We start from the raw sequence: 112,888 nt of genomic DNA, 5'->3' as shown, positions 1-112,888 counted from the left end.
CTGCCACAACGTGGCGGCCAGGCTGTAGACGTCGGCACGGGCGTCGCCGTTCGACTGGCCGAACAGCACCTCCGGGGGCGCCCACGGCACGGAGACACCGACGTCGTCGGCCTCCTCCTCGGCTCCGGCCCCGCCACGGCCGGCGATGCCGAAGTCGGTGAGACCCGGGGCGCCGTACTGGCTGACCAGGACGTTGGCCGGCTTGATGTCACGGTGCGTGATGCCGGCCCGGTGCGCGGTCTCGACCGCACTGGCCAGCTGGATGCCGATGCGCAGCACCTCCTCGACCGTGAACCGCTCCGAGCGGGCCCGCATCGCCATGTTCGGCGGCGGGTAGTACTTCATGACGAGGTACGGCCGGCCGTCGGCGGAGGTCTCCGCGCGGAACACCTGCACGATGTATGGGTGGTCGGCCAGCTGGGCCATCGTGTCGGCCTCGTCGGCGAACTGGCGCCGGATGGCGGGAGTCAGCCCCTCACCCTTGAGCACCTTGACCGCGACGTTCATCCGCGGCATCTGCTGCTCGTAGAGGAAGACGTCGGCGTAGCCGCCGGAGCCGACCGGCTGGACGTAGACCAGGCCCGGGATCTCGGGCGGCGTCGAGGTGCTCACGAGCCCACCTCGTAGGTGAAGCTGACCTCGTCGGCCAGCGTGATGACGGTGCCGGGCTCGATGACCTGCTGGTCGCTCGGGCGCAGCCGCACGGGGTGCTGGCCCGGGAGGGCGACGGTCGTGCCGTTGGTCGACCCGAGGTCGCGGATGAGGACGTGCCAGCCCTCGAGGACGATCTCGACGTGGTTGCGCGAGATGTCGTTCTGCGGCGAGGTCACCTTCACCAGGTGCGGACGGTCGGCCGCGGCGAGCTCGGCGTTGACCTTGGGCGAGCGGCCCAGCAGGACCCCGCGGTCGAGGTGGACGACGTCACCCGAGGCGAGGCGCAACAGGCCCAGCGGTGGGCGGGCGGTCTGGAACGGCTGCTGCGGCGGGATCTCGCGGCCGCACAGCCGGCACACGCCCGAGTGGGGCGGGCTGGTGTGGCCGGCGGGGCAGAGCACGGCCAGCACCGTGGGGCCGCTGACCACGGCACCTCGCCCCGCGAGCAGGGCACTGCGGTCGACGGTGGCGTCCACGTCGTTCCCGTCGTCACCCTCCGGCGCAGGGGCAGGCGACGCGGCGGCCGGCGGGGTGCTCGGCGCGGGCGGGGTGCTCGGCGCGGGCGGGGTGCTCGGCGCGGGCGGGGTGCTCGGCGCGGGCGGCGTCGGGGTGGAGCGGGTCGCCGGGGCGGCCGGGGCGGGGGGCAGCGGCACGCTCCCCGGCCGCGACGAGTGCGGGCCGGCCACGGTAGGAGCGACGGCCGGCGGCGCGGGGGGAACAGGAGGAGTCGTCGGGGTCGGGCGCGGTGCGGGGTCGGGGTCGGGCACGTTCGAGCCGCCGCTGCGCCACGGCACGGAGTCGATCAGACCGCCCTTCACCGGCGGCGCGGGTGGTTCGGCACGCCCGGGTGGCTGCGGCACGGGAGGCTGCGGCACGGCGCCGGGGTGGATGGTGTCCCGGGGCGGTGCCAGGGTGTGTTCGGGCGAAGCCGGGGGCTGCTGTTCCGCGAGGGAGTCGCGCGGGTCGAAGCCGCCCGCCGACTCGATCGGCGCGTGGCCGATCGGTGGCTCGCTGATGCCCTGGGTGTCGTGCTTCTCGATGTAGGAGGGCCGGTCGTGCTGGGTCGCGCCGAACAGGTGGTCGTAGCTCGGCAGGTCCTCCACCTCGGCGGCGGGCGGCACCGGGGCGGGCGGCACGGGGGCCGGCTGCTCCGGGGGTTCGACCGACTCCTCGGGCGCAGCGGACGCAGTGGGCTGCCCGGGATCCGGGGCACCACCGGCTTCCGCCGTCGGCACCGCGGCCGACGCACCGGGGTCGTCGGCGCGGCCCCGGCCGAACACGCTCGGCAGCTTCCAGCCGGCTCCGCCACCGGTGGCCGGCTCGCTGACCGGGGGCAGCTGCGTATCGGCGGCCGGCACAGCCGCCTCGGGGCGGGCCGCACCGGTGTGCAGGGTGACACCCGTGACGTCCGGCTCCGCGTCCTGGTCGACCCACGGGCCGCGGCCGGTGGCCCGCAGCTCGGTGTCTCCCCCCGGGCCGGCCGCCACGGCATACGCACTGCCCCGGGTCACCACGCGCAGTGGGGACCCCTCGAGCACGGCGACGAAGTCGGGGGTGGCGCGCACCCCGTCGGCAGACAGCGCGTCGAGCACGTCGTCGAGGTCTCCCGACTCGGCGGCGGTGCGGACGCGCTCCACGAGGGCGCCGCCCGCCCGCACGAGCACGCGGAGGTGGCCGACCGAAACGGTCGACCATCCAGGTTCGTCGGGCAGCTCGATGGGGACGGCTGTCATCCTTGGCCGCCCGCCGTTCCAGCGCCGGCCCGCGGCGCCGTGTCGATGTCGTCGAGGTCGTCGTCGTCGGAGTCGAGGGCCACGACGACCACGGAGACGTTGTCCCGGCCGCCGGAGTCGACCCCCGCGGCGACCAGCGCCTCCGCGCACGCCTGCGGGTCGTCGTGCTCCGCGACGATCTCGCGGATCCGCTCGGTGCTCAGCTCGTTGGACAGCCCGTCGGAGCAGATGACGAACCGCTCACCGGCGTGCGGCGGGAAGACCCAGATGTCGGGGGTCGGCAGCGACTCCGAACCCATCGACCTGGTCACGACGTTGCGCAGCGGGTGACGCGCCGACTCCTCCTCGGTGATCAGCCCGGCGTCGATGAGCTCGCGGACCTCCGAGTGGTCGACCGTGACGAGCCGCAGCTGGCCGTCGACGAACCGGTAGACGCGGGAGTCACCGACGTTGAAGACCGCCCAGTGGTCGGAACCCCCCGCCTTGACCACGGCGAGGCCGGCCGCCGTGGTGCCCATGCCGTGCTGCTCGGGGTGCTGGGCGACCGACTCGAGGATCCGCCGGTTGGCCAGGGCGAGGGCGGCGACGAGGTCCTCGCGACGCCGGACCGGGGCATCCGCGAGCTCGCCGAGGGTGGTGGTGACGATGCGGCTGGCGACCTCGCCGGCCGCGTGACCGCCCATGCCGTCGGCGACGACGAAGACGGTGCGGTCGGCCAGCACGCTGTCCTCGTTGTGCTTGCGCACCCGGCCCACGTCGGTGGCGGCCCCCGCCCGCACGGTCAGCCTCGCGCCGTGGGGGCCCTCGGCCGTCGTCACCGGGTGATCCGGACGGTCTGCATGAGCTGCTGGAGGGACTCGTACTCGACGTCGACCTGCTCGCCACCGACCGACCCGGTCACCTGCAGCAGGTCGACCACCTGACCACGCCGCGCGCCGGCGAACAGGTGGGCCTGGACCACGTCACCGACGGCCTCGTCGGTCCACGACACGTTGACCCCCACGAAGGGGACCGACTCGATCTCGAGCGCGAAGGGAGCGTCCATCTCCCCGTCGGTGCGGTCCTCGACGTAGGACTTGAGCTCGGCGAGCGCGCGGCCGATGGTGAAGTCGCCCGAGCGGGTGAAGCCACGGACCACGACGTTGGGGGCGAACCGGCCGCCGGTGTCGGTGCGGCGGGCGGCCAGCAGCGTGCCGGGCACCCGCACCGGCGACCAGCCGTCGGGGATGTCGACGGTGACCGAGGGCGGACCCGGGAACTGCTCGCTCGGATACTTCAGGGTGGGCATCGGGACCTTTCGGGGGACCTTGCGGCAACCGGAGAGTGCACCGCGAAGGCTAGGCCCGATGGTGACCTCGACCAATGGGGAGAACTCCCCCACGGCCTCTTCCCCACCTGCCCACGCGCGCCGTCGCAGTCAGGGGCAAGGCTCCCACAGGTGGGCAAACCCACAAAACCCCCTTTTCACGCGGCATACCGGCACATCTCGCCCGCAGACGGCCGCCTCGACGCAGGCCCTGGGCGTCAGCGGCTCTCCGGCTGCTGGGCCCACCACTGCCGCAGGGCCGTGACGGCTGCGTCGCGGCCGACCATGCCCTGGTCGAGCCGCAGCTCGAGCAGGAACGCGTAGGCGCGACCGAGCACCGGACCGGGGGTGATGCCGAGCACCTCGGCGATCTCGTTGCCGTTCAGCTCCGGGCGCACCTTGGCCAGCTCCTCGGCCTCCATCAGCGCCTCGATCCGGGCCTCGAGCGCGTCGTACGTCTGCGACAGCCGGGCGGCCTTGCGGGCGTTGCGGGTCGTCGAGTCCGAGCGGGTCAGCCGGTGCAGGCGCGGGAGCAGCGGACCCGCGTCGGTGACGTAGCGACGCACCGCCGAGTCGGTCCACGCCCCGTCGCCGTACCCGTGGAACCGCAGGTGCAGCTCGACCAGGCGGGACACCGCCTTGACGGTGTCCTTGTCGAAGCGCAGGGCCTTGAGCCGCTTGGCGGTGAGCTTGGCGCCGACCACCTCGTGGTGGTGGAAGGAGACCCCACCCCCCGACTCGAACCGCCGGGTCGCCGGCTTGCCGATGTCGTGGAGCAGCGCCGCGAGGCGCAGCACCAGGTCGGGCCCGGGCACCGACGACTCGGGGCCGTCGGGCGGACCCTCGAGCGCGATCGCCTGGTCGAGCACCCGCAGGGAGTGCTCGTAGACGTCCTTGTGCCGGTGGTGCTCGTCGATCTCGAGCTTGAGGGCCGGCAGCTCGGGCAGCACGTGGTCGGCCAGCCCCGACTCGACGAGCAGCCGCAGCCCGGCGTGCGGCGACGGCGCGAGCAGCAGCTTGGTGAGCTCGTCACGGACCCGCTCGGCCGACACGATCCCGATCGAGGCTGCCATCGCGGTCATCGCCGCGCCCACCTCCGGCGCCACGTCCACCCCGAGCTGGGCCACGAAGCGGCAGGCCCGCATCATCCGGAGCGGGTCGTCGCCGAAGGACACCTCCGGCGGCCCGGGCGTGCGCAGGCGACGCGCGGCGAGGTCGGCCAACCCGGCATACGGGTCGACGAACTCCATCGACGGCAGGCGCATGGCCATCGCGTTGACGGTGAAGTCGCGCCGGACCAGGTCGTCCTCGAGGTTGTCGCCGAAGGCGACCACCGGCTTGCGGGTCTGGCCGTCGTAGGCGTCGGCCCGGTAGCTGGTGACCTCGACCACGTGCTCGCCACGCCGGGCTCCGATGGTGCCGAACTCGCGGCCGATGTCCCAGTGGGCATCCCCCCACGAGCGCAGGATGGCCAGCGACTGGTCGGGCGTGGCGCTGGTCGTGAAGTCGAGGTCGGGCGACCTGCGCCCGAGGAACGCGTCCCGCACCGGTCCCCCGACCAGGGCCAGCTCGTGGCCCCGGGCTGCGAAGAGCTCACCGAGCTCGGTCAGCAGCGGCACGACCGGCGCGAGGTGGGCGGTGGCCCGGCGCATCAGCTCGGGCAGCGGCTCGCGGGGATCGGCGGTGGACACGGAGGTCAAGGGTAGGCGCTCGTTAGAGTGGCACGGTGACGTCCCCCGCCCGCGACCCCGAGAGACTGGCGCCCACCCGGCCCCGGCTGCCCTCGGTCGAGGAGCGTTCCGCCGGGGGCATCGTCGTCGACGTGCAGGACGGCATCGCCCGGATCGCGGTGATCGCCCGCCGCAACCGGGCCGGTCGGATCGAGTGGTGCCTGCCCAAGGGACACATGGAGCAGGGCGAGACCCTCCAGCAGGCCGCCGCCCGCGAGGTCGAGGAGGAGACCGGCATCGAGGGCCGGGTCCTCACCGAGCTCGGGACCATCGACTACTGGTTCGCCACCGGCGAGCGGCGGATCCACAAGTTCGTGCACCACTACCTCCTCGAGGCCACCGGTGGTCACCTCACCATCGAGAACGACCCCGACCACGAGGCCATCGACGTCGCGTGGCTGCCATTGCGGGAGGCCCACGAGCACCTCACCTTCCCCAACGAACGGCGCATCGCGAGGCAGGCCTGGCAGCGACTGGCCGGAGACGAGTGATGCCCCGCGCTTCGGTATGCCGCGTGCTCGCCGCGGCGGCGCTGGCGCTGCCCGCGAGCCTTGCCCTCGCCACCTCCGCGCCCGCGGCGAACCCGGCCTCTCCTGCTGCCCCCGCCTCCCCTGCCCACCCCTCCGCCGAGGCGTCCGAGGCGTCGGCGGCCGACGTCACGCTCGACCTCGGCTCGGTGACCCCGGCCGTCGCCAGGACCGGTGACGACCTGGTCGTCACCGGCACGCTGCACAACGGCACCGGCGCCGCGCTGGCTCGCCCGACCGTCGCCGTGGTCATGGGGTCGATGGAACCGACCCGCAAGGCGGTCCGCGACTGGGCCGCCCAGACCGGTCCCGCCGCCGGCAAGGTCGTGGGGCAGAGCCGACTGCCCGGCACCGTGCCCGCGGGGGGCAGCCAGGGCTTCTCGGTGCGGGTCCCCAAGCTGGCCGCGCTCGGCCCGGCCGCCTACGGCGCCATCCCGATCAGCATCCAGTCGGGCGCGGCGAGCATCAGGACGTTCGCGGGCTACCAGCAGACCAAGCAGTACCAGCCGATGTCGATCAGCTGGGCAGCCCCGCTCACCCTCGACCCCGACCCCAACCTCTTCGGCGGCAGCGGCGCGGCCCGCGAGATCGCCTGGAACGAGGCGTTGGGCGACGGCTCACGCGTCTCGCGGGTCATCCGGGCCACCGAGGACGCACCGGTCACCTGGGCGATCGACCCCACGCTGACCCCCACCCTGCTGCCCGATGACGTCGACCTCGAGGCCGACTCGCCCCAGGGGCGGCAGGAGGGCGCGATCCGGGCCGCCACCGAGAAGCAGATCACCGACCTGGCCGCACGACACACCCCCTGGGTGCTGCCCGACACCGACGCCGACCTGGCCGCCGTCGCCGGCATCCGGGCCGGCGAGCCGCTGATGCGCACCTTCGTGGACCGCGCCGACCGGGTGGCCGCCCAGCTCGCGGGCCGGGCCGACGTCGCCTGGCCCGCCGACGGCGGCTACACCGCGAGCCGGGAGAGCGCCCTGCGCCGGGTCTTCCGCGTGCCGGCCCTCGCAGGTCAGGTGACCGCGGCCTCGGCGCTGACCCCCGCCGGCTCGGTCAACACCCCCAGTGCGGCGCAGCGCAGCACCGCGGGGCTGCCGCTGCTCGTCTACGACGACTCCCTCAGTGGGCTGCTGGCCCGCACCACGTCGGCCTCGGACGGGGTGCTCAGCACCCAACAGTTCGTCGCCGACTCGGTGGCCCTCCTCAACGAGCTCCCGGGCACCGAGGGCCGCAGCGTGTTCGTGGCCGCCCCGCGCTCGTTCAACCCCGACCCGGAGACCGCCCGGAGCTTCTTCGCCGCCACGGCGACGATCCCCTGGCTGGCCCCGACGACGACCGACGCCGTGCTGGCGTCGGCGCGGCGGGCGGTCGCGACGAGCTCGGCCCCCGTGACCCGTCCGAGCGCGCCCGTGACCGGCGGTCGGGCGGTGCTGACGACGCAGCGGGTGGGGCAGCTCGAGCAGACCGTCCGCACGGTGCGCGGCGTGGCCCAGATCCGCGACGACGGTGACGCGTTCCTGCGCACCTGGACCCGGGCCGCCGAGCAGCTCGCCTCGACCCGCTGGCGATCCGCCCCCACCGCCTGGAACACCCTGAGTGGACGGGTCTCCGACGCCGCGCGCCAGACGACCACCGCAGTCAAGGTGGTGGCCAGCACGATCAACTTCCTGGCCGACTCCGGCCGGCTCCAGATCACCGTGACCAACGACCTGGGGGTCCCGGTCGATGACGTGAAGCTCACCGTGGAGGCCTCGAACCCACGACTGCGGATCGACAGCCAGCCCGCCGTGCTCCGGATCGGGCCGCACAGTCGGGCGACCGTGACGGTGAGCGTGACCGCGCTGGCCGCCGGTCCGGTCCCCCTGCGCACCACGCTCACCACACCCGACGGCACCGTCATCGGACAGGGCGCCGACGTGCAGGTGCGGGTGACCCCGACCGGACACTGGATCTACTGGGGCCTGGGTGGCGTGGCCGGCGCCATCCTCCTGCTGGGTATCGTGCGGACCTTCCGACGTCGGCCCGGCACAGCACCGGGCGCGTCCCCCGACCCGCTGCCCCGAGAGGCCACCACCGCATGACCGTCGACCGATGACCGACGCCCCGTCCGGCGAGCGCAGCCTCGCCCGGTCCAGCGCCCTGATGGCCGCGGGGACCGTCGTCTCCCGGTTCCTCGGCTTCGGCCGCGCGGCACTGCTCAGCGGCGCGGTCGGCATCGGGCTCGCCGCTGACACGTTCCAGGTGGCCAACACGCTGCCCAACCAGTTCTACCTCCTGCTCGCCGGTGGCGTCCTCAACGCCGTCCTGGTCCCACAGATCACCAAGGCGGCGAGCCACGACGACGGCGGCCACGCCTTCGTCAACCGCCTGTTGACCCTATCCCTGGCCCTCCTGGTCGGAGCCACCGTCCTGGTCACGCTCGCCGCTCCGCTGCTGGTCCGCGTGTTCGCAACCAGTGAGTGGGACTCCGACGCGGTCGGGCTGGCCGTGGCGTTCGCGTTCATCTGCCTTCCCCAGGTCTTCTTCTACGGCCTCTACACGCTGTTCGGGCAGGTGCTCAACGCGCGCGGGCAGTTCGCGGCATACATGTGGGCGCCGGGGCTGGCGAACCTGGTCGCCATCGGCGGGCTGCTCTGGTTCAAGGTGGCCTACCCCGCCTCGGTCAAGGTCGCCGAGTGGACCCCCGGCATGATCTGGATCCTCGCGGGCACCGCCACCCTCGGCGTCGCCGTGCAGGCGGTCGCCCTGTGGCTGCCCCTGCGCGCCAGTGGGTTCCGCTACCGCCCGGTGTGGGGCTTTCGCGGCGTCGGGCTCCGCAGTGCGTCCAAGGTGGCCGGCTGGACCTTCGCGGCGGTGGCGCTGAGCCAGGCCGGCTACATCGTGACCTCGCAGGTGATGACTCGCGCCACCCACCTGCTCGAGGGGCGCGGGCAGGTGGGCGCGGGACTCGCCGCCTACGGCTACGCCTTCCTGCTCTTCATGCTCCCCCACTCGCTGATCACCGTCTCCCTCGTGACCGCCCTCTTCACCCGGCTCTCCCAGGCCGCCAACCGTGGCGACAGCGACGCTGTGGTGGCCGACCTCGGCAGCGGCCTGCGGATGCCCGCGGTGCTGCTCGTCCCGGGCACGGTCGCCATGGTGGTGCTGGGCACGCAGGCCGCGCGGGTGGCCTTCTTCGACAACACCCCGCAGGAGTCGGCCGCGATCGGGCAGGTGATGGTGGCGATGATGCTGGGCCTGGTCCCCTTCGGGTGGCTCTACCTCATCCAGCGGGTCTTCTACGCCTACGAGGACGCCAGGACGCCCTTCCGCCTGCAGGTGGTCGTCACGGTCGTGGCCACCGTCGCCAACCTGGTCGCGGCCACCGTCGACCCGGTCCACACCGGCATCGTGGTCGGCCTCGGGCAGACCCTGAGCAACCTCTCCGCCGCGCTGCTCGGGTTCGTGCTGCTGCGCCGCCGGCTCGGCCCGCTGCACCTGCAGTCGAGCATCCGCAGCTACGTGCGGCTTGCGCTGGCGTCCGCCGCCGCCGGGATCCTGACCTGGCTGGGCGTGCGTGCGCTGGAGGCTGCGGGGGTCGACGGCCGGTCCTGGACCGGCGCGGTGGTCGAGGTCGTGGCCGGTGGAGGGGTGTTCGTCGTCCTCGCGCTCACGCTCGCCCACCTCATGCGGGTCCGGGAGGTCGCCCTGCTGCTCGACCCGCTGGTGCGCCGCGTGCGTCGACGCCCCTCCTGAGCAGCACGCCCTAGGATGATGCCGCGGACGGCTGGTCAGCCGGGGTGGCGCATCGGACCTGGCGTGGTGGACGAGATCGTAGGAGGCAGCGTGCACGGGGTAGGCCCTTCGACGGTGCTGGGCGGCCGCTACGCCGTCCAACGCCGGCTCGAACAGCTGCCGAAGGCCGAACGCTGGTCGGCCCACGACACGACCCTCGAGCGCGATGTGGTCATCGTCTGCTTCTCCGAGCAGGAGTCCCACGCCGACACCACTCTCGACGCCGCGCGACGAGCCGCCGGCCTCGACAACCACCGGCTCGTGCGGGTGCTCGACGTCGGGCGCTCCGAGGGCATCGCGTTCTTCGTCGAGGAAGCCATCTCCGACTCCCAGACCCTGACCCAGCTCCTCGAGCAGGGCGGCCTGCCCGCCGAGGAGGTGCGCCGCATCGCCGGCGAGACCGCCACCGGTCTCGAGGCGGCCCGCGGTCGCGGACTGCACCACCTTCGGCTCACCCCGCACTCGATCCTGCGCGCCCACGACGGCACCATCAAGGTGCGTGGCGTGGCCACCACCGCGGCGATGGCCGCCGATGACGACGTCGACGCCACCCGCGCGGCCCGCACCGACGCCATCGGCGTCGTGGCCATCACGTATGCCGCGCTGACCAGCCGGTGGCCGCTGCCCGGCCACGTCGCCGGGCTCGAGTCAGCCCCCCACGTCGTCGGCGGCGTGCCCGCGCCGTCCGAGATCGCGGCCGGTGTGCCCGGAGACCTCGACGCGCTGTGCCGCCTCACTCTCAACGAGGACCAGGGCCCGCTCACCCCGGGCGACTTCGCCAGCCAGATCGCCCCGTGGGCGATGTCGCAGGTGCAGGGCCTCGGCGGGACCCGACCGGTCGACGACGGCAGCACCCGCACGATCGCGCTGCCGCGCGACGAGCTCGATGCAGCCCTCTCGTCCGTGCCTGCGCCGCCGGTTCCCCCGCCGCCGGTGCACCCCGACGAGCAGGGTCCCTTCGCGCCGGTCACCGCCGAGCCCGACGAGCCGGCCGGCGCGGCGTTCGGCGCGGCGGCCCTCGGCGAGCCCACCCCCACCCAGCCGCTCATCCCCGTCACCGGTGCGACCGACCATGAGACCGACCATGAGACCGGCCACGAGACCGGCCACGAGACCGGCCACGAGACGGACCACGAGGGGGTGCCTGTCTCGGAGCTCGGCCCGGACCACGACGCCGGTGCGGCTCCCGACCAGCCGACGACCGGCGCGGCTGCTGCCGGCCAGGCCGCCGCAGCCGCGAGCGCCGTGGGCACCGCCCTCGGCACCGCAGGTCACGCCGCCGGCCAGGCGGCCGGGGCAGCGGCCCACCGGGTCGGCACCTTCGCCCGTGCGGCCGCCGACAAGGCGGCCGAGCGCCGCGCGCAGCGCCAGGCCGCCGAAGAGCGCGCCGAGCAGCGCCGGATCTCCCTCGACGACGCACTCGTCGAGGGCCGGGAGCCGCTCGGACCACCGCTGCCGATGCTCTCCGCCGAGACCGGCACGGCCCCGACCCGTGACCAGACCAAGGTGGTCCTGGTCATCATGGCTGCCTTCCTCATCGTGGCCACCGTGCTCGGCTTCTGGGGGGCGTCGAGGATCGGCTCGAACAGTGACCTCGGGCTGGGTGGCACCCCCGCTCCCAAGAACACCGTCAAGGTGACCGCCCCGGCCGTCACCGTCACCCCCTCGGCCCCGGACAGCAGCGGGGGCGAGCCAGGGGGTGAGTCGTTCGCGATCCTCAGCGCCACCGGCTTCGACCCCGAGGGCGACGGCGCGGAGCGCAACGGCGAGGCCCCACGGGTCTTCGACGGCAAGGCCAACACCTACTGGAGCTCCGAGGGCTACGCCAGCGCCAACCTCGGCGGCCTCAAGAAGGGCGTCGGCCTGCGGCTCGACCTCGGCCAGAACCGCAGCGTGTCGACGGTCCAGCTGGTGCTGCCCAACGCCGCCGACGTGACCGTCTACGTCGGCGAGGACCGTGACTCCCTGGGCAGTGCCACCGAGGTCGGCAGCTCGAAGGGCAAGTCCGGCACCGTCACCCTCAAGGCACCGTCGATCGTCAAGGGCCAGTACGTGTTCGTCTGGTTCACCGCGGTGACCCGGGTGTCCGACGGCCGCTTCCGCGCCACGCTCGCCGAGGTCACGGTCAGCTGAGCCGGCCCCGGCCAGCCGCCCGGCGCACCCATGAGCAGCCTCCCGTTGCACGAGCAGGACGACCGCGAGCTGCTCCGCGCGCACGTCGAGGGCGACCCGGAGGCGTTCGGCGAGCTGTTCCGCCGGCACCGTGACCGGATGTGGGCGGTGGCCCTGCGCACCACCCGCAACCGGGAGCTCGCCTCGGACTGCGTCCAGGACGCCTTCATCTCCGCCTTCCGGCGGGCCGGGTCCTACCGCGGTGACGCGGCGGTCACCACCTGGCTGCACCGCATCGTGGTCAACGCCTGCCTCGACCGGCTGAGGCGCGACAAACCGACCAGTGAGCTGCCCGAGCACGAGCTCGCCGACCGCCACGACGCGCCGTCCTCGGTCGACACCCGCCTCGACGTCCGCGAAGCGCTCGACCGCCTTCCCGAGGGCCAGCGGATGGCGCTGATCCTCGTCGACATGCACGGGCTGTCGGTCGCCGAGGCGGCCGCCGTCCTGGAGGTCGCGGAGGGCACCGTGAAGTCGCGGTGCAGCCGGGGTCGCGACGCCATGGCCGAGCTCCTGCGGGAACCATCGGGGCAGCCGTGACGTCGTACACATGTCGCCACCGCCGTGTCCGCACCGGCAGCCGCGCGACCACGCAACCGACACCGACCGTCTGGAGGAAGTCGTGGTGAGCACACCCCCCGTGCCCCCGGCGGACAGCGGCGTCCCCCCGCACGGGAGCTCCTCGCAGGGGCCGCACCGCCCGGGCGCACGACACCCCGACGACGCGGAGCACGACCCCACCGGCATCCGGGCGCTCCTGTCGGCGCTGCCCGACCCGGGGCCCATGCCGCCCGACCTGGTCGCCCGCATCAGCGCCTCGATCGCGCAGGAGCAGTCCGCCCGCCAGGGCGGCACCGTCGTGCCCCTGCGGCGGCGCACCTGGGGCTGGCAGCACCTGGGCGCCGCTGCCGCGGCCGCCGTGGTCCTCGCGGTGGGCCTGCCCGCCCTGCTGACCGGCACCGGTCCCGGTGACGTGATGGCGTCCCTGCAGGGCAGCTCCTCGGCCGACAGCGCCAGCAGCGCCGAGGGCGACACCGGTGCCCAGGCCGACTCCGGCGGCGCGCCCGCCGCACCCGGCCCCACCGTGCCCCGGCCGACCACCCTCGGCGACCAGCGGGTGCGCGGCTCGGTCGGCGACGTGGCCCTCGCCGCCACCGGCACGGCATACACGACTGCCGGCCTCGCCACGCAGGCGGCGGCGCTGGGCACCACCTTCGAGGCGTCCTCGGCCGCCAAGGACACCACCGTGCCCTCCGGCGAGGCCGGGCTGCGCAGCTGCCTCACCGCGCTCGGGGTGCAGGACGGGCTCCGGGTGCGGGGCGACGTGGCAACCCTCGACGGCGTCCCTGCCGTGATCGCGCTGGTCGACCGTGGCGGCACCGAGTCGGTGTATGCCGTGGCCCCCGACTGCGACGCGCAGCACCCCCGGCTGCTCGCCGGACCCCTCACCCTCCCCTGAGCGGCCGCCGCAGGCCGGTTGCGGCGCCTGTCGCCCGCCTCACCAGCCGGTCCCCCGCGCGTCGGGCCGGTCAGGCGGCAGCAGGGAACATCGAGGCCCTACGATCAGTTGAAGAGTCCGGCACCGTATGTTGCGGTGCACCGCCTTCTCGACCACAAGGGGCTGTAACCGCGTGACCACCACCGCACCCGCTGACATCCGCAGTCTGATCATCATCGGCTCGGGCCCGGCGGGCTACACCGCCGCCGTGTACGCGGCCCGCGCCAACCTCCAGCCGCTGCTCTTCGAGGGCGCCGTCACCGCAGGTGGGGCCCTGATGAACACCACCGAGGTGGAGAACTTCCCCGGTTTCCGCGACGGGATCATGGGTCCCGACCTGATGGAGAACATGCGGGCCCAGGCCGAACGGTTCGGCGCCGAGATCATCACCGACGACGTCGAGTCGGTCGACCTCGAGGGTGAGGTCAAGACCGTCGTCGACGCCGAGGGCAACACCTACCGCGCGCACGCCGTCATCCTCGCCATGGGCTCGGCCTACCGTGAGCTCGGCCTGCCCGACGAGAAGCGGCTGTCCGGCCACGGTGTCTCGTGGTGCGCGACCTGCGACGGCTTCTTCTTCCGCGACCAGGACATCGCGGTCGTCGGCGGCGGCGACTCCGCCGTCGAGGAGGCGACCTTCCTCACCAAGTTCGCCCGCTCGGTGACCATCGTCCACCGTCGTGGCGAGCTGCGGGCCTCCAAGATCATGGCCGAGCGGGCGCTGTCCAACGACAAGATCAAGTTCGCCTGGAACTCCGCCGTCGAGGCCATCCACGGCGACGCCAAGCTGACCGGCATCACGCTGCGCGACACCGAAACCGGGCAGACCCGTGAGCTGCCCGTCACCGGCCTGTTCGTCGCGATCGGCCACGACCCGCGCAACGAGCTGGTCAAGGGGGTCGTCGACCTCGACGACGAGGGCTACGTCCTGGTCAAGGGCCGCACGACGCTGACCAACCTCCCGGGGGTCTTCGCCTCGGGTGACCTGGTCGACCACACCTACCGGCAGGCCATCACGGCGGCGGGCTCCGGCTGTGCCGCGGCCCTCGACGCCGAGCGCTACCTCGCCGACCGCGAGCACGCCGGCGCCCCTGCCGCCGACGTCGCCCTCACCGACGAGCCGGCCCTCACCCACTGACCTGACGCACCGACCCGGACGCGCCGGCCCCCACCGGTCCGCCTGTCACCCCCAGCGGGGATCATGACAGGCAGCCGCAGCCACACCGCACAGCCAGCCACCCCGCCGAACGGCAACACCGCTGAACAGCAACACCGCAGACCAGCAACAACGCAGACCAGTCATCAACCGCAGCACCACCGAAAGGAGCCCCCGAGTGGGAGCCATCAAGGACACCACGGACGCCACCTTCGAGGCCGACGTCCTCCAGAAAGACAAGCCGGTCCTGGTGGACTTCTGGGCACCCTGGTGCGGCCCGTGCCGCGCCGTCGCCCCGATCCTCGAGGAGCTGGCCGTCGCGCACGCCGACAAGATCGAGATCGTCAAGCTCAACACCGACGAGAACCTCGCCGTCAGCAGCCGCTACGGCATCACCGGCATCCCGACCCTGAACGTCTACGTCGGTGGCGAGGTCGTCAAGACCCTCGTGGGGGCCATGCCCAAGCCCAAGCTCGTCCGTGAGCTCGCCGACTACCTCGGCTGAGCGAGACCACGCCGACCAGCTGTCTGACCGATGCCGGTCGCGCCCGATGCTGGGCGCGACCGGCATGGTCGTTCCCTGGCCTGTCCGGTTGGTCCGTGACCCGGTTCTGACTTAGGCTCGGGCGTCAGACACGGACGCGTCGGGAGACATCCCACCCGGTGTCGGCGCAGCACCGCTGACCTGCACAAACATCCATCCACGACGACCCGTTCGCCGGCCGTCACCCGCCCTGCCGAGGAGGCCGCGTGTCAGACAGCAAGTACGGCCTGCTCGGCCTCGGCAGCCACGGACCCGAGGTGGCGGACGTGCGGGCCCGCCTGGCCGCGCTGCCCGACGACCAGCTGCCTGACCGTCCCGACCTGCACGCCGACGACCCCGCCCAGTTCGACGCCTCGCTGGAGCGGGCCGTGCGAGCCTTCCAGCAGCACAAGGGCCTCATCGTCGACGGCGTCGTGGGCGTGGAGACGTTCACCGCCATCGACGGCGCCCGCTGGGCCCTCGGTGACCGGATCCTCCTGCACACGCCCGGACACCTCCAGCGTGGTGAGGACGTGGTGACCCTGCAGGAGCGGCTCAACACGCTCGGCTTCGCGGCCGGCCGGGTCGACGGTCGGTTCGGGCCGGAGACCGAGCGCGCCGTCCGCAGCTTCCAGCGGGCCTACGGCCTGTCCGGCGACGGATCGGTGGGCCCCGACACACTCCGGGCGTTCGACGACCTGCGCCGCTCGGTGTCCGGCGGGTCGGCCAACGTGCTGCGCGAGCGCGAGCTGGTCCGCCGGTCGGGGCACAGCCTCTCGGGCCGCGTGGTGGTGCTCGACCCCGGCCACGGCGGCTCCAACACCGGCGCCGTCGCCCACGGGCTGGTCGAGGCCGAGGTCGTCATGGACCTCGCCCGACGCATCGAGGGCCGGCTGACCGCGATCGGCGTCTCCGTCATCTACACCCGCACCGAGCACACCAGCCCCACCGAGGAGGAACGGGCGGCACTGGCCAACGATGCCGGGGCCGACCTCGTGCTCTCGCTGCACTGCGACTCCCATGACGCGGCCGAGGCCAGCGGGGTGGCCACCTTCTTCTTCGGTCGCGACCGCAAGACGTCCTGGTCGGCCGTCGGCGAGCACCTGGCCGACCTCGTGCTGCGTGAGGTGGTGGCCCGCACCGGGCTGGAGAACTGCCGCTCGCACGGCCGCTCGTGGGCCCTGCTCCAGCAGACCCGCATGCCTGCGGTGCGCGTCGAGGCGGGCTACCTCACCCACCCCAGCGACGCGGCCCGGCTGGCCGACCCGCTGTTCCGCGACACCCTCGCCGAAGCCGTCCTGGTCAGCCTCCAGCGGCTCTACATGGGCGACGACGACACGGCCACGACCGGCGTCCTGCGACTCGGCGACCTGCGCGCCTACCTCGCTTCCCACAGCTGACGCTGCGGCACCAACTCGCTACTGCCACAACGTTTTTCGGCGCTTCACCCCGACGACTCAGGCGCTGCGGTCCAGCCCCAGCATGTCGACGATCCGGTTGAGGTCCTCCACGGAGGCGAACTCGACCGTGAGCTTGCCCTTGCGCTGGCCCAGGGCGATGTTGACGCGGGTGTCGAAGCGGTCGGAGAGCCTGGCGGCCAGGTCGTCCAGCTGCGGGTGGCGGCTGCCGGCCCGCGGACGACGCGGCTTGGCCACCTCGTCGGGACCACCCACGGCCACGATCTCCTCGACGTTCCGGACGCTGAGGCCCTCGGCGACGATCCGCTGGGCGACCCGCTCCATCGCCGCACCGTCGGCCAGGCCCAGCAGGGCCCGCGCGTGGCCGGCGGACAGGACTCCGGCGGCGACCCTGCGAGCCACCAGCGGCGGCAGCTTGAGCAGCCGGATCGTGTTGGAGATCTGCGGGCGTGAGCGACCGATCCGGGAGGCGAGCTCGTCGTGCGTGCAGCCGAAGTCCTCGAGCAGCTGCTGGTATGCCGCGGCCTCCTCGAGCGCGTTCAGCTGGCTGCGGTGCAGGTTCTCCAGGAGGGCGTCGCGCAGGAGGTCGTCGTCCTCCGTCTCCTTGACGATGGCCGGCACGGTGGCCTTGCCGGCCTCCTGTGAGGCGCGCCAGCGGCGCTCTCCCATGATCAGCTCGTAACGCACGCCGTCGGCCGCGTTGTCGAGCTCGTCAGGCCCCTGACCTGCAGGAATGGGCCGGATCACGATCGGTTGGAGCACGCCGATCTCACGGATCGAGTGCACCAGCTCGGCCATGTCGTCCTCGTCGAAGACCGAGCGGGGCTGGCGCGGGTTCGGCCGGATCTGCTCGACCGGGATCTCGCCGTAGGAGACCCCCGGGACCGGAGCGAGGTCCGAACCCTCGTCGCCTGCGGCCTCGCGGACGTCCTGGTCGCCGCCCTCGGCGACGGGCGCTGCCGAGCCCGTCTCGGCTGCGCCGTCGGTCGTGGCGGTGGCGATGGAGCCGTCCACCGCGTCGGGATCGGCCTGGGTCACTCCCCCGCCCTGGTCCTGATCGGCACCTCGGGACCCACCGGCATACGCCGTGGCTGCGCCGGGGCGCGAGTCGGGGAAGAAGACGTCCACGGGACGGCCGTTGGGGGAGGTCGGGGCGTTGGGGATGAGGGCACCCAGGCCCCGGCCGAGGGCGCGACGCTTCTCGCTCATGGTTTCTTCTCTCAGTTCTGCGCGGAGGCGGTCTGGTGGTCGGCGGAGGCAGCGCCGCGATCGGCGAGCTCTGCGGCGGCTCCCAGGTAGGACAGGGCACCGCTGGAGTTGGGGTCGTAGGTCATCACGGTCTGCCCGTGGCTCGGCGCCTCGGAGATCCGCACCGACCGGGGCACCGTGTTGCGGAGCACCTGGTCGGGGAAGTGGCTGCGCACCTCGTCGGCCACCTGGGCCGAGAGTCGGGTCCGTCCGTCGTACATGGTGAGCAGGATCGTCGACACGTGCAGCGTCGGGTTGAGGTGGTTGCGGATCAGCTCGATGTTCTTGAGCAGCTGCGAGAGGCCCTCGAGGGCGTAGTACTCGCACTGGATCGGGATGAAGACCTCCTGGGCCGCGACGAACGCGTTGACCGTCAGCAGTCCCAGGCTCGGCGGGCAGTCGATCAGCACGTAGTCGGGTGCCGGGCGATCCGAGGTGAGGCGCTGCTCGAGGTAGGCGGCGATCGCCTTCTGGAGCCTGGTCTCGCGAGCCACGAGCGAAACCAGCTCGATCTCGGCTCCCGCCAGGTCGATGGTGGCCGGGGCGCACCACAGTCCGGCGATGTCGGGGCACTCCTGCACGACGTCCGCGAGCGGCGTGCCCTCGACGAGCACGTCGTAGATGCTCGGCACCTCGGCGTGGTGGTCGATCCCGAGCGCGGTGCTGGCGTTTCCCTGCGGGTCGATGTCGATGACCAGCACGGTGAGCCCGGCCTGGGCGAGACCCGCAGCGATGTTGACGGTGGTGGTGGTCTTGCCCACCCCGCCCTTCTGGTTCGCCACGGTCAGCACCCGGGTGGCCGGTGGCTTGGGGAAGACCCGACCGGTCAGGGCGATCCGCTTGCGGGCGTCTGCGGCGACGGCGCGGGCGAGGGGGGTGTCCCGGTCGCCCTGCGGAAGCGCGGAGGCCACCTCCTCACGGTCGTCCGTTTCACGTGAAACGACGGCAGCCAGGGACTCCAGTGCTTCCTCGGCAGCGAGGGAGTCCCCGGTATGGGGGGCCCCGTCCACGTCACGGTGGGAGATGGCTTCGTGGGACGTCTCTGTTTCACGTGAAACGTCGCGTGGCGCCTGCAGCCCCACGATGGAGGGATCGTCCGTCTGGGGTGCTGTTTCACGTGAAACAACCGGATCGCCCGCTGGGCTGACACTTCCGGGCCAGCCGAGGGCGGTGCTCGCGCGGCTGAGCCGCTGTGGCCATCCGAGTCCCTGGGTCAGTTGCACTGTTGCTGTGCTCACACAGTCACCTCGTTGGCCATGGACATCATCCAACCCTACGTCGCGACCGAGTTCCAACGCGGGAGGCAGCGCCTGCGGCGACAGCGGGGAATCCGGCCGTGGCCGACGCCAGAGACCGGCGGTCAGCGGGACGAACGGCCGGCGTTGTTGCCCTTCGCCGATCGACGGGCGGCGCCCTTGGAGCGAGCCTTGGCCGCCGGTCGCGGCCCGACCGTCACCTCCAGCGTGGTCGTCGGGACCGGCAGCAGCCCCGCGCCGTAGCTCTGGATGCGGGCAGAGGTCATGCCCAGCTTGCGCAGCGTCTTCTGCTCCGCGTCGAGCTCCTCGGCGGCTGAGCCACCCTTGAGTGCCACCAAGGTGCCTCCGTCCTCGAGGAGGGGGAAGGTCCAGCGGGCCAGCTTGTCGATCCGGGCCACCGCGCGGGCGGTGGCGTAGGGGGCCGACACGATCCCGGCGAGCTCCTCGGCCCGGCCGCGGTGCACCGTGCAGTTGTCGAGCCCCAGCTGCGCGACGGTGGTCGACAGCCAGGTCGTGCGGCGCAACATGGGTTCCACCAGGTGCAGGTGCAGGTCGGGGCGGACGATGGCCAGCGCCAGGCCGGGCAGCCCGGCGCCCGACCCGACGTCGACCACTTCCACACCGTGGGGAAAGGCCTCGTGGGCGACGGCGCAGTTGAGGATGTGACGGTCCCAGAGGATCGGGACCTCCCTGGGTCCGATCAGGCCGTGTGAGACGCCGGTGTCGGCGAGGATCGCGGCGAACCGCTCGGCCAGTCGCAGGCGTTCCCCGAACACCGCGGCCGCAGCCGCAGGAGCTGCGGGCGCCCCGGCCTGCCCCGTCGGGGATGCCGCGACGGGCGCGGTCCCGGTCTCCCCGGTCCCGCGCCCGTCGTCGGTGCGCTCGTGCGATGTCATGCGCGCTGTTTCACGTGAAACACGGTCGGAGTCGCTCGTGTCACGCCGGGAGGATGACGACGAACCGGCGCGGCTCGACACCATCGGACTCCGAGGTCAGGCCGGCAGCGAGCACCTCGTCGTGGACCACCTTGCGCTCGAACGCCGTCATCGGCTCGAGAGCGGCCTGCTCACCGCTCGCCTTGACCTGCTCGATGACCGTGTGGGCGAGCTCGACCAGGTGCGAACGACGTTCGGCGCGGTGGCCGGCGACGTCGAGCATCAGGCGGCTTCGCTCACCCGTCGCCGACTGCACGGCGAGTCGGGTCAGCTCCTGGAGCGCCTCGAGCACCTTGCCGTCCTGGCCGACCAGGCGACGGGGGACCCGACCCTCGTCGGAGTCGACGATCGACACGGCGGCACGGTCGCCGTCCACATCGACGTCGATGTCACCGTCGAGGTCGGCGATGTCGAGCAGGGTCTCGAGGAAGTCTGCTGCGACCTCGCCCTCGCGCTCCAGGTCGGCCACCTTGGTCGATCGACGGCGGGGGCTGGCGGACGGGTCCGCACCCTGCTCGTCCGAGTCGGCGTGGTCGTCCTGCGGGGCGTCCGCTGCGTCCGCCGCGTCAGCCGCGTCAGCCGCGTCCAAGGGGTCGCCGGCCTGCGCGTCGCCGCTCAGGGCCTGCGCCTCGGTGGCCTCCGTCTCGCTGGCATCGCCGGGCTCGGTGGTCTCGGTGACCTTGGGGGTCTGGGCGCTGGCGGGGGTGTCGTCCACGACAGTGTCGTTGTGCTCGGTCATGGTGATCACTCTCAGTTGTCGGTCTGGGGCTTGGGGTCGGTGGCGGAGCTGGCGTCGGCGGCCTTGCTGGGCTTGGCCCCCGGCTTGGCGGCCGCCTTGGCGGCTCCACTCTTCTTCTTCTTGTTCCGGGAGGGCTGCACCCGCTGGCCGGTGGGCTTGGGGGCCTCGGACTCGTCGGCCTTGTCGAGCCCCTTGACGGTGAACTCCTGGACGGGCTTGCCCTTCTTGCGCCGGCGTTCCTGCATGGCCTTCTCGGCCTGGGATCCGGGAGCCGGCATGTTGCGGATCACGTAGAACTGCTGGCACATCGACCAGACGTTGGTCGTGAGCCAGTAGAGCAGGACACCGATCGGGAAGTTGACACCGGAGATCGCGAAGAAGATCGGCATCAGGTAGAGCAGCATCTTCTGCTGCTTGGCGAAGGGGTTGTCCAGCGCGGAGGCCGGCATGTTCTTCATCATCAGCTGGCGCTGGGTGGTGAACGTGCTGGCCGACATCAGGATGATCAGGATGACCGTGACGATCTTGACCGTCGTCCCGCCGTCGCCCAGGAACCGGTCGGACAGCTGGGCCCCGAAGAAGGTCGACGACTCGGCCTCGGCGGCGAGCTTGCGCGAGATCGGGCCGATCGGGTCGACCGTGCCGTTGGCGATCTTCTGCAGGTTGTTGAGCACGCGGAAGAGGCCGAAGAAGAACGGCGACTGGAGCAGGATCGGCAGACACGAGCTGAACGGGTTGGTCCCGGTCCGCTTGTAGAGGTCCATCGTCTCCTGCGTCATCGCCTGACGGGAGTCGGGGTCCTTCTTGTCCTTGTACTTGGCCTGGATCTTCTGCATCTCGGGCTGGATGAGCTGCATCCGGCGCGAGGCGTGGATCTGCCTGACGAACAGCGGGATCATCGCCGCCCGCATGACCACCACGAGGCCGACGATGGACAGCGTCCACGCCACCCCCGAGTCGGACGGGATGCCGAGGGTGGTGAACACCCAGTGCCAGCCGTACAGGATCCACGAAACGATCCACTCGAACGGGTAGATCAGGTCAGCGAAGCTCATGTCGTCCTCAATCTGGTGGTGTCCCGTCGAGGTGACGGTCCACCGGTGGTTCCGATCGCACGGTGGGTATGCCGCGCGGCCGGCAGGTCTGGTGCCCGGCCGCTAGGCGGCGTGGGCGGGGGGTGCTGGCGGCTGGTCCTGCGACGGCCGCTGCGTCGCGCCCTCCGGTGCCTGGGCCTCCCGGGCGGGGACGTGGTCGACCCCACCGGCGGTCCACGGGTGGCACCTACCCAACCGCCGCAGCGCCAGCCAGGTTCCCTTGACTGGGCCGAAGCGACGGATGGCGGTGAGGGCGTAGGACGAGCAGGACGGGTAGTAGCGGCAGGTCGGGGGCGTCATCGGGGAGATGAAGCGCTGGTAGAACACCAGGAGCCCGATGAGGGGAGCCGCCGCCACGCGCTGGAGGGTGCTCACGACCGGTCCGCCCCCAGCCGCGCGGAGACCCGCGCCAGGAGCCCGTCGAGCTCGGCCGCCAGGGAAGCCGAGTTCGCTTGTGCTGCAACAGGATTCGCGCGGATCACCAGGTCCGTCCCGGCCGGCAACGCAGCGACGCGGGCCGCCATCAGGGCCCGCAGCCGTCGCTTGGTGCGGTTGCGGACGACCGCGTTGCCGACGGCCTTGGAGACAACAAAACCGACCCGCGGCGGTTGTCCCGCACGCGCGTCGGCCTGGTTGGCGTGGACCACGATCAGCGTGGAGCCAGCTCGGGCTCCCCTGGGCCCCCGGAAGGTGGCCGCGAAGTCCGAGCTCGCACGGAGCCGGTGCCCCGCGGGCAGCACGGGGTCGGCCTCAGGCGGAGAGCTCGGAGCGGCCCTTGGCGCGACGGGCCGACAGGATGGCGCGCCCCGCACGGGTGCGCATGCGCAGACGGAAGCCGTGGGTCTTGGCCCGACGACGGTTGTTCGGCTGGAAAGTACGCTTGCTCACGAGGATCTCCGTTACTGGTCAGGCCCGGGTGGCCTGCTGAGTGCTTGGGACGCCTGTTCGGCCGCAATCGGAGGCCCGCGCCTCGACCAACGGTGGACTCACCGACGATCCAGGGGCGTCACGGGCATGCGAAAACGGCCGACAGGCCTGGTCAAAGGTACGCGAGCGCGACGGGCAGGGTCAAACCAGCGCCGACCATGCGGCATACCTGGGGCTTTTAGCACTGCTCGTCCTGGTTGGGGAGGCAGACACGCCGACGTGACACACTGATTTCGGCCGGCGCAGGCCAATTTTCGGTCGTTTCGGTTGCCGAGCCGCCGCCGCTGTTGTTACCGTCCCTCCTCGTCCCGTTCCTTGCCCACAGGTTGTGGATAACCATGTGGACAAGGCATGCTGAGGACCGGCGGTCGAGCAGGAGCACACCAGCTCACCGGCATTGACCAGCACAGACCCTGCGACAGGGCAGATCAGCGAAGACCGTCGAAAGGGATGTGGGACCGGTGAGTGACACAGATCTGGACTTCACTCAGATCTGGCAGAACACCATCGCCACCCTCGACGCCGACGGCCTCCCCGCCCGGGAGCGCGCGTTCCTCACGCTGGCCCGGCTGGCCGGCCTGCTCGACGGCACCGCCCTCGTCAAGGTCCCGAACGACTACACCAAGGACGTCGTCGAGCAGCGGGTCCGCGACGCCGTCACCCGTGCGCTGTCCTCCCAGCTCGGGGAGCAGGTCCACCTCGCGGTGACCGTCGACACCTCGCTCGACGACTCCCAGCACACCGAGGACACCACGGGGTACGTCGACGAGACCGCCGCCACCCCGCTCGGTGCCCTGGGCTCCGACATCCACGCGGGCATGGGGGCGCCCGGCCAGGGTGACAACGTCTTCGCCCTGACCCCCGCGACCGAGCCCCAGCGGCGACCGCGCGACGAGGTCCCGAGCCTGACCGACGAGTCGGCCACCCGGCTCAACCCGAAGTACACCTTCGACACCTTCGTGATCGGCGCCAGCAACCGGTTCGCCCACGCGGCCGCGGTCGCGGTGGCCGAGGCGCCGGCCAAGGCGTACAACCCGCTGTTCGTCTACGGGGAGTCCGGGCTGGGCAAGACCCACCTCCTGCACGCGATCGGGCACTACGCGCGCAACCTCTACCCGCACGTCAAGGTGCGCTACGTGAACTCCGAGGAGTTCACCAACGACTTCATCAACAGCATCCGCGACGACAAGGCGAGCAACTTCCAGCGCCGCTACCGCGACGTCGACGTGCTGCTGATCGACGACATCCAGTTCCTCCAGGGCAAGGTGCAGACCCAGGAGGAGTTCTTCCACACGTTCAACACCCTGCACAACGCCAACAAGCAGGTCGTCATCACCAGTGACCTGCCGCCCAAGCTGCTCAGCGGCTTCGAGGAGCGGATGCGCAGCCGGTTCGAGTGGGGCCTGCTCACCGACGTCCAGCCCCCTGACCTCGAGACCCGCATCGCGATCCTGCGCAAGAAGGCCATCCAGGAGCGGATGAGCGCCCCCGACGAGGTGCTCGAGTTCATCGCCAGCCGGATCTCGACCAACATCCGCGAGCTGGAGGGCGCCCTCATCCGGGTCACCGCCTTCGCCAGCCTCAACCGCCAGAGCGTCGACATGGGCCTGGCCGAGATCGTGCTCAAGGACCTCATCCCCAACGAGCAGGGCTCGCAGATCACCAGCGCGACGATCATGGCCCAGACCGCGGCCTACTTCGGGCTCACCATCGAGGACCTGTGCGGCACGTCGCGCTCCCGGGTGCTGGTGACCGCGCGCCAGATCGCGATGTACCTGTGCCGCGAGCTGACCGACCTTTCGCTGCCGAAGATCGGCCAGCAGTTCGGCGGCCGCGACCACACGACCGTCATGCACGCCGACAAGAAGATCCGGCAGCTGATGGCCGAACGGCGGGCGATCTACAACCAGGTCACCGAGCTGACGAACCGGATCAAGCAGCAGTCCCGCTGACCGGCGCAGCGCTGTCGCGCCGGTTTCCCCAGTCCGGTCCCCAGGCCCTCGGGGCGTTCTCCACAGGGTTCTCCACAGCTGTGAAGGTTTGTTCACCCCTGCGTCATCTTCGCCGGGAGAGCGCTCTGGCGTGCTCGGACGAGCACGAACCACGCTCAGCAAAGGGACATTCACGGCACAGAGCCCATGGTCCACACCTGTGGACAACTCTGTGGGTATGTGTTCCCCGCCCACGACCATCGTCTGAAGGGATGATCTTTTCCCAAGGCCTGTGGACAACCGGTGGACAACGGGTGCACGGCGGCCTCGACACTGGGGAGAACCGGGCCACGGGGTGTGGAGACCGTGTGGGCGACCGGGACGCCTCCACAGCCCGGGCCAGCTTGTCCGCCCGGCCGTCCACCGTCCGTGCACACCGGACGCGCCGCGCTGACCTGCGCCGATGCGCGCCGTCCACAGGATCCACACCCCCTATGACAACTACTACCCCTCCCTAGTCATGGATCCAGCCCCGAGTACCAAACCTGGGGACCGACCTGCCAGGGAGACGAGAAAATGACACGACCCTCGACCTGCGAGATCCGGGCCAGCGGATTGCCCGATCCGGGTTGGCCGACCGCACGGTGAGCACTAGGGTCAGTCCGCAATCACATTCTTGAAGTTTTCAGCGGCGGGGCCGCACGCGAAGGGCAGGTAGTCACGGTGAAGTTCCGGGTCGAACGTGAGGTCCTCGCCGATGCCGTGACGTGGGTGGCCCGCGGCCTCCCGGCCCGTCCGCCGGTGCCGGTCCTCGCCGGAGTGCTGCTCGAGGCGAACGAAGAGGGCACCCTGACCCTCTCGGCCTTCGACTACGAGGTCTCCGCGAAGATCACCGTGGCGGCCGAGGTCGCCGAGGGTGGCACGGTCCTGGTGCTCGGCCGCCTGCTCGCCGACATCTCGCGCAACCTGCCGTCCAAGCCGGTCGACGTGGCCACCGAGGGCAACAAGGTCTCGGTCGTCTGCGGATCCTCGCGGTTCAGCCTGATGCAGATGCCGGCCGACGACTACCCGACCCTGCCGACCTCCCCGACCGCCAGCGGCACCATCGCCGGCGACGTGTTCACCCAGGCGGTCGCCCAGGTCTCGATCGCGGCCGACCGCGGCGACACCCTCCCGATCCTGACCGGCGTGCGCGTCGAGATCGACGGCGACAAGATGACCCTCCTCGCCACCGACCGCTACCGCCTCGCGATGCGCGAGCTGACCTGGAACCCCGAGGCCACCGACGCGAGCCACCTGGCGCTGGTCCCGGCCCGCACGCTCTCCGAGACGGCCAAGGCGCTCGGCGCCTCCGGCTCCATCGAGGTCGCGCTCGGCTCCTCCGCCGGGGGCGACGGCCTGGTCGGCTTCGAGGCCGGGCAGCGTCGCACCACCACCCGCCTGCTCGACGGCGAGTACCCGAAGGTCACCTCGATCTTCCCGACCAGCGTCGACACCGAGGCGGTCATCAAGACCAGCGAGCTCATCGAGGCCGTCAAGCGCGTCGCCCTCGTGGCCGAGCGCAACACCCCCGTGCGACTGAAGTTCACCGACGGCCAGGTCGCCATCGAGGCCGGCACCGGCGACGACGCCCAGGCCTCCGAGGCGGTCGAGTCGACCCTGACCGGGCCCGAGCTCGAGATCGCCTTCAACCCGCAGTTCCTGCTCGACGGGCTCGGCGCGGTCGGCACCGACTACTCGCGGTTCTCCTTCACCCAGCCCTCCCGGCCCGCCGTGCTGTCCGGCCAGGCCGAGCTCGACGGTGAGGCCGACACCTCGTACCGCTACGTGCTGATGCCGGTTCGCTTCGCGAGCTGACTGCCGCCGGGCGTAGCCTGAGCGGGCCGCATCCCGAGGTATGCCGCAGAGCCGGCTTCGCGGCATACCGCACCACCAACAGCTCCACCCATTCGAAAGGCGTCGCATCATGCAGCTCGGTCTGATCGGTCTCGGCAAGATGGGCGGCAACATGCGCGAGCGGATCCGCCGCGCGGGCCACGAGGTGGTGGGGTTCGACCGCAACCCGGCGGTGGCCGACGTCAAGTCGCTGGCCGCCCTGGTCAAGGCCCTCGACGCGCCCCGCACCGTCTGGGTGATGGTGCCGGCCGGTGCGCCGACCAGCGACACGGTGGCGCAGCTGGCCAAGCTGCTCGACAAGGGCGACCTGGTGATCGACGGCGGCAACAGCCGGTTCACCGATGACTTCGAGAACGAGAAGCTCTTGAAGGCCAAGGGAATCGGCTACCTCGACTGCGGCGTCAGCGGCGGCATCTGGGGTCTCGAGAACGGCTACGGCCTGATGGTCGGCGGGTCTGCTGCCAACGTGCGCAAGGCGATGCCGATCTTCGACGCGCTGCGACCCGAGGGCCCGCGCGAGGAGGGCTTCGTCCACGCCGGCAAGGTCGGCGCGGGCCACTACACGAAGATGGTGCACAACGGCATCGAGTACGGCCTGATGGCTGCCTACGCCGAGGGCTACGAGCTGCTCGAGGCCAAGGACATCGTCACCGACGTGCCGGGCGCCTTCAAGGCCTGGACCCGTGGCACGGTCGTCCGGTCCTGGTTGCTCGACCTGCTGGTCGACGCGCTCGAGAAGAACCCGCACCTCGAGGACGTCTCGGGCTACACCGTCGACTCCGGGGAGGGCCGCTGGACGGTCGAGGAGGCGATCGCCAACTCGGTGCCGATGCCCGTCATCTCCGCCTCGCTGTTCTCCCGGTTCGCGTCGCGCCAGCAGGAGTCGCCGACGATGCAGGCGGTCGCGGCGCTGCGTGGCGGCTTCGGCGGACACCAGGTCATGTCGGTCGCCGAGGGCGAGAAGCTGCGCGCCGAGGGTGCGCCGAAGCACGAGAAGGCGGTCGCGGCGAAGGCTGCCACCAGGGAGAAGCCCACGGCCAGCGCGGCCAAGGCGGCGGCCAAGGGGCGCAAGGCGGCCTCGGCCGGCCCGTCGTCCGGCACCGGGTCCACCTCCGGGGCCAAGTCGGGGTCGACCTCCGGGCCCACGTCCGGCACCGGGTCGACCCGCAAGCGCGCTGCCAAGAAGTCCAGCTGACCCAGCACACCGCCCCCGCCACGCACCCTGCCTGCGGCCGACCCCATGAGCACCTGATCGGGCGACCATGCACGTCCGTCACCTGACCGTCGCCGACTTCCGCAGCTACACCTCCGCCGAGCTGCCGCTCGAGCCCGGCGTCACCACGCTCGTCGGTCTCAACGGGCAGGGCAAGACCAACCTGGTCGAGGCGATCGGCTACCTCGCGACCCTGTCGAGCCACCGGGTCTCGACCGACCAGCCGCTCGTGCGCTTCGGGGCGGAGCAGGCGGTCATCCGGGGGGCGGTGATGCGCGACGGCCGCGAGACCATGCTCGAGCTGGAGCTGAACCCGGGCCGTGCCAACCGGGCCCGACTGGGCCGCTCGCCGGTGTCGCGGCCCCGCGACGTGCTCGGCACCCTGCGCACCGTGCTCTTTGCTCCCGAGGACCTCGCCCTGGTCAAGGGTGACCCCTCGGAACGGCGGCGGTTCCTCGATGACCTGCTCGTCGCGAGGCAGCCCCGGTGGGCCGGCGTGCGCAGCGACTACGACAAGGCCCTCAAGCAACGCAACGCCCTGTTGAAGTCGGCACAACCGTTGCTACGCAAGGGATCTCGACGCAGATCGCCGGCTCGTCCGGCCGACGAGCCGGCCGATGACGCACGCGCGTCCGCCCTGCACACCCTCGACGTGTGGAACGACCACCTGGCCGCGGTCGGGTCGCAGCTCCTCTACGCACGGCTACGGCTGCTGCGCGACCTCGGCCCCTACCTCGCCAAGGCCTACGACGAGGTCAGCGCCGGACAGTCCGACGCCCGGGTCGCGTACAAGAGCAGCCTGCGTGAGCCGGCGGCCGCGTCGCTGGCCGCCGGCGAGGTCCCCGAGATCGACGCCCTGCGCGCCGAGCTGCTGGCCACCTTCGAGGAGGTGCGCGACAAGGAGGTCGAGCGAGGGATCTCCCTGGTCGGACCGCACCGCGACGACCTCGTGCTGTCGCTGGGCGAGCTGCCCGCGAAGGGCTACGCCAGCCACGGCGAGAGCTGGTCCTTCGCGCTGGGACTCAAGCTGGCGGCATACCAGCTGCTGCGGCACGACCTCGGCGAGGACCCGGTGCTGATCCTCGACGACGTGTTCGCCGAGCTCGACACGGGGCGGCGGGAGCGGCTGGCCGCGATGGTCGCCGACTGCGAGCAGGTGCTGATCACCGCCGCCGTCGACGCCGACGTGCCCAAGAGCCTGGTCGGCCAGACCTTCACGGTCACGCTCGGCGAAGTGGCGCGGCGTGCCTGACGAGCTGCCGGAGGACGGTCGGGGGCCTGACGCGGACGACGGCGCCGCGGAGCAGGCTGACCCCGACTCACGTGCTGACCCCGACCTGCTCGACGACACCATCCTGGTCGACGACGCGGCCGAGGCCGCCCTGCTCCGGGCCCGTGCCGCGGCGCGCGAGAAGGGTCTGCGACCGGGCCTGAAACCCATGCGCCGCAGGCAGATCGGGCGCCCTACCCCCGGCGCCCCCACGGACCGTCGCGACCCGCTGCTCCTGGGCGACCAGATGGACCGGCTGATGGCCGACCGCGGGTGGAAGGTCGACGTCGCGGTGGGCTCGGTGATGGGGCGCTGGCCCGACATCGTCGGGGAGGAGGTGGCGCAGCACTGCACCCCGGTCACGTTCGAGTTCGGGGTCCTCACCGTGCGGGCCGACTCCACGGCCTGGGCGACCCAGCTCAAGCTGCTGGAGTCGTCGATCATGACGCGCCTCGAGGGCGAGGTCGGCAAGGACACCGTGACCGCCCTCAAGATCGTGGGGCCGAGCGCCCCGTCGTGGTCCAAGGGACCGCGCCGCTCGCAGGGACCGGGGCCGCGGGACACCTACGGGTGAGCCGCCACCTGCCTAGGATCGGACCATGACGGCCGACGCCGACCGAGCCCTGGACCGGTCGCTGACCCGCGACCACTTCGACCACGTCACCCGGGTGACCACGCGCTGGTCGGACAACGACATGTACGGCCACCTCAACAACGCCGTCTACTACGAGCTCTTCGACTCGGCGATCAACGCCTGGCTGATCACCGGGACCGGCGTCGACGCGCTGGCGCTGCCAGAGCTCGGGGTCGTCGCCGAGTCGGGCTGCCGCTTCTTCCGCGAGCTCGAGTACCCCCGTCCGCTGGACGTCGCGGTGCGGGTGGAGCGCCTCGGCCGCAGCAGCATCACCTACGCACTCGGCCTCTTCGACGCCGACGACCCGGCGATCGCTGCCCTCGGCCACTGGGTGCACGTCTACATCGACCGCGACTCCCGCGCGACCGTCCCCATCCCGCCGGTGCTGCGCGACCTGCTCGAGCGAGCCGTGGCCGAGCGCTGATGCAGATCACCGGCGCCGTCCTCGAGGAGGTCGGCCGCACCTCGCCCTTTGCGGAGAGTCGACCCCTCGCGGTCGGTCGGCTCGACCTTGCCGCTCCCGAGGCGGGCGAGGTGCTCGTGCGGATCGAGGCCGCCGGGGTCTGCCACTCCGACCTGTCCGTGGTCGACGGCAACCGGGCCCGACCGGTGCCGATGCTGCTCGGCCACGAGGCGGCGGGTCGCGTCGAGCTGCTCGGCCCCGGGGTGACCGACCTCCGGGTCGGCCAGCGCGTGGTGATGACCTTCCTGCCGCGGTGCGGCGAGTGCGCCGGCTGTGCCACTGCAGGCCGGATCCCGTGTGGGCCCGGCTCCGCGAGCAACAGCTCCGGGGAGCTGCTCGGCGGTGGCCGACGGCTGTCTCGCGACGGCACCCCCGTGCACCACCACCTCGGGGTGTCGGCCTTCGCGACGCACGCGGTGGTCGACACCCGGTCGGTGGTCGTGGTGGACGACGACGTGCCGCCGGCGGTGGCCGCGGTGCTCGGGTGCGCCGTGCTGACCGGCGGTGGCGCGCTGCTCAACGCCGCGCCACCCGAAGCCGGCCAGGACGTCATGGTGATCGGTCTCGGCGGGGTGGGGATGGCGGCGCTGCTCACCGCCGTCGCGCTGGGCACCGGCGCGGTGGTCGCCGTCGACGCGGTGGCAGCCAAGCGCGAGCAGGCGCTCGAGCTCGGCGCGGTGCAGGCGTTGAGCCCCGACGAGCTGGCCGCCAGCGGGACCACCGCCGACGTCGTGGTCGAGGCGGCCGGCACCGTGCGGGCCTTCGAGGCTGCCGTCGCGGCGACCGCACCCGGGGGTCGGACCGTGACGGTCGGGCTCCCCCACCCGGACGCCCGGGCCAGCATCTCGCCGCTGGCGCTGGTCGCCCAGGCGAAGACGGTGATCGGCAGCTACCTGGGCTCGGCCGTCCCGTCGCGCGACATCCCCGTCCTCGCCCAGTGGTGGCGCGACGGTCGGCTGCCCGTCGAGGCCCTGGTGTCGGCGCGGATCGGCCTCGACGACGTCAACCACGCGATGGACGAGCTGGCCGCCGGCCGGGCGGTCCGACAGGTCATCGAGCTCTAGCGCCGCGGGCGACACCGACGCCGCGGACAACCGTGGCCGAGGCCGTCCTCGACGGGGTCACCGGTCCTTGCGTTGCAGGCCCGTCCGGTCGACGACATCGACCTGTCCCCGCCGCAGCCGGACCAGGCCATCGGCCTCCAGGGCGCGTAGCACGCGGTTGGTCGACGGGCGGGTCGCGCCGGCAAGCTCGGCGATGTCGGTCTGGGTGAGCGGGATGACGACAGGTTGGTCGGCGCCGGTCTCGTACTGCTCGCACAGGTCGAGGAGCCGACGCACGACCCTGCGGTCGGTGGGCAGGAACAGCGCCTCGAGGAGGTGGTCGGACAGTCGCTTCACCCGCGCGGCCAGGAGCGTGGCCAGCTGGGTCTGGATCTCGGGATGGCGTTCACACAGCCGGGCGAACTCGGCGAAGGTCAGGCTGAGGGTCGTCGTGGGCTCGAGGGCGCTCACTGTCGAGCTGCGGCGCTGGGCCGTCGACACCACGGCCACGTCGCCGAGGGCCCGGCCCGGGCCGATGACCCGGAAGGCGACCGAGTCACCCATGGGGGAGGTGCGCCGAGCCATCACCCGGCCCTGCGCGATGAAGTGCACCGTGTCGGCGGGGTCTCCCTCGTGGAAGAGGATCTCGCCGCGCTTGAACTGACGGCGCCTCGCCATGGCCAGGACCTCACGGCGCTCCCCCTCGGTCAGGTCCCGAAGCAGCTGCCACTCCATGACTCAGTGCACCACATGCGGCTCGGCGTGTCGGCGCTGTCGGCGCTGTCGGCGCCGTCGGCGCCGTCGGCCGAGTGTCACCACGAGCACACCCGCTCCGTACGCCAGTGCACAGACCGTCGCGCCGCCAGCCGGGACCGTGGAGTGACCACCCCGGAAGCGCCGGGAGGGACGGACGAAGGAGGAGGTCATGAACCGGAACCGTCGACACCACCCCGATCTGGCCCACCACCACCCGGTCGTGCACAAGGTGCGCGGGAAGTGGGTGTGGTCCTGCGACTGCGGGAGCGCGTCCTGCCGCACCGACGTGACCCAGCTGGACTGGCACCAGGTCGTCGTCGAGGCCTTGCGGCACGCCACCACGATCGCTGCCTGAGCTCATGACGCGCTCGGGGCCACCCCCTCAGGGGAGTGATCTGGGGGTGGCGGCGGAGCGGGCCTCGGAGAGGAGGATCCGCTCCGCCCGGTCGTAGCACTCCTGCGCCTTGGCTGCGGTGTCTCCCACTGCCGTCATCCCGACCCGGCCCGCCTCCGTGACGGAGCTGATCATGTGGAACACGACGCCGGTCTGGCTGGCGGGGTCGAAGTGCAGCCCGGTGCGCGCCACGACGTCGAAGAGGTCGTTCACGCGGAGTCCTCGCAGGCTCGGGTCCTCGAGGTGGTCGGTGGCGACGAGGTGCTTCTCCCGACCCGCCGGGGTCGTGAACAGGGCGGTCTGGCTGTCGTAGCGGCCGTTGGTGAGGAACTGCAGGGTGAGGAATGGGTGCGTGGTCCCACCCTTGCGCAGGTTGACCTCGATCGCGTACGAGTCCCACCCGGCGCCACGCCGGACGACGACGAAGTCGATCGCGAACCGTCCGAGCACGCCGAGCTCGGCCAGCCGGGCCCCCACCGCGCTCGCCTGCCGGGTGATGGTGCCGGCGTACTCGGGGTCGGCCGGGAACCGACACCCGAGGTAGGACTGTCCTGTGGGCCCGCCGAGGATCTGGTCGTGCGTCGACAGCACCTCCACCTCCCCGAGGGGGGTGATCCGGAGCTGAACGCTCGGACTGAGCACCTCCTCGCCGAGGATCCGTTCCTCGACGATGCCGGCGCGCTCGGCGAACTTCGCGAAGTACAGGTCGTGCGTGACGGTCTTGCCCTCGAGCTCCATCGTCCGCACCCGGTCCTCCAGCTCGGCCCGCTCCGACGTCGAGCCGGTGGGTGGGAGCCCACGGAGGTCGACGAGGGCGTTCCCGGCACCGGCCACCCCCTCGTTCAGCTTCACCATCGCCTCCTCGACGCCGGGGCGGCGAGCACGCAGCTTGGCCAGGGAGTCCACGATGGCGTCGACCGACCGGAGGTCCTCGAAACCCGCCGGGTAGTCCACGCCGGCCTCGTCGAACAGGCGCCGGCACCCGGTCTTGGTGCCCAGCGCGAAGTGCCTCGGGTCGGCTCCGTACATGGGGATGCCGAGCTCGAGGGCGAGGTCCCGCTCCAGGGTGGTGGTCGTGTAGGGCACGAGGTGCGACCGGCTGCGGTCGGGGATGAGGGCGCCGATGTCTGCCAGGAGGCGGGGCCGCTCCAGCAGCTTCTCGGTGAGGGGTCGCGGCGTGAGGTCTCCCACCGACACCAGCGACAGGCGGGCGCGGGCATGGCTGGGGATCACCCCGGGCAGGAGGGCGAGGTAGTACTCGACGATCGCCGGGTCGACCGGGCCCGACGTCACGTAGACCATGCGCAGCCGAGGCTGCCGCAGCAGCAGCAACAGGAACAGGTAGCGCTCCTCCATGGCCTGGTTGACCGCACCCCCTTTGGCCGTGACGCGGTCGAGGGACACCGACGGGACCACCACGACGGACTCGCCCGGCTCGTTGAGCCGCATCGACCTCCAGACCGAGGGCAGCCGGCCCTGCAGCCGGTCGTATGCCGCGTTGCGCTCGTCCTCGTCGAGCTCGGCCAGCGGGCGGGAGACGTCGAGCGAGGTCATGGCGTGACCCGCGCGGCGTCGAGGCCGAGGATGTCGAACACCTCGACCGGCCTGGTGATGCCGCGCAGCTCCATCGGTCCGAGCGAGCGGGTCACCGCGACCTCGGCCGCTCCGGTCACGACCCGCTGGGTGGCGAGGATCTGGCCCGCCTGGGCCTGGGCCGACAGCCGCGCGCTGACGTTGGTCACGGTGCCGATCGCCGCATAGTCGTAGCGCCCTTCGAAACCCACCCGGCCGAGCGTGGCGTAGCCCTGGGCGATGCCGACGCCGAACCCGAGCTCGTGCCCGTGGCTGCGCCACCCCTCCGCGAGCTCTGCCACGCGGCCCCGCATCGCCACGGCCATCCGCACTGCCCGCTCCGGTGCGTCGGGGCACGGGATCGGGTCGTTGAAGAAGACGAGGAGCCCATCGCCGGCAAAGTGCTCGAGGGTGCCCTCGAACCGGAAGACCAGGTCCCCGAGTGCCTGGTGGTACTCCCGCAGGACCGAGATCACCTCCTCGGGCTCGGCCGTCTCGGCGAAGCTGGTGAAGCCACGCAGGTCGCAGTAGACCGCCGTGATCTCGCTGCGGTGGCTCTGCAGGAACCCGTCGTCGCCACTTTCCACGACCAGCCCTGCCACCTGGGGCGACAGGAACCGGCGCAGCCGACCGACCCGCTCCAGCTCGGTCACCTGGGCCGCCACCTTGGCCTCGAGCTCACGGTTCCAGTCGGCCAGCTCGGCAGCCTGTCGCTCGATGGTGTCGTGGTACCTCTTCACGCGCACCAGTGACCGCACCCGTGCCAACAGCTCGGCCTGCTCGAACGGTTTGGTCAGGAAGTCGTCCGCGCCGGCCTCGATGGCACGCAGCTTCTGCTCCTGACCACTGGCGGTCACCATCACCACCGGGAGGAACGACGTGGCCGGGTTGGCGCGGATCTGCCGACAGGTCTCGTAGCCGTCGATCCCCGGCATGAGGATGTCGAGCAGCACGAGGTCGGGGACCTGTCTGGACAACCACGCGAGCGCTTCCTCGCCTGAGGCGGCGGTGTGGACGACGAAGCCTCGTGGGGTGAGGACCGCGTCCATCAGCTTGACGTTCTGGGGCAGGTCGTCGACCACCAGGATCACGGCATCGTCGGTCGTCATCGGGGGTCCTCCGTTCTGAGGTGGGCGCGTACCTGGTCGGCGAAGGTGCGGACACTGATCGGCTTCTCGAGGTAGCCGTCGAACCCCGCCGCCAGGGCACGGTCACGGTCCTGCGCCATGGCGAAGGCGGTCAGGGCCACGACCGGGATGTGCCCCGTGGAGGAGTCGGCGCGAAGCAGCGACAGGGCCGCGTGGCCGTCGATGCCGGGCAGCTGGAGGTCCATGAGGATGACATCCGGGGCGCGGCTCTGGGCCGTGGCGACGGCCTCCTCACCGGTGGTCGCCACGAGGACGGTGAACCCGGCATACTCCAGCACGTCTCGCGCGAGCTTGAGGTTGCGTTCGTTGTCCTCGACGAGGAGGACGACCCAGCTGGTCATCCCGCCTCCCGCCCGCGGGACCGGACCGGTCCGGCGGTGATCTGGGCCAGTCGCACGGCGAGGAGCCCGAGATCGACGGCGCTCTTGGACGTGACGAACTCGATCCGCCCGTCGAGCAGCTCGCGGTCCCGGGCCGTGAGTGTCTTGGCCGTGAGGACCACGACCGGGACCGAGGCGGTCTGCGGGTCGGACCGGAGCAGGTCGACCACCTCGAAGCCGTCGGTCTCCGGCATGAGCAGGTCGACCAGGACCACTGAAGGTCGGTGCGCCCGGATGAGCGACACCGCGACGTCCGGAGTGGTGCAGGTGTGCACCACCCACCCGGCCGGCTCGAGGGCGAGCCGCACCAGCTCCAGCGCCAGGGGGTCGTCGTCGACGAACACGGCCACCTTGCGCGCGGTCTGGTCGACCGGGAGCGCGACGAGCCGACGCAGGGCCGCGAGCAGGTCGTCCCGCGCCACGGGTTTGACGAGGTAGTCGGACGCGCCGAGGGCGAAGCCGCGCCCGCGCTCGTGGATGACCGAGACCACCACCACGGGGGTGGACGCCGTGTGGGGGTCGCCCTTGATCGCACCCAGGACGTCCCAGCCGTCCATCCCCGGGAGCCGGATGTCGAGGATCACCGCGGCCGGGGCCAGCTCACGCACCGCAGCCAGCCCGGCCGGTCCGTCGGGGACCGCAACGGGTCGCAGCCCGGCTGCCTCCAGGTGCAGCGACAGCAGCTCGGCCGAGCTGCGGTCGTCCTCGACGACCACCACCACCGGACGGTCGTCGCCGGTCTCGGCTGAGCGCTCGGGCAGCGCGGTCGCGAGGGCGCCCCGGTCGAGGGGGAGCGAGAAGCCGAACGTGCTGCCGTGGCCGACCTCGCTGTCCAGCCACAGCCGGCCACCGTGGAGCTCGACGATCCGCTTGGTGAGCGTGAGCCCGAGGCCGGTGCCCTCGATCTGTCGCGCGGTGCGTCCCCCCTGCTGGAACGAGTCGAAGATCCGCTGCTGGTCGGCGGGCTCGATGCCCATCCCGGTGTCCGACACCGTGATCTCCAGGTCGCCGTCAACCGTGCGGGCCCGTACCTCCACCCGCCCCCCGTCGGGGGTGAACTTCACCGCGTTGCTGAGCAGGTTGAGCAGGACCTGCTTGAAGCGGAGCTCGTCGGCTCGCACGACGTCGACGTCGGGCGCCACCTCCCGGTGCAGCGTGATGTCGTGTGCCGCCGCCCGCTCGCGCACCATCGACAGGGCGTAGTCGACCGTCTCGGCGACGTCGAACTCGGTCGGGTCGAGCTCCATGTGGCCGGCCTCCACCTTGCTCAGGTCGAGGACGTCGTTCAGGAGGGCGAGCAGGTGCCGTCCCGAGTTCAGGATGTCGCGGAGGTAGTCCTCCTGGCGCTCGTTGAGGTCGCCGAACATCCGCTCGAGCAGCACCTCGGAGAAGCCGATCACTGCGTTCAGGGGCGTACGCAGCTCGTGCGACATGCTGGCCAGGAACTCGGACTTGTGCTGGCTGGCCTCGGCCAGCTCGGCGCTCTGGAGCTCCAGCTGCTGGTAGAGCCGGGCGTTGGTGAGGGCGATCGTGGACTGGCTCGCGAACGCCTCCAGCACCGAACAGGTCTCGTCGCTGAGCAAGCCGGGCACCTTGCGCCGCACGACCATGGCGCCCACGACCCGGTCCGACCGCACCATCGGTACCGCGGCGACCGATCGCCACCCCGCGGCATACAGGACCGACAGGTGAGGGTCGCGGTCCACCAGGGACAGGTCCTCGATCTGCTGTGGCGAGCGCTCGAGGCAGGCCCGGCCCACGAAGGTCTCGTCGATGTGGATCCTGGTCCCTCGCAACGCCTCCACGACGTCCGGCTCGGTGCCGGAGGTGGTGCGTACGGAGAACAGCTGGGTCTGCTCGTCGTACTCCATCAGGGAGCCGCCGTCGGTGCCCGAGAGCTCGACCGCGAGGCTGACGATCGTCGTCAGGACCTCGTCGACGTCCAAGCTGGAGCTGACCGCCTCCCCCACCTCGGCGAGCGCCTCGAGCTGGTCGACCCGCCTGGCGAGCTCGGCCCGGCCGGCCTGCAGCTCCTGCACCAGGCGGACTCCGTTGATGGCGAGGGCCGCCTGGCCGGCAAAGGCCGTCACGATGGTCATCTCGCGGTCGGCGAAGGGGCTGACCTGGTTGCGCCACAGCACCAGGGCCCCGACGACCTGGTCGTCGACGACCAGCGGCGCGCCCATGGTGGTCCGGAACCCCGCGACGCGCTGGAGGTCCAGGCGGCCGTACTCCGGGTCGGCCACCACGTCGTCGATCTGCTGGGCCCGGCGGTCCAGCGCGACCCGACCCATGAGGGTGTCGCGATCCAGCGGCAGGGGGTGCTCGGCGATGTAGGCGATCGCCTCGTCGCTGATGCCGACCGCCTTGATCAGCTGGAAGACGTGTTCGTCGTCGAGGAGGCAGAGCTGCGCGGCATCCGAGCGGCACAGTCGGCGCGCGCTGTCCACGATCGTGGTGAGGACCATCTCGGGATCGCCCGCCGATCGGCCGACCGCGGACAGCACCTCGTTGACCGCGGCGAGCTGTTCACGGCTCTCGCGGAGCTCGGCGGCCAGGCCCTGCGCGAGGTCAGGCCCCAGGTCAGGCCCCAGGTCAGGCCCCAGGTCATGGGCCGGGACGGACCCGAGTGCAGGCCCCCCCTGCGACGGCCCAGCCGTGGGCGGTGTCGACCCTGCTGGTGTAGTCACTCGCAGCCTCCCGGACGAGCAGCACTCAAGCACTCGCGTCCCCTGCAACGACTTCCACTTGGCAGTGTCCACCCTCGGCGGGGGCGTGACCAGCGCAAACCCGGAGCACACCACTCGGGGTGGGGCTAGGCGGCCGACCGCCCGGGCGACCAGGTCACGTGGTGCGGAGCGTCGCCAGGACCTGTGCCACGACGGCCTCGACGTCGCCGCCCCCCACGGCACTGACCGTGATCATCACGCCCTCACCGTGGGTCAGGAGGTGGATGACCTCGGTCTCCGCCCGGCCCTCCGCGACCGGGTAGTGAGCCTGCGCCACCACCACCTCGCCGGCGGTCGACACCGAGTGCGTGCTGTCGACCTCCATCGCCAGGCGGGTCATCTGGCTCGTGATCTCCTGCGTGGTCGGCAGCCTCGAGAAGCCGCCCTTCTGCACGTCGATCGACTGGTAGCGGCCTTCGGAGGCGGGGCCCACGGCGGTGGCCAGGGTGCTGGCCCGGATCTTGGCGACGTAGTCCTGCATCGTGAAGCCCTGCCGGGCGGCCGCCTCGCGGACGTAGGGCTCGCCGAGGTCGCCCGAGCGGTCGTAGCGGTGCCAGCCGGCGGGCAGCTCGAACCGCACCGGGGGGTCGGCCACCACCAGCTCGTGGGGCGCCCGAGCCGCGCGCAGGCCGAGGCCACCGCTCACCCCCACCAGGAGGGCGACCAGGACCACCAGCACCGGGGCTTGCCGCACGCGCGCAATCTAGCGACCGGCTCACACCGCCGGACCGGAACGCGGGGATGCGGCTGTCACCCCTGCGGCGCACGATGGATCCATGACCGAACGTCCGACCCACGGCTGCACGATCGTCCCGCCCTACCTGCTCGCCGCGCTGACCGGTCACAGCGACGAGGCCGTGGCGGAGTGCGCCCGGCGCTCGCTCGACCGCGACCACGCGCTGCGCGCGCACCGCTCGGCCGGGGTCCCGACGACCTCCTCGACGACCGACCACCCGGTCGAGCACCAGGGCGGGCTCGCCGCCCCCCACGCCGACGACGGCAGCGGACCCCAGCGCACCATCGCCGACGCCAAGGGCACGCAGACCACCCCCGGCACGACGGTGCGCGCCGAGGGGCAGCCCGCGACCGGTGACCCCGCGGCCGACGAGGCCTACGACGGGTTCGGGCAGACCTGGAGCCTCTTCGACCAGACCTACCGGCGCGACTCCCTCGACGGCCGAGGGCTGCCCCTGCTCGGCACCGTGCACTTCGGCCGCGGCTACGACAACGCCTTCTGGGACGGCACCCAGATGGTCTTCGGCGACGGCGACGGCACGGTCTTCAACCGGTTCACCATCGCGGTCGACGTCATCGGTCACGAGCTCACCCACGGGGTCACCGAGCACACCGCCGCCCTCGTCTACGAGGGCCAGTCGGGCGCGCTCAACGAGAGCATCTCCGACGTGTTCGGCTCGCTGGTCAAGCAGCAGGCCCTCGGCCAGGACGCCGCCTCCGCCGACTGGCTGATCGGCGCGGGCCTGTTCACCGCCCGGGTCAACGGTGTCGCGCTCCGCTCGATGAGGGCGCCCGGCACCGCCTACGACGACCCCCAGCTCGGCAAGGACCCCCAGCCCGCGACGATGGCCGACTACGTCGAGACCACCGACGACAACGGTGGGGTGCACCTCAACTCGGGCATCCCCAACCACGCCTTCTACCTCGCGGCCACCACGATCGGCGGGCCCGCCTGGGAGGTCGCCGGCCAGGTCTGGTTCGACGTCCTCACCGGGGGTGCGCTGACCGCGACGGCCGACTTCGCGACGTTCGCGCGGCTCACCGTCGAGGCCGCTGAGCGCAGGTATGCCGCGGGCTCACCCGCGGCGACGGCGATCCGGTCGGCCTGGGAGCAGGTGGGGGTGCTGACGGCCGGCTCCCCGGCGCAGGACGCCAAAGCCTCGTCGGGGCCGGCGCAGGGTCCGGCCGAGCCTGCCCCCGCTCCCGCTCCTGCCCCGGCACCCTCCCCGCGGCCGGAGCCCGAGCCGGCTCCGGTGCCCCCGGAGACCCAGGTGCAGGTCCGGCGCACCGGTGGGCTGGCCGGGCAGCGTCGCGCCCGCACCGTGGCGCTGGCCGAGCTGTCCGACGACGACGCCCGGGGGTGGTCGGCGCTGCTGGCCGAGCACCGGCTCCAGGAGCTGGCCGCCACGGCGCCGACCCGGCCGGTCCCCGACGCCTTCGTCTACCACGTGGCCTGCCCCCCGGACGGTGAGGAGGTCACGCTGCCCGAGCACGGCATACCGGAGTCGGTGCGCGACCTGATCCAGCGCACACTCGGCGCCTGACCCGGGCGCCTGACCCGGGGGGCGGTCCGGCCTGGTGGTCCGGCCGGGTGGTCCCGGCGGGTTCGTGGGGCCTCGCGAAACGAGAGAATCGGGCGCTCAGGGGGTGGGAGACGTATCCCCACCCGTGAAAGGCCCGTTTTTTGTCGCAAATCCGCGTTCCCGGGCCTCCTGACGCGAGATCTGACACCTCCGACAGGTAGACTCGGAGGTGAATTCGCGGCCAGCTGGCTTCCAGTCTGGTCGCGTGCCATGAGCGGGCACCGCGAGCCGAGGGGGCATCCCCTGTTCGCTGTGCCACCGGAGAAGGAGCACCGTGTCCGAGGCTGACCACACGCCAGACCAGAACGCCCCCGCAGCCGGCACCCCGGCAGACAGCACCCCCGCACAGCAGGTCCCCCAGCAGACGCCCACCGAGCACCTGACGGCCGCCGAGGCCGAGGCTGCTCGTGAGGTCGTCGAGGCGGAGATCGTCGGCGCGGCGCCCGGGTCCGACTACGACGCCAGCCAGATCACCGTCCTCGAGGGTCTCGAGGCGGTCCGCAAGCGCCCCGGCATGTACATCGGGTCGACCGGCGAGCGGGGTCTGCACCACCTGGTCTGGGAGATCGTCGACAACTCGGTCGACGAGGCGCTGGCCGGCTTCGCCGACACCATCGACGTGACGCTGCTCGCCGACGGCGGCGTGCGGGTGGCCGACAACGGCCGCGGCATCCCCACCGACATCCATGCCGGCGAGGGCAAGTCCGCCGTCGAGGTGGTCTACACCCAGCTGCACGCCGGCGGGAAGTTCGGCGGCGGCGGCTACAAGGTGTCCGGTGGGCTGCACGGCGTCGGCTCCTCGGTGGTCAACGCGCTCTCGACGCGGCTCGACGTGGACGTCCACCAGAAGGGGCACGTCTTCCGCATCTCCTTCAACCGGGGCGAGGCGGTGGCCCCCCTCGAGACGATGGAGGCCTCCGACCGCACCGGCACCACGGTGACCTTCTGGGCCGACGGCGACATCTTCGAGACGACCACCTACGACTTCGAGACGATCCGCGCCCGGTTCCAGCAGATGGCCTTCCTCAACAAGGGCCTGACCATCAACCTCGTGGACGAGCGCCAGCCCGAGACCGCCGAGGACGACGCCGAGACGGTCGACGCCACGGAGCGCAAGCCGCGCAAGGTGTCGTACAAGTACGACAACGGCCTGGTCGACTACGTGACCCACCTGGTCTCCTCGAAGAAGTCCGAGCCGGTGCACGCCGACATCATCTCGATCGAGTCCGAGGACACCGAGCGCCAGCTCAGCCTCGAGCTCGCGATGCAGTGGACCAACGCCTACTCGGAGTCGGTGCACACCTACGCCAACACCATCAACACCCACGAGGGCGGCACCCACGAGGAGGGCTTCCGCGCGGCGATGACCAAGCTCATCAACGACTTCGCGCGCAAGCAGAACCTCCTCAAGGAGAAGGACGACAACCTCACCGGCGACGACATCCGCGAAGGCCTCACGGCCGTCGTGTCGGTCAAGCTCGGCGAGCCGCAGTTCGAGGGCCAGACCAAGACCAAGCTCGGCAACTCCGAGGTCAAGGGCTTCGTCCAGCGCGCCATGACCGACGAGTTCGGCCACTGGCTCGAGGCGCACCCGACCGAAGGGCGCGACATCGTCCGCAAGTCGGTGCAGGCCGCCGCAGCGCGGATGGCCGCCCGCAAGGCGCGCGAGGCGACCCGGCGCAAGGGGCTGCTCGAGTCCGGCGGCCTGCCCGGCAAGCTGCGCGACTGCCAGAGCAAGGACCCGGCGATCTCCGAGGTCTTCATCGTCGAGGGTGACTCGGCCGGCGGCTCGGCGGTGCGCGGTCGCAACCCGCACAACCAGGCGATCCTCCCGATCCGCGGCAAGATCCTCAACGTCGAGAAGGCCCGCATCGACAAGGTGCTGGCCAACAACGAGGTCCAGGCGCTCATCTCGGCGTTCGGCACCGGCATCGGCGAGGACTTCGACAAGACCCGCGCCCGCTACCACAAGATCGTGCTGATGGCCGATGCCGACGTCGACGGCCTGCACATCCGCACCCTGCTGCTGACCCTGCTGTTCCGGTTCATGCGGCCGCTGATCGAGGAGGGCTACGTCTACCTCGCGCAGCCCCCGCTCTACCGGCTCAAGTGGAGCAACCACCCCCACGAGTTCGCCTACTCCGACCGCGAGCGCGACGCCATGGTCCTGGCCGGCCAGGCCCAGGGCTGGCGGCTGCCGAAGGACGCCGGCATCCAGCGCTACAAGGGTCTGGGCGAGATGGACTACCAGGAGCTGTGGGAGACCACGATGGACCCCGACCACCGGGTGCTCCTCCAGGTCACGCTCGACGACGCGGCCGCGGCCGACGAGATCTTCGCGATCCTGATGGGTGAGGACGTCGAGTCACGCCGTGGCTTCATCCAGCGCAACGCCCGCGACGTGCGCTTCCTCGACATCTAGGTATGCCGGTGGGCCACGTTTCACGTGGAACCCAGCCGCGCCGCATACCCACTGGTTTGAATGGCACCGCTGTTGAAAAGTATTGACGGACAAGGGAATTCATGACTGAGATACCGCCGATCGAGTACGACCGCACCGAGGCGGTCGACCTCAACACGGAGATGCAGCGCAGCTACATCGACTACGCGATGACGGTGATCGTGAGTCGCGCGCTGCCCGACGTGCGGGACGGCCTCAAGCCGGTGCACCGTCGCGTGGTCTACGCCATGTACGACGGTGGCTACCGCCCCGACCGCGGCTACAACAAGTGCAGCCGCGTCGTCGGCGAGGTGATGGGCCAGTACCACCCGCACGGTGACTCCTCGATCTACGACGCCCTCGTCCGGCTCGTGCAGGACTGGTCGCTGCGCTACCCGCTGGTCGACGGCCAGGGCAACTTCGGCAGCCCGGGCGACGACCCGGCCGCCGCGCCGCGGTACACCGAGTGCCGGATGGCGCCGCTGGCCATGGAGATGGTCCGCGACATCCACGAGGAGACCGTCGACTTCCGCGACAACTACGACGGCAAGACCCAGGAGCCGGTCGTCCTGCCGAGCCGGTTCCCCAACCTGCTCGTCAACGGCTCCTCGGGCATCGCGGTCGGCATGGCCACCAACATCCCGCCGCACAACCTGCGCGAGGTGGCCGACGCCGCCCAGTGGATGCTCGCCAACCCGGAGGCCGCTCGGGACGAGGCGCTCGACGCCGTCCTGGCCCGCATCAGCGGTCCCGACTTCCCGACGGGTGCGCTGATCCTCGGCCGCAAGGGCATCGAGGACGCCTACCGCACCGGTCGCGGCTCGGTCATCATGCGCGCGGTCGTCGAGGTCGAGGAGATCCAGGGCCGGCAGTGCCTCGTGGTCACCGAGCTGCCCTACCAGGTGAACCCCGACACGCTCGCGCAGAAGATCGCCGAGCTCACCAAGGAGGGCCGCCTCAGCGGCATCGCCGACATCCGCGACGAGACCTCCGGGCGCACCGGCCAGCGCCTCGTCATCGTGCTCAAGCGCGACGCGGTGGCCAAGGTCGTGCTGAACAACCTCTACAAGCACACCCAGCTGCAGAACAACTTCGGCGCCAACATGCTCGCCCTGGTCGACGGGGTGCCCCGCACGCTGCCGATCGACGCGTTCATCCGCCACTGGGTCGAGCACCAGATCGAGGTCATCCAGCGACGGACCAAGTTCCGGCTGCGCAAGGCCGAGAACGAGATCCACATCCTGCGTGGTCTGCTCAAGGCGCTCGACGCCCTCGACGAGGTGATCGCCCTCATCCGCCGGTCGCAGACCGTCGAGGCGGCCCGCGACGGGCTGATCGAGCTGCTCGAGATCGACGAGGTCCAGGCCCGCGCGATCCTCGAGATGCAGCTGCGCCGCCTGGCCGCCCTCGAGCGCCAGAAGATCATCGACGAGCACAACCGCCTCGAGGCGATGATCCTCGACTTCGAGGACATCCTCGCCAAGCCGGAGCGGCAGCGCACCATCGTGTCCGACGAGCTGTCCGAGCTGGTCGACAAGTACGGTGACGAGCGCCGCACCCGGATCGAGTTCTTCGACGGCGACATGTCGATGGAGGACCTCATCCCGGAGGAGGACGTGGTCGTCACCATCACCCGTGGTGGCTACGCCAAGCGCACCCGGGTCGACGCCTACCGCTCGCAGGGTCGCGGCGGCAAGGGCGTGCGCGGCGCCTCGCTGCGCGGCGACGACATGGTCGACCACTTCTTCACCACGACGTCCCATCACTGGCTGCTCTTCTTCACCAACCTCGGCCGGGTCTACCGCGCCAAGGCCTACGAGCTGCCCGACTCCGGTCGCGACGCCAAGGGCCAGCACGTCGCCAACCTGCTGGCCTTCCAGCCCGACGAGAAGATCGCCCAGGTCCTCGACGTGCGCGACTACGCCCAGCAGCCCTACCTCGTGCTCGCCACCAAGAACGGCCTGGTCAAGAAGACGCGACTGGCCGACTACGACTCCCCGCGGTCCGGCGGCCTGATCGCCGTCAACCTCAAGGAGGGCGACGAGCTCGTCGCGGCCGACCTCGCGTCGGCCACCGACGACCTGCTCCTCGTGTCGCGGCACGCGCAGTCGGTGCGGTTCCACGCCACCGACGCGCAGCTCCGCCCGATGGGTCGTGCCACCAGCGGCGTGACCGGCATGCGGTTCCGCGGCGACGACTCGCTGCTGTCGCTGAGCGTCATCCACGAGGGCGAGGACCCCGACGTGTTCGTCGTCTTCGAGAACGGCATGGCCAAGCGCTCGCCGGCCTCCGACTGGAACGCCAAGGGTCGCGGTGGCCTCGGCGTCGCCGTCGCCAAGATCACCGAACGCAACGGTGACCTGGTGGGTGCCCTCACGGTCAGCGAGGACGACGAGGTCCTCGTCATCATGGGCAAGGGCAACATCGTCCGGATGCCGGTGAGCCCGGTGACGCGGCGCGGCCGCAACACCCAGGGCATGAAGTTCGCCAACCCGGGCAACGGCGACTCGGTCGTCGCGCTGGCGCGGAACCCTGAGCGTGCGGTCGATGACGCGGTGGAGGACGCGGCCGACGCGGTGAAGGACGCGGCCGGCGCCGTGGTCGAGGGTGTTACCGAGGGAGCTGCCCAGGGAGCTGCCGAGGAGGCGACAATCGAGTCCGCCGCGACCCCGGAAAGCGACTCCTCACGGGTTGATGCCGTACCGTCGTCTGAGAACGAGCAGGGTCTCGACGCGTCCGCGGAGGCGCCGGACGCACCTGAGAGCGACGCCACTGGAGGTAACGAGTGAGCACGGCAGGCCAGACCAGCAGGTCGGCCCTCCCCCAGGGAGGGGCTGCTCCTGTGAGCCCGACCCAGTCCCTGTCCCAGGGTGGCGCGCGCCCGGCCGGCGCCCGCCCCGCTGGTGCCCAGTCGGCTGCCCAGGCCGCACGGGCCCGGCGGGTCAAGCTCACGGTCTCGCGGGTCGACCCGTGGTCGGCGATGAAGATGTCGTTCCTGATCTCGGTCGCCCTCGGCATCGCCGGCGTCGTCATGGTCGCGGTGCTGTGGATGATCCTGTCCGGGATGGGCGTCTTCAGCGAGGTCAACCGCCTGGTCGGCACGATCATCAGCGACTCGGAGAACCCGTTCGACATCATGGACTTCCTCGGCTTCGGCCGGGTGCTGTCCCTGTCGATCGTCATCGGGGTCATCGACGTCATCCTGCTGACCGCGCTGTCGACCCTCGGGGCCTTCCTCTACAACATCTGCTCGGCCCTCGTCGGTGGGCTCCAGCTCACCCTGACCGACGACTGACCGACCGGCGCCCCCCGCAAAACGGTGGTTGCTCGACAACACGGACGCCATGGCCTCCGTTTCGTCGAGCAACCACCGTTTTGCTGCCCGGCGGGGGACGTCCGAGGGCCTCTCGGAACCGTTTTGGCCGACGGTATGCCGGTGATGTAACCTCGTGCCTCGCGCCACCTCCCGTGGCGCAGCGGAGATTGGGCTCACGGGCCTATAGCTCAGACGGTTAGAGCGCTTCCCTGATAAGGAAGAGGCCACAGGTTCAAGTCCTGTTAGGCCCACCAATCCCGATCCCCGCGGTTGCTCTGCGAGGGAAGGCGACGGCCCATGAAGAAGCTCCTGCTCCTCATCGTGGCGGCTGTCGGCGCCGTGGCAGTCCAGCGGAAGCTCAAGGCCCAGCAGGCCGAGAAGAACCTCTGGGCCGAGGCCACCGACTCTCCGAAGTAGGCAGCACCCGGCGGCCTTGGTCGCCTGTCACATGAACATGTGACACCAGGGGCCATGGCGCAATTGGTAGCGCACCTGCTTTGCAAGCAGGGGGTTAGGGGTTCGAGTCCCCTTGGCTCCACCACGTTCTACCGGCTCCCAAGGCCTCGCTCGGCACCCCAGCGCGGGGCCGTCCGTGTCTCCCGGTGGGCCAGCTACGCAGGTTGGTGGAGGCGCGAGACGTCGGCCGGGGCGCACGCTGGCTGACGTCCACTTCGCACGGGACGCGCGGTGGCTGTCGTGAGCGAGGTGGGTCGTATGTTCCGTGCCCGGACGGTCCTCGGATCGATCGTCTCGACCATCGCGGTGGTGGTGCTCGCCGCCCCGGCCGCCCTGGGTGCTCATGCCGACCGGGTGATCGTGCTGCCCGGGGCGTCGAGCACCGAGGGCATCGCCCGCGGCGCCGGCACGACCTTCTACGCGACCGACCTCTACGCGGGCGACGTGTTCCGGGGCGACCTGCGCACCGGCCGGGTGGAGCGCTTCATCGACAACGGCTCGGGCCGGCTGGCCGTGGGACTCAAGGCCGACCTGCCACACGGCCTGCTGTTCGTGGCGGGCGGCCCCACCGGTCAGGCGTACGTCTACGACCTCGACACGGGAGCCCCGGTTGCCACCTACCAGCTGACGACCGGGCCGGCCTTCATCAACGACGTCGCGGTCACCCGCACCGGGGCGTGGTTCACCAACTCGGCCGCCGCGGAGCTCTACTTCGTGCCGGCCTCCCGCAAGGCGACCAAGCCGCCGCGCACCCTGCACCTCACCGGACCCGCCAGCGACCTCAGCGGCGCGTTCAACAGCAACGGCATCGCCGCGACCGCGGACGGTTCGAGCCTACTGGTCGCCCACAGCGGGCAGGGTGCCGTGAACGTCGTCGACCCGGCGACGGGCGCCAGCCGCACCCTGGCCGGCGTGGACACCCCGAACGTCGACGGCATCCTCCTCGACGGGCGCACCCTGTGGGCGGTGCAGAACTTCAGCAACCAGATCTCCACGTTCCGCCTGAGCGGCGACCTGTCGTCCGGGTCGCTGACCAAGGTCATCACGAGTGGCGCCTTCGAGGTGCCGACCACGGTCGCCCGGTTCGGTGACCGCCTGGCCGTCGTCAACTCCAAGTTCGACACGGGTCAGCCGCCGACCGCGAGCGAGTACGAGGTCGTCGTCGTCGACCGCTGATCGGAGTGCGACCGCGGCTCCCGTATGCCGCCTGGCTGGGTCGGGCGCGCTGGATCAGGGGGGCAACAAGTGGGGGTCCGGCGAAGTAGCTAGGGGGCGAGGAGGACCAGCGGGACCCGGCAGTTGAGGCCGACGTTGTTGAGTCGCTCGACCAGGGGTCGGCCGTCGATCGTCGGCAGCTGCAGCGGCTTCGGCTTGCCCGACGCCAACGACCGGGCGTAGGCGTCCCGGGCCACGACGAGTCGCTGCCAGTCCTCGAGCCACTGGGACGCCGGCTGGTCGGCCTCGAGCCGGGCCGAGCCCAGGGTCTGCATCGTCGTGACCAGCTCGACCACCGCGTCGTTCTGGGCGTTGATCGCCCCCACGCGACGTGGGACCGGCGCCGTGGTCGCCACCGATGACGCCACCGCGGACTCGCGCATCCGCGCACACGCCGCCGTGGCGAGCCGGGAGATGGAGCCCTGCTCGACGACGGCCGGGTCGTCCTGGTTGGCGAAGGTCCACAGTTTCGAGAGCGCGACGAAGACGACCACCGCTGCCACCACCACGGCGATGCGGGCGGCCCAGACCCTCCACTGCTCCCCGGCCATTGCGACCATCCTCGCCCGACCAGGCCGGGTGCGACACCGGCAAACGCACGGCCTCACGCCAGGCGCGGACGCGCCTCAGGGCAGGCGAGGGGCGCGGCCCGACGACGAGGCCCCGCGCGGCATACCGAGGGGGTTGCCGGGCGGGGCCAGGTCTGGCCCGTCGTGGGCTATCCGTCGACCTCGACGGTGGGGGCTCCCGGTGCGTTCTTCTGCACGGAGGCGATGCCGTTCTCGGCAGCCGCCTTCGACTCGTACGCCTCACCCACGGCGATCACCTGGCCGTTGCTGGCCTTGAGCCGGAAGCGGTACTTGCCCGCCTTGTCCTGGTAGAGCTCGAACTTCCCCGCCATCACTGCACCTCCGTCAGTGGACCGACTGCGAACGCTCGCAGCCTAGGCCCGCCCGGAGGGCGCGTACAGACCTCGCGACCCAGCCCGGCCCAGGGGCTCAGCCCGGCCCAGGGGGCTCAGCCGGATCAGCGGGGCCCAGCCGGATCAGCGGGGCCCAGCCGGATCAGCGGGCTCAGTCAGGCTCGACCAGGCCCGGCCAGGCTCAGGCCGACTCGGCCATCGCCTTCAGCTTGGTCATCGCGTCCATCGTCTGCTTCGGGAGGTCGCGACGGATCAGCGGGGTGAAGAGCTTGCCGATCCCCCTGGTGGAGATGTCGATGCTGTGCGTCAGCGTGGTCCCGACGCCATCGGAGGCCGCGACGAAGTCGACCGTCACGTCCATCATCCGGTCGGTGAACTTCATCGCGAAGTGCCGGTCGGGCTCGCGGGCGATGATCTGGCCGTCCATCGTGCCGGTGCGGCGGCCGTCGTTGTAGTGGTACTTCAGCTGGGTGCCGACGTCGTTCGGTCCGTCGGACAGCTTGTCGATACCGGTGCAGCGCGACAGCCACAGGGGCGTCTTGGTGAAGTCGTCGACGATCGAGTACACCGCCGCGGGAGGTGCGCTGACGGAGAGCGTGTGGGAGAAGCGCGGCACGGGGGCCTCCGGGACGTCGAGTGGGTGGGCACACGCTACTGCGTGCCGGCCCCTCGCTGGAGGGGTCGCCTCAGTTGTCCGGGTATGCCGGTGGCTCGGCCTCCGCGCGCAGACTCGGCGGGGCGGGCAGCGGACGACGCGGTTCGCGCACCCCGGCCAGCCCGTCGCCGGGACCATCGGGCAGGAACGCGCCGACCAGGCGGCGGCCACGCACCCGCCGGTGGCGGTACACGGCATACAGGTCGGCGTGGGTGTGGTCGCGCGCGGTGACGCGGCGCAGGGTCGGGCCGCCCACCATCACCGCCTCACCGGGGCTGGACGCCGTGACGAAGACCGGGCGCCCGTGGGGCCGTCCGGCGCGGTCGTGGGCGATGAGCTCATACCTGGCCATGCCCCCAGCGTGCGCCGAAACGCACTCACTCACAAGCGATTCGGCAGCATCCATTCAGCGGCGAGGATCGGGCAACAAGGCAGCACCGATCCGGCAGCACCGATCCGGCAGCACCGATCCGCCAGCGACTCAGCGCAGCGCGATGCGCGGCGGTCCCGCGACGGTGTGACCGACGACCGGGGCGCCGGGCACCCCGCCGACCACCAGCAGGCCGCCGCTCGTCTGGGCGTCGGCGAGCATCAGGAGCACGTCCTCGTCCACCGACCCACCCCTGACGTCGAGGTGCGGACGCACCCAGTCGAGGTTGCGACGGGTGCCTCCGCTGACGTACCCGTCGCGCAGCGACTGCCAGGCGCCGTCGAGCACCGGCACCGCCGCCGAGTCCAGCACCGCCCCGACCCCCGAGGCGCGCAGCAGCTTGAACAGGTGGCCCAGCAGCCCGAACCCGGTCACGTCGGTGGCCGCCCGCGCCCCGGCCGCCACGGCCGCGGCGCTCGCGACGTCGTTGAGCGCGACCATCGACGCGACCGCGTGCTCGAACACCTCGCCGGTGCTCTTGTGCCGGTTGTTGAGCACCCCCACGCCGATCGGCTTGGTCAGCGAGATCGGCAGCCCGGGCAGCGCGGCGTCGTTGCGCAGCAAGCGCTCCGGGTCGACGACGCCGGTCACTGCCATGCCGTACTTCGGCTCCGGGTCGTCGATCGAGTGCCCTCCGGCCACCGGGCAGCCGGCCAGGCCAGCGACGTCCAGACCGCCCCGCAGCACCTCTCGCAGCAGCTCGAGCGGGAGCACCGACCGCGGCCAGCCCACCAGGTTGATCGCGACCACGGGTCGGCCGCCCATCGCGTAGACGTCGGACAGCGCGTTGGCCGCGACGATGCGGCCGAAGTCGTAGGCGTCGTCGACGACCGGGGTGAAGAAGTCGGCCGTGCTGATCACCGCCGTGCCGTCGGCGACGCGCACCACCGCGCCGTCGTCCCCGTCGTCCAGCCCGACCACCAGGTCCTCGGCCACCTGACCGCCGAGACCGCGCACGACCTCCTCGAGCTCCCCCGGAGGGATCTTGCACGCGCAGCCGCCGCCGGCGGCATACTGCGTCAGCCTCACGGACACCCGCTGTTCGGTCACGGTGCCTACGCTAGCCTCGCTCGCGGAGGCGTACAGGCGCCTGGTGGCCCTCCCGGTCTTCAAAACCGGTGCAGCCGAGCACCTCGGCTGGGCGGGTTCGATTCCCGTCCGCCTCCGCCACAGACAGGAGGCCGTATGCCGCAGCCGCACCCGCCGGACGCGCGCCGCCTCGTGCCGCGCACCGACGCTGTGCTCGCGAAACCTGCTGTGGCGCAGGCGATCTCACGTCTGGGCCGCGACATCGTGCGGTCTGCGGTGCAGGTGGCACAGGAACAGGTGCGCGCCGGCCGGATCGGGCCCGACGACGTCGTCGACGCCACGCTGGCCGCGCTGCCCCAGCGCTCGACCACCCTGACGCCGGTGCTCAACGCGACCGGTGTCGTCGTCCACACCAACCTCGGCCGGGCTCCCCTGTCGGCGGCTGCGGTGGAGGCCGTGGTGGCCGCGGCCGGCACCGTCGACGTCGAGCTCGACCTGGCCACGGGGCAGCGCTCGGCGCGAGGGCGCGGCACCACGGCTGCGCTCCTCGAGCTGCTCCCCGAGGCCGAGGCCGCGCTGGTCGTCAACAACGGAGCGGCCGCGCTGGTCCTCGCCACCACCGCGCTCGCGGCCGGTCGCGAGGTGGTGGTCAGCCGCGGGGAGATGGTCGAGATCGGTGACGGGTTCCGGTTGCCCGACCTGATCGCGAGCACCGGTGCCCGGCTGCGCGAGGTCGGCACGACGAACCGCACCACCCTCGCCGACTACGAGTCGGCCGTCGGTCCGGACACGGGGTGCATCCTGAAGGTCCACCCCGGCAACTTCCGGGTCGAGGGCTTCACGTCGGCGGTCCCGGTCGCGCAGCTCGTGGCGCTCGGCCCCCCGGTCGTCCACGACATCGGCAGCGGCCTGCTCCGCCCCCACCCCCTGCTGCCCGACGAGCCCGACGCCGCCCGCTCGCTCGCCGACGGCGCCGCCGTGGTGACCTGCAGTGGCGACAAGCTGTTCGGCGGTCCGCAGGCCGGGCTCGTGCTCGGGCGCGCCGACCCCGTCACCCGGCTGCGGCGCCACCCCCTTGCGAGGGCGGTCCGCGCCGACAAGACCACCCTGGCCGCCCTCGAGGCCACGCTGCGCGGCCCGCGCGCACCCGTCTGGGACGCCCTCGAGGCCGACCCCGCGGTGCTCCGCGCCCGGTGCGAGGCGGTGGCCGCGAGCCTGCCTGGAGGACTCGCCTCCGTCGTCCCCGCCGACGGGGTCGTGGGCGGCGGTGGCGCACCCGGCCGCACGTTGCCGGGCTGGGCCGTCGCCCTCCCCGAGTCGTATGCCGTGTCGTTGCGGCAGCTGGCCCGCCCGGTGCTCGCCCGGGTCGAGCGCGGACGCTGCCTGGTCGACCTCCGGTGCATCCCGGCGGACGCGGACCAGCTGGTGGCACGGGCGATCTCCGACGCCGGGCGGTAGGAGCGGGGATGGCTGTCATCGCCACGGCGGGTCACGTCGACCACGGGAAGTCGACCCTGGTGCGACTGCTCACCGGGCAGGAGCCCGACCGATGGGCCGAGGAGCGCCGCCGCGGCCTCACGATCGACCTCGGCTACGCGTGGACCGACATCGACGGGCAGCGGGTGAGCCTGGTCGACGTCCCCGGCCACGAGCACTTCACCGGCAACATGCTCGCCGGGCTCGGCCCGGTGTCCGCGGTGATGTTCGTGGTCGCCGCAGACGACGGCTGGTCGGCGCAGTCGCGGGAGCACGCGCGGGCCGTCGCGGCGCTGGGGATCCAGCACGTGCTGCTCGCCGTGACCCGGTGCGACCTGGCCGACGGGGCACTGGCCCGCGACGACTCCCTCGACCGACTGGGCTCGTTGGGCATCGAGGTCGCGGAGAGCGTGCTGGTGTCGGGTGCGACGGGCGCCGGCCTCCCGGCGCTGCGGGCAGCCGTCGGTCGGCTGGCCGCGGCGGCGGCGCCGACACCCACGCCGACAGCCACGCCGACAGCCACGCCGACACCCACGCCGACAGCCACGTCGACAGCCTTGGCTCGGCGCACCTCCGGTGACGAGCAGGTGCGGCTCTGGGTGGACCGCTCGTTCAGCATCCGCGGCGCCGGGACCGTCGCGACCGGCACCCTCGCGCGGGGTCGGATCACGGTCGGCGACGAGCTGCTGCTGGGAGGGGCGGCGGTCGGGGTGCGGGGACTGCAGACCTGTGGCGAGGAGGTCGGCTCCGTGGTCGGCCCGGCGCGGGTGGCGGTCAACCTGCGCGGGATCGAGCTGGCTCGGGTCGGTCGTGGCGCCGCGCTGACCGACCCGCGGTGGCCGTCCCACCCGTCGGTGCTCGACGTGGAGCTCGTCTCGCTGGACCGGGTCGAGACCGACCGCGGGACCGGCCTCGAGACCGGTCGTGAGAGCGCCCGCCTGGCGCGCGAGCTCACCCTGCACGCCGGCACCGCAGCCGTGCCGGTGCGCACCCAGGTCCTGCCCGATGGTCTTGTCAGGCTGCGCCTGAGCCGCCCGCTCCCGCTGGTGGTCGGCGACCGCGCGGTGCTGCGCGACCCGGGCCGGCACGAGGTCCTCGCCGGCGTCCGCGTGCGGGTCGTCGACCCACCCGCCCGCCGTCGCGACGGGCGCTCCCGAGGCGCGTCGGCGGCATACGGTGGCGTCGCGGCGACCGGGCCCGAGGTGGCGCGAGGCGTGCGCGAGCTGGTGGCCTGGCTGCGCGAGCACCCCCTGCAGGCGGCGTCGCGCGAGCAGCTGGATGGTTGGGCGCTGACCGCGGCCGACCTGGCTGGGGCGGCCGACCGGGGCGAGATCGCGCGAATCGGCGGCGTGGTGCTGACCGGCGACGCCGTGTCGCGGGCCGAGGCGGTCGTGCGCTCGCTCGACCAGCCGTTCACGGTGGGCGAGGCGGCCCGGGCCCTGGCCACCTCCCGACGCGTCGCGGTGCCGCTGCTCGAACGGCTTGACGCGACGCTGGTGACGCGCCGACTTCCGGACGGCACCCGCGAGGTGCGGCCGACCGTCAGGCCGTGATCGTGCCGCCCTCGAAAGTACAGGTGAGCCGGCCGCCGCCGGCGTCCGTCGTGTCGGTGACCGGGTAGCCGTAGCGGCCCGTGGCCCCACCCTCGGACTTCCACGCTGCGAGCACCGCGCCGTGGACCCGCCGCGGCGTGGTGGACCCGAGGGCCCAGAGCTCACCGCGCTGGAAGAACTGCGCGAGCCCTCGGGGCTCGGTGTGGCTCGGGCCGGTCGGGTAGCCCAGCACGCCCGCTTCCCGTCCGGCGTTCACCCACGGGGTGTACATCGGCGCGGGGACGGCCTCGGTCTTCACCGGTCCCCCGGCGATCGCGCCGTTCTGGAAGAGCTGGATCCAGCCGTCGGACAACGTCTGCTGTGGCCCGGTGGGGTAGCCGAGCGGGCCGCGGTCACGGGACAGCAGGCTCCACTTCCAGTAGCTCGCGCCGGCGACCACCTGGGGGGTCGTGGACGGGGACTCGACGATGGCGCCCTTCTGGAAGAGCTGGAGCGAACCGTCCTGCGCCCCCACGGTGGGTGCGGTCGTGGGGTAGCCGAGGATCCCGCGCTCGCGACCGTTGGCCTTCCAGATGGGCCACCGGTTGCCCCAGACGGCCTGCGTCGTCGTGCTCGCGGAGTCGGTGATGGCCCCGCGCTCGAAGGTCTGCAGCCATCCCTTGTCGACGGTGTAGACGAGGTCGGCGGTGGCGTAGCCGAGCCGGGCGCCGCGCGGTCCGCCGTGGGTCGCGTAGATCTTGCGGATGTACTCGGTGACGGCCACCGCGCCGTACTTCGAGGTGTAGTAGATGACCCCGCCCTGGAACAGGACGTAGCGACCGAGCCCGTCACCGACGTAGCTGACCGGGCCCTTGGAGGCCTTCAGGTAGGAGGCCTGCTCCCCCATCGCGTGGTACTTCTGGGTGATCGCCTCCCAGCGCGGCAGGCTCGGCGCACTGTGCTCGGCCGTGCGGTTGTCGGACAACGACGCCGTCGTGCAGTTGGCGAACTTGTACGGCGGCACGCAGCTGACGACCCGGCAGTGCACGCCGCCGGAGCACTTCACGTGGGTGTTGCACTGGCCGTAGCGGAAGGCGTTGCAGCAGACCCGGCGCTGGTCGCAGGTCGCCGACGACCCCGTGCCGCACGAGCAGCTCCAGCACTTCGAGTCGCACATGCCGTCGCTGCAACCGGTCGTGCACTTGGAGCAGCTGGCGTTGCAGTCGACGATGTAGCGGTAACCGCCCCCGCACCACGACGAGTCGGCGGCCTTCCACCACCCCGCGGCGAAGCTGCCCGGCGGACAGGTGTTCACGCCCTTGTTGACCGTGGAGCAGAACACCGTCCAGCCGCTCGACGCGGTGTTGCCGGGTCCGCAGATGGTGGCGTATGCCGCGACCGGCGTGAGCGCGTACTCCTTGGGCTTGGTGGCCAGCGCGGTGGCGGCCACCGTCGCACCCACCAGCACGTCGCGCCGGGAGACCGGGCGCATCCGGCGAGTCAGTGCGGACACGAAGCCCGCCATGCCACCCGGCCCGGCGTTGAGGTCGTCGAGCGTGCTCACGGTCGTCCTCCCTGGCGGGCCAGGGTGGCCCGGTCGGTGATCCTGATCGTCGAGACGAGGGCCGCGGCCCGCGGCACGGAGGCCATCCGTCGGGCGTGGCTGCCCACGACGGTGAACAGGCAGAACGCCCGACCGCCCGAGCTGAAGAAGTGCTGCGAGGCGCTGAGCCCCGGCAGCGGTCGCTGCAGCCGGTTCGGGCCGAACTGCGAGGGCGCGAGCCGAGGCAGCCCTTGCCGCTCGAACAGCCCCTGGTCGGCGACCTCGGTGCCGTAGTCGACCAGCGCCACGAAGACGTCGTCGGGACCCAGCAGGCCGACGACGTTGCTGCCGAAGTCACCGCGGTCGGCGGGCATCGGTCGGGTGCAGGCGTGCAGCACCGGACGGGTGACGTCCTCCTCGGCGACACTGCTCGGTGTGGTGCCCCCCGCTGCGGTGCCCCTCGCTGCGGTGTCGGTGCCCCTCGCGCCCGGGGCGAGGGGGCCGCCCGACTCGGCACCGGGCCTGCGGGTCACGGCCACCTGCCAGCCCGGGGGTGCGTCAGCCCTCATCCCGTAGTGGTCAGCCACAGCTCTCAACTCCATGCGTCAACTCACCAGCGCGGCGACCAGCACGATTGCGGCCGCTCCTCCGAGAGCCACCTTAGCGAGGGTTCGTGCCGGATTTGCCCATCTTTCGACCCGGATGAAGACCCGGTGCAGGTCGTCCCGGTCGACCACCCGGGCCATCAGCAGCGAGGGCAGCGCCCGGACCACGCCGAAGGTGGCGCCGATCGCCAGCCCCGCGCCGAGGTGCCCGGCGAGCGCCGCCAGCAGCACCGCGGCATACGTCGTCGCGCTGGTGATGATCGTGACGAGGCCGAAGCCGAGCTGGGCACCGAAGCCCACGCCGTAGACCCACCCGCGGTAACGGGTCAGCCACCGCTCGTCGACCTGTCGACGCCACGAGGGCACCGAGCGCTGGTTGCGCAGGTCGAGGACCAGGCCGACTCCCAGCAGGGCGGCGACCACGACGAGGGTCCAGCGCGACGAGCGCACCGGGTCGGGCAGGAGCCCGCCGAGCGCAGCGGCGATCCCCCCGGCCGCGAGCCCCCCCGCCAGGGAGCCGAGGAGGTATGCCGTGGTGGTCAGCCACCACCGGGAGTGTCGGGCCCGCTCGCCGAGCGGGCTGATGCTCGAGAGCATCGACTCGCCTCAAGGCGACCAGGTCGCCCGGACCGCCGCGACGGCGGCCATCGGGAGGCCCAGGGCCAGGGCCAGGGCGGTCACCGACATGTCAGTGGTCGTGCTGGTGGGTGGGGTCGGCGCCGTGGTGGTCGTGCGCCTGGTCGTGGTGGTGGTCGTGCTCGTGGTGGTGGTCGTGACCGTGCTCGTGGTGGGCCGGCGCCGGCGGGGAGTCCTCGTCCGGCGCGCGGTAGAGGCTCGGGTCGCCCGGGCGGACACCCGAGGCCAGCAGCTCGGCGTCGATGCGCGACAGGTTGTCGCGACCGCCCTCCCCCATCGCGTCACCGACGAGCAGGCCCGGCCCGGAACGGCCGGCCGCCGTGCGGGCCTCCGCGCTGTCGGCCACGCCCTGCGCCATCAGGCCACGCACCTGGGCCCACGTGGTCGCCGAACCCTCACCCGTGACCACGCCGTCCTCGACGTAGACGAAGTACGGAGACCCCGGGATGTCGTAGTCGACCCAGGCCGCCGACGACTGCACCACGTCGCGGTCACCGGCCAGCGTGCGCAGGCTCGAGATCGACTCCTCGCCCGGCCCCTTGGCGATGATGTGCAGCGCGCCCTCGCCGGGGACGTCGACCGGGCCCTGGAACTCGTCCCAGAAGGTCTGGCAGACCGAGCAGCCGCTGGTGAGGAACGCCAGCAGGGTGCGGGTGCCGGGGGTCGTGACGGTGACCTGCTGCTCCCGGCGGTCGAGGTCGGTGCCGACGATGTCGTGGGCGGTGGTGGAGTCCTTGCGGGTGGCCTGCACCACGCCCGACTCCAGCTCGACCGGCACCGGCCCGGGCTTGCCGCCGGTCGTGGCGAGGCTGACGCCCGTGCCGGCCTCCTTCTCGAGCTCGAGACCGGCGCCGAGCTCGTGCAGGGCCTTGAGGATGAGGGCGTGGCTGCGCAGCAGTCCGAGGACGAGGACGCCGAGGAGCGCGATGGCGACGCCTTCGGCGATCACGACGGCAAGCATCAGGAGCTCAGCCCTTCCGGGTCGGTGCGGCAGTGGTGCGGATGGCGGCGGGCGAGGTCGTCGGCAGCACGGCCATCACCTGCCAGGCGAGGAACCCGATGACGACGGCGAGACCGGCCGTGGTGACGGTGGCCCCGTCGACGCCGGCCCAGACCGAGGCGGGCGGGTCGACCGCCACGAGGAGCGCGGTGAGCGCGGCGAGCGCGGTCAGCACGAGGTGGGTGCGGGTGGCCGGGGTGTCGGGCTTCCCGAAGCAGCCGCACGACCCCAGGATGCCGCCGCGCCTCAGCACCCGACCCACGAAGGAAGTGAAGACGAGGTATGCCGCGGCGACCAGCAGCGCGGCATACCGACCGGGGGCGGCCAGCGCCCACACCCCCAGAGCGACCTCGAGGACGGCGAACCCGCGCACGACCTGGCGATGGACCGGCAGCCCGGCCCCGCGCAGGGCCCGCACGAGGGGCAGCGGGTCGACGATCTTCGGGACCCCGGCCACGACGAGCAGCCCCGCCGCGGCGAGGAACGGTCCGGCTACCAGGTCCCACATGTGGTGCAACCGTAGTCGAGCCGACCTGTCACAGCCTGCCCTGACCGCGCGAAACGGCGGTTGCTCGACGAAACGGGACGCATGGGAGCCGTTTCGTCGAGCAACCGCCGTTTCGTCAGCGGCCCTCGCGGGATGTGGGGTCAGTCGACCTTGTTCTTGGCGTCCTGCGCGGCGTCACCCACGGTGTCGGCGAGGTCGTGCGCGGTGTCGTCGGTCGCGTCCGCGGCCTCGTCGGCGACGTGCCGGCCCTTCGAGGTCATCTTGTCCTTGGCGTCGGCCGCGGCATCGGTGGCCTTGTCCTTCGCCTCGGACGCCTTGTCCTTCACGGTCTCGGCTGCACTGCTGGCCTTGTCCTTGGCGGCGTCGGCGAGCGTGGCGACCTTGCTGGTGCTGGAGTCGCGACCGGTCGTCGGCGCGGTGTAGGGGTCGTCGAGCGGCGTGGCCCACGGGTCCTCGCGCGGGGCCGACTTGCGGAACGCGGCGACACCCGCAGCCACCGCAGCGGCGAGGCCGAGGACCAGCAGGAACCGGCCCTTGCGACGACGCGGCTTGGCCACCGCGTCACCCTTGAGCACCGAGTAGGCGTCGGAGGAGCGGTCTGCGGTGTCGGTCGCGGCGGTCTTCGCAGCAGCCGAGGCGGCGGCGACGGCCGCGATGGCCTCGGCGACCCTGGGCAGCAGCGTGTCGACGATGGTGTCGCGCGCGGTGTCGACCTTGGGGGCCAGGCCCTCGACGGCACCCTGCAGCTTGGGGGCGGCCACCTCGATGCCGTGGTCGACCCGCGGCTTGGCCCAGTCGCGTGCGGCCTCGATGCCGTGCTCGACGTGGGGCTTGCCCCAGTCCTTGGCCTGGACGGCCCGCTCCTTGGCGACCTCGGCGGCCGGGGCCACCCGGTCCTTGAGGGATGAGGCGTAGTCGGCGGCGCTCTGGGCGGAGCTGCTGACTGCCTCGGTGGCCTGCTCAGTCTTGGTCTTGGTGCGGAACACCGTGCCTCCTGTGGCTTGGCTGATCTGGGACTCCGTGGGCCTGCGGACCAGTGTCTCGAAAGGCACCGGGCACAAGCCGGACGGACGGCTTCTCCCTACCCATCCTGCCTTGTTTCCGCTGGTGAGCAAGCCCGTGGGGGTACTGGGCGGCATCTCGGGTGCGCCCGCATGGAAGGATGCGTGACATGGACGTCACCCTCAAGACCAACCACGGCGACATCAACGTCACGCTGTTCCCCGACCACGCCCCGAAGACCGTCAAGAACTTCGTGGGACTGGCCAAGGGCGAGCAGGAGTACCGCGACGACGCCGGCCGCTCGAACCCCACGCCGTTCTTCGACGGCCTGGTGTTCCACCGCATCATCCCGGGTTTCATGATCCAGGGCGGATGCCCGCTGGGGCAGGGCTTCGGCGGCCCCGGCTACACCTTCGACGACGAGATCAGCCCCGACAAGGACTTCACCAAGCCGTACATGCTCGCCATGGCCAATGCCGGCAAGCGGATGGGCAAGGGCACCAACGGGTCGCAGTTCTTCATCACCGTCGGCAACGCCGCCTGGCTGCAGGGCAAGCACACGATCTTCGGTGAGGTGGCCGACGGCCCCAGCCGCGAGGTCGTCGACAAGATCGCCGCCGTGCCGACTGGTGCGAACGACAAGCCCCTCGAGGACGTTGTCATCGAGTCGGTCGTCGTCAACGACTGACTCGCGACCGACCATCGGCGCGAGGTGCCCGGCCCCCACGGGTCGGGCACCTCGCACGGAGGTCCTTGCGACGACCCCGAGACCTCGGAGCGCCACCCATGACTGAGCCCACGGCAGACCCGCAGCAACAGGTGACCCCGGTGTGCCCGCGGCACCCCGACCGGGTCTCCTACGTGCGCTGCCAGCGGTGTGGCCGCCCGGTCTGCCCGGACTGCCAGCGCCCCGCGGCCGTCGGGGTCCAGTGCGTCGACTGCGTGAAGGAGCAGGCCAAGACGGTGCGCACCACGCGCACGGTGTTCGGCGGCAACGTCACCGACACGCCGGTGGTGTCCTACGCGATCATCGCGATCTGCGTCTTCGTCTTCGTGCTGCAGACCGCCCGTCCGGGCCTGAGCCGCGACATCTCGTTCGTCCCCTACCTCGGCGCCCACGAGCCGTGGCGGTTCCTCACGTCGGCGTTCGCGCACGCGACGATCACCCACATCCTGTTCAACATGCTCGCCCTGTGGATGGTGGGCGCCCAGTACCTCGAGCGGCTGCTCGGTGGTGCTCGGTATGCCGCGGTCTACCTGGTCAGCGCCCTCGGCGGTTCGGCCTGCTACCTCCTGATGTCACCGGCCGTCGCCTTCGAGCCGGGCCGCCCGAGCTCGTGGTACATCGGCGCGGTCGGTGCCTCCGGCGCCGTCTTCGGCCTCTTCGGCGCGTTGCTCGTGCTCAACCGGCACCTGGGTCGGTCCTCGGCCGGCATGTACGCGACGATCGGCCTCAACGCCGTGATCGGGTTCGTCGTGCCCGGCATCGCCTGGCAGGCCCACCTCGGTGGGCTGGTGACCGGAGCCGCCGTCGCCGGCGTCATCGCCGCGACGTCCGCGAAGGAGCGCCGGCGGTGGCAGTGGCCCGGCGTCGTGCTCGTGCTGCTCGTGGTCATCGCCGTCGCGGTCGCGAAGTATGCCGTGGCGCCCAGCGACCTGCTCGCCTGAGCCGCCGCGTCCGCCCTCACCGCGTCCGCCCTCACCGCGTCCGCCCTCACCGCGGTCGTCCCATCGGGGTCGGCGCGTCCGTGGGCGCCTTCGATGAGCGCCGCGCTGGCCGGACCGCGGTTGTCCCACCTCTGTAGAGGGGGCGGATTACACGCCTGTCATTTGTCCCCAGCTGTGGAGAACCCTGTGGACAACCCCGCGGGCGACGCCACCGCTGTGGATCTCACCCCTTGTGGACAGGGGCCAGGGCGCGGGTGGGTCAGCGCCAGCGGGTGGTCATCGCGAAGCCGCTGAGCATCAGCCCGAAGCCGACCCCGAGGTTCCAGCGGCCGATCGCCTCGATCGGGAACCGCTGGCTGGTGATGTAGAAGACCACGATCCACAGGAGGCCGACGACCATGAGCGTCAGCATCACCGGCACGAACCAGGGCGGGTTCCCGACCTTGGCCTTCGCGGGCTTGCTCGGCGGGGTGTACGCGCGCTTGGCGCGACCCTTGGACTCAGGCACGGAAACACTCCTCGTAGCTCGGACAGCGCCATCACCGTCGCGACGTGTGGCATAGCGTAGTGCCATGGCGGACCAGCGGCTGACGTGGCTGACGCGCCGCCCCACCGCTTGGTCGGCCGTCGTGCCCCTGGTCGCGCTGGGTGCTGGCGTGCTCTTCGCGCTGAGCGCGGCCACCGCCCGCGGGACCGACCTGCGTTCCTCCGGCGGCGACCTCCCCGGCCTGATCCGCGACCAGACCCGGCAGAACTCCGTGCTGGCGTCGCGGGTCGCCTCGCTGCGCGCCGAGGTCGACCGGTTGTCCGCCCAGCAGGCGCCCGGCGACCTGCGCGTGACCCAGCTGACCCGGCAGGCCGACCGGCTCGCGCTCGCCGCCGGCACCCAGGCGGTGTCCGGCCCCACGGTGCAGGTGACCCTCACGGACGCCCGCAACGTTCCGGACGTGCTCCCCGACGGCATCTCGGTGGACGACTACGTCGTGCACCAGCAGGACGTCCAGGCCGTCGTGAACGCGCTCTGGGCAGGTGGCGCGGAGGCGATGATGCTGATGGACCAGCGGGTCATCTCGACCAGCGCGGTCCGGTGCGTCGGCAACACCCTCATCCTCCAGGGCCGGGTCTACTCCCCTCCCTACGTGATCACCGCCATCGGCAACCAGTCCGACCTGCGCGCGTCACTCGATCGCAGCCCGGCGGTCGCTATCTACAAGCAGTGGGTCGGCGCGGTCGGGGTCGGCTACGACGTGCAGTCGCGGCGTGATCAGACCTTCCCCGCCTATGCGGGCTCCATCAACCTCCAGAGAGCAAGGACGACCCGGTGAAGCTGGCCCGCTGGACCCTCGGCATCGTCGGCGACCTGTTGGTCACGGCTGGGCTGGTGCTGCTCCTGTTCGTCGGGTGGCAGCTCTGGTTCACCGACGTCACGGCCCACCGCACCCAGGACGCCACCGTCTCCAGGCTGACGCGTGACTTCGCGAAGCCACCGACCGGCACCCCCGGCAACCCCGGCACGGAGAACCCGAAGGCGGTGCCGTTCGGGTCGGCCTTCGCGATCGTGCGGATCCCGCGGTTCGGTGCCGACTACGCCCGGCCCGTGCTGGAGGGCACCAGCCGCGACATCCTCCAGGACGGCATCGGGCACTACGACGGCACGGTCCTGCCGGGCGCTGTGGGCAACTTCGCCGTGGCCGGGCACCGCACCACCTACGGGCGCCCGTTCCACGACATCGACACCCTGCGCCCCGGTGACCTGGTCGTGGTCGAGACCAAGACGGCATACAGCGTGTATGCCGTGAAGCGACACGAGATCGTGGCGCCCACCGACGTGCAGGTGGTCGCACCGGTGCCCGACCAGCCGGGCGTGAAGCCGACCGAGCGGTGGATGACGATGACGGCGTGCCACCCGAAGTACAGCGCGGCGCAGCGCTACGTCGTGTTCGCCCAGCTGGTGAAGACCTACAAGCACGCCGACGGCCTGCCCGCCGGCACCCTCACCGTCCCGAAGACTCTCCCCAAGAAGGCCTGAGCCATGCTGTATGCCGCGATCTGGCGAGCGCTGCCCGGTCCCCTCCTCGTCCGGGTGCTGCTCGCCGCCGTGCTGGTGCTGCTCGTCGTGGCGGTCCTCTTCGTGTGGGTGTTCCCCCGGATCGCGCCGCTGATGCCGTTCAACGACAACACCGTCGACCCCAGCGCGGGCGTCGTCGTGCACGCCCGGGAGGTCTGATGACCCGCATCCTCGTCGTCGACAACTACGACAGCTTCGTCTTCACGATCGTCGGTTACCTCCAGCAGCTGGGTGCCGAGTGCGAGGTCGTGCGCAACGACGCGGTGGGCCCGGCCGACGGTGCCGACTTCGACGGGGTGCTCATCTCCCCCGGACCCGGCACCCCCGAGGAGGCCGGCGTCTCGATGGCGATGATCGAGGCCTGCGCCGAGCGGTCCCAGCCCATGCTCGGCGTCTGCCTCGGCCACCAGGCGCTCGGGGTCGTCGTCGGCGCGACCGTCGGGCGGGCACCCGAGCTCCTGCACGGCAAGACCTCGCGGGTCCTGCACGACGACACCGGGGTGCTGGCCGGACTGCCCTCGCCGTTCACCGCCACCCGCTACCACTCGCTGACGATCGACCCGGCGACCGTGCCGGACACGCTGGTCGTCAACGGCCACACCGAGTCGGGCATCATCATGGCCGTCCGGCACCGCGACCTGCCGCTGCACGGGGTGCAGTTCCATCCCGAGAGCGTGCTCACCGAGGGCGGACACCGGATCCTGGCCAACTGGCTGGTCGGCTGCGGGCTCGAGGACGCCGTCGACCGCTCAGCCGGCCTGAGCCCGCTGGTCCACGACGCCGAGGGCGTGGCCCGGGCGGTCGCGGCCGGCTAGCTCGCGCCGACCCGCGTCGTTGTCGGCCACCCGCGCCGGGTGGTCGGCTACGGAACGGTGGTGGGAACGGTGGTGGTGGTCGTCGTCGGCGGAGTCGTCGGTGCGGTGGTGGCCGTGGTCGGCGGCGTCGTCGGGGTCTGCACCGGCGGAGGCGGCTGGGCGATGGTGAGGGTGATCGTCGACCCGTCCTCGACCTTGGTCCTGGCCTTGATGCTCTGCTTGAGCACGGTGTTCTCGGTCTCCGTGCTGTCGACGTAGGTCGTCTTCACGCTGAGCCCGAGCTCCCCGAGGATGTCGGCCGCCTCGTTGCGGGTCTTGCCCACGACGTCGGGCACGGTCACCTTGCCGGAGGAGACGTTGAGGTTGACGGCGGATCCCACCGCGACGTCCTCGCCCGCGCCGGGCGACGTCGTGAAGACCTTGCCCTTGTCCAGACCGGTGTCGTCGACCTGCTTGACCGTGCCGACCTTGAGGTCGAGGGCCGCGAGCCGGGCGGTGGCCTCGTCCTGGGTGAAGCCCTTGAGGTCGGGCAGCTCCACCGTGTCGGGACCGCTCGAGACGCTGATGCCCACCTGGCTTCCGCTGGCGACCATCTCGTTGGCGCCCGGGTTCTGGTCGACGACCACGCCGATGTCCTTGGCACTGGCGACCTGGGTCGCCTCGGGCACCAGCCCGACCGCCCTGAGCTTCGCCTCGGCGGCGGCCTGCGGCAGGTCGATCACCGTGGGCACGGCCACCTTGGGTGCGTCCGTCGGCGGTCGGTCGAGCAGCGCCTTGCCGGCCACGCCGAGCAGCACGAGGGCACCGAGGACCGCCAGCACGAGGAGGAAGTAGGCCAGCCCGCGCCGCTTGCGCGGCTCGTCGTCGGGGTCGTGCCCGATGGCGGGCAGGCTGGCGGTGTTGGAGCCGACCGGGTCCCGCGGCCCGTCGAACCCGCCGGTGGTGGCGAGCACGGTGGTCGCGGCAGCCGGCGTGGTGGCAGCCATCGCGACGGTGAGGTCGGCGGCGCTCCCGGCGGTGCCGCGCGCGGCGTCGCTGATCGGGCGCCCGAGCCGCGCGGCCTGGACGTCGGCGCGGAACGCCGTGGCGTCCTGGTAGCGGGCCTCGCGGTCCTTGGCGAGGGAGTGCAGGACGACGGCGTCGAGCGCCGGGTCGACAGCGGGATTGAGGGTGGACGGCCGGGGCGGCGGCTGACCCACGTGCTGGTAGGCGATGGCGACCGGTGAGTCGGCCTGGAACGGCGGGCGGCCGGTGAGCAGCTCGAAGAGGAGGCAACCGGTGGAGTAGAGGTCGGAGCGCGCGTCGACGTGGTGGCCCTGGGCCTGCTCCGGCGAGAGGTACTGGGCGGTGCCGATGACCGCCTGCGTCTGCGTCATGGTGGCGTTGGCGTCGGCGACGGCCCGGGCGATGCCGAAGTCCATCACCTTGATCTGGCCCTGGGGCCCGATCATCACGTTCGCCGGCTTGATGTCGCGGTGCACGATCCCCATGCGGTGGCTGTACGCCAGCGCGTCGAGCACCCCTTCGGTGATCCGGGCGGCCTCCGCCGGGTCGAGCGGCGAGCTGGCGTTGAGCAGCTCGCGCAGGGTGCGCCCCTCGACGTACTCCATGACGATGAACGGGACGGGGACGGAGGCGCCACCTGACTCGACGGCGTGGTCCTCGCCCGAGTCGTAGACCGCGACGATCGAGGCGTGGTTGAGGCCGGCGGCCGACTGGGCCTCGCGGCGGAAACGGTTGAGGAACTGGGTGTCGCGGGCCAGGTCGGACCGCAGCATCTTGATCGCGACGGGGCGCGAGAGCCGGGTGTCGTGACCGAGGTGGACCTCGGCCATCCCGCCCCGGCCGAGCAGCTCCCCGACTTCGTAGCGGCCCCCGAGCAGACGTGGTGCGGTCACTTCTTCCTTCCCCCCTTGCCCTTGCCGCCGCCCTTGGGGTGCGCGGGCTTGGGCGAGACCTTGACTGCGGTGCTGGTGCGCGACGCCGTGGCCCTGGAGGTGGTGGCCGACGGTGTCGGTGGCTGGGTGGTCGTCACCGGCGTGGTCGCGGGCGTCGTCGACGGTTCGGTCCCGGCCGGTGGCCGCGCGGATCCCCCGCCGCCCAGGGCGATCGCCGCGATCACGACCACGAGGACGATGGCCGCCGCGGCGACGGGGATCAGCCAGGCCGGGCGCCGGGTGTCGTGCTCGCTGGGCTCGTGCTCGACGGTGTCTGGGTCGACGGTGTCGTGGTGCACGGGGTCGGCGGTGGCGGGGGTGTCCGCGAGGGCGACCCCGAGGGGTGCCGAGGTGGGGATGACGGAGGTCGGCAGGGGCGCGTCGGGGGCGAGGTCCAACGGGACCCCCACGATGGTCGGCGTGACCGCGGCCTCTGCGCCGGCCCGCAGGTGCTCGGGCACCTGGCCGGCCGGGAGGCGCAGCGCGTCGGCGAACTCGGCGGCGCTCTGGGGGCGCTGCGACGGGTCCTTCGCCAGCGCCGCCATGACGGTCGTGCGCAACGGCTCCTCGACGTCGCCGGAGAGCTGCGGGGCGGGCTGGCTGACGTGGGCGAGGGCGGTGGCCACCATCGACTCACCGGAGAACGGCCGCTCTCCGGTGATCATCTCGTAGCCGACGACCGCCAGCGCGTAGACATCGCTCAGGGGCCCGGCCTGCGCGCCCTTGGCCTGCTCGGGGGCGAGGTAGTGCGGAGTGCCCAGGACCTCACCGGTCTGTGTCAGCGAGGCCTCGCCGAGGGCGCGGGCGATGCCGAAGTCGGTGAGCTTGGCGTAGCCCTGGGGGTCCACGACGATGTTGGCGGGCTTGACGTCGCGGTGCACGACTCCCGCGTCGTGGGCGGCCTGCAGGGCCAGGGCGGTCTGGTGGAGGATCTCGGTGACCTCGGCCTGGGGCAGCGGCGCGCGCTCGTTGATCAGGCTCGACAGCGGCTCCCCGGTCATGAGCTCCATGACGAGGAAGGCCTGGCCGTCGTGCTCGCCGAAGTCGTGGACCGTGCCGACGTTGGGATGGGACAGCTGGCTGCTGAGCCGGGCCTCCGAGCGGAAGCGCTCGACGAAGCCTTCGTCCTGGGCGCTGTCGGGCAGCAGCACCTTGACCGCGACGTCCCGGTCGAGGGTCTCGTCGTGGGCGCGCCACACCTCGCCCATGCCGCCGGCGGCGATGCGCTCGACCAGTCGGTAGCGGTCTCCGACGAGGTCGTCGGCTGTGTAGGTCATCGGCCCAGCACCGCTTCCATGACGGCCTTGGCGATCGGCGCGGCGACCCGGCCCCCCGCAGCCTCGTTGCCGGCGTTCCCGCCGTCCTCCACGACGACCGCAACCGCGACCTTCGGGTCGTTCGACGGGGCGAACCCGGTGAACCAGGCGTGCGGGGGCTTGCCCTTCTGGTGCTGGGCGGTGCCGGTCTTGCCGGCCACGTCGATCCCGCTGATCTGGGCGGCCCGGCCGGTGCCGCTCTTGACGACGGCCTCCATCATGCGGGTCAGGGCCGCGGCGGTGTCGGCGGAGACGGCCTGCGAGAGCTGCTCGGGCTGGGGCTCGTCGATGACCTCGAGGTCGGACGACGTCACCTTCTTGACCAGGTGCGGGCGCATGACCACGCCGTTGTTGGCGATCGCGGCGGAGATCATCGCCACCTGCAGGGGCGTGACCCGCACGTCGTACTGCCCGATCGCCGACTGGGCGAGCTGGGGCTGGTTGAGCTCGGCGGGCACCGAGCTGGGCGTGACCGACATCGGGATCTGCAACCGGTCACCCATCCCGAACTTGGCGGCCTGGGCCTGGAAGTCGTTGGCGCCGACCTGCATGCCCAGCCAGCCGAAGGCGGTGTTGCACGAGATCTCGAGGGCGTGGGTCAGGGTCGTCTTGTTGTTGGGGCCGCAGCTGCCGCTGAAGTCGTTCGGGAGGTCGTTGTCGGTCTGGGGCAGGTCGAGCACGGCCGGGCCCGGGATCACGCTCTCCTCGGTGAACTTCCCGGACTCCAGCGCCGCAGCGGCGGTGACGACCTTGAAGGTCGAGCCCGGCGGGTAGAGGTTGCCGGCGATGGCCCGGTCGACCATCGGCTGGGTCGGGTCGGCGTTCAGCTTCTTCCACGCCGCGACGACCTTGTCGGTGTCGTGGCTGCTCAGCGAAGCCGGGTCGTAGGCCGGGTGGCTGACGAGCGCGAGGATCTCGCCGGTGGTGGGGTCGAGGGCGACGACAGCGCCGCGCTGGTTGCCCAGCTCCTTCTCGGCCGCGGCCTGCGCCTTGGCGTTGATGGTCAGCTCGACGCTCGCCCCGGTCTGCTCCTTGCCGGTGAGGATGTCGGAGACCCTGCGGTAGAAGAGCTTGTCGGACGACCCGGACAGCAGGTCGTTCTCGGCGCCCTCGATGCCGCCCCCCGCGCCGTAGGTGAAGGAGTAGTAGCCGGTCACGTGCGAGTAGAGCTCGCCCTGGGGGTAGGTGCGCAGCCACTTCAGCTCGTCGTCGGTGGCCGTGGACTTGGCGACCGGCTTGCCGCCGACCAGGATCTGGCCGCGCTCGCGCGCGTAGTTGGCGAGCAGCGTGCGGCGGTTCTCCGGGCGGTCCTGGAGCGACTTGGCCTGCACGAACTGGATGTAGGTCGTGGAGATGAGCAGCGCCGTGAACAGCATGGCCACGACGGTGGACAGGCGACGGATCGGGGAGTTCACCGGACCGCCACCACTTCGGTCCGGGCCTCGCCCGACGGGCTGGGTCCGCTCCGGACCTCCTCGACGGGTCGGCGGGCGACGTCGCTGATCCGCAGCAGCAGGGCGACGAGGGACCAGTTGGCGAGCAGGGAGGAGCCTCCGTAGGAGAGGAACGGCATCGTCAGCCCGGTCAGCGGGATGACCCGGGTGACGCCGCCGACGACGACGAAGCACTGCAGGGCCATCGAGAAGGCCAGTCCGCTGGCCAGCAGCTTGCCGAACCCGTCGCGCACGCCGAGAGCCGTCCGCAGGCCGCGCTCGACGAGGAGCACGTAGAGGACGAGCAGCGCGAACAGGCCGACCAGCCCCAGCTCCTCGCCGAAGCTCGGGAAGATGAAGTCGGACTCCGCGAAGTAGGTCAGGTCGGGACGCCCACGACCCAGGCCGGTGCCGAGGAGGCCACCGGCCGCCATACCCATCAGGCCCTTGGCGACCTGGTCGGACTGGTCGGGTGCGAAGGGGTCGAGCCACAGGTGCACGCGCGACTGGACGTGGCTGAACGCGAGGAAGGCGACGTAGGCGCCGCCGCAGAACAACGTCATGCCGATGGCGATCCACGAGGTGCGCTCGGTGGCGACGTAGAGCATCGAGACGAACAGGCCGAAGAGCAGGAGCGAGGAGCCGAGGTCCTTCTCGAAGACGAGCACGAGCAGGCTGAGCACCCACGCGACCACGATCGGGCCGAGGTCGCGACCACGCGGGAAGGTGAACCCGAGGACCTTGCGCCCAGCGAGGGACAGGGCGTCACGGGTCTGCACGAGGTAACCGGCGAAGAACACCGCGAGCACGATCTTGGCGACCTCACCCGGCTGGAAGGTGAACGGCCCCAGGCCGATCCAGATGCGGGAGCCGTTGACGGTGCGCCCGATCCCGGGCACCAGGGGGAGGATGAGCAGGCCGAAGCCGACCACCGCTGCGGTGAAGGTGTAGCGACGCAGCATCCGGTGGTCGCGCAGGAACCACAGGACCACGGCGGCGATCGCGACGGCGAGGGCGCTCCAGGTCAGCTGCCGCAGCGCCAGTCCCTCGGTGATGTCGCGACCCTCGGCGATGTCGAGCCGGTGGATCATCACCAGGCCGAGCCCGTTGAGCAGCGTGACGATCGGGAGCAGCAGCGGGTCGGCGTAGGCGGCCTTCCAGCGCAACAGCAGGTGGAAGGCGAGCGAGATGACGAGGAGCCCGGTGCCGTGGGTGACGAGTCCGGGCGGGAAGGCGCCGGAGACGGAGAGCCCGACGTTGACGTAGGCGAGCACCACGATCGCGACGGCGAGCAGCAGCAGCACCAGCTCGACGTTGCGGCGGGTGCGGGGGGCGACGCTGGAGACCGTCGTCATCGGGTGGTCGTGGACGACGGTGACGACGTCGTCGTGGTCGGGCTGGTCGTGGTCGACGGCGTGGTCGGCGTGCTGCCGCTGCCGGAGTCGTCACAGGTGGCGGGGCTGGCCGCACACCGCAGGGCCTCCGTGCGCAGCTGGCTCACGAGGGCCTCGGCGTCCTTGAGGGTGTCGGTCGACACGCGGTCCTCGACCTTGGCGCGGTAGAAGTCGGGGAGCTCGTCCACGCGGACGTCCGACTCGGACCTCACGTGCGAGAGCCTGATCGGACCGACGTCCTGCGTCACGCCCTGGTAGATGGCCACGTTGCCGGAGTGCGCCCCGACGAAGTACTGGCGCTGCGACCAGGTGTACGCGGCATACGCGCCACCACCGAGGACGATGAGCACGACCAGCAGCACGGCGATCCGGCGCAGCCAGCGTCCCGGCCCCGAGGCGGGACCTTCCTCGGCGAGGGTGACGTCGTCGTCGTCCGCGCCGGAGGCCTCGCGCGAGAGGGCCGCTGCCTTGGCGGCGGGCGTGACGGGGATGGGTCGGGTGCCCTTGGTGCGGGTGGCGGCGGCACCGACGATCTGGGGCTGCGTCGGCGGGGCGGCGCCCTTGGTGAGGTCGACGACGTCGCCGATGACGACGGTGACGTTGTCGGGTGCGCCGGCCTTCAGGGCCAGGTCGACCAGGCGGTCGGCCGTGGCGCCCGGGGGCTGCCCGGCCAGCACCATCTCGGCGATGGTGTCGCCCGCGACGTAGTCGGTGAGGCCGTCGGAGGCGATGAGGTAGCGGTCGCCGATGCGGGCCTCGCGGACCATCACGTCGGGCTCGTCGTCGTGCTGGCCGGTCAGCACGCGCGTCACCAGGGAGCGCTGCGGGTGGCCGATCGCCTCGTCCTCGGTGATCCGTCCCTCGTCGACGAGGCTCTGAACGAACGAGTGGTCCTTGGTGATCTGGGTCAGCTTGCCGTCACGGGCCAGGAAGGCGCGGGAGTCGCCGATGTGGGCCAGGACGAGCTTGTTGTGCGACCGCAGGATGGCGATCAGTGTCGTGCCCATCCCCTGCAGGCGGGGCTCGGCCTTGGACATCTCGGCCAGCTCGTCGTTGGCAGCCGAGATCCGTTGCAGGAGTGCGGTGCTCGCCTCGCTGCTGCCCAGCGCCTCGCCGTCGAGGTCGACCAGGGCGCCGATCACGGTGGACGACGCGATGTCACCACCGGCGTGACCGCCCATGCCGTCGGCCATCGCGAGCAGCCGGGGTCCGGCATAGCCCGAGTCCTGGTTCTCCGAACGGACCATGCCGACGTCGGAGCGTGCGGCGTAGTGGAAGGCGAAGGGCATCGTCGTCGCTGCCTATCGCCTGAGCTCGATGACGGTCTTGCCGATCCTCAGGGTGCTACCGGCCTCGACGCGGACCGGGCCGGTGAGGCGCTCGGTGCCGACGAAGGTGCCGTTGGTGGAGCCCAGGTCCTCGACGAACCACGCGTTGTCACGGTGGAAGATGCGCGCGTGCCGGCCACTGGCGAAGTCGTCCTCGAGGACCAGGGCACATTCGGGGTTGCGGCCGATGATCGTGCCGGCCTCGCGCAACGGCAGGCTGGTGCCGGTCAGGGCGCCCCCGGTGACGACGAGGGTCCGGGGAGCAGTCGAGTGCGGTTGCCGCTTGGGGCGCTTCTGGGCTGTGGCGGGCGCGGCGTCGCGAGACTCGCCCCGGCGGCCGGCGGGAGCCGGCTTGCGAGGGGTGCGGCTCACCACCCGGGTGCCGTAGAGGTCGCCCCGGAGCACGCCGGCGACGCTGAAGACGAAGATCCACAGGAGGACGAGGAGCCCGAGGCGGATGATCGTGAGAGTGAGCTCACTCATGCGTGGCCATCACCGCCGCCCGGCGCGGTAGATGACGGAGGTGCGCCCCACCGTGATCCGGTCCCCGTCGGACAGGCGCTGACTGGTGATGCGTTCGCTGTTGACGAACGTGCCGTTGGTCGACCCCATGTCGCGGATGCTCGCGACGAGGTGGGGGCCGTCGTTGGTCACCCGGATCTCGCTGTGCCGCCTGGAGATCCCGGGGTCGTCGAGGATGATGTCGGCGCTGTCGTCGCGACCGAGCACCGTCATGGCACCCATCAGCGGGTAGCGCTCGCCGTCGACGTCGAGCCACGGGCGGTCGGCGGGGTTGACCCGCCGTGGCGGGGCCGGCGGGGCCACCGGCGCCTGGCGCTGGGTCGCCTCGAGCCCGTCGTCGGCCGGCTCCGGTCGCGGCGCGACCGGAGCAGCGGGGCTGGGAGCCGGCGCGGCGGCATACCCCTCCTCGCCCCGCTTGGGCGTCGTGCCCGGGCGACGGGCGGTCGAGGTGCGCAGCCGGAAGACCCCGGTCTCGAGGTCGTTCGCGCTGGCGAAGTTGACCTGGAGCGGGCCGCCGGGCTGGTAGCGCTGCGACTCGGCGTGCTCCTGGGCGGCCGCGATGAGCTCGACCTCGAGCTCCTCGTCGTAGCCACCCAGGCGGTCGTAGTCGGTGTCGGAGAGCTCCACGGTGAAGAGGTTGGGCACGATCGTGCGGCCCTGTCCGAGGACCGCGGCGCGGTCGTCCATGGCGCGGCGGATCGCGGAGGCGATCTCCACCGGCTGCACCTCGGACTTGAAGGCGCGCGCGAAGGCCCCGTTGACGGCACGCTCGAGACGCTGCTCGACGCGGTCGAAAAGACCCATGGGTGCCACCTCCTCACGTGTTGCCCGGGCTCGGTCGGACATCGACCGGTCCTGTCTGGTCCACGATCGTAACGGGCTGGTCTGGGCAGGACGGTCACGCGCGCCGGGGAGAACCCCGCAGGAGGTGCTGCGCGGCCCGGTTGAGGACCGACGGGCGGTGGGTGGAGAGCAGCCGGGAGGTCGGTCGCGGGCCCCCGGGAGGCCGGTTTGGTGAATTCGGGGGGCGTCCGCCACAATTGGCCGGTCCCACGCGCGAGTGGCGGAACGGCAGACGCGCTGCGTTCAGGTCGCAGTGTCCGAAAGGGCGTGGGGGTTCAAATCCCCCCTCGCGCACGTGATCAGGAGGACCCCTCGACGAGCTCGTCGAGGGGTCCTCCTGCTTTCCCGGCTCGGGTCAGGTCAGCCCGTCACAGATCAGGGCATCGAGGTCGACCCCGGTGAACCTGTCGTGGACGCCGTGCATGACCGAGGGGGTCTCGTACTCCTGGCTCGGCACGTAGGTGACGGTGCCGGAGTCGCGGAAGGTCACGCCCTCGCCGGGGACCCGCAGCTTCAGCGCCGAGCCGGTCTCGGTGAGCACTCGTTGGGCCAGGTCACCCGGGACCGGGTAGACGTAGTGCTTGTGCCAGTCGCCCGACAGGAACACGGCCGGCCCCTCGCCCGTGGCTGAGAGCGTCAGCCGGTCCGCGGGGAAGTTCGTCTGGATCGAGGTCTTGAGGGCCCGGCCCTGGAGGTCGTGCCAGCGGATGAACTTGGAACGCTGGACGCCCGTCACGTAGACATCCTTCCCGCTGCACTGTAGGCCGATCGCCTCGTTCGTGTACGCGAGGTCCTGCAGACCGGTGCAGGTGATGCCGGTGCCGGCCACGATGCACGTCCACGGTGCGTAGTCCGGGTTCAGGGTGGGTGTCATGGTGGCGGGGTCGACGGTGTGCGGCGACTGGGCCATCGCCGGTCCTGCCAGCAGAGTCAGTGCAGCCGTGACGGCTGCCACCGCGATGCGCTTCATGGTTCCCCCGTTGAGTGTGCGTTCGCCGGTCGGCCACCTCAGCGTCGCGGTCGGCCGCGACGGGGTCAATGACGCATCCGGGGGGTTGACACACCACCCGGCGGCCGGCTCCGGGGATCCGGACGGTGCCGGCACGCGGAGCCCACCGCGCCGCTATCGTCGCCCCATGCAGTCCAGCAGCTTCACCCTGGCCACCCCCGACGGCACCCAGCTGCACGTGAACCGGTGGCTGCCCGACGGCCCGCCCAAGGCCGTGGTCCAGGTCGCGCACGGGATGGCGGAGCACTCCGACCGATACGCGCGGTTCGCCGAGCGGCTCACTGCAGCCGGGTATGCCGTCTACGCCAGTGACCACCGCGGCCACGGCTCCACGGCGCGCACCTCCGGGGACGCGGGCTACTTCGCCGACGACCACGGCTTCGACACCGTGGTCGACGACCTGCACCTCGTGAGCGACCACGCCCGCGAGGAGAACCCGGGTCTGCCGTTCTTCCTCTTCGGGCACAGCATGGGGTCCTTCCTCAGCCGCTCGTACGCCGCCCGGTTCGGGGCCGACCTCGACGGACTGGTGCTGTCCGGCACCGCCGGCGATCCGGGTGCGCTCGGCAAGGTGGGGCTCGCGCTCGCCACCGCCCAGGCGCGGCTGCGCGGTCGCCGCCACACCAGCGGCCTGATGGACCAGCTGACGTTCGGCCAGTACAACTCCGCGTTCAAGCCCAACCGCACGAAGTTCGACTGGCTCTCCCGGGACGAGGCCGAGGTCGACAAGTACGTCGCCGACGAGCGCTGCGGAAACGTCTTCACGAGCGGGTTCTTCGCGGACCTGCTGGGCGGGCTCGGCGCCATCAACACCGACGCCCTGGCGTCCCGCGTGCCCAAGGACCTGCCGATCTTCCTGTTCTCCGGAGGGCTCGACCCGGTGGGCGAGAAGGGCAAGGGCCCGACGGCCGTGGCCGAGCAGTACCGCCGCCTCGGCAGCGCGGACGTCACGCTCAAGCTCTGGCCGCAGGGGCGGCACGAGATGCTGAACGAGATCAACCGGGACGAGGTCATGGACTCGGTCGTCGCCTGGCTCGACGCCCATCTCCCCGCGCAGGGCTGAGGCAACGCGGCATACCGGAGGCTCGACGCCCCCTGCCTGGCTGATGTCGAGAACCGGCTGACGGCTCCGTCCTCGGGGTGATGGCGGCCAGAATGGCCGACACGGACCGAGGAGGAACCATGGCGAAGTACCTGTTGCTCAAGCACTACCAGGGTGGCCCGGAGCGCAGCCCCCAGGGCTGCATCCCGATGGACCAGTGGACGCCCCAGGAGATCACCGACCACATCAGCTTCATGCGCCACGTGGCCGACACGCTGGCCGAGCGGGGGGAGTTCGTCGACGCCGACGCCCTGTCGCCGGAGGGCACGTTCGTCCGGTTCGACGGCGAGGGCAGGCCGCCGGTGACCGACGGCCCGTTCGCGGAGACCAAGGACCTCATCGCCGGCTGGATGATCATCGACGTCGAGTCGCAGGAGCGCGCGCACGAGGCGGCGGCCTTCCTCTCGTCGGCCCCCGGACCGGGTGGGGTGCCCCTGCAGGAGTGGATCGAGGTGCGGCCCTTCATGTCCGAGCCGCCCACCGTCACGGAGTGACCGGGGTGCGCGGGGCGACCGGGCACCACCCCGAGGTGGAGGAGCTGCTCAAGCACCTCGGCCCGCAGGTGCTCGGCGTCCTCGTGCGCCGCGGAGACGACTTCGCCGCTGCCGAGGACGCCGTGCAGGAGGCGCTGGTCGAGGCGTTCCGGCGCTGGCCGGACGGGCTGCCGGACGACCCGAAGGCCTGGCTGGTGACCGTCGCCACGCGCAAGTACCTCGACATCGTGCGGTCCGAGGTGGCCCGGCGCCGCAGGGAGGAGCGGTTCCACGACGAGCCCGGACCCGGGGCCACCGAACAGGCCGACGACACCCTGCTCCTGCTCTTCCTGTCGTGTCACCCTGCCCTCTCGCCCGCGTCGGCCCTCGCGCTGACCCTCCGGGCGGTCGGCGGCCTCACCACGAAGCAGGTCGCCGAGGCCTACCTCGTGCCCGAGGCGACCATGGCCCAGCGGATCAGCCGGGCCAAGCGCACCCTCTCCGGTGAGCGACTCACCCAGCCGGGTGACCTGCGCACCGTCCTGCACGTCCTCTACCTGATCTTCAACGAGGGCTACGGCGGCGAGGTCGACCTGGCCGCCGAGGCGATCCGGCTGACCCGCCAGCTGGCGGCCGGCAGCGACGAGCCCGAGGTGCAGGGACTGCTGGCCCTGATGCTGCTGCACCACGCCCGCCGCGACTCACGTCGCACGGCCGCGGGTGAGCTGGTGCCGCTCGCCGAGCAGGACCGGTCGCTGTGGGACACCGGCCTCATCGCCGAGGGTGTCGACCTCCTCCAGCACGCGCTCGCCCGCGACCGGCTGGGCGAGTACCAGGCGCAGGCCGCCATCGCCGCCCTGCACGCCGACGCGCGGTCGGCCGAGGAGACCGACTGGACCCAGGTCCTCGAGTGGTACGACGAGCTCACCCGCCTCACCGACAGCCCGGTGGTGGCGCTCAACCGGGCGGTCGCGGTCGGCGAGGCCGACGGACCGCTGGCCGGCCTACGGGCCCTCGCCGCCGTCGACCCGGGCGTGCCGCGCCACGCCGCCGTCGCGGCATACCTCCACGAAAGGGCGGGCGACCTCGCCCGGGCGAGGGACCTGTATGCCGTGGCCGCCAGGGCGGCGACGAGCGCTGCGGAGCGCGACCACCTCACCCGACAGGCCGCCCGGCTGCGCGAGGGCTGACGGCCGAGGGGTCGGGCGTCAGCCGAAGAGGCGCCGGAGCAGTCCCTTGCGCGGTGCCGTGGTCGGCGCCGCGGGCGGTGGGGTGCCGGGCCGCTGGCGGGATGCCTCGACCCGGAACCCGTGCATCGGCACGTCGAACGGGTCGAGCAGGTCGCCGAGCCCGCGCTGGACGGCGTCGTCGGGCGCGCCCTCCCCGAAGCTGCCGAACATCCAGGCCATCGCTGCCTCACCGAGCTCCAACGGGTGGAACGGGTGGGGGTAGTCGTCGACCTCGGCGTGCTCCCCGTCCCAGTAGGGGACCTCGAACGGCAGTGGGTCGCCGACCGCGCCCTCGGTCACCTGCTGCGGGTCCGCGTCCGCGTAGATGTCGAGGGCGCGCACCGTGCGACCCGTCTCGTCGTGGACCTCGAACTGGCACAGGTCGACCACGCTGTGGATGTTGAGCTCCCACGACATCAGGCCGGCCGCCGCGGCAGCCGCCGCGAGGCGGTCCCGGTGTTCGCCCAGGACGGGACCACCGCCGAAGAGCGTCGTCGGACCGAAGGTCGCGACGTAGAGCTCTCCCTCGCCGGGGTAGCCGCCCTCGAACAGGTCGGCCGTCCCCAGTGGCTCACCGAGGACTCCCGGGAACCACCGTCGGGCGGCCTCCGCGGCGGCCCCGGCGCCACCCTCGTGGTGCGCGACCAGGTCGACGCGGGGCACGCCCGGCCCCACGGCATACAGCGACGTCTTGAAACCCATGTCCCCTCCATGACCGTGCGGGCTGACCCTCCCCACCTGCACCGACACCGTAGCGATCCGGGCCGGCCGTCGCGCGGTCTCTGACAGACTCGGAGCCATGGACCACGGGGCAGCACCCTCCACCTTCGCGTCGGCCTACCGCCACGGTTTCGCGCGGGTCGCCGCGTGCACCATCCCGGTGGCCGCCGGCGATCCCGCGCACAACGCCCAGACGATCGTGGAGCAGGTGCGCGGGCTGCACGAGGACGGTGTCGCGGTGGCGTTGTTCCCCGAGCTGAGCCTGTCGGGCTACGCCATCGACGACCTGCTGCTCCAGGACGTGCTGCTCGACGAGGTCGACCGCGCCGTCCTGACCGTGGCAGCCGCCACCGAGTCGCTGCTCCCGGTCGTCGTGGTGGGGGCGCCGCTGCGGCGCGGCAACCGGCTCTACAACTGCGCCGTCGTGATCCACCGGGGCAAGGTCCTCGGCGTGGTGCCGAAGTCGAACCTCCCCAACTACCGCGAGTTCTACGAGAAGCGGCACTTCGCGCCCGGCGACGACACCCGAGACGGGTTCCTCCATGCGCCGCACTGGCCGGGGGCCGACGAGGAGGGCGACCTCGCCTTCGGGCCCGACCTGCTCTTCGAGGCGTCCGACGTGCCGGGCCTGGTCGTCCACGTCGAGATCTGCGAGGACATGTGGGTCCCGGTGCCGCCGAGCGCCAAGGCCGCGCTCGCCGGCGCCACCGTGCTGCTCAACCTCTCGGCCTCCCCCATCACCGTCGGTCGCGCCGAGGACCGCCACCTGCTCGCGCGCTCCGCCAGCGCGCGGTGCAACGCCGCCTACCTGTATGCCGCCGCGTCGGCCGGGGAGTCCACCACCGACCTGTCGTGGGACGGCATGACGATGGTCTACGAGCTGGGTGACCTGCTCGGCGAGAGCGAGCGCTTCCCCGACGGGCCGCGCGCCACCGTCGTCGACGTCGACCTCGACCGGCTGCGTCAGGAGCGGCTCCGGCAGGGTTCCTTCGACGACAACCGCCGGGCCGAGGGCATCGACGCGCACGACGGCCGCGACTTCCGCACCACCGACTTCACCCTGCAGCCACCGACGGGCGACCTCGGGCTGCGCCGCAAGGTCGACCGCTTCCCGTTCGTCCCCGACGACGAGGCCAGGCTCGCGCTCGACTGCTACGAGGCCTACAACATCCAGGTCTCGGGTCTCGAGCAGCGGCTGCGCGCCATCGCCACCGACACCTGGCAGCCGCACATCGTGATCGGCGTCAGCGGGGGCCTCGACTCCACGCACGCGCTGATCGTCGCGGCCAAGGCGATGGACCGGCTCGGGCGCCCCCGCACCGACATCATCGGCTTCACGATGCCGGGGTTCGCGACCTCCGAGGGCACGAAGAGCAACGCCGTGCACCTCATGGAGTCGCTCGGCATCACGTGGGAGGAGCTCGACATCCGGCCTGCGGCCACCCAGATGCTCAAGGACCTGGGGCACCCATTCGGCCGCGGCGAGGAGGTCTACGACGTGACCTTCGAGAACGTCCAGGCCGGGTTGCGCACCGACTACCTCTTCCGGGCCGCCAACCAGCGCGGCGGCATCGTGCTCGGCACCGGCGACCTGTCGGAGCTCGCGCTCGGGTGGTGCACCTACGGCGTGGGCGACCAGATGTCGCACTACGGCGTCAACAGCGGCGTGCCGAAGACGTTGATGCAGCACCTGATCCGCTGGGTCGTCAGCAGCGGCCAGTTCGAGGGCGCGGTCAACGACACCCTCACCGAGATCCTCGACCAGGAGATCAGTCCCGAGCTGGTGCCGACCAGGGCGGGCGAGAAGATCCAGTCCACCGAGGACTCCGTCGGCCCCTACGCTCTGCAGGACTTCACGCTCTACCACGTGCTGCGGCGCGGCTACCGGCCGAGCAAGATCGCCTTCCTCGCCCTCCACGCCTGGTCCGACGCCGAGGTGGGCGACTGGCCAGCGGGGTATCCCGAGAGCCGCCGCACGGCCTACGACCTGGCCACCATCCGGCGGTGGATGGAGGTCTTCGTGCAGCGCTTCTTCAGCAACCAGTTCAAGCGCTCCGCGCTGCCCAACGGTCCGAAAGTCGTTGCGGGAGGGTCGCTCTCGCCCCGCGGCGACTGGCGTATGCCGTCCGACGTCACCGGGCGCGCGTGGCTCGAGGAGCTGCGCTCGGCCGTCCCGGAGGGCTGATCGGCGTAGGACCGCTGCACTACTGCGCTGTCGCCGCGCGGTGCGACAGTGGTGGGGTGGCAGTCACCGTCGAGGACGTCCGCCGGATCGCGGCGCCGCTGCCCCGCGCCTACGAGGTGCTGGTCCGCGACCGGGTGAAGTGGCGCGTCGGCAGCATCGTCTGGCTGGCGTTCTCCCGCGACGAGACGGAGCTCGGCTTCGCCTTCCCCCGCGAGGAGCGGGCGGCCCTCGTCGAGTCGGAGCCCGACGTGTTCTTCATGCCGGGGCAGGTCGACCTGCGCTACCAGTGGGTCGAGGCCTGGGCCGACGCGATCGACCTCGACCGCTTGCCCGAGCTGGTGCTGGACGCGTGGGCGATGGTCGTGCCCAAGTCCGTCTCGGCCCCCTACCTCGCGGAGCTCGGCGGCCGGCTCAGAGCTGACCGCTGACGATCCACTCGCAGGCCTGGTGGAACGCGTCCCACGGGTCGGTGCCGAGCGTGGTCGTGAACGAGCCGACGTGCCGGTTCTGCGGGTCGTGGAAGAGACCGGACCAGACCTCGCCGCGACCGGCAGCGGTCAGGGAGGCGCGACGCAGGAGGGTGCAGGACGAGATCTCGACGGCCATCGCGCCGGAGGGGTGCAGCTCGCGCTTCACGGTGAAGGCGTGGCCGAGCACGATGTCGGTGCACCGTGCGGCCTCGGCGGCCCGCGAACGCGCCCGGTCGTAGCCGGCCTGTCGCGAGTTGCCCAGCGACAGGGCGAGCGCGGAGCGCGCCGGTGACAGGTTGGCGACGCCGCGGGCCCGCTCGGCGTCCTCCCGAGCCGCCTCCCGCTCCATCCACGCGCGGGTGACGTCGGCGGCCAGCAGGTCGCGGGCGCCGGGCGACGCGTTGGCGACGTACCAGGCGTTGTCGTAGAGCCGTTCGATGACCGTCATGGCGGACCCCCTTGCACGAGCCAGATGGTGGTCCGGGAGGGGTCTGCGACGGCCTCTCCCGGTAGTCCCAGCGTGCGGCCGCCGGCGCTGCACCACATCCGACAGCAGGGGGCGGACGTTCTCCACCACGTGCACGAGACGAGCCTTGCGAATGCCGTGGTTTGGTTCCGGCAGCCCCGTGGCACGCGCGTCGGCGTGGCCGGATTTCTAGACGCTCGGACTAGTCCGAACCGAGGACACCAGGGGCCGGAGGCGATACAGCAGCGGGTGCAAGGAGCCGTGCAGGGAGCGGTGCGGAGACGGGGGGTGGCATCTGCCGCGCACCCGGCGCATAGTGGAAGTCGGGCCGGCGACGCGACCAGCGCGGAGCCACCAGGGCCCCCTCGGGAGGTGCCATGAGACGCGAGACAACCCTGCCAGAGCTGGTGCCGGTGCTGTCCGCGGGACGACACCGCAACCCGCGCAAGGGCGCCTGCTTCATGGAGATGGCCTCCTTCCTCGCCGGCGAGCGCTGGAGCGACCACCCGGCCTGCACCCACCCGTTGCTCGCCTCGCTGGCCCGGCTGGTCAACGACTCGCTGGGTGACGCCGACCGCGGGCGCCTGGTCACGCTGATCCCCGACGTCGTGGGGCTGACCGGGTCCGACCTCGACCTCGACCTCGCGATCGCCACCCGAGCGGCCGCGGCAGCCCTGCCGGTGGCTCCCGCCACCCGCCAGAACGTGCTCGCCGTCGGCCTGCTGACCGCCCAGCGGCTCGCGGCCGACCGCCCCGGGGTCCGCGACCTCGTCGACGACCTGGCCGGGGCGTCGTTCACCGCCGTCCCGGAGGCTCATGCCTGGGCCGTGCGCTACGCCCGGGACGCCGTCGTCAGCGAGCGCACCTACCGCCGCCAGACCGCGCCCCACACCGTCGCGTATGCCGTCGAGGGCATCGTCGTGGCCTGCGTCCCCGACGTCGCGGACCGCCTGGTGCACCTCCTGGAGCAAGTTGTGGCCGACGTGAGCGGTCGCGTCCAGCGTCCGCAGCCCGAGCCGGCCGGCCCCGTGGTGCCCTCTGCCGAGCGGGCGGAGTCCGTGACCGGGTAGGGGACCACCACCCCACAGCACGTGCTCACCGACTGACCCCAAGTCGGCACCAAGTGGTGCCCAAGCGGGTGGCTGCACCGTGTTCCGCACACCAACTGCCAGCGGAACAAGGAGTCACCCCGATGACCAGCACGACCAGCACCACCACCCCCACCAGCCTCCGCGCCGAGTCCCTGCGCGGGCTCTGCGACGGTGGGGTCCACCTCCCCGGCGACCCCGGGTACGACGCGGCTCGCCTGCCGTGGAACGCCGCCCTCGACCAGCGCCCGGCCGCCGTGGCCCAGCCGCGGACCGTCGCCCAGGTGCAGCAGGTGGTCCGGGCGGCCGCCGCGGCAGACCTGGGGGTCGCCCCGCAGAGCACCGGCCACAACGCGGGCCCCCTCGTCGCGCAGGGACTCGACGACGTCGTCGTGCTGCGCACCTCGGCGATGACCGGCGTGACCATCGACCCGGTGCGCCGGATCGCCCGCGTGGAGGGCGGCGCGCTGTGGATGCACGCCACCGAGCCGGCCGGCGACCACGGCCTGGCCGCCCTGCACGGCAGCTCCCCCGACGTCGGGATCGCCGGTTACTCCCTCGGGGGAGGCATCGGCTGGTACGCCCGCCGACTGGGCCTGGCCACCAACAGCCTCACCGCGGTCGAGCTCGTCACCGCTGACGGCGAGCACCTGCGCGCCGACTCGCACCGCAACGCCGAGCTGTTCTGGGCGCTGCGCGGGGGCGGTGGCAGCTTCGGCGTGGTCACCGCGCTCGAGTTCCGTCTCTACCCGATCGAGTCGGCCTACGCGGGCATGCTGATCTGGGACCGCGAGGTCGCGGAGCCGGTGCTGCGGCGCTGGGCCCAGTGGGCCCCCGGCGCCCCCGACGACGTCACCACGTCCTTCCGGATCCTCAACCTGCCCCCGGTCCCGGACATCCCCGAGATGCTCCGTGGTCGCTCGGTCGTCGTCATCGACGGAGCGGTCCTGGGGTCGGACGAGGCCGGGGCAGCGGCCATCGCCGACCTGCGGGCCCTGTCGCCGGAGATCGACACGTTCGGGCGGGTGCCCGCGCGGTCGCTGGTGCGGCTGCACATGGACCCCGAGGGACCCACGCCAGTCGTCTCCGACTCCGACATGCTCGGCGGGCTGCCCGACGAGGCAGTCGACGCCTTCCTGTCCGAGGTCGGGCCGGGCTCGACGTCGTCGCTGCTGATGGCCGAGCTGCGCCAGCTCGGTGGGGCCCTGGGCCGCGAGCACGAGGGTGGCGGCGCGTTGAAGAAGCTGGATGCCGAGTTCGTCACCTTCGCGGGGGCGATGGCCCTCACGCCCGAGATGGCCGCCCAGGGCGAGCACGACGCGCACCGCCTCACCAAGGTGCTGTCGCCGTGGGCCAACGGTCGCAGCTACCTCAACTTCGCCGAGAACGCCGTCGACCCCCGCACCGCCTACGACGAGCGGGCCTGGTTGCAGCTCAAGGGAATCCGCTCCGCAGTCGACCCGCACGGCCTGTTCGTGGGCAACCACCGGATCCCCCGGCTGGTCGAGCACGGTCGGGTCACCGACTGACCTCACCGCCCGGGGGGCCGGGGGAACCAGAGGGGGCTGGTATGCCGCGTGGCCACCACGCGGCATACCGGCCTGTCGTGGGGCGACGCGCAGCAGGAGCGCGGCGAGTGACCCGGGCCGAGTGGGTCGGCTGGCTGGACGCGGGAAGGCTGCGCCCCGGTCGTCCGGATCGCCCGAAAGCACGAGTGGGAACCCGCCGCTCGCGCGTACCCTCGGGCGGGTGAGAGTGGGTGTCCTCGGTGCCGTGCAGGCGTCCCTGGGCGACGGCCCCGTCGACCTGGGCACGCGCAAGCAGCGTGCCCTGGTGGCTGCCCTCGCGATGAACCACGGCCGGCCGGTGTCCGTCGACGCCCTGGTGGACATGCTGTGGCCCGAGGGAGGCCCTCCCGGGGTGAGTGGCACCCTGCAGGCCTACGTCGCGGGGCTGCGGCGCGCGCTCGAGCCCGACCGGGCGGCCCGCGCGCCGTCGACCGTCCTGGTGACCGTCGCGCCGGGGTACGCCCTGCGGGTCGACGACGACGCGCTCGACGCGGCCCGCTTCGACCGGGCGGTCAGCCGGGCCCACCGGCGGATCGGACAGCTGGCCGGGCTGCACGAGCCGAGTGGTCTCTCGCAGGAGGAGCTCACGGCCGTCGTCGCCGAGCTGGACGAGGCCCTGGCCCTCTGGCGCGGCACCCCCTACCTCGAGCTGGACGACGCGCCCTCCGCGGTCGCGGAGCGGGCCCGGCTCGAGGAGCTGCGCGTCGTCGCCCTTGAGGACCGTGCGGTCGCGTCGCTCGAGCTGGGCCAGCACGCGACGGTGGCCGGCGAGCTCGAGTCGCTCACCACGGCATACCCGCTGCGCGAGCGGTTGTGGGGGCTGCGGGCCCTGGCCCTGACCCGGGCCGGCCGCCAGGCCGAGGCCCTCGAGACGTTGCGCGAGGTGCGCGACGTGCTGGCCGACGAGCTCGGCCTCGAGCCGGGGCAGGAGCTGCGCGACCTCCAGTCGGCCGTGCTGCGCCAGGACCCCAGCCTCGACTGGCAGCCGGGGACGCCCCTCCCTGCTCCCGAGCCGGCCCGCGCGCCGGCCACGACCCGCATCCAGTCGTTCGTCCCGACCCTGCCGCCGTGGCCGCTGGTCGGGCGCGACGACCAGCTGGCCGACCTGGTCGGAGCGCTCGAGCAGGCCGAGTCGGGGTCGGTGGCCCTGGCGGCGCTGGTCGGCGAGCCGGGGATCGGCAAGAGCCGGCTGGCCGGCGAGCTGGCCAAGGTGGCCGGGGAGCGCGGCGCCACGGTGCTGCTCGGCAGGTGCTCGCAGGACGACGGCGCCCCGCCCCTGTGGCCGTGGCAACAGGTCTTGCGGGCGCTGGGTCGTGACCTGCCCGAGGAGACCGAGGGCGACGAGGACGGCGGCGGCCGGTTCCGGACCTGGGAGGCGATCGCCGGTGCGGTGGCCGAGGCGGCCTCCGAACGCACCATCGTCGTGCTGCTCGACGACCTGCACTGGGCCGACGTCGCCTCGCTGCGGGTGCTGCGGCTGCTCGGCGAGACGGTGCAGCAGGGCCGGCTGCTGGTGCTCGGCACCTGGCGCAGCCACCCCGAACCCACCGACGCCCTCCTCGACGCGGTCGAGACCTTCGCCCGGCGGCACGCCGTGCGCCTCGACCTGCAAGGGCTCAGCGCCGACGACGCGTCACGGGTGGTGGAGGCGGTCAGCGAGTCGACGCCGTCCGACGGCGAGGCCCGGGCGCTGCGGCAGCGCACCGACGGCAACCCCTTCTTCCTCGTCGAGTACGCCCGCCTGGCCCGTGAGGGCGGCGACCTGTCCGGCCTGGTCGCGGAGGCGCACCCGCCGGCCGCGGTCCACGACGTCCTGACCCGCCGACTCCAACGGCTCCCGGAGGAGACGGTCTCGACCCTGCGGTGGGCCGCCCTGGTCGGGCGGCAGTTCGACCTCGCCACGCTGGCCGCGGTGTCGCGCCTCGACGAGGACGACCTGCTCGACCACCTCGACCCGGCGCTCGAGGCCGGGCTGGTCCGCGACGACGGCATCGACCGGTTCCTCTTCGGCCACGCCCTCGTGCGCGACACCATCTATGCCGCGATCCCCAGCACCCGCCGGGCCCGGGCGCACGCCCGGGTCGCCGAGGCCCTGTCGGGCACCGCGGGCCGCGAGAACGAGGTGGCGCGGCACTGGCTGTCGGCGGGCCCGGCCCACGCGGCGCGAGCCTGGCTGGCGTGCGTGCGGGCGGCGACCGTGGCGCGCCGGCTGCACGCCTACGAGGAGTCCGCCGACCTGCTCCGCTCCGCCCTCGACGCCCTGCCCGGTGACCCCGACGCCACCCTCGGCGAGCGCTACGACGTCCTGATGGACCTCGCGGACGCGCAGCGCTGGTCGGGCGACTGGGAGGGCCTGGTCGGCACCGCCGAGCAGGCCATCGCCGTCGCCGACGAGATCGGCGACGTCGTGCTGCTCGGCCGCGCTGCCACCGCGACCTCCGTGGGGGCACTCTGGCAGTCGGGGCCGCACGGCACGGTCAACGAGGTCGTCGTCGCGGCGCTGCGCAGGGTGCTGGAAGGCCTGCCGCCGGCTGACGGCGCGTTGCGGTGCCGGGTGATGCTCGCGCTCGCGCTCGAGATCTACTACGGCTCCACCTTCGAGGAACGCAGCGCGCTGGTGGAGGAAGGCATCGCGATGGCCCGGCGGATCGGCGACGACGCGCTCCTGCTCGACGCCTGCCAGCTCGCCTACGTCGCCCTCTGGCGGCAGTCGACCGCCGAGCTGCGCCGTGACCTGGTCAGTGAGGGGATGGAGCTGGCCCACCGCCTCGGCGACGAGCGCGCCTACGTCGTCACCACGACCCTGCGGGCGGTCGTCGCGGGTGAGCTCGGTCTGGTCGAGGAGATGTGGGAGCACGCCGTCGTGGCCCGGGACTGGGCCCGGCGGCTGCGGCTGCCCTACGGCCTGATCGTCCTCGACAGCCTGGAGCTGCCGTGGCTGGCGATGGCCGGGCGGTTCGAGGAGTGCGAGCGCAGGATGGCCGACATCGTGCGCCTCGACCAGGAGATGGCGCTCGGCCAGACCGAGGACGCGACCGCCGGGGCGCTGATGTCGCTGCGGCTGTGGCAGGGACGCTCCGACGAGGTCACGCCGATCCTCGAGCAGTTCGCCGAGCACAGCGTGCTGCCGGTGACCTCGACGATGCTGGTGTTCTGGCTGCGGGCGGGTGAGGTCGACCAGGCTCGGGCGTATGCCGCGACGCACCCCGTGCGGGTGGACGACGACGACTGGTTCTCGATGCTCAACTGGTGCGCGGCAGCCGAGGCGGCGCTGGGGCTGGACGACCACGCGCTGGCCTCCGCGGCATACGACCGCCTGGCTCCGTTCGCCGGGCACTCGTGCTCGGCGGGGTCGGGCAACGCGATGGGTCCGGCCGACGCGTTCCTCGCGCTCGCGGCCGTGGCGGTCGGCGAGCGCGAGCTGGCTGCCCGGCACGCCGACCGCGCGCTGGAGCTGTGTGAGCAGTGGCAGATCCCGCTGGCCGCGCAGTGGCTGCGCGACCAGCGGGAGCGCTACTCGTTCTGACCGTGCCGGCGGCTGCTCAGTCGAGGTAGCGGAAGGCGAGCGCCTCCCGCCGCTCGAAGCCCCGTCGGGTGAGCAGCCACAGGATGTGGTTCGGCCGCCCGGTCTTCGCGAACACCTGCCGGCGCAGCGGTCCCGGCACGTCGTGGGCCGCCCACGGCACGAGTGCGAGCACCTTCGCGAAGGTCACGTCCTTGCGGAAGTGCTCCTCCTCGACCTGCTCCCACTCCTCGTTCGTCATCACCCGCTGGATGAGGGCGATCGCCTCGGCCTCCTCGTGCCGCAGGTGGCGGCCGAGGCTCTCGCGGGCGGCGCAGAGCCGCACCGCCAGCGCAGCCCGGGCGTCCTCGTCGGCGTGCTGCGCGAGCCGCTCGAACCCGGCGGCGCACGCCCCCAGGATCGGGTCGATCTCGGCGTGCTCGGCCTCCATCGCCTCGAGGACCCGGCGCTCCGCCGCGTCGGCCCGGTCGAGGAGGGTCGGCCAGAGACCGGCGTCCTCGCCCGAGTGGTGGTGGTGCAGCACCTCGGCGAACAGCTCCCAGCGGGCGGCGAGGGCGCGCCAGGTGCTGCGCGCCTCGACGGGGGTGGCGCTCGCCGCGGCGGCGAAGGCCGCCAGGTCGCGGCGGAAGCCGTGGTGCATCACGTACATCATCGTCATGTCGACCGGGCCCGGGTGGGCCGCGGTCTGGCCGGGGAAGGTGAGCTGCTCCGGCCAGAGCGTGGTGGCAGTGGTGGTCATGGTCAGACGCCTTTCAGGTCAGTGGTTGCGAGTCGGTGGTTGCGAGTCGGTGGTTGCGAAGTCGGTGGTTGCGAAGTCGGTGGTTGCGAAGTCGGTGGGTGGGAGTCACTGGTCGGAGAGCGCGATCAGTGGGAGGCGACGGTCTCGCGCTCGTCGTCGCGGAGCTCCTCGTCCCAGAGCTCGACGTCGTCGTCCTCGACCTCGGCGCGGACGTGCGGGAGGACCCGGTCGAGCCAGCGCGGCACCCACCAGTTCCAGTCGCCGAGCAGCGACATGGTGGCCGGGACCAGGACCATCCGGACCACGGTGGCGTCGAGCAGGATCGCGACGGCCATGCCGACGCCGAGCTGCTTGACCACGACGTCCACCTCGCTGGCGAACCCGAGGAAGACCGCGACCATGATGGCCGCCGCACTCGAGATCACCCGGCCGGTGGCGGACAGCCCCCGCACGACGCTGCCGTGCGAGTCGCCGGTGCGGGCCCAGTCCTCGCGGATGCGGGACAGGAGGAACACCTCGTAGTCCATGGACAGGCCGAACAGGATGGCGAACATCAGGATCGGCACCCAGCTCGACACGGCCAGCGGGTGGTCGAGGCCGAGCAGGTCGGTGGCCCAGCCCCACTGGAAGACCGCGGTCAGGACGCCGTAGGCCGCGCCGATGCTCAGCAGGTTCATGACCGCGGCCTTGACCGGGATCACGACCGAGCGGAACACCATGGCCAGCAGCAGCACCGAGACGGCCACCACGAAGGCGATGACGATCCACAGCCGCCCGGCCAGCATCTCGGCGATGTCGGCGAAGAAGGCCGTGCCGCCGGTGAGCTCGGCCCCGGCGGGCAGGTGTGCCCGCACGTCGCGGACCAGACCGGGGGTGCGCTCGTCGGTCGGCCCGAAGGCCGGGATGGCGTCGAACACGGTGATCGCCGAGTCCGGCGAGGTGACCGACGGGGTCACGGCCACGATGTCGGCGCGGGCCTCGAGGTCGCGGGCCAGGCCGGCCACGGCCGACTGGTCGAGCTTGGCGCGGTCGACGACCACCGTGAGGGGGCCGTTGCTGCCCGCGCCGAACTCGGCGCTGACGAGGTCGTAGGCCCGGCGGGTGGTGAGCTCGGTCGACTGGCTGCTCGGGTCCTGCGGCCAGGTGCGCATGTCGAGCGCGGGCACGGCCAGGGTGAGCATCACGATCGCGGCCGACATGGCCCAGAGGAGGGGACGCTTGGCGACCTTGACCGCCCACCGGGCGGTGAGCGGCGCCCGCGTGGGCTTGGCGGCGACCTCGCCGGCTGCGGACCGGCGTCCCGAGCGACGCACGGAGCGTGGCAGGAGACGTCGCCCGGCGAACCGGCACAGCACCGGCACCAGCGTCAGCGAGGCGGCCATCACGCTCAGCACCGCGATGCCGGTCGCGAAGCCGAACGAGCTGTAGACCGGCAGGCCCGCGAGCCGCAGACCCATCAGCGACACCAGCACCGTGCTCGCCGCGAAGACGACCGAGCGACCCGCGGTGGCCGCGGCGCGCCCGGCCGACTCGGTGACGCTGAACCCCTGGGCGAGGTACTCGGCGTGCCGGGTCACGAGCAGCAGCGCGTAGTCGATGCCCACACCGAGCCCGACCATGGTGGCGACCATCGGGGCTGCGGTGCTGACGTCGGTGGCGGCGGCGAGCAGGGTGATGCCCGCGCTGCCGACGCCGAGCCCGACCAGCGCGGTGCCGATCGGCAGGCCGGCGCTGACCACCGACCCGAAGGCGAAGACGAGGATGACGAGGGCGGCGACGATGCCGATGACCTCGCCGCGGCCGGCCATGGGGGCGGCCGCGCTCTCGGGGAGCTCGCCGCCCAGCTCGACCTGGACGCCGGTGGCCCGCAGGGGCGCGACGGCGGCCTCGATCGGGTCGAGGTTGGCCATCAGGTCGGGGTCGGTCACCGGTGCGTCGTAGGTGACGGTGACGACGGCGGTGTCACCGTCGGCCGACCGCTGGGCCGGCAGGACCTGGACGACGTGTGGCATGGCCCGCAGGCGGGTCGACAGCTGCGCGAGCGAGGCGTCGGTCGGCCTGGCGCCGGTGCGGTCGTGGACGACGACGCGGGCGGAGGTGTTGCCGGCGCCGGGGAGGTGGGCGCGCAGCTGGTCGATGCCGACCTGGGAGCGGGCGCCGGGCACGTTGTAGTCGTCCTGCGGGGTGCCGCCGGCCGTGGCGGCGAGGCCGACGACGACGAGCGCGAGGACGACCCAGGCACCGAGGGTGCGCCACGGGTGGGCGGCGGCACCGTGGCCGAGGCGGTAGAGCAGGGGTCGGCGCGGGGTGGGCCGGTGGAGCAGGGCAGGCATGGTGGTCCTTCGAGTGGTGCGGAGGTGAACTGGTCGGGACCAGCGTCGGCTCACCTGCTTGTGCGCCACTTGGGACTGACTTGGGGTGCCTGCGCCCCCCGGGGCTCAGTCGGGGAGGGTGACCTCGACGAGCAGCGCGCTGTGGTCCGACGCCACCGAGGGCAGCACCTGCGCGGCGACGACCCGCACTCCCCCGCCCACCCACACGTAGTCGATGCGCCGCGGTGGCGGCTCGGCCTCGAAGGTGGGTCTCTCGCCGTCCCCGGCCACGGTCCAGGCGTCCTCGAGCCGGGTGGCGAGGCACTGGTATGCCGGTGAGCCGGGGGTCGTGTTGAGGTCACCGAGCAGGACGGTCGGGCGCTCGTCGAGGGTGGCCACGATGGCCTCGGCCTGCCGGGTCCGCTCGGTCTCGCTGTCCCACTGCAGGTGCGTGCCCAGCACCCGCAGGGGTCGGCCCCCGACCGTCACCGTGGCCTCCAGCAGCCCACGCTGCTCGCTGCCCTCGAAGCACGGCAGCAGGGTGTTGGAGGTCGACTCGAGCGCGAACCGGCTGAGCAGGGCGGTGCCGTACTGCGCACGCGGGGCACCCGGGAGGGCCGGCGGCTCGTCGAGGTTGGCGGCATACGCGAGGTGCATCCCGAGCCGCTCGGCGAGGCGGCCGGGCTGGTCCTCGAACCGGCTCTGCTCACGACGGAAGCGGTCGACCTCCTGGAGCGCGACCACGGCCGCGCCGCTGGCGTCGATGACGTCGGCGACCCGGTCGAGGTCCAGCACGCCGTCGAGCCCGACACCGCTGTGGATGTTGTAGCTGAGCAACCGGAGCGGCATGGGGTCAGCCGTGCTGGCGGCGCAGCATGGGTGGCAGGTAGGCCGCGCCCGGCACATCGGGACCGGTGGCCGCGCGGTCGGCGGGGTTGGAGATGCCGCACTGCTTGAGCGAGAGGCAGCCGCACCCGATGCAGGAGTCCAGCTTGTCGCGGAGCGCCTCCAGGGCCGCCACCCGCTCGTCCAGCCGGGTCCGCCAGTGCGCCGAGATGCGGTGCCAGTCCGCCTTCGTGGGGGTGCGGTTGGACGGCAGGCCGGCCAGCTCGCTGCGGATCTCCTCCAGGCTGAGGCCGACGTTGCTCGCGGCGCGGATGAACGCGAGCCGGCGCAGCACGCTGCGCTGGTAGCGCCGCTGCCCGCCGGCCGTCCGGGACGCTTCCACGAGGCCCTCCCGCTCGTAGTAGCGCAGGGCCGAGGGCGCGAAACCGCTGCGGCGCGCGACCTCCGACACGGTGAGCACGTCGGTGGTGTCCACGCTCGCCCTCCCTGGGTCACGGAGCTACTTCAAGTCGACTTCAACTTCCACCCTGCCTGTGCTCGTGGGTCCGCGCAAGCCGTCCGGGGCGCGCGCCGTGCGGCAGATCTGCCTAGGATCCGGACATGACCCTGGGAGAGCTGCTCGTCGACGCCTTCGAACGGATCCGGGAGGGCGCGCGGGGCGCCGTCGACGGACTCACGCCGGACCAGCTCGCGCAACGTCCCGGCGACCGGGCCAACTCCATCGGCTGGCTCGTCTGGCACCTCGCCCGGGTGCAGGACGACCACGTCGCCGCGGTGGCCGACCGCGAGCAGGTCTGGACCACCCAGGGCTGGCACGAGCGGTTCGGGCTGCCGTTCGACGCCGACGACACCGGCTACGGCCACACGAGCGAGCAGGTCGCCCAGGTGCGTGGGCTGACCGCCGAGGACCTGGTCGGTTACCTCGAAGCCGTCCACGCCGTCACCGTGGAGTTCGTCCGACCGCTCAGCCCCGACGACCTCGGCCGGGTGGTCGACGAGCGCTGGGACCCACCGGTCACGCTCGGGGTGCGACTGGTGAGCGTGGTCAACGACGACCAGCAGCACGTCGGGCAGGCCGCCTTCATCCGCGGCCTCATCACCGCCTGACCCGACCTCAGCGGTAGCGCCGCGCCAGCTCGAGGGCGCGGTGCGGGTAGTCGGCCCCGAACAGCACTGCGTGTACCAGCAGGGGGTGGAGCTGGTGCAGCGCGACCCGCTCGTGCCACTGCGCGTCCAGGCGGTGCTGGGTCAGGTAGCCCCCGACGACGAAGTCCCAGTGCGGGCAGCCGAACAACGCCAGCATCGCCAGGTCGGTCTCCCGGTGCCCACCGTGGGCGGCGGGGTCGATCAGGACGGCCCCGCTCGGGGTCCACGCGATGTTGCCCGACCAGAGGTCGCCGTGGATCCGCGCGGGGGCGGACCCGTCGTCGAACTCCCCGTCGTGCAGCCGCCGCGCGACCCGCTCGAAGACGACCCGGTCGTGCCGGTGGAAGAGCCCTCGGTCGGACGCCGTCGCCAGCATCGGGAGAAGTCGTTGCTCGGCGTAGAACGAGCCCCATGACTCGTCGGGGCTCAGCCGCAGGGGCAGCAGCTGGGTTGCCGGGCCGAGGAAGCCGTCGCCCACCCACCCCTCGGGAGGGCTCCCGAACGCGGGCGCTCCGGCATCGTGGGTCCTCGCCAGCGCCGCCCCGAACGCCTCAGCCGTCGCCGGGTCGGGGTTGGCGAACGACAGCTTCGCCAGGTCGATGTGCTGGTCGCCCACGGCGAGGACCTCGACCACCGCGGCGCCACCCGGTGCGTCGGCCAGCCACGCGAGGCCGGCGGCCTCCCACCGGAAGTAGCCGGCCGGCGCCGACCGGCTGCCCTTGCGGAAGACGGCGGGCTGCTCCTCACCCACGGAGGAACCCCCTGCGGGAGCGCGCGCCTGCCATCCCGACATCTAACCGCGTGGGCCTGCCGAGCCGCCTGCGCGGCATACCGGCACTCCGGGCGAAGCACGATTTCAGAAACTCCGGGCGAAGCAGGAATTCAGAAACTTTGCCAAGCCCGGCCGGAGGCCATACCGCACGTTCGCCCGGTGTATGCCGCGCGGCTGGCACGGTGCCTGCATGCAGCTCACGATCCGGGTGCGTCCCCGTCTGGCAGCCGTCGCCGCCCTCCTGCTCGTCGCGTTCATCGCGACCACCGCCCGCAGTGCCCTGGCCGCCACACCGCTCACGGTGGCCCAGGCCATCGCCACGCAGGACGGCACCAGCCAGGCCGTCACCGGCTACATCGTCGGTGAGCCGGTCGCCACCAGCACGGTCAACCGGTCGGGCTTCAGCGGAGACCTGGCGATCGCGCTGGCCGACACCGCGTCCGAGACGGGCACCTCGCGGATGCTCTACGTGCAGCTGACGACCCAGTGGCGCTCGGCGTGGGGGCTGCGCACCAACCCGTCCCGGCTCGGCGCGAAGGTCACGGTCACCGGGCAGCTGACGGCCTACTTCTCCCATCCCGGCCTGAAGTCGCCGACCGCGATCACCAGCGGCACGCCCGACCCGGGCCCGACCACGACGACGCCACCACCGACGACGACCACGACGACCACGACGACCTCGCCGACCGACACCTACTACGCCAGCGCCCTGGGCAAGTCGGGACCGGCGCTGCGCAGCTCGCTGCACTCGATCATCCGCAACCAGACCGTGCTGACCTACGACCAGGTCTGGGACGCACTGAAGGACACCGACCAGGACCCCGCCAACAGCAACAACGTCATCGAGATCTACTCGGGTCGCTCGATCGCCAAGTCGGACCACGGCGGCGGGGTCGACCAGTGGAACCGCGAGCACGTCTGGGCCAAGAGCCACGGTGACTTCGGGACGGCGAACGGCCCGGGCACCGACGTCCACCACCTGCGCCCGGAGGACGTCACGGTCAACAGCGACCGCGGCAACCTCGACTTCGACAACGGCGGCTCCACCGTCAACCAGTGCTCGGACTGCTGGCGTGACGGCGACTCGTTCGAGCCGCGGGACGCGGTCAAGGGCGACGTCGCACGGATGGTCTTCTACATGGCGATCCGCTACGAGGGGGACGACGGCTGGCCCGACCTCGAGCCGAACAACTCGGTCGCGAACGGCACGGCTCCCGCCATCGGCAAGCTCACGGTGCTCAAGGCGTGGAGCGCCGGCGACCCACCGGACGCGTTCGAGAAGCGGCGAAACCAGGTCATTTACGACACCTGGCAACACAACCGCAACCCCTTCGTCGACCACCCCGAGTGGGTCTCCTCGATCTGGCCGTAGGAGCTTTGCCCGAACGCCTGTGGGCACCCTGACCTGCCGGTATACCGTGGTCAGGTGAGCATGGGCACCACCGACGAGGACGCGCGCGAGGCGGAGGCCTTGTACGACGACGCCGGGCAGCGCGGGCTCGGGGCGGCGAAGCGGCTGATGGACGACCTCGCCGGCAACCTCGAGGGACTCGACGACCTCACTCCGTACCTCGAGCGACTCGTGCAGTCGGTCAACGCCAACATCGACGGGTGTGACTGCGTGGGTGTGACGGTGGTCATGGAGGACCGGCCGCGCACCGCCGCCTACACCACCGCCGGGACGCTCGAGATCGACGCGGTGCAGTACGCGGTGGGCGACGGACCGTGCCTCGACGCCTTCCGCAACGGTCGCGAGAACCTCGTCGACTTCGCCGGTGGCGAGGAGCGCTGGCCCGCGTTCATCGAGGGCTGCGACCCGGGTGACGTGCAGACCCTCCTGGCCCTCCCCCTCGAGTCGGACCAGCGCCGTTTCGGCGCGCTCAACCTCTATGGCTACGCACGAAATGCCTTTGACCACACCGATCTCGCGCTGGTGCGGATGGCGGCCCAGCGCGCTGCCGACGCCCTTGCCGCGGCGGTCGACCTGGCCGGGGCGCGCGAGGTGGCCGGGCAGATGGAGCAGGCGATGGCCAGCCGCGCCGTCATCGAACAGGCCAAGGGGCTGCTCATGGGCCGCCACCAGATCGACGAGATGGTGGCCTTCGAGCTGCTGCGCAGGCAGTCGCAGGAGCAGAACCTCAAGCTGCGCGTCCTGGCCGCCCAGCTGGTTGCCGAAGCTCGATCTTCCCGTTCCGAGGCAATGTGAGCTAGTCTCGCTAGCACCTGAAGCAACCGGGTCGGCCAGCTGGCCACTCGGTTGCTTTTTTTGTGCCCCGGAGGTGCACCATGCGCAGTACCCCCCACGGTTGTCGCGCGGGCGTCCTCGGCTGTGACCGGCGGATCTCCCCAGGACTGGGTGCCCGGTGCACCCACGAGCCCCGTCGCGCGTCCCGGCGCGCAACCGGTGGAAGTCCGTTCGCAGCACCGTCGGTCGCCGACCCGTCGACCCTGCTGGTCTACGTGATGGACATCTACGACCCGGCGTCGTGGGGATACCTCCCCTCGGTCAGCGCGGTGCTGAGCGCCGCCTGCCCACTCGTCGACGTCGAGGTGGTCCAGTCGGGCCGGTTCGCGGCCGGCTCTCCCGCAGCGTGCCTGATCGCACTCCTGGCCGCGGCCGACCTCCCGGTGTCGACCGTCCTGGGTGCAGTGCAGCACCAGTACTTCGTCGGGGGCCAGCCCCTCGACGACCCGGGCGTCCTCGGCTCGATCGCCCACGACCTCGGGCTGGACGGCCCGGCCATCGAGATCTTCGCCCGCAGCCCGCGGGCCCGCGAGCTCGCGTCCGAGGACTTCGAGCTGGCCCGCGACCTCGCCCTCGGCGGCGGCCCGCTCCTGCTGGCCAGTCGGGGCGAGCAGGTCTTCGAGTTCGACGGTCCCGGCGCCAGTGGTGACCGGCTGGTCGACCAGTTCAGGACGGTGCTCACGAGGCCATAGGGTCTGTCCATGGCCAGACCGCACGCCGCCTCCATCGTCGAGGACGCCTGGCACCGCCGCGTCGACTCGGTGCTGCGCAGCCGGGGGTGGCAGACCCGCATCGTGGCGCACACCGGCTACGGCTCCGAGGAGTTCGCGCGCGTCCTCGGCCGCGTCCTGCTCACCCGCCGGGCCGACCGGAGCGAGGGCGGTGAGCGCGCCGACGCCGGCGCCTCGACCGCCGAGCTGAGGTCGGCGGAGGACGAGCGCCGCGGCTGGCGGGCCTTCATCACGGCCCCGGCGATGAACGTCCCGGTGAAGATCACCCTCGGCGACAAGACCGTGCACACCCGCACCGACCGCAGCGGCTACATCGACACGAAGGTGCGCGACCACCGGCTCACGCCCGGCTGGCACGAGGCGACACTGACGTCGGTGGACGCCGAGGACACCACGGCCGCAGTGATGGTCGTCGGGTCCGACGAGACGTTCGGCCTGATCAGCGACATCGACGACACGGTGATCTCGACCTCCCTGCCCCGGCCGATGATCGCGGCCTGGAACACGTTCGTGAAGAGCGAGAACGCCCGCCACGTCGTGCCGGGCATGGCGACGATGTACCGCGAGCTGCTCGCCGAGCACCCGAACGCCCCCATGGTCTACGTGTCCACCGGCGCCTGGAACACCGCGCCGACGCTGACCCGCTTCCTGCGTCGCCACGGCTACCCGCCCGGTCCGCTGCTGCTCACCGACTGGGGTCCCACCAACACCGGGTGGTTCCGCTCCGGCCAGGACCACAAGCGGGCCTGCCTCCACCGGCTGGCCAACGAGTTCCCCAACATCCGCTGGGTCCTCGTCGGCGACGACGGCCAGCACGACCCGAAGATCTACGGCGACTTCGTCGAGCAGCGGCCCGATACCGTTGCTGCCATTGCCATCCGCGAGCTGACGCCCAGCGAGCAGGTGCTGTCCCACGGCATACCGGTGTCGTTGGAGGAGTTCACGCCGGCGCGTGGGCGCCACGAGAAGGAAGTGCCGGTATGCCGCGCTGGCGACGGCTACGGGCTGGTGCGCCTCGTGCGCGTGGCGCTCGGCCAGGCCACCGCGTCGGACGACTGAGACCCAAGGTGACCTGACGGTCACGCACCACCCAGGCTAGCGCGCGGCGACGTCGAGGTGGGGCAGCTCGGCGCAGGGGGTGCGCTCACGCGGCGGCAGGCCCACCGCGGTCAACACGGAGCCCCCGACCAGGAGGCCGGCGCACACGATCATCGCGAGGCGGTAGGAGGGCGCGAGCGCGTCCGCGGAGGCGTAGTCGGCCCCACTGAGCCCGACCAGGGGTGGCAGGGCCGCGACCGCCAGGAGCCCGGCCGTCCGTGCCACCGCGTTGTTGACGCCGCTGGCCGTGCCCGCGAGCTCGTCGGGAGCAGCGGCCAGGACCGTGCCGGTGAGGGGTGCGACCGTCAGGGACAGTCCGAGCCCCACCAGCGAGATGCCGGGAAGCACATGGAGGACGAAGGACGGGTCGCGCGGGGCGAGCGCGAGGAGGGCGAATCCCGCTGCGGCGACGAGGGTTCCACCGATCATGAAGGGGCGCGGCGCGGTGCGCGCCGCCATCGTGCCGAACCGGCGGGCGAGGAACAGCATCAGGATGCTCAGGGGCAGCGTCGCGGCGCCTGCCTCCAGCGCCGACCAGCCCGCCACGGTCTGGAGGAACAGCACGAGGAAGAGCAGCGCCGCCGACAGGCCCGCGTAGACCAGCAGGGTGACCAGGTTGATCACGGTGAAGACGCGGTTGGCGAACAACGACGGTGGGACCATCGGCGCCGGCGCGTGGGTCTCGGCCCACGCGAAGGAGAGCAGGGCGAGCAGTCCGACGACGCCGACTCCGACGGCGCGAGCGCTCACGCCGTCGGACAGGGCGGTCAGCCCGTAGGTGAGGGCGGCCAGCCCGACCACGGCAAGGGCGATGCCGGTGAAGTCGACGTGCTTGCTGGCCAACGGGTTCCGGGACTCGGGGACGCACTTCAGGGCGAGCATGACCACGACCACCGCGAGGGGCACGTTGAGCCAGAACGCCCACCGCCAGTCGTGCTCGACGAGCCAGCCGCCCACGACCGGCCCGGAGGCCGACGCCACGCCGAGCAGGCCGGTCCAGGCGCCGATCGCCGCCATCCGGTCGTCCCGGTGGAAGGAGGCCTGCAGGATGGCCAGGCTGCCGGGCACCAGGAGAGCCGCGCACAGCCCTTGGACGGCCCGGGCGGCGACGAGGACCTCCACGGTGGGCGAGAGGGCGCACAGCGCAGAGGCGACGCCGAACCCACCCACGCCCACGGCATACATCGCCCGTCGCCCGAACCGGTCGCCCAGCGATCCGCCGAGCAGGATGAACGCGGCCAGCGTCAGGGCGTAGGCGTTGACCACCCACTGGAGCCCGGCCAGGTCGGCGTCGAGGTTGCGCCCGATGGTCGGCAGGGCGACGTTGACGACCGTGCCGTCGAGCAGGGCGATGCCGCTGCCGAGGACGGTGGTCGCCAGCACGAGGCGACCACCGTGCGACTTCAGCCGCAACAGCTCGTGGGGCGCGGGCTCGGAGGTCATGCGGCCGCTGTCGTCATGCGCCCATCGTGGCACCGTCGCGGACGCCCGGCCCGGTGACGGGCCGGTCTGCCAGACTTGCCGGGTGCCGGAGCTGCCCGAGGTCCAGGCGCTCGTCGACTTCCTCGCCGAGCGCACCGTCGGGCTGGCCGTGACCGGCATCGAGCTCGGGTCGTTCTCGGTGCTCAAGACCTTCGACCCCCCGCCGCAGGCGCTCACCGGAGCCCCGGTCGACGGCGTCTCGCGGCACGGCAAGTTCATCGACCTCGACTGCGACGGCGTCCACCTGATCTTCCACCTGGCCCGGGCCGGCTGGCTGCGCTGGTCCGACGCCGTGCCCAACACCGTGCTGCGGCCGGGCAAGTCACCCATCGCACTGCGCACGCGGTTCTCCGACGGCTCGGGCTTCGACCTCACCGAGGCCGGCACCAAGAAGCGGCTCGCCGCCTACCTCGTCCGCGACCCCCACGACGTGCCCGGCATCGCCTCGCTCGGCCCCGACCCACTCGCCCCGGAGTTCACCCGCGAGGCGTTCGGGGCCCTGCTCGCCGGCCGGCGCTCCCAGATCAAGGGGCTGCTGCGCGACCAGGGGTTCATCGCCGGCGTCGGCAACGCCTACTCCGACGAGATCCTGCACGTCGCGAAGATGTCGCCGTTCGCGATGGCGTCCAGCCTCGACGACGAGGCCACCGACCGCCTGTATGCCGCCCTGCGCGACACGCTCGCCGCCGCCGTCGCGACGGCTTCCGGCAAGCCCGCCAAGGAGCTCAAGGACGCCAAGCGCGCCGGCATGCGGGTGCACGGCCGGACCGGTGAGACCTGCCCCGTCTGTGGCGACACCGTGCGCGAGGTCTCCTTCGCCGACTCCTCGTTGCAGTACTGCGCGACCTGCCAGACCGGCGGGAAGCCGTTGGCCGACCGCCGGATGTCCCGGCTGCTCAAGTAGCGCCGATCCCGGACTGCGATGCAGCCGACACAGGCTCAGTCGGGCAGCAGGACGGTCGCGGCATCGAGGAAGGACTCCGCGACCTCGTCGTCGCGGAACCACCGCAGGTAGAGGCCGGTCGTGACGCGCTCGACGAACGCCCACTGACGCACCCGCTCCGGATCCGTGTCCGTGAGGTCGGCGGCCAGGTCGCAGAGGGCGTCGTGCCGCGCGCGGGCGGTGCGGTGGTCGCGGCTCGCCAGGACCTCCCTGCTGAAGTCGCGCACGGTCACCCCGACGTCGTACTCGGGCTCGCACCGGAAGCCGTCCGGGTCTACCAGCTTGTAGCGCGGGATCCCATTGGCCTGCAGCGCATTCCCGGGGTGCGGGTCGCCGTGGCAGAGCACGTCGCGCAGCGGGTCGCGGGTGGCCGACAGGTGGCGAGCCAGCTCGTGGGCGCGGTCGAGGGCGAGCCCCCAGCGGTCGTCGTCGTCGCCCTGCCGAAACCGGCGGACGATCCCCGCGAGCTGGGCTGCCTTGTCGTCCCCGGGGGCGGGGGCCGGCGCCAGGCCCACCGGCAGCTCCCAGGCGAGGCGCAGGGCGGCCGCCAGGTGGTCGACCTGGGCTGCGGGCGGGAGCCGCGACGAGGCCAGGCTCGTGCCGAGCCGCTCGAGCAGCACGACGCCGCGCGGGGAGTCGGCGGCCAGCACCGCGGCATACCCCCGGCCCTGGGCCGCCTCGAGGGTGGTGACCTGCGCCGTGAACGCGGGACCCACCCGGTCGATCTTGAGCACTGCCGGGGTGCCGTCGGCGTCGACGGCCACCACCGGTCCTCCCAGACCCTCGCCGTAGACCTCGCCGACGGTCAGGGACCAGCGCTGCACGAGCTCGGCGAGCAGCTCGCCCAGGCCGTCGAGGACCGGGGCCAGCGCAGGGTGGCTGCCCACCTGGGCGCGGACGGTGGTCACCACTCGCGCGATCTGCTCCTCCTGACCCGTCATGGCGCCACTGTGCCGGTTGGTCGCGGTCCTGCCCACTCGTTTATCCCGCCAGGGGTCGTCCACCGCCGCAAGGGGGTCGTCCAGCCCTGGGTCGTGGACGCCGGGACGGGCGCCGGGTGGTTACATGGGCACATGAGTATTCCCCAGGTGCCGGTGACCGACGTCCACGACCAGGCGCTCATGCTCGACGTGCGCGAGCAGGACGAGTGGGACGCCGGGCACGCCCCGGGTGCCCTGCACATCCCCCTCGGTGAGCTCCCGTCGCGCCTCGACGAGCTGCCCGACACCGACGACAGCGTCCTCGCCGTGGTCTGCCGCGGGGGCGGGCGGTCGTCGCGCGCTGTGGCCTGGCTCTCGCAGCAGGGTTTCGACGTCGCCAACCTCGATGGCGGCATGAAGGCCTGGGAGGGCGCGGGCAAGCCGCTCGTCGCCGACTCCGGCTCCGCCACGGTCAAGTAGGGCTTGCCGACATGGCGTGGTTCGGTCGGCGTCGTGACGACGACGACGCGATGCCGGAGCCGCAGGCCGAGGAGCGCACCCTCCCCGACGCCGGTGACTCGCTCGACCCCAACGCCTCGCTGCGCCCGCTGGTCGACCCGCTCGGCGACGAGGAGCGGGCGCGGATCCGCGCCGCCCTCGAGTCCCTGACGGAGGACGGCGTCGACGTCGACGACCTCGCCTCCCTGGGCGCCGGCCTCGACCGGGCGTATGCCGCGTGGGCGGCCGCCCCCGAGGACGACCGCCCCGACCACGCCGCCATCGTCGAGCGCTACGCCGTGGGCATCGGCGAGTACCTCGACCGCAACACCGACCTCGACTGGCAGGTGGTGACGGACGTCTTCGGCACCGACCTGTCGCTCACCGAGGGCTTCAAGGGCTCGTTCGTCGTGGTGCCGCACAACCTGGTCGCCGGGCGCTGGATGCGGGGCGAGACCGGCTGGGTCCCGGCCGTCGTCGGGCACATCGTCAGGCGCCGCAGCCGCCGCTGAGCGGTGTCTCTGGCGCCCTATCGGGTCGTCTAGCGCTGCCGCTAGAAGAGGGCAGATCCCCCCATCGACCTCCGGCGACACGATCGCGCCGTATCGCCGCATCTCAGGGAAACGCTAGAGAGACCCATACGCTGCGATCGTGGACCCGATACGCAACCCGTACGCCCCCGGCGCCGGACAGCGACCTCCGGAGCTCGCCGGTCGCGACGAGCAGCTGCACGCGTTCGACGTCGTGCTCGAGCGGATCGCCCGCGGCCGTCCGGAGCGCTCCATCGTCCTCACCGGCCTGCGCGGCGTCGGCAAGACGGTCCTGCTCAACGCCCTGCGCTCCGCGGCGGTCCGCGCCCACTGGGGCACCGGCAAGCTCGAGGCCCGCCCCGACCAGCGCCTGCGCCGACCGCTCTCGGCTGCGCTGCACGTGGCGGTCCGCGAGCTCGGCCACCCGGCCGGCGACCAGGTCGACCACGTCCTCGGCGTGATCAAGGCGTTCGCGCAGCGCGACGCGGCACCCGGGGCCAAGCTGCGCGAGAAGTGGAACCCGGGCATCGACGTCCCGGCGGCGGTCGGTCGCGCCGACTCCGGCGACATCGAGATCGACCTGGTCGAGCTGCTCACCGACGTGGGCGGCCTGGCCGCTGACGTCGGGCGCGGCGTCGCCATCTTCATCGACGAGATGCAGGACCTCGCCGCCGACGACGTCTCGGCCATCTGCGCGGCCTGCCACGAGATCTCCCAGTCCGGCCTGCCCGTCATCGTCGTCGGGGCCGGCCTGCCGCACCTGCCGGCGGTCCTGTCCGCCTCGAAGTCCTACTCGGAGCGGCTGTTCCGCTACCAACGCATCGACCGGCTCGACCGGGCCTCCGCCGACCTGGCCCTGGTGGCACCGGCCGGCGACGAGGACGCGGCGTTCGAGCCCGAGGCCCTCGAAGCCCTGTATGCCGCGACGGCCGGCTACCCCTACTTCGTCCAGGCCTACGGCAAGGTCGCGTGGGACGTCGCGCCGCGATCGCCCATCACCGCGCAGGACGTCGCCGTGTCCGCCCCGGAGGCCGAGGCCGAGCTCGCGGTGGGCTTCTTCGGGTCCCGCTTCGAGCGAGCCACCCCCGCCGAGCGCGAGTACCTGCGGGCGATGGCCGACGCAGCCCAGGGCCTCGTCGACGGTGGCGAGGAGGTCGACGAGACGGAGTCGGTGCCGACCTCGGCCGTCGCCCAGGTGCTGGACCGCAAGCCGCAGTCGCTCTCGCCCGCCAGGGACGCGCTGCTCAAGAAGGGGCTCATCTACTCGGGGGAGCGCGGCCGGATCGCGTTCACCGTGCCCCACTTCGGGCGCTACCTGCGCACCCAGGGCTGACCCACAGGGCTCGACAGCGACCGCGACACTGACCTCGACAGGGGCCTGGACAGCGGCCTGGACTCGGTAGCGTGCTGCGCATGCCGATCAAGCTCGAGAACGTTGCCATCGCGGTCCGCGACCTCGACGCGACCATCGCCTTCTTCACCGACCTCGGGCTGAGCGTCCTCGGCCGCGACACGGTCAGTGGGGAGTGGACCGACACGGCGGTGGGCCTCGACGGGAACCACGCCAAGATCGCCATGCTCCAGACCCCGGACGGCCACGGGCGTCTCGAGCTCTTCGAGTACCTCCATCCGGCCGCGATCGAGACCGAGCCGACCCTGCCCAACGAGATCGGCATGCACCGCGTGGCCTTCTCGGTCGACGACCTCGACGAGGCGCTGGCGATCGCCGCACGGCACGACTGCCACCCGCTGCGTGGCGTCGGCACCTACGAGGACGTCTACCGGCTCACCTACGTCCGCGGCCCCAGCGGCATCATCGTGATGCTCGCCGAGGAGCTGCAGAAGGGCTAGCCGGGCGCGCTGGCCGCCTCCGGCCACGGTCGCCCGCCGACCGCTCGTTTGCGCAGGTCAGCGGGCCTCCAGGCGTCTGCGCGACCGCTCGACGCTGATCCGTTGCCGGTCCGCCGGAGCGGGTGTAGCGTCCGACAGTCCGGACAATTCGTCCGTCACGCACCGGACGAGGACTCCTGACCACCCAGGCGACGCCGACCGACGTCGCTCTCCCTCTGGGTCGGAGGACGACGATGTCTCGATCTCACGTTGCAGGTGCCACCGCGGTGCTGCTCGGAGCGGCCGTCATGGTGGCGCAGGTGCCGGCCAGCGCCGCGCCGGGGGGAGGGGGCGCCAGGGATGCCGTCGCCGGAGCCGGCGACGAGCTCTCGGTGAGCGCCCGGCTCGCCGACCGGCGGGAGGTCTCGGCGGGGACGCGGGCCTACTCCATCGGGTTCGAGGACGGCCGCTTCTATGCGAACGGCTGGCACATCACCGGGGAGATGGGTGGCGTCTGGACGCCGCCCCTGAAGCTCGTCGACGGCGTGTGGTTCGGCCTCGACGACCAGTGGGTGGGCCCGGCGACGAAGTTCACCTCCGGGTGGGGGTACAGCCGCTACGACCTGCCCGACACCGCGGGCCTCAAGGTGGCCCGGACGGACTTCGTGCCCGACGGTGTGCGCGGCGCGCTCTTCGGCCTGACCGTGACCAACCCGGGCGCGGCGCGAACAGCCAAGCTCTCGGTCGACGCCCACTCCGAGCTGATGGGCCAGTACCCGTGGGGCTTCAGCGGCGTCACCCCCAACGCGAGCGACAACCTCCCGGACACCGGTGCCTACGACGGCAGGAACCTCGCCTTCACCGACGACGGCGCGCTCCCGGGTGCACCGACCCACCACTACGCCGCGCTCGTCGGCACCTCCGCCACTCCCACGAGCGGGCAGATCGGTGACCAGTTCCACGGCGCGCAGCCCGGACACCGCTGCACCGGCACCGAGCCCGGGGCCCCGGCCGACCCCAAGCCCTCCGCCTGTGACGACGGACCGTTCGGCAACGGCACCGGTGGCCGGCTGACCTACCGCCTCGACCTGCCGGCGGGTGGCTCGAAGACCATCTGGCTCGCCGTCGCCGGCTCCGACCAGGGGCTTGCCTCGGCGCGGGGCGAGCTGGCCAAGGCGCTGGCCGACCCGGCCGCGGCCCTCGCGGCCAAGAAGGCATCGCGCCGGGCGCTCTCGGAGCTGACCCGGCTGTCCCTGCCCGGCGACCCGCTGGTGCAGGACGCGGTGGAGTGGGGCAAGCAGAACATCGCCGACCTCACCCAGACCGCGACGAACCTGCAGGTGCGCTGGACCAACCAGGGCAAGCAGTTCCCGGCTCCGTCCGGGACCGTCCCCACGGCGACCTGGATCGGGGCGGGCTTCCCGGACTACCCGTGGCTCTTCGGCACGGACGCCGAGTACACCGCGTTCGCGTCGGTCTCGGTCGGGCAGTTCGAGGCGATCAAGGACCACCTGCGGGCGCTGCGCGACGTCTCCGACATCCTCAACAACCGCTCCGGCGTCGTGACCCACGAGGTCGTCTCGGACGGCTCGATCTGGTTCGGCCAGGACTCCCGCAGCACGAACGCCGACGGCAGCACGGCCTACAACTTCAACACCGACGAGACGGTGAAGTTCCCGAGCACCGTGGCGCTGCTGTGGCGCTGGACCGGGGACGACCGGTTCCGCGACGAGATGTACGACTTCTCGGTGCGCAACCTCAGGTACGTCACGGACACCCTCGACGCCGACCACGACGGCTTCCCCGAGGGTCTGGGCAACGTCGAGCGCAGCGGCATGGGCACCGAGAAGCTCGACAACACCGTCTACTACGTCCGCGGTCTCTACGACCTGGCCGCCATGGCGAAGGCCAAGCACGACGGCACCACCTTCGCGTGGGCCAGCCGGCTCGCCCGCCGGATCCAGGACCGCTTCGACGGGGCGTGGTGGTATGCCGCGGCGTCCCAGTACGCCGACTCGCTCACCGACCCCGGAAACGTCCAGTCGTTCCAGAAGCACTGGATCGGCCAGACCCCGATGGAGGCCGAGCTCCAGGTCAACGGGCGCACCGTGCCCGGGCTGGCCCCCTTCGCCCACGGCACGGCGGCGCTCGCCGGTCGCGAGGACCCGTGCTACAGCGGGACGGCGCCCCTGTCGACCGGCCTGTTCCACACCGGTTGTGGCGGTGGCGCGAACGGCCAGGGCGAGAAGGTCATCTTCGGCCTGACCACCTCGATCCAGTCGATCGGCGAGGGCAACTACGGCCGGCTCGGTGCCGGGCAGCAGCAGCGCTACACCCACGCGCTGGCCGACCCCATGTTCGCCGAGCCCGCCACCGGCGGCACCCCGGACGAGCAGCCGGGCGCGATGCCGGAGATCTTCCCCTCGCCGGACCAGGGCGCCAACATCGCCCGGTGCTGGACCTGCCGCTCGATGTTCATGCAGGCGTGGGGCAACTACGGCACCGCCTGGGCCGTCGTGCACCAGTGGCTCGGGGTCCAGCCCGACCTCGGCAACGGCGAGCTGGTCGTGGTGCCGCAGGTCCCGGCGGGTCAGCCGTCGGCCTCCGGTGAGCACATCCGGCTCGGCGGTGGTTTCGCCGACGTGTCGGCCTCCGTCGCAGGGTCGCGCTACACGACGAGGGTCCGGGTCGACTCGGCGGTCGGCGCCGACAAGGTGTGGATCGGGCACACCGTCCCGCGCGGCAGCACCGTGACCCGCGTGGTGCTCGACGGCCACGTGCTGACCGGCTGGACCAGCCGCACGACCAACCGTGGCCTCGAGGTGACCGTCCCCACCAAGGCGGGGTCGCACACCCTGGAGGTGACGACCTCCTGACGGCGTGGCAAGGTCGGCTGCATGGGTCAGATCGCAGTCCACGAGTTCATCTCCCTCGACGGTGTCTTCGAGTCGCCGAGCTGGACCTTCGAGTTCGGCTTCGACCCGGCGATGGGGGACACCCTCGCCGGGATCACCGGCAGCGCCTCGGCGATCCTGCTGGGCCGCAAGACGTTCGACATGTTCGCTCCCGCGTGGCGGGACCGGACGGCGGAGCAGGACCCGGGCGCGCCGTTCTTCAACGAGACCACCAAGTACGTCGTCGGCGCGCAGGAGCCCGCACACGAGTGGGGTCCCAGTGAGCTGCTCGGCGCCTACGACGCCGACGCGATCCGACGGCTGAAGGACGACACCGACGGCACCATCTACATCTCGGGCAGCGGCCAGCTGGTGCGCGGGCTGCTCGCCGACGGGCTCGTCGACGAGCTCCACCTGTTCGTCTACCCGATCGCGCTGGGTGCAGGAGAGCGCCTGTTCGCCGAGGGCGGCGGGCCCACCACGCTGAGCCTGCTCGCCAGCGACACCTACGCCAACGGCGTGGTGCACCTGTCCTACGGACCCGCAGCAGCCGCGACCACCACGGAGTCCGGGGCATGAGCGCCGCGGGCAGCCGTCGGGTCGACCTCGGCCACGGTCTCGAGGTCAGCCGGCTCGGCTTCGGCGGCATGGCGATCACGCACGTCTACGGCGAGACCGACCCCGCCGAGGGGCTCCGGACCCTTCACCACGCGGTCGACGCCGGCGTCACCTTCATCGACACCGCCGACGTCTACGGCCAGCCCCGAGAGGGCGTGGAGGGGCCGGCGGGCACCAACGAGGAGCTCGTGGCCCAGCTGCTGCGCGACCGGCGCGACGAGGTGCAGCTCGCCACGAAGTTCGGCATCACCGGCGTCCCCAACCAGGGGCCCGGCGCGACCGCGGTCCGCGGCGACGCGGCCTACGTGCGCAGCGCCGCCGAGGCGTCGCTGCGACGGCTCGGCACCGACGTGATCGACCTCTACTACCTGCACCGGCGCGACGTCAGGGTGCCGATCGAGGAGACCGTCGGCGCGATGGCCGAGCTCGTCGCGGCCGGCAAGGTGCGGCACCTCGGCCTCTCCGAGGTGACCGCGACCGAGCTGCGCGCGGCCGCCGCGGTCCACCCCATCAGCGCGGTGCAGAGCGAGTGGAGCATCTGGTCACGCGACGTCGAGGCCCAGGTCGTCCCGGCGGCCGTCGAGATCGGTGCCGGGTTCGTGCCCTACTCGCCGCTGGGCCGGGGGTTCCTCACCGGGGCGATGACCAGGGAGGCCGTCGCAGGGTCGATGCTCAAGGGCCACCCGAGGTTCGACGCCGGCTTCGACGCCAACCAGCGCGTCGTCGAGGTGGTGACCGAGGTGGCCGCCGAGGTCGCGGCCACGCCGGCCCAGGTGGCCCTCGCCTGGCTCTACGCGCAGGGCGAGCGCCTCGGGCTGCCGGTGGTCCCGATCCCCGGGACCCGCCGCCCCGAGCGCGTGGACGAGAACCTCGGCGCCCTCGACGTCCGGCTGGACGCCGACCACCTGACCCGGCTCGACGGGGCAGCGGCGCTCGTCGAGGGCGACCGCAACCTCAGCAAGGACCCCGCCTGGATCTCATCCGGGCGCGAGTAGCCACCAGCCCCAGGAGCCAGCCATGGTCCAGCACGTCGTCGCCGCGGCACAGCAGGGAGTCCTCGACGACCTCCTCCACCTACCGATGCCCGCGGCCGAGAAGATCGTCCGCACGGTCGCGGTCTACCTCGGGATCCTCATCGTCATCCGGGTCGCCGGCAAGCGCCTGATGGCGCAGATGAACAGCCAGGACCTCGTCGTGGTGCTGCTGCTGTCCAACGTGGTGCAGAACGCCATCATCGGCGAGGACAACTCGCTGGTCGGCGGGCTGATCGGTGCCGCGGTCCTGGTCCTGGTCAACTCCGGCCTCGACCACCTGACCTTCCGCAGCGCGCGCCTGTCGTGGCTGCTCGACGGCCGGCCCACCGTGGTGGTCCTGGACGGGCTCGCGAACCACCGCGCCCTGATGCGCCTCGGCATGACGCCCGAGGAGCTGGACAACGCCATCCAGGCCCAGGGCGCCGACTCGCTGAGCCAGGTCCGCCGGGTGGCGGTCCAGCCCGGTGGCTCGGTCACGGTCGACCTCCAGCCCGACGCGCGCACCGCCACGATCGGCGACCTGCGTCGCGCGGTCGACGCCCTCACCGCGCGGCTCGAGGCGCAGGACGGCGGCGCGACACCGACCAGGGGCTAGCTGCCCTCGGGCATGCCGTGCAGCCGCCGGTGCAGCTCGCGCACCTCGCGTTCGAGCTCGGGTGCGGGACCGTCGACCACCAGTCCCGGCGCGACCGCCTGCACGGGCAGCGGGTTCACCGGTCCCGGTGGCACTCCCCACCCGCGGAGCCAGCCGACGAGCTGCTCGGTCGACACGGCATACACGATCCGGCCGAGGCCCACCCACGCGTGCGCCGCCGAGCACATCGCGCAGTGCTCACCCGAGGTGTAGACGGTGCAGGCCGCCCGCTCGTCCGGCGGCAGGTGCTGGGCGGCCCACTTGGCCGCCTCGAACTCGGGGTGCCTGGTCTGGTCGCCGTCCTGGACGCGGTTGCGGTCGGCGAAGCGCACCTGCCCGGCGCCGTCGACCAGCAGCGAGCCGAACGGCTCGTCACCGGCCTCCAGGCCTTCGCGGGCCAGGTCCACGCACCGGCGCAGGTGGGTCAGGTCGACGTCGGAGAGGGCCATCCCCCGATGGTCGCAGACCACCGGTCCTCAGCGGTGGCTCGCCTCGAGGTCGAGCAGGTAGCGCTTGGCGTCCAGCCCACCGGCATACCCGGTGAGCGCGCCGCTCGACGCGACGATGCGGTGACACGGGAGCACGACGCACAACGGGTTGGCGCCCAGCGCCGCCCCGACCGCACGAGCGGCGCTCGGTCGGTCGACCCGCGCGGCGAGCTCGCCGTAGGTGGCGCGGTCGCCGTAGCCGACGGTCGCCGCGAGCCGCGGCAGGACCGCGCGCTGGAAGTCGGAGGCCAGGACGAGGTCGGTCCGGAGCGAGAACGCGCGGGTGCGCCCGGACAGGAACGCCTCGAGCTCGGTGCGGGCCTCGTCGAGCTCACGCGGCTGCCGCAGGACGCGTGGGGAGACGCGTTCGCTGAGGCGGGTGAGCACGCGGTCCTCGTCCTGCGCGGTCGGCACGAACGCGGAGGCGACCATCGCGCCGGACTCGCTGCGGGCCAGCAGCATCCGCCCGATCACGGTGTCCTCCACGACGTAGGACACGTCGCTCGGGGCGAGCACCGGCGGGTGCAGGGACGAGGTGGTGCGCCCGAAGGCGGCGAGGCGGGTGGTGGGGTCGGTCGTGGTGGGGTCGGTCATGACACGTCCTTACGCAGGGTGGCGAGCGCATCGCTCACGAGCCGCCGGCTCATGGCGGGCGAGGTGCCCAGCGCGGCGGCGATGGTGGGGTGGTCGAGGTCGGCGACGTACTTGAGGACGACCGCCTCGCGTTGGCGTGGGGGCAGGGCGGCGACCGACGCCCAGAGGGGGCCGTCGGGCAGCGCGGCGTCGGCCGGCGGTGCGGCCGGCCCCTCGGACAGGGAGGCGGGGTCGTCGTGGGGCACCGCCCGGCGGGCCCGTCCGCGGTGCACGTCCATGGCACACCGGTGGGTGATCGTGAGCAGCCAGCCCCTCAGGTTCGTGGCCGAGCGCAGCGACGGGTAGGCCGCGAGCGCCTGCGTCCACGCCTGCTGGGCCACGTCGTCCCCGTCGACCGGGCCGGCGAGGGCGTGGGCGAGGCGGGCGACGTCGCGCCAGTGGGCGTCGACGAGGGTCTGGAAGGCGGGCAGCTTCACAGCCATGGAACGCCGCACCTCCCCGTCGTGTGAGCCCCGGGGCAGCACGCCGCCGGGCGGTGGCCATCGTGCCGCATCCCCGCAGCCGCCCGCACCGGGGAGCAACTGCTTCCGGGCGGTCCTCGACGCTGTCGAGACCAGTCGGTAGTCTCCGACCGAACTCGTATAGATCGGACATGGGCCCGCGCATGGCAGCTGCACCGCTGGGAGAACGCTCCCCGCGCTCCGAACCGCCCTCGAGCGGTCGGCTTCGCGACTCCTCGCGGACCGTCCGCGTCCCGTGGCGGGCGACGTCCGTGGCCTTGGTGCGCAAGGCCCTCGTCGACGACCTCGAGGTCCGCGAGGTGTCCGCCGCCGTGGTCGACGAGGCCGAGATCGTGGTGTCCGAGCTGGTCTCCAACTCCATCCGCCACGCCCGGCCGCTGGCCGACGGCAACCTGCGGGTGCACTGGAAGGTCAAGGCCGGTGTCGTCGAGGTCGAGGTGACCGACGGCGGCAGCGAGAGCACCCCGCGCCCCGCGCCACGCACGATCTGGGCTCCCTCGGGCCGGGGCCTGCGGATCGTCCGCAGCCTCGCCCACGAGTGGGGCGTCACCGAGGACCGCAGCGGCTCCACCGTGTGGGCCTCGCTCGGCGGCCCGTCGCGCCGCCGCAGCCACTAGCCCCGACCCGGTCCGGCGACGACATCCGCACTGCGCCGAGGAGGGAGTGGCCCGTAGGGGGAGCCGAACCAAATAGGGTTGTCGCCATGGGTAAGGCAACACGTCGCCGCAAGGGCGCAGACCACGGCTCCGCATCCGCACGCGTCGAGCCCGCACCGTTCGTCGCCCGACCGTTCGAGGGCCTGCCGGGCGAGACCGACTGGGTCGCGATGCGCGAGATCCTGCCGTCCGCCACGGCGACGGTGACCTTCGCCCAGGGCCAGGCCCCCGAGGGTGCGCCGAGCGAGGCGACCATCGCGACCGTGCTGCCGCTCGCGTGGCCCGGCCTGCACCGCGCCGACGGCACGGTCTTCGTCGGGTCGCAGTCAGGGTCGATCTCCGGCGACGCCTCCCGCGACCTGGCCACCTCGCTGCTGGCCGCCGCGTCCGCGGAGCAGGGCACGCCGATCACCGGCACCCCGGCCGCCACCGCCGCCACCCCCCGCCTGCAGGACCTGCTCGACACCTCGGTGCCGTTCGAGGTGACCGTCCACGAGGGCTTCGACTTCTGGGTCGGTGACAGCGAGCTCGACGACGAGGCCAAGGCCTCGCTCGACCGCGCCAACGAGTCCGTCATCCCCACGGTCAAGATGACCGCGACCCAGTCGGCCTACTGGTGCCGGATCGGCGAGCGCACCCACATCCGGCTGGTCCTGCCGCAGGACGAGGACGTCGCCACCGACGCGCTGGCTCGCCTGCAGGCAGCCGGTGACAGCGGCCTCGGCGACCAGACCCGGCTGCTCGGCGCCTTCCGCGCCTGCGGGCTGCTCGTGCCGGTGTGGGACCTCGACCCCGCCAGGTCCGCCGACCACTACGAGTCGGCGCTGGGCGAGTTCATGACCCGGTATGCCGCCGCGCTCGCGTCGGACGCGCCGCTCACCGCGGAGGAGCGCCGGGCCCGGGCCGGGCTGCTCAGCCGCCAGGTCACGCTGCGCTGAGCGGCCGACCCGAGATGACTGCCCACCCGGCCACCACCGTCGCCGCGGTGATCCCGGCCAAGGACGAGGCCGACCGGATCGCCGCGACGGTCCGAGCCGTGCGCGCCATACCGGGGGTCGACCTCGTCGTCGTCGTCGACGACGGGAGCTCCGACGGCACCGCGGAGATCGCCCGGGAGGCCGGCGCCGCAGTGGTGCGGCACGCCCGCAACCGGGGCAAGGCCGCCGCGATGACCACCGGCGCCGGCTACGTCGCGCGCCACGAGGGGGTCGAGGGCCGGGTCGGGGGCTCGGACGACCGACGTCCGCTGCTCTTCGTCGACGGCGACCTCGAGGACACCGCTGCGAACCTCGGCGTCCTCGTGCCGCCGGTCCTCGAGGGCCGCGCCGACATGACCATCGCCACGCTGCCACCGCAGAAGACGGCCGGCGGCGGACGCGGGTTCGTGGTGCGACTGGCCCGCAAGGGGATCGAGGACCTCACCGGGTTCGTCGCCGCGCAGCCGTTGTCGGGGATGCGGTGCATCTCCCGGGCCGCGTTCGACGCCGCCAGCCCGCTCGCCCGGGGGTGGGGCGTGGAGGTCGGCCTGACCGTCGACGTGCTGATGGCGGGCCTGCGCGTCGAGGAGGTTCCCTGCGAGCTGCACCACCGGGTCACTGGGTCCGACTGGCGCGGGCAGGTGCACCGCGCCAAGCAGTACCGCGACGTCGCCCTCGCCCTGGCGCGACGCCGGGCCCGACGCGGGCTGCGCTGACCCAGGTGACCGCACGGGGGCTGGTCGCCGTCCGCGACCGCGTCGCGTCGCCTGCGCTGGTCGTCTCGTTCGGGCTCCTGCTCCTCGTCGGGGTGGCGGGGGAGAGCGCGGCCAAGCCCGGCCTCGGACCGCGCGGCTGGGCCCCCGGCGACCTCGCGTGGTCGCCGTCGCCGGCCCTGGTCACCGGCCTGCTCTGGGCCGCCTACCTCCTGGGCGCGCTGGCGGTCTGGCTGCGCCTGCAGGGTGAGCCGTCGGTCGTCTCCGGTGCCGGGATGCTGGGTGCGGTCGCGGCGCGGGCTCGGGGCCGGCTGGCCCCGGGGGGCTGGTCCGCCCCGGGTGGCTGGGCGGTCCCGGTCGCGCTCGGCGTGCTGGCCCTGCTGGCCGGCCCGTTCGGGTCCGCCGACCACACCAACTACGCCGCCTACGGCCGGATCTCGGCCCTCGGTGGCGACCCCTACCTGACCCCGCCGAGCGCCTGGTCACCCGCCGATCCGGTGGTCTCCGGGGTCGAGCCGCCATGGACCGACACGGTGAGCGTCTACGGCCCGTTCGCGACGCTGCTCCAGACGCTGACCTCCCACCTCGGCGGCTCGAACGTGCGCGAGACGGTCTGGTGCTGGCAGGTGCTGGTCGTGCTCGCCTGGCTGGCGGTGCGGTCCCTCCTCCTGCGGGCCGGCGCCACGCCGCGACGGGTCGACACCCTCTGGACCCTCAACCCCCTCGTCTTCGGCATCGGGGTGCTGGGCGCCCACGTCGACCTCGTCGCCGCGGCGCTCGGGGTGGCGGCCCTGGTGCTCGCGGCCCGCCACCCGCTGGCCGCGGGCGGGTTCGCCGGCCTGGCGGTCTCGTGCAAGGTCACCTACGGCGCGGTCGCGGTCGCCGTCCTCGTCGGGTGGTGGCTGCACGAGCGGGCGCGGTTCGCCCGTCGCGGCGTCGCCTTCGGGCTCGCGGCCGTCGTCGTCGTCATCCCGCTGCACCTCTGGGCGGGCCCGCACGTCTTCGACCAGCTCGACCGTGCTCGCCGGTCGATCTCGCTGGCCACCCCGTGGCGCCTGCTCTACGAGCTGCTCAACGGCCCGCTGGCGGCCGGCTCGGCCCGGACCGTCGTCACCTGGTTGGCCGTGGTCGTGGCGCTCGTGCTCGTCGTGCTGCTCGCCCGACTGACCCGCGGGCTGGCCCCGGAGACCGCGACCGGCGCGGCGGCCCGGTGGACGCTGGTGCTCAGCGCGGCCTACTCGCTCGCGGCGCCCTACTCCCTGCCGTGGTACGACCTGTTCAGCTGGGCGGTCCTGCCGGTGC

At 72.3% G+C, this 112,888-nt stretch carries 108 protein-coding genes and 4 tRNA genes (2 of these 112 only partly in view); 61 read left to right on the top strand and 51 right to left on the bottom strand.

Going from position 1 to position 112,888, the window contains the following annotated elements:
• The 5 genes from ABD262_RS13310 to ABD262_RS13290 form a co-directional block, all read right to left on the bottom strand.
• On the bottom strand, positions 1–612 hold the beginning of the coding sequence (locus ABD262_RS13310; RefSeq protein WP_344136883.1) for a serine/threonine-protein kinase. Its footprint begins 1,020 nt before the window's first position; only the first 612 of its 1,632 coding nucleotides appear in the window; the start codon lies at positions 610–612; its stop codon lies beyond the left edge, outside the window.
• A complete protein-coding gene (locus ABD262_RS13305; protein ID WP_344136880.1) occupies positions 609–2,387 on the bottom strand; it encodes an FHA domain-containing protein in 1,779 nt (592 codons plus the stop codon). The genes ABD262_RS13310 and ABD262_RS13305 overlap by 4 nt, the downstream gene beginning before the upstream one ends.
• Positions 2,384–3,205, bottom strand: a complete 822-nt coding sequence (locus tag ABD262_RS13300; protein WP_344136877.1) for a PP2C family protein-serine/threonine phosphatase — start codon at positions 3,203–3,205, stop codon at positions 2,384–2,386. The genes ABD262_RS13305 and ABD262_RS13300 overlap by 4 nt, the downstream gene beginning before the upstream one ends.
• A complete protein-coding gene (locus ABD262_RS13295; RefSeq protein WP_344136874.1) occupies positions 3,202–3,675 on the bottom strand; it encodes a hypothetical protein in 474 nt (157 codons plus the stop codon). Before ABD262_RS13295 ends, ABD262_RS13300 begins: the two co-directional genes overlap by 4 nt.
• Before the next feature lie 236 nt (positions 3,676–3,911).
• Complete coding sequence (locus ABD262_RS13290) at positions 3,912–5,345, bottom strand: CCA tRNA nucleotidyltransferase (RefSeq protein ID WP_344138211.1); 1,434 nt, start codon at positions 5,343–5,345, stop codon at positions 3,912–3,914.
• Positions 5,346–5,419: 74 nt separating this feature from the next.
• Between ABD262_RS13290 and ABD262_RS13285 the strand changes: the two genes are divergently transcribed.
• The 9 genes from ABD262_RS13285 to ABD262_RS13245 all read left to right on the top strand — a co-directional run bounded on the left by ABD262_RS13285 (position 5,420) and on the right by ABD262_RS13245 (position 16,479).
• Positions 5,420–5,914 (top strand): NUDIX hydrolase, encoded by a 495-nt coding sequence (locus tag ABD262_RS13285; protein ID WP_344136871.1) that lies wholly within the window; start codon positions 5,420–5,422, stop codon positions 5,912–5,914.
• Complete coding sequence (locus tag ABD262_RS13280) at positions 5,914–8,037, top strand: DUF6049 family protein (protein ID WP_344136868.1); 2,124 nt, start codon at positions 5,914–5,916, stop codon at positions 8,035–8,037. The genes ABD262_RS13285 and ABD262_RS13280 overlap by 1 nt, the downstream gene beginning before the upstream one ends.
• 10 nt (positions 8,038–8,047) lie before the next feature.
• Positions 8,048–9,691 (top strand): murein biosynthesis integral membrane protein MurJ, encoded by a 1,644-nt coding sequence (murJ, locus tag ABD262_RS13275; protein ID WP_344136865.1) that lies wholly within the window; start codon positions 8,048–8,050, stop codon positions 9,689–9,691.
• 90 nt (positions 9,692–9,781) lie between these two features.
• Entirely contained in the window at positions 9,782–11,863 is a 2,082-nt protein-coding gene (locus ABD262_RS13270) for a hypothetical protein (RefSeq protein WP_344136862.1), read from the top strand.
• 30 nt (positions 11,864–11,893) lie between these two features.
• Positions 11,894–12,442, top strand: coding sequence for an RNA polymerase sigma factor SigM (sigM, locus tag ABD262_RS13265; protein ID WP_344136859.1), 549 nt, complete (start codon positions 11,894–11,896; stop codon positions 12,440–12,442).
• 85 nt (positions 12,443–12,527) lie between these two features.
• Positions 12,528–13,361 carry a hypothetical protein gene (locus ABD262_RS13260; RefSeq protein ID WP_344136856.1) on the top strand — a complete coding sequence of 278 codons (834 nt, stop codon included), beginning with the start codon at positions 12,528–12,530 and terminating at the stop codon, positions 13,359–13,361.
• 172 nt (positions 13,362–13,533) lie between these two features.
• A complete protein-coding gene (gene trxB / locus ABD262_RS13255; RefSeq protein ID WP_344136853.1) occupies positions 13,534–14,538 on the top strand; it encodes a thioredoxin-disulfide reductase in 1,005 nt (334 codons plus the stop codon).
• Between the two features lie 196 nt (positions 14,539–14,734).
• Positions 14,735–15,061, top strand: a complete 327-nt coding sequence (gene trxA, locus ABD262_RS13250) for a thioredoxin (protein ID WP_056921368.1) — start codon at positions 14,735–14,737, stop codon at positions 15,059–15,061.
• A 245-nt stretch (positions 15,062–15,306) separates the two neighbouring features.
• On the top strand, positions 15,307–16,479 hold the full coding sequence (locus tag ABD262_RS13245; RefSeq protein ID WP_344136849.1) for an N-acetylmuramoyl-L-alanine amidase: 1,173 nt from the start codon (positions 15,307–15,309) through the stop codon (positions 16,477–16,479).
• A gap of 57 nt (positions 16,480–16,536) precedes the next feature.
• Here ABD262_RS13245 and ABD262_RS13240 read toward each other — a convergent pair whose 3' ends face one another.
• The 8 genes from ABD262_RS13240 to rpmH form a co-directional block, all read right to left on the bottom strand.
• On the bottom strand, positions 16,537–17,706 hold the full coding sequence (locus ABD262_RS13240; RefSeq protein WP_344136846.1) for a ParB/RepB/Spo0J family partition protein: 1,170 nt from the start codon (positions 17,704–17,706) through the stop codon (positions 16,537–16,539).
• Positions 17,707–17,717: 11 nt separating this feature from the next.
• A complete protein-coding gene (locus ABD262_RS13235) occupies positions 17,718–18,755 on the bottom strand; it encodes a ParA family protein (protein ID WP_425564866.1) in 1,038 nt (345 codons plus the stop codon).
• Positions 18,756–19,105: 350 nt separating this feature from the next.
• Positions 19,106–19,897 (bottom strand): 16S rRNA (guanine(527)-N(7))-methyltransferase RsmG, encoded by a 792-nt coding sequence (rsmG, locus tag ABD262_RS13230; RefSeq protein WP_344136843.1) that lies wholly within the window; start codon positions 19,895–19,897, stop codon positions 19,106–19,108.
• A 40-nt stretch (positions 19,898–19,937) separates the two neighbouring features.
• Positions 19,938–20,675, bottom strand: a complete 738-nt coding sequence (locus ABD262_RS13225; protein WP_425564865.1) for a Jag family protein — start codon at positions 20,673–20,675, stop codon at positions 19,938–19,940.
• Between the two features lie 11 nt (positions 20,676–20,686).
• Positions 20,687–21,730, bottom strand: coding sequence for a membrane protein insertase YidC (yidC, locus tag ABD262_RS13220; RefSeq protein ID WP_344136840.1), 1,044 nt, complete (start codon positions 21,728–21,730; stop codon positions 20,687–20,689).
• 102 nt (positions 21,731–21,832) lie between these two features.
• Entirely contained in the window at positions 21,833–22,144 is a 312-nt protein-coding gene (gene yidD, locus ABD262_RS13215) for a membrane protein insertion efficiency factor YidD (RefSeq protein WP_344136837.1), read from the bottom strand.
• Positions 22,141–22,509: a ribonuclease P protein component gene (rnpA, locus tag ABD262_RS13210; RefSeq protein ID WP_344136834.1), complete on the bottom strand. Its 369-nt coding sequence runs from the start codon at positions 22,507–22,509 to the stop codon at positions 22,141–22,143. Before rnpA ends, yidD begins: the two co-directional genes overlap by 4 nt.
• Positions 22,510–22,519: 10 nt before the next feature.
• Positions 22,520–22,657, bottom strand: a complete 138-nt coding sequence (rpmH, locus tag ABD262_RS13205) for a 50S ribosomal protein L34 (RefSeq protein ID WP_056882794.1) — start codon at positions 22,655–22,657, stop codon at positions 22,520–22,522.
• Between the two features lie 500 nt (positions 22,658–23,157).
• Between rpmH and dnaA the strand changes: the two genes are divergently transcribed.
• The 7 genes from dnaA (at position 23,158) to ABD262_RS13170 (ending at position 31,167) form a co-directional block, all read left to right on the top strand.
• Entirely contained in the window at positions 23,158–24,648 is a 1,491-nt protein-coding gene (gene dnaA / locus ABD262_RS13200) for a chromosomal replication initiator protein DnaA (RefSeq protein WP_344136821.1), read from the top strand.
• Positions 24,649–25,350: 702 nt separating this feature from the next.
• Positions 25,351–26,484 carry a DNA polymerase III subunit beta gene (dnaN, locus tag ABD262_RS13195; protein ID WP_344136818.1) on the top strand — a complete coding sequence of 378 codons (1,134 nt, stop codon included), beginning with the start codon at positions 25,351–25,353 and terminating at the stop codon, positions 26,482–26,484.
• A gap of 109 nt (positions 26,485–26,593) precedes the next feature.
• The gene (gnd, locus tag ABD262_RS13190) at positions 26,594–27,718 is read left to right on the top strand and encodes a phosphogluconate dehydrogenase (NAD(+)-dependent, decarboxylating) (RefSeq protein WP_344136816.1); all 1,125 of its coding nucleotides are present in this window, start codon (positions 26,594–26,596) and stop codon (positions 27,716–27,718) included.
• A gap of 67 nt (positions 27,719–27,785) precedes the next feature.
• Positions 27,786–28,988 carry a DNA replication/repair protein RecF gene (recF, locus tag ABD262_RS13185; RefSeq protein ID WP_344136813.1) on the top strand — a complete coding sequence of 401 codons (1,203 nt, stop codon included), beginning with the start codon at positions 27,786–27,788 and terminating at the stop codon, positions 28,986–28,988.
• Positions 28,981–29,580: a DciA family protein gene (locus tag ABD262_RS13180; RefSeq protein WP_425564862.1), complete on the top strand. Its 600-nt coding sequence runs from the start codon at positions 28,981–28,983 to the stop codon at positions 29,578–29,580. The genes recF and ABD262_RS13180 overlap by 8 nt, the downstream gene beginning before the upstream one ends.
• A 25-nt stretch (positions 29,581–29,605) precedes the next feature.
• The gene (locus tag ABD262_RS13175) at positions 29,606–30,064 is read left to right on the top strand and encodes an acyl-CoA thioesterase (protein WP_344136811.1); all 459 of its coding nucleotides are present in this window, start codon (positions 29,606–29,608) and stop codon (positions 30,062–30,064) included.
• Positions 30,064–31,167, top strand: a complete 1,104-nt coding sequence (locus tag ABD262_RS13170) for an alcohol dehydrogenase catalytic domain-containing protein (RefSeq protein ID WP_344136808.1) — start codon at positions 30,064–30,066, stop codon at positions 31,165–31,167. Before ABD262_RS13175 ends, ABD262_RS13170 begins: the two co-directional genes overlap by 1 nt.
• A 57-nt stretch (positions 31,168–31,224) precedes the next feature.
• On the opposite strand, the gene ABD262_RS13165 is transcribed toward ABD262_RS13170, so the two are convergent.
• Positions 31,225–31,881 (bottom strand): Crp/Fnr family transcriptional regulator, encoded by a 657-nt coding sequence (locus ABD262_RS13165; RefSeq protein ID WP_344136805.1) that lies wholly within the window; start codon positions 31,879–31,881, stop codon positions 31,225–31,227.
• A gap of 190 nt (positions 31,882–32,071) precedes the next feature.
• Between ABD262_RS13165 and ABD262_RS13160 the strand changes: the two genes are divergently transcribed.
• Positions 32,072–32,257 (top strand): hypothetical protein, encoded by a 186-nt coding sequence (locus tag ABD262_RS13160; RefSeq protein ID WP_344136802.1) that lies wholly within the window; start codon positions 32,072–32,074, stop codon positions 32,255–32,257.
• Between the two features lie 27 nt (positions 32,258–32,284).
• On the opposite strand, the gene ABD262_RS13155 is transcribed toward ABD262_RS13160, so the two are convergent.
• The 5 genes from ABD262_RS13155 to ABD262_RS13135 all read right to left on the bottom strand — a co-directional run bounded on the left by ABD262_RS13155 (position 32,285) and on the right by ABD262_RS13135 (position 38,819).
• Entirely contained in the window at positions 32,285–33,850 is a 1,566-nt protein-coding gene (locus ABD262_RS13155; RefSeq protein WP_344136799.1) for a peptide ligase PGM1-related protein, read from the bottom strand.
• Positions 33,847–34,977: a response regulator gene (locus tag ABD262_RS13150; RefSeq protein WP_344136796.1), complete on the bottom strand. Its 1,131-nt coding sequence runs from the start codon at positions 34,975–34,977 to the stop codon at positions 33,847–33,849. The genes ABD262_RS13155 and ABD262_RS13150 overlap by 4 nt, the downstream gene beginning before the upstream one ends.
• The gene (locus ABD262_RS13145; protein ID WP_344136793.1) at positions 34,974–35,357 is read right to left on the bottom strand and encodes a response regulator; all 384 of its coding nucleotides are present in this window, start codon (positions 35,355–35,357) and stop codon (positions 34,974–34,976) included. The genes ABD262_RS13150 and ABD262_RS13145 overlap by 4 nt, the downstream gene beginning before the upstream one ends.
• Complete coding sequence (locus ABD262_RS13140; RefSeq protein WP_344136790.1) at positions 35,354–37,864, bottom strand: response regulator; 2,511 nt, start codon at positions 37,862–37,864, stop codon at positions 35,354–35,356. The genes ABD262_RS13145 and ABD262_RS13140 overlap by 4 nt, the downstream gene beginning before the upstream one ends.
• Before the next feature lie 376 nt (positions 37,865–38,240).
• On the bottom strand, positions 38,241–38,819 hold the full coding sequence (locus ABD262_RS13135; RefSeq protein WP_344136787.1) for a hypothetical protein: 579 nt from the start codon (positions 38,817–38,819) through the stop codon (positions 38,241–38,243).
• Between the two features lie 82 nt (positions 38,820–38,901).
• On the opposite strand from ABD262_RS13135, the gene ABD262_RS13130 reads away from it, so the two are divergent.
• The 8 genes from ABD262_RS13130 to ABD262_RS13095 all read left to right on the top strand — a co-directional run bounded on the left by ABD262_RS13130 (position 38,902) and on the right by ABD262_RS13095 (position 47,831).
• The gene (locus ABD262_RS13130; RefSeq protein WP_344136785.1) at positions 38,902–40,404 is read left to right on the top strand and encodes a protealysin inhibitor emfourin; all 1,503 of its coding nucleotides are present in this window, start codon (positions 38,902–38,904) and stop codon (positions 40,402–40,404) included.
• 466 nt (positions 40,405–40,870) lie between these two features.
• Entirely contained in the window at positions 40,871–42,865 is a 1,995-nt protein-coding gene (gene gyrB, locus ABD262_RS13125; RefSeq protein WP_344138198.1) for a DNA topoisomerase (ATP-hydrolyzing) subunit B, read from the top strand.
• Between the two features lie 101 nt (positions 42,866–42,966).
• Entirely contained in the window at positions 42,967–45,672 is a 2,706-nt protein-coding gene (gene gyrA, locus ABD262_RS13120; RefSeq protein ID WP_344136782.1) for a DNA gyrase subunit A, read from the top strand.
• Between the two features lie 53 nt (positions 45,673–45,725).
• Positions 45,726–46,178: a DUF3566 domain-containing protein gene (locus tag ABD262_RS13115; protein ID WP_344136780.1), complete on the top strand. Its 453-nt coding sequence runs from the start codon at positions 45,726–45,728 to the stop codon at positions 46,176–46,178.
• Between the two features lie 198 nt (positions 46,179–46,376).
• A tRNA-Ile gene (locus ABD262_RS13110) sits at positions 46,377–46,453 on the top strand.
• Between the two features lie 43 nt (positions 46,454–46,496).
• A complete protein-coding gene (locus tag ABD262_RS13105; RefSeq protein ID WP_344136778.1) occupies positions 46,497–46,616 on the top strand; it encodes a DLW-39 family protein in 120 nt (39 codons plus the stop codon).
• 48 nt (positions 46,617–46,664) lie between these two features.
• Positions 46,665–46,740 (top strand) — tRNA-Ala (locus tag ABD262_RS13100).
• Positions 46,741–46,913: 173 nt separating this feature from the next.
• Positions 46,914–47,831 (top strand): SMP-30/gluconolactonase/LRE family protein, encoded by a 918-nt coding sequence (locus ABD262_RS13095; protein WP_344136776.1) that lies wholly within the window; start codon positions 46,914–46,916, stop codon positions 47,829–47,831.
• Between the two features lie 89 nt (positions 47,832–47,920).
• On the opposite strand, the gene ABD262_RS13090 is transcribed toward ABD262_RS13095, so the two are convergent.
• The 5 genes from ABD262_RS13090 to selD form a co-directional block, all read right to left on the bottom strand.
• Complete coding sequence (locus ABD262_RS13090) at positions 47,921–48,421, bottom strand: hypothetical protein (RefSeq protein WP_344136774.1); 501 nt, start codon at positions 48,419–48,421, stop codon at positions 47,921–47,923.
• A 167-nt stretch (positions 48,422–48,588) separates the two neighbouring features.
• Positions 48,589–48,771 carry a YegP family protein gene (locus tag ABD262_RS13085; RefSeq protein WP_344136771.1) on the bottom strand — a complete coding sequence of 61 codons (183 nt, stop codon included), beginning with the start codon at positions 48,769–48,771 and terminating at the stop codon, positions 48,589–48,591.
• A 202-nt stretch (positions 48,772–48,973) separates the two neighbouring features.
• Positions 48,974–49,408 (bottom strand): SRPBCC family protein, encoded by a 435-nt coding sequence (locus ABD262_RS13080; protein WP_344136768.1) that lies wholly within the window; start codon positions 49,406–49,408, stop codon positions 48,974–48,976.
• Between the two features lie 70 nt (positions 49,409–49,478).
• Positions 49,479–49,799, bottom strand: a complete 321-nt coding sequence (locus ABD262_RS13075) for a hypothetical protein (protein ID WP_344136765.1) — start codon at positions 49,797–49,799, stop codon at positions 49,479–49,481.
• 129 nt (positions 49,800–49,928) lie between these two features.
• Entirely contained in the window at positions 49,929–50,927 is a 999-nt protein-coding gene (gene selD, locus ABD262_RS13070; RefSeq protein ID WP_344136762.1) for a selenide, water dikinase SelD, read from the bottom strand.
• A gap of 24 nt (positions 50,928–50,951) precedes the next feature.
• On the opposite strand from selD, the gene ABD262_RS13065 reads away from it, so the two are divergent.
• The 3 genes from ABD262_RS13065 (at position 50,952) to ABD262_RS13055 (ending at position 53,935) form a co-directional block, all read left to right on the top strand.
• A tRNA-Sec gene (locus tag ABD262_RS13065) sits at positions 50,952–51,047 on the top strand.
• A gap of 15 nt (positions 51,048–51,062) precedes the next feature.
• Entirely contained in the window at positions 51,063–52,364 is a 1,302-nt protein-coding gene (gene selA / locus ABD262_RS13060; RefSeq protein ID WP_344136759.1) for an L-seryl-tRNA(Sec) selenium transferase, read from the top strand.
• A gap of 8 nt (positions 52,365–52,372) precedes the next feature.
• A complete protein-coding gene (locus ABD262_RS13055) occupies positions 52,373–53,935 on the top strand; it encodes a selenocysteine-specific translation elongation factor (RefSeq protein WP_344136756.1) in 1,563 nt (520 codons plus the stop codon).
• On the opposite strand, the gene ABD262_RS13050 is transcribed toward ABD262_RS13055, so the two are convergent.
• From ABD262_RS13050 to ABD262_RS13025, 6 genes are all read right to left on the bottom strand, one after another.
• Positions 53,925–55,478: an LGFP repeat-containing protein gene (locus ABD262_RS13050; protein ID WP_344136753.1), complete on the bottom strand. Its 1,554-nt coding sequence runs from the start codon at positions 55,476–55,478 to the stop codon at positions 53,925–53,927. The two genes, ABD262_RS13055 and ABD262_RS13050, sit on opposite strands and share 11 nt — an antisense overlap.
• A complete protein-coding gene (locus ABD262_RS13045) occupies positions 55,475–56,026 on the bottom strand; it encodes a hypothetical protein (RefSeq protein WP_344136750.1) in 552 nt (183 codons plus the stop codon). Before ABD262_RS13045 ends, ABD262_RS13050 begins: the two co-directional genes overlap by 4 nt.
• A gap of 36 nt (positions 56,027–56,062) precedes the next feature.
• Entirely contained in the window at positions 56,063–56,659 is a 597-nt protein-coding gene (locus tag ABD262_RS13040) for an urease accessory protein UreH domain-containing protein (protein ID WP_344136747.1), read from the bottom strand.
• A gap of 91 nt (positions 56,660–56,750) precedes the next feature.
• Positions 56,751–57,647: a hypothetical protein gene (locus ABD262_RS13035; protein WP_344136744.1), complete on the bottom strand. Its 897-nt coding sequence runs from the start codon at positions 57,645–57,647 to the stop codon at positions 56,751–56,753.
• A gap of 19 nt (positions 57,648–57,666) precedes the next feature.
• Entirely contained in the window at positions 57,667–58,206 is a 540-nt protein-coding gene (locus tag ABD262_RS13030) for a MauE/DoxX family redox-associated membrane protein (protein WP_344136741.1), read from the bottom strand.
• Between the two features lie 140 nt (positions 58,207–58,346).
• Positions 58,347–59,192 (bottom strand): hypothetical protein, encoded by an 846-nt coding sequence (locus tag ABD262_RS13025; RefSeq protein ID WP_344136738.1) that lies wholly within the window; start codon positions 59,190–59,192, stop codon positions 58,347–58,349.
• Between the two features lie 185 nt (positions 59,193–59,377).
• On the opposite strand from ABD262_RS13025, the gene ABD262_RS13020 reads away from it, so the two are divergent.
• Positions 59,378–59,896 (top strand): peptidylprolyl isomerase, encoded by a 519-nt coding sequence (locus ABD262_RS13020; RefSeq protein WP_057376220.1) that lies wholly within the window; start codon positions 59,378–59,380, stop codon positions 59,894–59,896.
• A gap of 98 nt (positions 59,897–59,994) precedes the next feature.
• On the top strand, positions 59,995–60,876 hold the full coding sequence (locus ABD262_RS13015; RefSeq protein WP_344136731.1) for a rhomboid family intramembrane serine protease: 882 nt from the start codon (positions 59,995–59,997) through the stop codon (positions 60,874–60,876).
• Positions 60,877–61,135: 259 nt separating this feature from the next.
• Here the strand turns inward: ABD262_RS13015 and ABD262_RS13010 are convergent, their stop codons facing one another.
• Positions 61,136–61,384 carry a cell division protein CrgA gene (locus ABD262_RS13010; RefSeq protein WP_344136728.1) on the bottom strand — a complete coding sequence of 83 codons (249 nt, stop codon included), beginning with the start codon at positions 61,382–61,384 and terminating at the stop codon, positions 61,136–61,138.
• Between the two features lie 64 nt (positions 61,385–61,448).
• Here ABD262_RS13010 and ABD262_RS13005 point away from each other — a divergent pair, with 64 nt between their 5' ends.
• Genes ABD262_RS13005 through ABD262_RS12990 form a run of 4 tightly spaced genes read left to right on the top strand, consistent with a single transcriptional unit; the run spans position 61,449 to position 63,759 of the window.
• The gene (locus ABD262_RS13005) at positions 61,449–62,201 is read left to right on the top strand and encodes a DUF881 domain-containing protein (protein ID WP_344136725.1); all 753 of its coding nucleotides are present in this window, start codon (positions 61,449–61,451) and stop codon (positions 62,199–62,201) included.
• Complete coding sequence (locus ABD262_RS13000; RefSeq protein WP_344136722.1) at positions 62,198–62,905, top strand: class E sortase; 708 nt, start codon at positions 62,198–62,200, stop codon at positions 62,903–62,905. The genes ABD262_RS13005 and ABD262_RS13000 overlap by 4 nt, the downstream gene beginning before the upstream one ends.
• A 3-nt stretch (positions 62,906–62,908) precedes the next feature.
• Positions 62,909–63,103 carry a hypothetical protein gene (locus tag ABD262_RS12995; protein ID WP_344136719.1) on the top strand — a complete coding sequence of 65 codons (195 nt, stop codon included), beginning with the start codon at positions 62,909–62,911 and terminating at the stop codon, positions 63,101–63,103.
• A complete protein-coding gene (locus tag ABD262_RS12990; protein WP_344136716.1) occupies positions 63,103–63,759 on the top strand; it encodes an aminodeoxychorismate/anthranilate synthase component II in 657 nt (218 codons plus the stop codon). Before ABD262_RS12995 ends, ABD262_RS12990 begins: the two co-directional genes overlap by 1 nt.
• Before the next feature lie 47 nt (positions 63,760–63,806).
• On the opposite strand, the gene pknB is transcribed toward ABD262_RS12990, so the two are convergent.
• The 7 genes from pknB to ABD262_RS12955 are packed head-to-tail and all read right to left on the bottom strand — an operon-like array spanning position 63,807 to position 72,493.
• Positions 63,807–65,657: a Stk1 family PASTA domain-containing Ser/Thr kinase gene (gene pknB / locus ABD262_RS12985; RefSeq protein ID WP_344136714.1), complete on the bottom strand. Its 1,851-nt coding sequence runs from the start codon at positions 65,655–65,657 to the stop codon at positions 63,807–63,809.
• Entirely contained in the window at positions 65,654–66,973 is a 1,320-nt protein-coding gene (locus ABD262_RS12980) for a serine/threonine-protein kinase (RefSeq protein WP_344136711.1), read from the bottom strand. Before ABD262_RS12980 ends, pknB begins: the two co-directional genes overlap by 4 nt.
• Positions 66,970–68,427, bottom strand: a complete 1,458-nt coding sequence (locus ABD262_RS12975; RefSeq protein ID WP_344136708.1) for a peptidoglycan D,D-transpeptidase FtsI family protein — start codon at positions 68,425–68,427, stop codon at positions 66,970–66,972. The genes ABD262_RS12980 and ABD262_RS12975 overlap by 4 nt, the downstream gene beginning before the upstream one ends.
• Entirely contained in the window at positions 68,424–69,800 is a 1,377-nt protein-coding gene (locus ABD262_RS12970; protein ID WP_344136705.1) for an FtsW/RodA/SpoVE family cell cycle protein, read from the bottom strand. Before ABD262_RS12970 ends, ABD262_RS12975 begins: the two co-directional genes overlap by 4 nt.
• Positions 69,797–71,128, bottom strand: a complete 1,332-nt coding sequence (locus tag ABD262_RS12965; protein WP_344136702.1) for a PP2C family protein-serine/threonine phosphatase — start codon at positions 71,126–71,128, stop codon at positions 69,797–69,799. Before ABD262_RS12965 ends, ABD262_RS12970 begins: the two co-directional genes overlap by 4 nt.
• 12 nt (positions 71,129–71,140) lie before the next feature.
• Positions 71,141–71,650, bottom strand: coding sequence for an FHA domain-containing protein FhaB/FipA (locus ABD262_RS12960; RefSeq protein WP_344136699.1), 510 nt, complete (start codon positions 71,648–71,650; stop codon positions 71,141–71,143).
• Positions 71,651–71,659: 9 nt separating this feature from the next.
• Positions 71,660–72,493 carry an FHA domain-containing protein gene (locus tag ABD262_RS12955; protein ID WP_344136696.1) on the bottom strand — a complete coding sequence of 278 codons (834 nt, stop codon included), beginning with the start codon at positions 72,491–72,493 and terminating at the stop codon, positions 71,660–71,662.
• Positions 72,494–72,743: 250 nt separating this feature from the next.
• Here ABD262_RS12955 and ABD262_RS12950 point away from each other — a divergent pair.
• A tRNA-Leu gene (locus tag ABD262_RS12950) sits at positions 72,744–72,826 on the top strand.
• A 61-nt stretch (positions 72,827–72,887) separates the two neighbouring features.
• Here ABD262_RS12950 and ABD262_RS12945 read toward each other — a convergent pair.
• A complete protein-coding gene (locus tag ABD262_RS12945) occupies positions 72,888–73,502 on the bottom strand; it encodes a hypothetical protein (protein WP_344136693.1) in 615 nt (204 codons plus the stop codon).
• 166 nt (positions 73,503–73,668) lie between these two features.
• Between ABD262_RS12945 and ABD262_RS12940 the strand changes: the two genes are divergently transcribed.
• The 3 genes from ABD262_RS12940 to ABD262_RS12930 all read left to right on the top strand — a co-directional run bounded on the left by ABD262_RS12940 (position 73,669) and on the right by ABD262_RS12930 (position 76,306).
• On the top strand, positions 73,669–74,604 hold the full coding sequence (locus ABD262_RS12940; protein WP_344136690.1) for an alpha/beta hydrolase: 936 nt from the start codon (positions 73,669–73,671) through the stop codon (positions 74,602–74,604).
• Positions 74,605–74,723: 119 nt separating this feature from the next.
• Complete coding sequence (locus tag ABD262_RS12935; RefSeq protein ID WP_344136687.1) at positions 74,724–75,137, top strand: YciI family protein; 414 nt, start codon at positions 74,724–74,726, stop codon at positions 75,135–75,137.
• A complete protein-coding gene (locus ABD262_RS12930; protein ID WP_425564860.1) occupies positions 75,134–76,306 on the top strand; it encodes an RNA polymerase sigma factor in 1,173 nt (390 codons plus the stop codon). Before ABD262_RS12935 ends, ABD262_RS12930 begins: the two co-directional genes overlap by 4 nt.
• Before the next feature lie 18 nt (positions 76,307–76,324).
• Here the strand turns inward: ABD262_RS12930 and ABD262_RS12925 are convergent, their stop codons facing one another.
• Positions 76,325–77,047 carry a DUF6928 family protein gene (locus ABD262_RS12925; protein ID WP_344136685.1) on the bottom strand — a complete coding sequence of 241 codons (723 nt, stop codon included), beginning with the start codon at positions 77,045–77,047 and terminating at the stop codon, positions 76,325–76,327.
• A 97-nt stretch (positions 77,048–77,144) separates the two neighbouring features.
• On the opposite strand from ABD262_RS12925, the gene ABD262_RS12920 reads away from it, so the two are divergent.
• Together ABD262_RS12920 and ABD262_RS12915 are read left to right on the top strand one after the other, a co-directional pair.
• Positions 77,145–79,250 (top strand): NAD(+) synthase, encoded by a 2,106-nt coding sequence (locus ABD262_RS12920; RefSeq protein WP_344136682.1) that lies wholly within the window; start codon positions 77,145–77,147, stop codon positions 79,248–79,250.
• Between the two features lie 56 nt (positions 79,251–79,306).
• Positions 79,307–79,678, top strand: a complete 372-nt coding sequence (locus ABD262_RS12915) for an MmcQ/YjbR family DNA-binding protein (protein WP_344136680.1) — start codon at positions 79,307–79,309, stop codon at positions 79,676–79,678.
• Here ABD262_RS12915 and ABD262_RS12910 read toward each other — a convergent pair.
• Positions 79,662–80,168 (bottom strand): hypothetical protein, encoded by a 507-nt coding sequence (locus tag ABD262_RS12910; RefSeq protein ID WP_344136677.1) that lies wholly within the window; start codon positions 80,166–80,168, stop codon positions 79,662–79,664. The two genes, ABD262_RS12915 and ABD262_RS12910, sit on opposite strands and share 17 nt — an antisense overlap.
• Before the next feature lie 395 nt (positions 80,169–80,563).
• Here ABD262_RS12910 and ABD262_RS12905 point away from each other — a divergent pair, with 395 nt between their 5' ends.
• The 3 genes from ABD262_RS12905 (at position 80,564) to ABD262_RS12895 (ending at position 86,368) form a co-directional block, all read left to right on the top strand.
• Positions 80,564–81,256: a hypothetical protein gene (locus ABD262_RS12905; protein ID WP_344136674.1), complete on the top strand. Its 693-nt coding sequence runs from the start codon at positions 80,564–80,566 to the stop codon at positions 81,254–81,256.
• A gap of 122 nt (positions 81,257–81,378) precedes the next feature.
• Positions 81,379–82,803: an FAD-binding oxidoreductase gene (locus ABD262_RS12900; RefSeq protein WP_344136671.1), complete on the top strand. Its 1,425-nt coding sequence runs from the start codon at positions 81,379–81,381 to the stop codon at positions 82,801–82,803.
• A gap of 220 nt (positions 82,804–83,023) precedes the next feature.
• A complete protein-coding gene (locus ABD262_RS12895) occupies positions 83,024–86,368 on the top strand; it encodes an ATP-binding protein (RefSeq protein ID WP_344136668.1) in 3,345 nt (1,114 codons plus the stop codon).
• 16 nt (positions 86,369–86,384) lie between these two features.
• Here the strand turns inward: ABD262_RS12895 and ABD262_RS12890 are convergent, their stop codons facing one another.
• The 4 genes from ABD262_RS12890 to soxR form a co-directional block, all read right to left on the bottom strand.
• On the bottom strand, positions 86,385–87,104 hold the full coding sequence (locus ABD262_RS12890; protein WP_344136665.1) for a hemerythrin domain-containing protein: 720 nt from the start codon (positions 87,102–87,104) through the stop codon (positions 86,385–86,387).
• Between the two features lie 125 nt (positions 87,105–87,229).
• The gene (locus ABD262_RS12885) at positions 87,230–89,437 is read right to left on the bottom strand and encodes an MMPL family transporter (RefSeq protein WP_344136662.1); all 2,208 of its coding nucleotides are present in this window, start codon (positions 89,435–89,437) and stop codon (positions 87,230–87,232) included.
• Between the two features lie 105 nt (positions 89,438–89,542).
• Positions 89,543–90,265 carry an endonuclease/exonuclease/phosphatase family protein gene (locus tag ABD262_RS12880; RefSeq protein ID WP_344136659.1) on the bottom strand — a complete coding sequence of 241 codons (723 nt, stop codon included), beginning with the start codon at positions 90,263–90,265 and terminating at the stop codon, positions 89,543–89,545.
• A 4-nt stretch (positions 90,266–90,269) separates the two neighbouring features.
• Positions 90,270–90,737 (bottom strand): redox-sensitive transcriptional activator SoxR, encoded by a 468-nt coding sequence (soxR, locus tag ABD262_RS12875; protein ID WP_344136656.1) that lies wholly within the window; start codon positions 90,735–90,737, stop codon positions 90,270–90,272.
• Positions 90,738–90,862: 125 nt separating this feature from the next.
• Here soxR and ABD262_RS12870 point away from each other — a divergent pair, with 125 nt between their 5' ends.
• Positions 90,863–91,369, top strand: a complete 507-nt coding sequence (locus ABD262_RS12870) for a mycothiol transferase (RefSeq protein WP_344136653.1) — start codon at positions 90,863–90,865, stop codon at positions 91,367–91,369.
• Positions 91,370–91,376: 7 nt separating this feature from the next.
• Here the strand turns inward: ABD262_RS12870 and ABD262_RS12865 are convergent, their stop codons facing one another.
• On the bottom strand, positions 91,377–92,159 hold the full coding sequence (locus ABD262_RS12865; RefSeq protein ID WP_344136650.1) for a fructosamine kinase family protein: 783 nt from the start codon (positions 92,157–92,159) through the stop codon (positions 91,377–91,379).
• Positions 92,160–92,370: 211 nt separating this feature from the next.
• On the opposite strand from ABD262_RS12865, the gene ABD262_RS12860 reads away from it, so the two are divergent.
• The 4 genes from ABD262_RS12860 to ABD262_RS12845 all read left to right on the top strand — a co-directional run bounded on the left by ABD262_RS12860 (position 92,371) and on the right by ABD262_RS12845 (position 96,215).
• A complete protein-coding gene (locus ABD262_RS12860) occupies positions 92,371–93,552 on the top strand; it encodes an endonuclease (protein WP_344136647.1) in 1,182 nt (393 codons plus the stop codon).
• A 60-nt stretch (positions 93,553–93,612) separates the two neighbouring features.
• Positions 93,613–94,386, top strand: a complete 774-nt coding sequence (locus tag ABD262_RS12855; protein ID WP_344138192.1) for a GAF and ANTAR domain-containing protein — start codon at positions 93,613–93,615, stop codon at positions 94,384–94,386.
• A 257-nt stretch (positions 94,387–94,643) separates the two neighbouring features.
• Positions 94,644–95,117, top strand: coding sequence for a DsbA family protein (locus tag ABD262_RS12850; RefSeq protein WP_344138190.1), 474 nt, complete (start codon positions 94,644–94,646; stop codon positions 95,115–95,117).
• Positions 95,118–95,126: 9 nt separating this feature from the next.
• Positions 95,127–96,215, top strand: a complete 1,089-nt coding sequence (locus ABD262_RS12845; RefSeq protein WP_344136644.1) for an App1 family protein phosphatidate phosphatase — start codon at positions 95,127–95,129, stop codon at positions 96,213–96,215.
• 36 nt (positions 96,216–96,251) lie between these two features.
• Here the strand turns inward: ABD262_RS12845 and ABD262_RS12840 are convergent, their stop codons facing one another.
• On the bottom strand, positions 96,252–97,697 hold the full coding sequence (locus tag ABD262_RS12840; protein WP_344136642.1) for an MFS transporter: 1,446 nt from the start codon (positions 97,695–97,697) through the stop codon (positions 96,252–96,254).
• An 82-nt stretch (positions 97,698–97,779) separates the two neighbouring features.
• Between ABD262_RS12840 and ABD262_RS12835 the strand changes: the two genes are divergently transcribed.
• Complete coding sequence (locus ABD262_RS12835; RefSeq protein WP_344136639.1) at positions 97,780–98,640, top strand: Fpg/Nei family DNA glycosylase; 861 nt, start codon at positions 97,780–97,782, stop codon at positions 98,638–98,640.
• Between the two features lie 35 nt (positions 98,641–98,675).
• Here ABD262_RS12835 and ABD262_RS12830 read toward each other — a convergent pair whose 3' ends face one another.
• A complete protein-coding gene (locus ABD262_RS12830; RefSeq protein ID WP_344136636.1) occupies positions 98,676–99,620 on the bottom strand; it encodes an aminoglycoside phosphotransferase family protein in 945 nt (314 codons plus the stop codon).
• A gap of 132 nt (positions 99,621–99,752) precedes the next feature.
• On the opposite strand from ABD262_RS12830, the gene ABD262_RS12825 reads away from it, so the two are divergent.
• The 8 genes from ABD262_RS12825 to ABD262_RS12790 all read left to right on the top strand — a co-directional run bounded on the left by ABD262_RS12825 (position 99,753) and on the right by ABD262_RS12790 (position 107,598).
• Positions 99,753–100,079, top strand: coding sequence for a rhodanese-like domain-containing protein (locus ABD262_RS12825; RefSeq protein ID WP_344136633.1), 327 nt, complete (start codon positions 99,753–99,755; stop codon positions 100,077–100,079).
• A gap of 11 nt (positions 100,080–100,090) precedes the next feature.
• Positions 100,091–100,609 (top strand): hypothetical protein, encoded by a 519-nt coding sequence (locus ABD262_RS12820; protein ID WP_344136630.1) that lies wholly within the window; start codon positions 100,091–100,093, stop codon positions 100,607–100,609.
• Between the two features lie 139 nt (positions 100,610–100,748).
• Entirely contained in the window at positions 100,749–101,960 is a 1,212-nt protein-coding gene (locus ABD262_RS12815) for an ATP-binding protein (RefSeq protein WP_344136627.1), read from the top strand.
• Between the two features lie 80 nt (positions 101,961–102,040).
• A complete protein-coding gene (locus ABD262_RS12810) occupies positions 102,041–102,478 on the top strand; it encodes a VOC family protein (protein WP_344136624.1) in 438 nt (145 codons plus the stop codon).
• A 233-nt stretch (positions 102,479–102,711) separates the two neighbouring features.
• Positions 102,712–105,333, top strand: a complete 2,622-nt coding sequence (locus ABD262_RS12805; RefSeq protein ID WP_344136621.1) for a glucosidase family protein — start codon at positions 102,712–102,714, stop codon at positions 105,331–105,333.
• 21 nt (positions 105,334–105,354) lie between these two features.
• Entirely contained in the window at positions 105,355–105,930 is a 576-nt protein-coding gene (locus tag ABD262_RS12800) for a dihydrofolate reductase family protein (RefSeq protein WP_344136618.1), read from the top strand.
• Positions 105,927–106,964, top strand: a complete 1,038-nt coding sequence (locus tag ABD262_RS12795; RefSeq protein ID WP_344136615.1) for an aldo/keto reductase — start codon at positions 105,927–105,929, stop codon at positions 106,962–106,964. Before ABD262_RS12800 ends, ABD262_RS12795 begins: the two co-directional genes overlap by 4 nt.
• A gap of 22 nt (positions 106,965–106,986) precedes the next feature.
• On the top strand, positions 106,987–107,598 hold the full coding sequence (locus ABD262_RS12790) for a DUF421 domain-containing protein (RefSeq protein WP_344136612.1): 612 nt from the start codon (positions 106,987–106,989) through the stop codon (positions 107,596–107,598).
• Here the strand turns inward: ABD262_RS12790 and ABD262_RS12785 are convergent.
• From ABD262_RS12785 to ABD262_RS12775, 3 genes are read right to left on the bottom strand one after another with little or no spacing between them, the layout of a single operon-like run.
• Positions 107,595–108,086, bottom strand: coding sequence for a nucleoside deaminase (locus ABD262_RS12785; RefSeq protein WP_344136609.1), 492 nt, complete (start codon positions 108,084–108,086; stop codon positions 107,595–107,597). The genes ABD262_RS12790 and ABD262_RS12785 overlap by 4 nt on opposite strands.
• A gap of 27 nt (positions 108,087–108,113) precedes the next feature.
• Positions 108,114–108,719 carry a methylated-DNA--[protein]-cysteine S-methyltransferase gene (locus tag ABD262_RS12780; protein ID WP_344136606.1) on the bottom strand — a complete coding sequence of 202 codons (606 nt, stop codon included), beginning with the start codon at positions 108,717–108,719 and terminating at the stop codon, positions 108,114–108,116.
• Entirely contained in the window at positions 108,716–109,201 is a 486-nt protein-coding gene (locus ABD262_RS12775) for an RNA polymerase sigma factor (protein WP_344136603.1), read from the bottom strand. The genes ABD262_RS12780 and ABD262_RS12775 overlap by 4 nt, the downstream gene beginning before the upstream one ends.
• Before the next feature lie 182 nt (positions 109,202–109,383).
• Between ABD262_RS12775 and ABD262_RS12770 the strand changes: the two genes are divergently transcribed.
• From ABD262_RS12770 to ABD262_RS12755, 4 genes are all read left to right on the top strand, one after another.
• Positions 109,384–109,857 carry an ATP-binding protein gene (locus ABD262_RS12770; protein WP_344136599.1) on the top strand — a complete coding sequence of 158 codons (474 nt, stop codon included), beginning with the start codon at positions 109,384–109,386 and terminating at the stop codon, positions 109,855–109,857.
• A gap of 86 nt (positions 109,858–109,943) precedes the next feature.
• Positions 109,944–110,834 (top strand): DUF5926 family protein, encoded by an 891-nt coding sequence (locus tag ABD262_RS12765; RefSeq protein WP_344136596.1) that lies wholly within the window; start codon positions 109,944–109,946, stop codon positions 110,832–110,834.
• A 14-nt stretch (positions 110,835–110,848) separates the two neighbouring features.
• A complete protein-coding gene (locus ABD262_RS12760) occupies positions 110,849–111,589 on the top strand; it encodes a glycosyltransferase (protein WP_344136593.1) in 741 nt (246 codons plus the stop codon).
• A gap of 5 nt (positions 111,590–111,594) precedes the next feature.
• Positions 111,595–112,888, top strand: the 5' portion of a protein-coding gene (locus ABD262_RS12755; RefSeq protein WP_344136590.1) for an MptA/MptB family glycosyltransferase. The gene runs 227 nt beyond the window's last position; the window shows 1,294 of its 1,521 coding nt (coding positions 1–1,294); its start codon is at positions 111,595–111,597; the stop codon falls past the right edge of the window.

This window comes from Pedococcus bigeumensis, from assembly GCF_039531795.1.
Classification (GTDB): Bacteria; Actinomycetota; Actinomycetes; order Actinomycetales; family Dermatophilaceae; genus Pedococcus; species Pedococcus bigeumensis.
Note: the sequence above shows the minus strand (reverse complement) of the source record. Positions and strands in the feature narration are given on the sequence as shown.

What these genes read in the sequence shown, in the direction of transcription:
- ABD262_RS13305 (WP_344136880.1), bottom strand. Translation starts at nt 2,387, where the DNA reads ATGACAGCCGTCCCCATCGAGCTGCCCGACGAACCTGGATGGTCGACC.
- ABD262_RS13295 (WP_344136874.1), bottom strand. Translation starts at nt 3,675, where the DNA reads ATGCCCACCCTGAAGTATCCGAGCGAGCAGTTCCCGGGTCCGCCCTCG.
- ABD262_RS13290 (WP_344138211.1), bottom strand. Translation starts at nt 5,345, where the DNA reads ATGCGCCGGGCCACCGCCCACCTCGCGCCGGTCGTGCCGCTGCTGACC.
- ABD262_RS13280 (WP_344136868.1), top strand. Translation starts at nt 5,914, where the DNA reads ATGCCCCGCGCTTCGGTATGCCGCGTGCTCGCCGCGGCGGCGCTGGCG.
- murJ (WP_344136865.1), top strand. Translation starts at nt 8,048, where the DNA reads ATGACCGACGCCCCGTCCGGCGAGCGCAGCCTCGCCCGGTCCAGCGCC.
- sigM (WP_344136859.1), top strand. Translation starts at nt 11,894, where the DNA reads ATGAGCAGCCTCCCGTTGCACGAGCAGGACGACCGCGAGCTGCTCCGC.
- ABD262_RS13240 (WP_344136846.1), bottom strand. Translation starts at nt 17,706, where the DNA reads ATGAGCGAGAAGCGTCGCGCCCTCGGCCGGGGCCTGGGTGCCCTCATC.
- rsmG (WP_344136843.1), bottom strand. Translation starts at nt 19,897, where the DNA reads ATGACATCGCACGAGCGCACCGACGACGGGCGCGGGACCGGGGAGACC.
- ABD262_RS13225 (WP_425564865.1), bottom strand. Translation starts at nt 20,675, where the DNA reads ATGACCGAGCACAACGACACTGTCGTGGACGACACCCCCGCCAGCGCC.
- yidC (WP_344136840.1), bottom strand. Translation starts at nt 21,730, where the DNA reads ATGAGCTTCGCTGACCTGATCTACCCGTTCGAGTGGATCGTTTCGTGG.
- gnd (WP_344136816.1), top strand. Translation starts at nt 26,594, where the DNA reads ATGCAGCTCGGTCTGATCGGTCTCGGCAAGATGGGCGGCAACATGCGC.
- recF (WP_344136813.1), top strand. Translation starts at nt 27,786, where the DNA reads ATGCACGTCCGTCACCTGACCGTCGCCGACTTCCGCAGCTACACCTCC.
- ABD262_RS13175 (WP_344136811.1), top strand. Translation starts at nt 29,606, where the DNA reads ATGACGGCCGACGCCGACCGAGCCCTGGACCGGTCGCTGACCCGCGAC.
- ABD262_RS13170 (WP_344136808.1), top strand. Translation starts at nt 30,064, where the DNA reads ATGCAGATCACCGGCGCCGTCCTCGAGGAGGTCGGCCGCACCTCGCCC.
- ABD262_RS13165 (WP_344136805.1), bottom strand. Translation starts at nt 31,881, where the DNA reads ATGGAGTGGCAGCTGCTTCGGGACCTGACCGAGGGGGAGCGCCGTGAG.
- ABD262_RS13160 (WP_344136802.1), top strand. Translation starts at nt 32,072, where the DNA reads ATGAACCGGAACCGTCGACACCACCCCGATCTGGCCCACCACCACCCG.
- ABD262_RS13155 (WP_344136799.1), bottom strand. Translation starts at nt 33,850, where the DNA reads ATGACCTCGCTCGACGTCTCCCGCCCGCTGGCCGAGCTCGACGAGGAC.
- ABD262_RS13150 (WP_344136796.1), bottom strand. Translation starts at nt 34,977, where the DNA reads ATGACGACCGACGATGCCGTGATCCTGGTGGTCGACGACCTGCCCCAG.
- ABD262_RS13145 (WP_344136793.1), bottom strand. Translation starts at nt 35,357, where the DNA reads ATGACCAGCTGGGTCGTCCTCCTCGTCGAGGACAACGAACGCAACCTC.
- ABD262_RS13140 (WP_344136790.1), bottom strand. Translation starts at nt 37,864, where the DNA reads ATGGTCCTCACCACGATCGTGGACAGCGCGCGCCGACTGTGCCGCTCG.
- ABD262_RS13130 (WP_344136785.1), top strand. Translation starts at nt 38,902, where the DNA reads ATGACCGAACGTCCGACCCACGGCTGCACGATCGTCCCGCCCTACCTG.
- gyrA (WP_344136782.1), top strand. Translation starts at nt 42,967, where the DNA reads ATGACTGAGATACCGCCGATCGAGTACGACCGCACCGAGGCGGTCGAC.
- ABD262_RS13105 (WP_344136778.1), top strand. Translation starts at nt 46,497, where the DNA reads ATGAAGAAGCTCCTGCTCCTCATCGTGGCGGCTGTCGGCGCCGTGGCA.
- ABD262_RS13095 (WP_344136776.1), top strand. Translation starts at nt 46,914, where the DNA reads ATGTTCCGTGCCCGGACGGTCCTCGGATCGATCGTCTCGACCATCGCG.
- ABD262_RS13090 (WP_344136774.1), bottom strand. Translation starts at nt 48,421, where the DNA reads ATGGCCGGGGAGCAGTGGAGGGTCTGGGCCGCCCGCATCGCCGTGGTG.
- ABD262_RS13085 (WP_344136771.1), bottom strand. Translation starts at nt 48,771, where the DNA reads ATGGCGGGGAAGTTCGAGCTCTACCAGGACAAGGCGGGCAAGTACCGC.
- ABD262_RS13075 (WP_344136765.1), bottom strand. Translation starts at nt 49,799, where the DNA reads ATGGCCAGGTATGAGCTCATCGCCCACGACCGCGCCGGACGGCCCCAC.
- selA (WP_344136759.1), top strand. Translation starts at nt 51,063, where the DNA reads ATGCCGCAGCCGCACCCGCCGGACGCGCGCCGCCTCGTGCCGCGCACC.
- ABD262_RS13055 (WP_344136756.1), top strand. Translation starts at nt 52,373, where the DNA reads ATGGCTGTCATCGCCACGGCGGGTCACGTCGACCACGGGAAGTCGACC.
- ABD262_RS13045 (WP_344136750.1), bottom strand. Translation starts at nt 56,026, where the DNA reads ATGAGGGCTGACGCACCCCCGGGCTGGCAGGTGGCCGTGACCCGCAGG.
- ABD262_RS13040 (WP_344136747.1), bottom strand. Translation starts at nt 56,659, where the DNA reads ATGCTCTCGAGCATCAGCCCGCTCGGCGAGCGGGCCCGACACTCCCGG.
- ABD262_RS13030 (WP_344136741.1), bottom strand. Translation starts at nt 58,206, where the DNA reads ATGTGGGACCTGGTAGCCGGACCGTTCCTCGCCGCGGCGGGGCTGCTC.
- ABD262_RS13020 (WP_057376220.1), top strand. Translation starts at nt 59,378, where the DNA reads ATGGACGTCACCCTCAAGACCAACCACGGCGACATCAACGTCACGCTG.
- ABD262_RS13015 (WP_344136731.1), top strand. Translation starts at nt 59,995, where the DNA reads ATGACTGAGCCCACGGCAGACCCGCAGCAACAGGTGACCCCGGTGTGC.
- ABD262_RS13005 (WP_344136725.1), top strand. Translation starts at nt 61,449, where the DNA reads ATGGCGGACCAGCGGCTGACGTGGCTGACGCGCCGCCCCACCGCTTGG.
- ABD262_RS12995 (WP_344136719.1), top strand. Translation starts at nt 62,909, where the DNA reads ATGCTGTATGCCGCGATCTGGCGAGCGCTGCCCGGTCCCCTCCTCGTC.
- ABD262_RS12990 (WP_344136716.1), top strand. Translation starts at nt 63,103, where the DNA reads ATGACCCGCATCCTCGTCGTCGACAACTACGACAGCTTCGTCTTCACG.
- ABD262_RS12980 (WP_344136711.1), bottom strand. Translation starts at nt 66,973, where the DNA reads ATGACCTACACAGCCGACGACCTCGTCGGAGACCGCTACCGACTGGTC.
- ABD262_RS12970 (WP_344136705.1), bottom strand. Translation starts at nt 69,800, where the DNA reads ATGACGACGGTCTCCAGCGTCGCCCCCCGCACCCGCCGCAACGTCGAG.
- ABD262_RS12965 (WP_344136702.1), bottom strand. Translation starts at nt 71,128, where the DNA reads ATGCCCTTCGCCTTCCACTACGCCGCACGCTCCGACGTCGGCATGGTC.
- ABD262_RS12960 (WP_344136699.1), bottom strand. Translation starts at nt 71,650, where the DNA reads ATGAGTGAGCTCACTCTCACGATCATCCGCCTCGGGCTCCTCGTCCTC.
- ABD262_RS12955 (WP_344136696.1), bottom strand. Translation starts at nt 72,493, where the DNA reads ATGGGTCTTTTCGACCGCGTCGAGCAGCGTCTCGAGCGTGCCGTCAAC.
- ABD262_RS12945 (WP_344136693.1), bottom strand. Translation starts at nt 73,502, where the DNA reads ATGAAGCGCATCGCGGTGGCAGCCGTCACGGCTGCACTGACTCTGCTG.
- ABD262_RS12940 (WP_344136690.1), top strand. Translation starts at nt 73,669, where the DNA reads ATGCAGTCCAGCAGCTTCACCCTGGCCACCCCCGACGGCACCCAGCTG.
- ABD262_RS12935 (WP_344136687.1), top strand. Translation starts at nt 74,724, where the DNA reads ATGGCGAAGTACCTGTTGCTCAAGCACTACCAGGGTGGCCCGGAGCGC.
- ABD262_RS12925 (WP_344136685.1), bottom strand. Translation starts at nt 77,047, where the DNA reads ATGGGTTTCAAGACGTCGCTGTATGCCGTGGGGCCGGGCGTGCCCCGC.
- ABD262_RS12920 (WP_344136682.1), top strand. Translation starts at nt 77,145, where the DNA reads ATGGACCACGGGGCAGCACCCTCCACCTTCGCGTCGGCCTACCGCCAC.
- ABD262_RS12910 (WP_344136677.1), bottom strand. Translation starts at nt 80,168, where the DNA reads ATGACGGTCATCGAACGGCTCTACGACAACGCCTGGTACGTCGCCAAC.
- ABD262_RS12905 (WP_344136674.1), top strand. Translation starts at nt 80,564, where the DNA reads ATGAGACGCGAGACAACCCTGCCAGAGCTGGTGCCGGTGCTGTCCGCG.
- ABD262_RS12900 (WP_344136671.1), top strand. Translation starts at nt 81,379, where the DNA reads ATGACCAGCACGACCAGCACCACCACCCCCACCAGCCTCCGCGCCGAG.
- ABD262_RS12890 (WP_344136665.1), bottom strand. Translation starts at nt 87,104, where the DNA reads ATGACCACCACTGCCACCACGCTCTGGCCGGAGCAGCTCACCTTCCCC.
- ABD262_RS12885 (WP_344136662.1), bottom strand. Translation starts at nt 89,437, where the DNA reads ATGCCTGCCCTGCTCCACCGGCCCACCCCGCGCCGACCCCTGCTCTAC.
- ABD262_RS12880 (WP_344136659.1), bottom strand. Translation starts at nt 90,265, where the DNA reads ATGCCGCTCCGGTTGCTCAGCTACAACATCCACAGCGGTGTCGGGCTC.
- ABD262_RS12870 (WP_344136653.1), top strand. Translation starts at nt 90,863, where the DNA reads ATGACCCTGGGAGAGCTGCTCGTCGACGCCTTCGAACGGATCCGGGAG.
- ABD262_RS12860 (WP_344136647.1), top strand. Translation starts at nt 92,371, where the DNA reads ATGCAGCTCACGATCCGGGTGCGTCCCCGTCTGGCAGCCGTCGCCGCC.
- ABD262_RS12855 (WP_344138192.1), top strand. Translation starts at nt 93,613, where the DNA reads ATGGGCACCACCGACGAGGACGCGCGCGAGGCGGAGGCCTTGTACGAC.
- ABD262_RS12850 (WP_344138190.1), top strand. Translation starts at nt 94,644, where the DNA reads ATGGACATCTACGACCCGGCGTCGTGGGGATACCTCCCCTCGGTCAGC.
- ABD262_RS12845 (WP_344136644.1), top strand. Translation starts at nt 95,127, where the DNA reads ATGGCCAGACCGCACGCCGCCTCCATCGTCGAGGACGCCTGGCACCGC.
- ABD262_RS12840 (WP_344136642.1), bottom strand. Translation starts at nt 97,697, where the DNA reads ATGACCTCCGAGCCCGCGCCCCACGAGCTGTTGCGGCTGAAGTCGCAC.
- ABD262_RS12830 (WP_344136636.1), bottom strand. Translation starts at nt 99,620, where the DNA reads ATGACGGGTCAGGAGGAGCAGATCGCGCGAGTGGTGACCACCGTCCGC.
- ABD262_RS12825 (WP_344136633.1), top strand. Translation starts at nt 99,753, where the DNA reads ATGAGTATTCCCCAGGTGCCGGTGACCGACGTCCACGACCAGGCGCTC.
- ABD262_RS12820 (WP_344136630.1), top strand. Translation starts at nt 100,091, where the DNA reads ATGGCGTGGTTCGGTCGGCGTCGTGACGACGACGACGCGATGCCGGAG.
- ABD262_RS12810 (WP_344136624.1), top strand. Translation starts at nt 102,041, where the DNA reads ATGCCGATCAAGCTCGAGAACGTTGCCATCGCGGTCCGCGACCTCGAC.
- ABD262_RS12805 (WP_344136621.1), top strand. Translation starts at nt 102,712, where the DNA reads ATGTCTCGATCTCACGTTGCAGGTGCCACCGCGGTGCTGCTCGGAGCG.
- ABD262_RS12800 (WP_344136618.1), top strand. Translation starts at nt 105,355, where the DNA reads ATGGGTCAGATCGCAGTCCACGAGTTCATCTCCCTCGACGGTGTCTTC.
- ABD262_RS12795 (WP_344136615.1), top strand. Translation starts at nt 105,927, where the DNA reads ATGAGCGCCGCGGGCAGCCGTCGGGTCGACCTCGGCCACGGTCTCGAG.
- ABD262_RS12790 (WP_344136612.1), top strand. Translation starts at nt 106,987, where the DNA reads ATGGTCCAGCACGTCGTCGCCGCGGCACAGCAGGGAGTCCTCGACGAC.
- ABD262_RS12785 (WP_344136609.1), bottom strand. Translation starts at nt 108,086, where the DNA reads ATGGCCCTCTCCGACGTCGACCTGACCCACCTGCGCCGGTGCGTGGAC.
- ABD262_RS12780 (WP_344136606.1), bottom strand. Translation starts at nt 108,719, where the DNA reads ATGACCGACCCCACCACGACCGACCCCACCACCCGCCTCGCCGCCTTC.
- ABD262_RS12775 (WP_344136603.1), bottom strand. Translation starts at nt 109,201, where the DNA reads ATGGCTGTGAAGCTGCCCGCCTTCCAGACCCTCGTCGACGCCCACTGG.
- ABD262_RS12770 (WP_344136599.1), top strand. Translation starts at nt 109,384, where the DNA reads ATGGCAGCTGCACCGCTGGGAGAACGCTCCCCGCGCTCCGAACCGCCC.
- ABD262_RS12765 (WP_344136596.1), top strand. Translation starts at nt 109,944, where the DNA reads ATGGGTAAGGCAACACGTCGCCGCAAGGGCGCAGACCACGGCTCCGCA.
- ABD262_RS12760 (WP_344136593.1), top strand. Translation starts at nt 110,849, where the DNA reads ATGACTGCCCACCCGGCCACCACCGTCGCCGCGGTGATCCCGGCCAAG.